This is a genomic window from Amycolatopsis pretoriensis (assembly GCF_900107925.1).
Classification (GTDB): Bacteria; Actinomycetota; Actinomycetes; order Mycobacteriales; family Pseudonocardiaceae; genus Amycolatopsis; species Amycolatopsis pretoriensis.
Genome location: NZ_FNUJ01000006.1, coordinates 497,214 through 611,115 on the forward strand (window position 1 = coordinate 497,214; position 113,902 = coordinate 611,115).

101 protein-coding genes (2 of these 101 only partly in view) are annotated in these 113,902 nt (G+C 71.4%); 41 read left to right on the top strand and 60 right to left on the bottom strand.

The genetic code is table 11. The features are described 5' to 3' along the window. On the bottom strand, window positions 1-90 hold the beginning of the coding sequence (gene nadD, locus BLV96_RS28530) for a nicotinate-nucleotide adenylyltransferase (protein ID WP_244180565.1). It extends 480 nt beyond the left edge of the window; 90 of the gene's 570 nt are visible here — the first part of the coding sequence; the start codon lies at window positions 88-90; the stop codon falls past the left edge of the window. Between the two features lie 197 nt (window positions 91-287). Between nadD and BLV96_RS28535 the strand changes: the two genes are divergently transcribed. The 5 genes from BLV96_RS28535 (at window position 288) to BLV96_RS28555 (ending at window position 6,244) form a co-directional block, all read left to right on the top strand. Next, entirely contained in the window at window positions 288-2,399 is a 2,112-nt protein-coding gene (locus tag BLV96_RS28535; RefSeq protein ID WP_086678410.1) for a RecQ family ATP-dependent DNA helicase, read from the top strand. A gap of 84 nt (window positions 2,400-2,483) precedes the next feature. Continuing rightward, the gene (locus BLV96_RS28540; protein WP_086678411.1) at window positions 2,484-3,770 is read left to right on the top strand and encodes an MFS transporter; all 1,287 of its coding nucleotides are present in this window, start codon (window positions 2,484-2,486) and stop codon (window positions 3,768-3,770) included. A gap of 69 nt (window positions 3,771-3,839) precedes the next feature. Beyond that, window positions 3,840-5,564 carry an arginine--tRNA ligase gene (gene argS, locus BLV96_RS28545; protein WP_086678412.1) on the top strand — a complete coding sequence of 575 codons (1,725 nt, stop codon included), beginning with the start codon at window positions 3,840-3,842 and terminating at the stop codon, window positions 5,562-5,564. A gap of 12 nt (window positions 5,565-5,576) precedes the next feature. Continuing rightward, the gene (locus tag BLV96_RS28550; protein ID WP_086678413.1) at window positions 5,577-5,963 is read left to right on the top strand and encodes a PPOX class F420-dependent oxidoreductase; all 387 of its coding nucleotides are present in this window, start codon (window positions 5,577-5,579) and stop codon (window positions 5,961-5,963) included. Further along, window positions 5,960-6,244, top strand: a complete 285-nt coding sequence (locus BLV96_RS28555; protein ID WP_086678414.1) for a putative quinol monooxygenase — start codon at window positions 5,960-5,962, stop codon at window positions 6,242-6,244. The genes BLV96_RS28550 and BLV96_RS28555 overlap by 4 nt, the downstream gene beginning before the upstream one ends. On the opposite strand, the gene BLV96_RS50825 is transcribed toward BLV96_RS28555, so the two are convergent. The 6 genes from BLV96_RS50825 to BLV96_RS28585 form a co-directional block, all read right to left on the bottom strand. Further along, window positions 6,214-6,549, bottom strand: a complete 336-nt coding sequence (locus BLV96_RS50825; protein WP_341866110.1) for a TetR-like C-terminal domain-containing protein — start codon at window positions 6,547-6,549, stop codon at window positions 6,214-6,216. The genes BLV96_RS28555 and BLV96_RS50825 overlap by 31 nt on opposite strands. Window positions 6,550-6,897: 348 nt before the next feature. Then, window positions 6,898-8,007 carry a glutamate 5-kinase gene (gene proB / locus BLV96_RS28565; RefSeq protein ID WP_086678415.1) on the bottom strand — a complete coding sequence of 370 codons (1,110 nt, stop codon included), beginning with the start codon at window positions 8,005-8,007 and terminating at the stop codon, window positions 6,898-6,900. Beyond that, window positions 8,004-9,458: a GTPase ObgE gene (gene obgE / locus BLV96_RS28570; RefSeq protein ID WP_086678416.1), complete on the bottom strand. Its 1,455-nt coding sequence runs from the start codon at window positions 9,456-9,458 to the stop codon at window positions 8,004-8,006. Before obgE ends, proB begins: the two co-directional genes overlap by 4 nt. A gap of 104 nt (window positions 9,459-9,562) precedes the next feature. After that, window positions 9,563-9,820, bottom strand: a complete 258-nt coding sequence (gene rpmA, locus BLV96_RS28575) for a 50S ribosomal protein L27 (RefSeq protein WP_086678417.1) — start codon at window positions 9,818-9,820, stop codon at window positions 9,563-9,565. A 40-nt stretch (window positions 9,821-9,860) separates the two neighbouring features. Further along, window positions 9,861-10,175 (bottom strand): 50S ribosomal protein L21, encoded by a 315-nt coding sequence (rplU, locus tag BLV96_RS28580; RefSeq protein WP_086678418.1) that lies wholly within the window; start codon window positions 10,173-10,175, stop codon window positions 9,861-9,863. Window positions 10,176-10,339: 164 nt separating this feature from the next. Further along, window positions 10,340-13,597: a translation initiation factor IF-2 N-terminal domain-containing protein gene (locus BLV96_RS28585; protein WP_086678419.1), complete on the bottom strand. Its 3,258-nt coding sequence runs from the start codon at window positions 13,595-13,597 to the stop codon at window positions 10,340-10,342. A 536-nt stretch (window positions 13,598-14,133) separates the two neighbouring features. Between BLV96_RS28585 and BLV96_RS28590 the strand changes: the two genes are divergently transcribed. Next, window positions 14,134-15,558: a S8 family peptidase gene (locus BLV96_RS28590; RefSeq protein WP_086678420.1), complete on the top strand. Its 1,425-nt coding sequence runs from the start codon at window positions 14,134-14,136 to the stop codon at window positions 15,556-15,558. Window positions 15,559-15,634: 76 nt separating this feature from the next. Here the strand turns inward: BLV96_RS28590 and BLV96_RS28595 are convergent, their stop codons facing one another. The 7 genes from BLV96_RS28595 to BLV96_RS28625 all read right to left on the bottom strand — a co-directional run bounded on the left by BLV96_RS28595 (window position 15,635) and on the right by BLV96_RS28625 (window position 24,442). After that, a complete protein-coding gene (locus BLV96_RS28595; protein WP_086678421.1) occupies window positions 15,635-16,465 on the bottom strand; it encodes an ABC transporter permease in 831 nt (276 codons plus the stop codon). Further along, window positions 16,465-17,271, bottom strand: coding sequence for an ABC transporter permease (locus BLV96_RS28600; protein WP_086678422.1), 807 nt, complete (start codon window positions 17,269-17,271; stop codon window positions 16,465-16,467). The genes BLV96_RS28595 and BLV96_RS28600 overlap by 1 nt, the downstream gene beginning before the upstream one ends. Beyond that, window positions 17,271-18,215 carry an ABC transporter ATP-binding protein gene (locus tag BLV96_RS28605; RefSeq protein WP_086678423.1) on the bottom strand — a complete coding sequence of 315 codons (945 nt, stop codon included), beginning with the start codon at window positions 18,213-18,215 and terminating at the stop codon, window positions 17,271-17,273. Before BLV96_RS28605 ends, BLV96_RS28600 begins: the two co-directional genes overlap by 1 nt. Window positions 18,216-18,256: 41 nt before the next feature. Beyond that, the gene (locus BLV96_RS28610; protein ID WP_086678456.1) at window positions 18,257-21,535 is read right to left on the bottom strand and encodes a phosphodiester glycosidase family protein; all 3,279 of its coding nucleotides are present in this window, start codon (window positions 21,533-21,535) and stop codon (window positions 18,257-18,259) included. 126 nt (window positions 21,536-21,661) lie between these two features. After that, complete coding sequence (locus BLV96_RS28615) at window positions 21,662-22,375, bottom strand: maleylpyruvate isomerase family mycothiol-dependent enzyme (protein WP_086678424.1); 714 nt, start codon at window positions 22,373-22,375, stop codon at window positions 21,662-21,664. Window positions 22,376-22,436: 61 nt separating this feature from the next. Continuing rightward, complete coding sequence (ndk, locus tag BLV96_RS28620) at window positions 22,437-22,847, bottom strand: nucleoside-diphosphate kinase (RefSeq protein ID WP_086678425.1); 411 nt, start codon at window positions 22,845-22,847, stop codon at window positions 22,437-22,439. 59 nt (window positions 22,848-22,906) lie between these two features. Further along, entirely contained in the window at window positions 22,907-24,442 is a 1,536-nt protein-coding gene (locus BLV96_RS28625) for an alkaline phosphatase D family protein (RefSeq protein ID WP_086678426.1), read from the bottom strand. A 123-nt stretch (window positions 24,443-24,565) separates the two neighbouring features. Between BLV96_RS28625 and BLV96_RS28630 the strand changes: the two genes are divergently transcribed. Further along, the gene (locus BLV96_RS28630) at window positions 24,566-26,923 is read left to right on the top strand and encodes a penicillin acylase family protein (RefSeq protein WP_086678427.1); all 2,358 of its coding nucleotides are present in this window, start codon (window positions 24,566-24,568) and stop codon (window positions 26,921-26,923) included. A gap of 22 nt (window positions 26,924-26,945) precedes the next feature. On the opposite strand, the gene BLV96_RS28635 is transcribed toward BLV96_RS28630, so the two are convergent. Further along, window positions 26,946-27,515, bottom strand: a complete 570-nt coding sequence (locus BLV96_RS28635; RefSeq protein ID WP_086678428.1) for a TetR family transcriptional regulator — start codon at window positions 27,513-27,515, stop codon at window positions 26,946-26,948. A gap of 86 nt (window positions 27,516-27,601) precedes the next feature. Between BLV96_RS28635 and BLV96_RS28640 the strand changes: the two genes are divergently transcribed. Continuing rightward, the gene (locus BLV96_RS28640) at window positions 27,602-28,495 is read left to right on the top strand and encodes an SDR family oxidoreductase (protein WP_086678429.1); all 894 of its coding nucleotides are present in this window, start codon (window positions 27,602-27,604) and stop codon (window positions 28,493-28,495) included. Between the two features lie 4 nt (window positions 28,496-28,499). On the opposite strand, the gene BLV96_RS28645 is transcribed toward BLV96_RS28640, so the two are convergent. Both BLV96_RS28645 and folC read right to left on the bottom strand, forming a co-directional pair. Next, on the bottom strand, window positions 28,500-28,859 hold the full coding sequence (locus BLV96_RS28645; RefSeq protein WP_425266200.1) for a DUF4233 domain-containing protein: 360 nt from the start codon (window positions 28,857-28,859) through the stop codon (window positions 28,500-28,502). A 32-nt stretch (window positions 28,860-28,891) separates the two neighbouring features. Beyond that, the gene (gene folC / locus BLV96_RS28650) at window positions 28,892-30,547 is read right to left on the bottom strand and encodes a bifunctional tetrahydrofolate synthase/dihydrofolate synthase (RefSeq protein ID WP_086678431.1); all 1,656 of its coding nucleotides are present in this window, start codon (window positions 30,545-30,547) and stop codon (window positions 28,892-28,894) included. A 73-nt stretch (window positions 30,548-30,620) separates the two neighbouring features. On the opposite strand from folC, the gene BLV96_RS28655 reads away from it, so the two are divergent. Next, on the top strand, window positions 30,621-31,256 hold the full coding sequence (locus BLV96_RS28655) for a class I SAM-dependent methyltransferase (RefSeq protein WP_086678432.1): 636 nt from the start codon (window positions 30,621-30,623) through the stop codon (window positions 31,254-31,256). Window positions 31,257-31,332: 76 nt separating this feature from the next. Continuing rightward, complete coding sequence (locus BLV96_RS28660; protein ID WP_086678433.1) at window positions 31,333-32,193, top strand: SGNH/GDSL hydrolase family protein; 861 nt, start codon at window positions 31,333-31,335, stop codon at window positions 32,191-32,193. On the opposite strand, the gene BLV96_RS28665 is transcribed toward BLV96_RS28660, so the two are convergent. Together BLV96_RS28665 and BLV96_RS28670 are read right to left on the bottom strand one after the other, a co-directional pair. Continuing rightward, window positions 32,177-32,956, bottom strand: a complete 780-nt coding sequence (locus BLV96_RS28665) for an alpha/beta fold hydrolase (RefSeq protein ID WP_086678434.1) — start codon at window positions 32,954-32,956, stop codon at window positions 32,177-32,179. The genes BLV96_RS28660 and BLV96_RS28665 overlap by 17 nt on opposite strands. 3 nt (window positions 32,957-32,959) lie before the next feature. Beyond that, a complete protein-coding gene (locus BLV96_RS28670; protein WP_086678435.1) occupies window positions 32,960-33,718 on the bottom strand; it encodes an alpha/beta fold hydrolase in 759 nt (252 codons plus the stop codon). Window positions 33,719-33,792: 74 nt separating this feature from the next. On the opposite strand from BLV96_RS28670, the gene BLV96_RS28675 reads away from it, so the two are divergent. After that, a complete protein-coding gene (locus BLV96_RS28675; protein WP_244180533.1) occupies window positions 33,793-34,689 on the top strand; it encodes a LysR family transcriptional regulator in 897 nt (298 codons plus the stop codon). 14 nt (window positions 34,690-34,703) lie between these two features. Here the strand turns inward: BLV96_RS28675 and BLV96_RS28680 are convergent, their stop codons facing one another. After that, window positions 34,704-35,132, bottom strand: coding sequence for a hypothetical protein (locus BLV96_RS28680; RefSeq protein WP_143051034.1), 429 nt, complete (start codon window positions 35,130-35,132; stop codon window positions 34,704-34,706). A gap of 151 nt (window positions 35,133-35,283) precedes the next feature. Beyond that, window positions 35,284-37,905, bottom strand: a complete 2,622-nt coding sequence (locus BLV96_RS28685) for a valine--tRNA ligase (RefSeq protein WP_086678437.1) — start codon at window positions 37,903-37,905, stop codon at window positions 35,284-35,286. A 58-nt stretch (window positions 37,906-37,963) separates the two neighbouring features. On the opposite strand from BLV96_RS28685, the gene BLV96_RS28690 reads away from it, so the two are divergent. The 5 genes from BLV96_RS28690 to BLV96_RS28710 all read left to right on the top strand — a co-directional run bounded on the left by BLV96_RS28690 (window position 37,964) and on the right by BLV96_RS28710 (window position 43,558). Further along, window positions 37,964-38,266 carry a hypothetical protein gene (locus BLV96_RS28690; protein ID WP_086678458.1) on the top strand — a complete coding sequence of 101 codons (303 nt, stop codon included), beginning with the start codon at window positions 37,964-37,966 and terminating at the stop codon, window positions 38,264-38,266. A 51-nt stretch (window positions 38,267-38,317) separates the two neighbouring features. Then, window positions 38,318-39,295 carry a hypothetical protein gene (locus tag BLV96_RS28695; RefSeq protein WP_086678438.1) on the top strand — a complete coding sequence of 326 codons (978 nt, stop codon included), beginning with the start codon at window positions 38,318-38,320 and terminating at the stop codon, window positions 39,293-39,295. Window positions 39,296-39,401: 106 nt separating this feature from the next. Then, complete coding sequence (locus tag BLV96_RS28700) at window positions 39,402-39,839, top strand: MarR family winged helix-turn-helix transcriptional regulator (RefSeq protein ID WP_086678439.1); 438 nt, start codon at window positions 39,402-39,404, stop codon at window positions 39,837-39,839. 68 nt (window positions 39,840-39,907) lie between these two features. After that, window positions 39,908-41,209, top strand: a complete 1,302-nt coding sequence (locus BLV96_RS28705; protein ID WP_086678440.1) for an MFS transporter — start codon at window positions 39,908-39,910, stop codon at window positions 41,207-41,209. 42 nt (window positions 41,210-41,251) lie between these two features. Then, window positions 41,252-43,558, top strand: a complete 2,307-nt coding sequence (locus tag BLV96_RS28710) for an FdhF/YdeP family oxidoreductase (protein ID WP_086678441.1) — start codon at window positions 41,252-41,254, stop codon at window positions 43,556-43,558. Window positions 43,559-43,874: 316 nt separating this feature from the next. Here BLV96_RS28710 and BLV96_RS28715 read toward each other — a convergent pair whose 3' ends face one another. From BLV96_RS28715 to BLV96_RS28730, 5 genes are all read right to left on the bottom strand, one after another. Beyond that, window positions 43,875-45,137, bottom strand: a complete 1,263-nt coding sequence (locus BLV96_RS28715; protein WP_208608341.1) for an MFS transporter — start codon at window positions 45,135-45,137, stop codon at window positions 43,875-43,877. 77 nt (window positions 45,138-45,214) lie between these two features. After that, complete coding sequence (locus BLV96_RS28720) at window positions 45,215-45,790, bottom strand: hypothetical protein (protein ID WP_244180535.1); 576 nt, start codon at window positions 45,788-45,790, stop codon at window positions 45,215-45,217. Window positions 45,791-46,069: 279 nt separating this feature from the next. After that, window positions 46,070-47,470 (bottom strand): LCP family protein, encoded by a 1,401-nt coding sequence (locus BLV96_RS28725; protein WP_086678442.1) that lies wholly within the window; start codon window positions 47,468-47,470, stop codon window positions 46,070-46,072. A gap of 59 nt (window positions 47,471-47,529) precedes the next feature. After that, the gene (locus tag BLV96_RS51280; protein ID WP_284742082.1) at window positions 47,530-47,655 is read right to left on the bottom strand and encodes an MFS transporter small subunit; all 126 of its coding nucleotides are present in this window, start codon (window positions 47,653-47,655) and stop codon (window positions 47,530-47,532) included. Further along, on the bottom strand, window positions 47,655-49,010 hold the full coding sequence (locus tag BLV96_RS28730; RefSeq protein ID WP_086678443.1) for an L-lactate MFS transporter: 1,356 nt from the start codon (window positions 49,008-49,010) through the stop codon (window positions 47,655-47,657). Before BLV96_RS28730 ends, BLV96_RS51280 begins: the two co-directional genes overlap by 1 nt. Window positions 49,011-49,114: 104 nt before the next feature. Between BLV96_RS28730 and fdhD the strand changes: the two genes are divergently transcribed. After that, the gene (fdhD, locus tag BLV96_RS28735; protein WP_086678444.1) at window positions 49,115-49,939 is read left to right on the top strand and encodes a formate dehydrogenase accessory sulfurtransferase FdhD; all 825 of its coding nucleotides are present in this window, start codon (window positions 49,115-49,117) and stop codon (window positions 49,937-49,939) included. On the opposite strand, the gene BLV96_RS28740 is transcribed toward fdhD, so the two are convergent. After that, complete coding sequence (locus BLV96_RS28740) at window positions 49,936-51,375, bottom strand: carotenoid oxygenase family protein (protein ID WP_086678445.1); 1,440 nt, start codon at window positions 51,373-51,375, stop codon at window positions 49,936-49,938. The two genes, fdhD and BLV96_RS28740, sit on opposite strands and share 4 nt — an antisense overlap. A gap of 72 nt (window positions 51,376-51,447) precedes the next feature. On the opposite strand from BLV96_RS28740, the gene BLV96_RS28745 reads away from it, so the two are divergent. Next, window positions 51,448-52,155, top strand: a complete 708-nt coding sequence (locus tag BLV96_RS28745) for a TetR/AcrR family transcriptional regulator (protein WP_086678446.1) — start codon at window positions 51,448-51,450, stop codon at window positions 52,153-52,155. A 78-nt stretch (window positions 52,156-52,233) separates the two neighbouring features. Next, the gene (locus BLV96_RS28750) at window positions 52,234-53,205 is read left to right on the top strand and encodes an alpha/beta hydrolase (protein ID WP_167379761.1); all 972 of its coding nucleotides are present in this window, start codon (window positions 52,234-52,236) and stop codon (window positions 53,203-53,205) included. Window positions 53,206-53,214: 9 nt separating this feature from the next. Here the strand turns inward: BLV96_RS28750 and BLV96_RS28755 are convergent, their stop codons facing one another. From BLV96_RS28755 to BLV96_RS28785, 7 genes are all read right to left on the bottom strand, one after another. Then, entirely contained in the window at window positions 53,215-54,135 is a 921-nt protein-coding gene (locus BLV96_RS28755; protein WP_086678448.1) for an anti-sigma factor RsbA family regulatory protein, read from the bottom strand. A 40-nt stretch (window positions 54,136-54,175) separates the two neighbouring features. After that, complete coding sequence (locus tag BLV96_RS28760; RefSeq protein ID WP_086678449.1) at window positions 54,176-54,583, bottom strand: hypothetical protein; 408 nt, start codon at window positions 54,581-54,583, stop codon at window positions 54,176-54,178. Window positions 54,584-54,633: 50 nt separating this feature from the next. Further along, window positions 54,634-55,929: an ATP-dependent Clp protease ATP-binding subunit ClpX gene (gene clpX / locus BLV96_RS28765; RefSeq protein ID WP_086678450.1), complete on the bottom strand. Its 1,296-nt coding sequence runs from the start codon at window positions 55,927-55,929 to the stop codon at window positions 54,634-54,636. Between the two features lie 229 nt (window positions 55,930-56,158). Further along, window positions 56,159-56,812 (bottom strand): ATP-dependent Clp protease proteolytic subunit, encoded by a 654-nt coding sequence (locus BLV96_RS28770; protein ID WP_086678451.1) that lies wholly within the window; start codon window positions 56,810-56,812, stop codon window positions 56,159-56,161. A 26-nt stretch (window positions 56,813-56,838) separates the two neighbouring features. Next, window positions 56,839-57,444, bottom strand: coding sequence for a ClpP family protease (locus tag BLV96_RS28775; RefSeq protein ID WP_086678452.1), 606 nt, complete (start codon window positions 57,442-57,444; stop codon window positions 56,839-56,841). Between the two features lie 138 nt (window positions 57,445-57,582). Beyond that, a complete protein-coding gene (tig, locus tag BLV96_RS28780) occupies window positions 57,583-58,974 on the bottom strand; it encodes a trigger factor (protein ID WP_086678453.1) in 1,392 nt (463 codons plus the stop codon). A 212-nt stretch (window positions 58,975-59,186) separates the two neighbouring features. Next, window positions 59,187-59,777 carry a TetR/AcrR family transcriptional regulator gene (locus tag BLV96_RS28785; protein ID WP_086678454.1) on the bottom strand — a complete coding sequence of 197 codons (591 nt, stop codon included), beginning with the start codon at window positions 59,775-59,777 and terminating at the stop codon, window positions 59,187-59,189. A 138-nt stretch (window positions 59,778-59,915) separates the two neighbouring features. Here BLV96_RS28785 and BLV96_RS28790 point away from each other — a divergent pair, with 138 nt between their 5' ends. Both BLV96_RS28790 and BLV96_RS28795 read left to right on the top strand, forming a co-directional pair. Continuing rightward, window positions 59,916-62,018, top strand: a complete 2,103-nt coding sequence (locus tag BLV96_RS28790; protein WP_086678455.1) for a fatty acid desaturase — start codon at window positions 59,916-59,918, stop codon at window positions 62,016-62,018. Window positions 62,019-62,253: 235 nt separating this feature from the next. Beyond that, window positions 62,254-63,207 carry a hypothetical protein gene (locus tag BLV96_RS28795; protein WP_244180536.1) on the top strand — a complete coding sequence of 318 codons (954 nt, stop codon included), beginning with the start codon at window positions 62,254-62,256 and terminating at the stop codon, window positions 63,205-63,207. A 103-nt stretch (window positions 63,208-63,310) separates the two neighbouring features. Here the strand turns inward: BLV96_RS28795 and BLV96_RS28800 are convergent, their stop codons facing one another. Next, the gene (locus BLV96_RS28800) at window positions 63,311-63,877 is read right to left on the bottom strand and encodes a hypothetical protein (protein ID WP_091389626.1); all 567 of its coding nucleotides are present in this window, start codon (window positions 63,875-63,877) and stop codon (window positions 63,311-63,313) included. Window positions 63,878-64,058: 181 nt separating this feature from the next. Between BLV96_RS28800 and BLV96_RS28805 the strand changes: the two genes are divergently transcribed. The 3 genes from BLV96_RS28805 (at window position 64,059) to BLV96_RS28815 (ending at window position 68,139) form a co-directional block, all read left to right on the top strand. Continuing rightward, the gene (locus BLV96_RS28805) at window positions 64,059-65,594 is read left to right on the top strand and encodes a sensor histidine kinase (RefSeq protein ID WP_086674662.1); all 1,536 of its coding nucleotides are present in this window, start codon (window positions 64,059-64,061) and stop codon (window positions 65,592-65,594) included. 4 nt (window positions 65,595-65,598) lie between these two features. Next, complete coding sequence (locus BLV96_RS28810; RefSeq protein WP_086674661.1) at window positions 65,599-67,485, top strand: glycosyltransferase family 39 protein; 1,887 nt, start codon at window positions 65,599-65,601, stop codon at window positions 67,483-67,485. 99 nt (window positions 67,486-67,584) lie between these two features. Then, window positions 67,585-68,139 carry a GNAT family N-acetyltransferase gene (locus BLV96_RS28815; protein WP_167379762.1) on the top strand — a complete coding sequence of 185 codons (555 nt, stop codon included), beginning with the start codon at window positions 67,585-67,587 and terminating at the stop codon, window positions 68,137-68,139. Here the strand turns inward: BLV96_RS28815 and BLV96_RS28820 are convergent. Next, window positions 68,125-69,246: a hypothetical protein gene (locus BLV96_RS28820; protein ID WP_208608342.1), complete on the bottom strand. Its 1,122-nt coding sequence runs from the start codon at window positions 69,244-69,246 to the stop codon at window positions 68,125-68,127. The genes BLV96_RS28815 and BLV96_RS28820 overlap by 15 nt on opposite strands. Further along, a complete protein-coding gene (locus BLV96_RS28825; RefSeq protein ID WP_086674660.1) occupies window positions 69,243-70,298 on the bottom strand; it encodes a helix-turn-helix domain-containing protein in 1,056 nt (351 codons plus the stop codon). The genes BLV96_RS28820 and BLV96_RS28825 overlap by 4 nt, the downstream gene beginning before the upstream one ends. Before the next feature lie 234 nt (window positions 70,299-70,532). Between BLV96_RS28825 and BLV96_RS28830 the strand changes: the two genes are divergently transcribed. The 4 genes from BLV96_RS28830 to BLV96_RS28845 all read left to right on the top strand — a co-directional run bounded on the left by BLV96_RS28830 (window position 70,533) and on the right by BLV96_RS28845 (window position 72,804). Then, window positions 70,533-71,150, top strand: a complete 618-nt coding sequence (locus BLV96_RS28830; protein WP_086674659.1) for a nucleotidyl cyclase domain-containing protein — start codon at window positions 70,533-70,535, stop codon at window positions 71,148-71,150. Window positions 71,151-71,172: 22 nt separating this feature from the next. Further along, the gene (locus tag BLV96_RS28835) at window positions 71,173-71,835 is read left to right on the top strand and encodes a Crp/Fnr family transcriptional regulator (RefSeq protein ID WP_086674658.1); all 663 of its coding nucleotides are present in this window, start codon (window positions 71,173-71,175) and stop codon (window positions 71,833-71,835) included. An 82-nt stretch (window positions 71,836-71,917) separates the two neighbouring features. Beyond that, entirely contained in the window at window positions 71,918-72,190 is a 273-nt protein-coding gene (locus BLV96_RS28840) for a hypothetical protein (RefSeq protein WP_086674657.1), read from the top strand. Next, window positions 72,187-72,804, top strand: a complete 618-nt coding sequence (locus BLV96_RS28845) for a hypothetical protein (protein ID WP_208608343.1) — start codon at window positions 72,187-72,189, stop codon at window positions 72,802-72,804. Before BLV96_RS28840 ends, BLV96_RS28845 begins: the two co-directional genes overlap by 4 nt. Here the strand turns inward: BLV96_RS28845 and BLV96_RS28850 are convergent. From BLV96_RS28850 to BLV96_RS28865, 4 genes are read right to left on the bottom strand one after another with little or no spacing between them, the layout of a single operon-like run. Next, window positions 72,801-73,832: a thiamine-phosphate kinase gene (locus BLV96_RS28850; protein WP_086674656.1), complete on the bottom strand. Its 1,032-nt coding sequence runs from the start codon at window positions 73,830-73,832 to the stop codon at window positions 72,801-72,803. The genes BLV96_RS28845 and BLV96_RS28850 overlap by 4 nt on opposite strands. Beyond that, complete coding sequence (dcd, locus tag BLV96_RS28855) at window positions 73,816-74,409, bottom strand: dCTP deaminase (RefSeq protein ID WP_086674655.1); 594 nt, start codon at window positions 74,407-74,409, stop codon at window positions 73,816-73,818. Before dcd ends, BLV96_RS28850 begins: the two co-directional genes overlap by 17 nt. Then, window positions 74,406-75,155, bottom strand: a complete 750-nt coding sequence (locus BLV96_RS28860; protein ID WP_086674654.1) for a hypothetical protein — start codon at window positions 75,153-75,155, stop codon at window positions 74,406-74,408. The genes dcd and BLV96_RS28860 overlap by 4 nt, the downstream gene beginning before the upstream one ends. Before the next feature lie 11 nt (window positions 75,156-75,166). After that, on the bottom strand, window positions 75,167-76,384 hold the full coding sequence (locus BLV96_RS28865; protein ID WP_086674664.1) for a helix-turn-helix domain-containing protein: 1,218 nt from the start codon (window positions 76,382-76,384) through the stop codon (window positions 75,167-75,169). A gap of 655 nt (window positions 76,385-77,039) precedes the next feature. On the opposite strand from BLV96_RS28865, the gene BLV96_RS28875 reads away from it, so the two are divergent. The 3 genes from BLV96_RS28875 to BLV96_RS28885 all read left to right on the top strand — a co-directional run bounded on the left by BLV96_RS28875 (window position 77,040) and on the right by BLV96_RS28885 (window position 80,799). Then, complete coding sequence (locus BLV96_RS28875) at window positions 77,040-77,606, top strand: hypothetical protein (protein ID WP_086675158.1); 567 nt, start codon at window positions 77,040-77,042, stop codon at window positions 77,604-77,606. Window positions 77,607-77,683: 77 nt separating this feature from the next. Continuing rightward, window positions 77,684-78,940 carry a bifunctional glycosyltransferase family 2/GtrA family protein gene (locus BLV96_RS28880; RefSeq protein ID WP_086675157.1) on the top strand — a complete coding sequence of 419 codons (1,257 nt, stop codon included), beginning with the start codon at window positions 77,684-77,686 and terminating at the stop codon, window positions 78,938-78,940. After that, entirely contained in the window at window positions 78,940-80,799 is a 1,860-nt protein-coding gene (locus tag BLV96_RS28885) for a glycosyltransferase family 39 protein (RefSeq protein ID WP_086675156.1), read from the top strand. Before BLV96_RS28880 ends, BLV96_RS28885 begins: the two co-directional genes overlap by 1 nt. A gap of 37 nt (window positions 80,800-80,836) precedes the next feature. Here the strand turns inward: BLV96_RS28885 and BLV96_RS28890 are convergent, their stop codons facing one another. Continuing rightward, on the bottom strand, window positions 80,837-81,394 hold the full coding sequence (locus tag BLV96_RS28890; RefSeq protein WP_086675155.1) for a hypothetical protein: 558 nt from the start codon (window positions 81,392-81,394) through the stop codon (window positions 80,837-80,839). Between the two features lie 50 nt (window positions 81,395-81,444). Then, window positions 81,445-81,867: a nuclear transport factor 2 family protein gene (locus tag BLV96_RS28895; RefSeq protein ID WP_086675154.1), complete on the bottom strand. Its 423-nt coding sequence runs from the start codon at window positions 81,865-81,867 to the stop codon at window positions 81,445-81,447. Between the two features lie 84 nt (window positions 81,868-81,951). Here BLV96_RS28895 and BLV96_RS28900 point away from each other — a divergent pair, with 84 nt between their 5' ends. Further along, the gene (locus BLV96_RS28900; protein WP_143051035.1) at window positions 81,952-82,710 is read left to right on the top strand and encodes a hypothetical protein; all 759 of its coding nucleotides are present in this window, start codon (window positions 81,952-81,954) and stop codon (window positions 82,708-82,710) included. Here the strand turns inward: BLV96_RS28900 and BLV96_RS28905 are convergent. Further along, entirely contained in the window at window positions 82,689-83,414 is a 726-nt protein-coding gene (locus BLV96_RS28905) for an AfsR/SARP family transcriptional regulator (protein WP_244180538.1), read from the bottom strand. The two genes, BLV96_RS28900 and BLV96_RS28905, sit on opposite strands and share 22 nt — an antisense overlap. A 114-nt stretch (window positions 83,415-83,528) precedes the next feature. On the opposite strand from BLV96_RS28905, the gene BLV96_RS28910 reads away from it, so the two are divergent. From BLV96_RS28910 to BLV96_RS28920, 3 genes are all read left to right on the top strand, one after another. Then, entirely contained in the window at window positions 83,529-84,239 is a 711-nt protein-coding gene (locus BLV96_RS28910) for a PP2C family protein-serine/threonine phosphatase (RefSeq protein WP_086675153.1), read from the top strand. A 113-nt stretch (window positions 84,240-84,352) separates the two neighbouring features. Then, a complete protein-coding gene (locus BLV96_RS28915; RefSeq protein ID WP_086675152.1) occupies window positions 84,353-86,305 on the top strand; it encodes a hypothetical protein in 1,953 nt (650 codons plus the stop codon). A 9-nt stretch (window positions 86,306-86,314) separates the two neighbouring features. Further along, on the top strand, window positions 86,315-87,844 hold the full coding sequence (locus BLV96_RS28920) for an ABC transporter substrate-binding protein (protein ID WP_244180539.1): 1,530 nt from the start codon (window positions 86,315-86,317) through the stop codon (window positions 87,842-87,844). Here the strand turns inward: BLV96_RS28920 and BLV96_RS28925 are convergent. The 3 genes from BLV96_RS28925 to BLV96_RS28935 are packed head-to-tail and all read right to left on the bottom strand — an operon-like array spanning window position 87,841 to window position 88,963. Further along, window positions 87,841-88,323, bottom strand: a complete 483-nt coding sequence (locus tag BLV96_RS28925; RefSeq protein ID WP_086675151.1) for a DUF2127 domain-containing protein — start codon at window positions 88,321-88,323, stop codon at window positions 87,841-87,843. The genes BLV96_RS28920 and BLV96_RS28925 overlap by 4 nt on opposite strands. Before the next feature lie 26 nt (window positions 88,324-88,349). After that, the gene (locus tag BLV96_RS28930; RefSeq protein ID WP_244180540.1) at window positions 88,350-88,787 is read right to left on the bottom strand and encodes a hypothetical protein; all 438 of its coding nucleotides are present in this window, start codon (window positions 88,785-88,787) and stop codon (window positions 88,350-88,352) included. Continuing rightward, a complete protein-coding gene (locus BLV96_RS28935; RefSeq protein WP_086675149.1) occupies window positions 88,760-88,963 on the bottom strand; it encodes an HC3 family zinc finger protein in 204 nt (67 codons plus the stop codon). The genes BLV96_RS28930 and BLV96_RS28935 overlap by 28 nt, the downstream gene beginning before the upstream one ends. A 51-nt stretch (window positions 88,964-89,014) precedes the next feature. On the opposite strand from BLV96_RS28935, the gene BLV96_RS28940 reads away from it, so the two are divergent. Then, on the top strand, window positions 89,015-89,875 hold the full coding sequence (locus tag BLV96_RS28940) for a helix-turn-helix domain-containing protein (RefSeq protein WP_244180569.1): 861 nt from the start codon (window positions 89,015-89,017) through the stop codon (window positions 89,873-89,875). A 12-nt stretch (window positions 89,876-89,887) separates the two neighbouring features. Beyond that, window positions 89,888-90,052, top strand: coding sequence for a DUF397 domain-containing protein (locus BLV96_RS28945; protein WP_086675148.1), 165 nt, complete (start codon window positions 89,888-89,890; stop codon window positions 90,050-90,052). 56 nt (window positions 90,053-90,108) lie between these two features. Here BLV96_RS28945 and BLV96_RS28950 read toward each other — a convergent pair whose 3' ends face one another. The 5 genes from BLV96_RS28950 to BLV96_RS28970 all read right to left on the bottom strand — a co-directional run bounded on the left by BLV96_RS28950 (window position 90,109) and on the right by BLV96_RS28970 (window position 97,283). Beyond that, a complete protein-coding gene (locus tag BLV96_RS28950) occupies window positions 90,109-92,442 on the bottom strand; it encodes a GH92 family glycosyl hydrolase (protein ID WP_244180541.1) in 2,334 nt (777 codons plus the stop codon). A gap of 82 nt (window positions 92,443-92,524) precedes the next feature. Continuing rightward, complete coding sequence (locus BLV96_RS28955; RefSeq protein WP_086675146.1) at window positions 92,525-93,973, bottom strand: amidohydrolase; 1,449 nt, start codon at window positions 93,971-93,973, stop codon at window positions 92,525-92,527. Between the two features lie 234 nt (window positions 93,974-94,207). After that, a complete protein-coding gene (locus BLV96_RS28960; RefSeq protein WP_086675145.1) occupies window positions 94,208-95,761 on the bottom strand; it encodes an ABC transporter permease in 1,554 nt (517 codons plus the stop codon). Further along, window positions 95,758-96,666 (bottom strand): ABC transporter ATP-binding protein, encoded by a 909-nt coding sequence (locus BLV96_RS28965; protein WP_167379763.1) that lies wholly within the window; start codon window positions 96,664-96,666, stop codon window positions 95,758-95,760. Before BLV96_RS28965 ends, BLV96_RS28960 begins: the two co-directional genes overlap by 4 nt. Window positions 96,667-96,668: 2 nt before the next feature. After that, a complete protein-coding gene (locus BLV96_RS28970; protein WP_086675143.1) occupies window positions 96,669-97,283 on the bottom strand; it encodes a TetR/AcrR family transcriptional regulator in 615 nt (204 codons plus the stop codon). 251 nt (window positions 97,284-97,534) lie between these two features. Here BLV96_RS28970 and BLV96_RS28975 point away from each other — a divergent pair, with 251 nt between their 5' ends. Both BLV96_RS28975 and BLV96_RS28980 read left to right on the top strand, forming a co-directional pair. Continuing rightward, window positions 97,535-100,768 carry a S8 family serine peptidase gene (locus tag BLV96_RS28975; RefSeq protein WP_091389629.1) on the top strand — a complete coding sequence of 1,078 codons (3,234 nt, stop codon included), beginning with the start codon at window positions 97,535-97,537 and terminating at the stop codon, window positions 100,766-100,768. Window positions 100,769-100,925: 157 nt separating this feature from the next. Continuing rightward, complete coding sequence (locus BLV96_RS28980; RefSeq protein WP_086671554.1) at window positions 100,926-101,951, top strand: glycoside hydrolase family 99 protein; 1,026 nt, start codon at window positions 100,926-100,928, stop codon at window positions 101,949-101,951. Here BLV96_RS28980 and BLV96_RS28985 read toward each other — a convergent pair. Continuing rightward, window positions 101,939-103,102 (bottom strand): ROK family transcriptional regulator, encoded by a 1,164-nt coding sequence (locus tag BLV96_RS28985; RefSeq protein ID WP_086671556.1) that lies wholly within the window; start codon window positions 103,100-103,102, stop codon window positions 101,939-101,941. The genes BLV96_RS28980 and BLV96_RS28985 overlap by 13 nt on opposite strands. A 98-nt stretch (window positions 103,103-103,200) precedes the next feature. On the opposite strand from BLV96_RS28985, the gene xylA reads away from it, so the two are divergent. Continuing rightward, window positions 103,201-104,349: a xylose isomerase gene (xylA, locus tag BLV96_RS28990; RefSeq protein WP_086671558.1), complete on the top strand. Its 1,149-nt coding sequence runs from the start codon at window positions 103,201-103,203 to the stop codon at window positions 104,347-104,349. A gap of 16 nt (window positions 104,350-104,365) precedes the next feature. After that, window positions 104,366-104,755: a VOC family protein gene (locus tag BLV96_RS28995; protein WP_086671560.1), complete on the top strand. Its 390-nt coding sequence runs from the start codon at window positions 104,366-104,368 to the stop codon at window positions 104,753-104,755. A 56-nt stretch (window positions 104,756-104,811) separates the two neighbouring features. On the opposite strand, the gene BLV96_RS29000 is transcribed toward BLV96_RS28995, so the two are convergent. The 7 genes from BLV96_RS29000 to BLV96_RS51465 all read right to left on the bottom strand — a co-directional run. Further along, window positions 104,812-108,684, bottom strand: coding sequence for a carbohydrate-binding protein (locus BLV96_RS29000; RefSeq protein WP_086671562.1), 3,873 nt, complete (start codon window positions 108,682-108,684; stop codon window positions 104,812-104,814). 103 nt (window positions 108,685-108,787) lie between these two features. Beyond that, on the bottom strand, window positions 108,788-109,789 hold the full coding sequence (locus BLV96_RS29005) for a sugar phosphate isomerase/epimerase family protein (RefSeq protein WP_086671564.1): 1,002 nt from the start codon (window positions 109,787-109,789) through the stop codon (window positions 108,788-108,790). Between the two features lie 18 nt (window positions 109,790-109,807). Then, window positions 109,808-111,175: an alkaline phosphatase family protein gene (locus BLV96_RS29010; protein ID WP_086671566.1), complete on the bottom strand. Its 1,368-nt coding sequence runs from the start codon at window positions 111,173-111,175 to the stop codon at window positions 109,808-109,810. Then, the gene (gene eboE / locus BLV96_RS29015) at window positions 111,172-112,299 is read right to left on the bottom strand and encodes a metabolite traffic protein EboE (RefSeq protein ID WP_086671568.1); all 1,128 of its coding nucleotides are present in this window, start codon (window positions 112,297-112,299) and stop codon (window positions 111,172-111,174) included. The genes BLV96_RS29010 and eboE overlap by 4 nt, the downstream gene beginning before the upstream one ends. Further along, a complete protein-coding gene (locus BLV96_RS29020) occupies window positions 112,296-113,147 on the bottom strand; it encodes a TatD family hydrolase (protein ID WP_086671570.1) in 852 nt (283 codons plus the stop codon). The genes eboE and BLV96_RS29020 overlap by 4 nt, the downstream gene beginning before the upstream one ends. After that, a complete protein-coding gene (locus BLV96_RS51460; RefSeq protein WP_086671572.1) occupies window positions 113,147-113,692 on the bottom strand; it encodes an EboA domain-containing protein in 546 nt (181 codons plus the stop codon). The genes BLV96_RS29020 and BLV96_RS51460 overlap by 1 nt, the downstream gene beginning before the upstream one ends. Further along, window positions 113,689-113,902 carry the 3' portion of a sugar phosphate isomerase/epimerase family protein gene (locus tag BLV96_RS51465; protein WP_086671574.1) on the bottom strand. The gene runs 608 nt beyond the window's last position, so only the last 214 of its 822 coding nucleotides appear in the window; its start codon lies off the right edge, out of view; its stop codon occupies window positions 113,689-113,691. The genes BLV96_RS51460 and BLV96_RS51465 overlap by 4 nt, the downstream gene beginning before the upstream one ends.

Sequence of the window (113,902 nt, forward strand, 5' to 3'; positions counted from 1 at the left end):
GAAGATCACTTCGTCGAGCCCGAACCGGGACTGGACCTCGCTGGCCGCGACGAGGTGGCCGTGGTGCACGGGGTCGAACGTGCCGCCCATGACCCCGATCCGCCGTGGTGACATGACCGGAGAGCCTATACAGCCGCAGGCCGCGCGGCCGGGTGCTGTGGGACACCTCGCCCGACCGGGCCGGAGATGTGATTCAGGTCACATAACGGCCCGTATTCGTCGCGAACGGTCCGTTCGCGACGCCGCCGATTCCCGGTCTGTCGGTGCCATGGGGTAGACGTGGGGACGTGGACACGACCAGCACCACCCCAGCCCTCCGCGACCGCGCCGAGACCCTCCTCCGGGCACTGGCCGGCGACTCGGCGAAGCTGCGCGAAGACCAGTGGACGGCCATCGAGGCCCTGGTCGCGCAGCGGCGCCGCGCGCTGGTCGTGCAACGCACCGGCTGGGGCAAGTCGGCGGTGTACTTCCTGGCCACGGCGTTGCTGCGCGAGCAGGGCAGCGGGCCGACGGTCATCGTCTCGCCCCTGCTCGCCCTGATGCGCAACCAGATCTCGGCGGCGGCCCGCGCCGGGATCCACGCGGCGACGATGAACTCCGCGAACCCCCAGGAATGGGACCAGGTCCAGGCGTCGGTCGCGGCCGGCGAGGTGGACGTCCTGCTGGTCAGCCCCGAACGGCTGAACAACCCCGACTTCCGCGACAACGTGCTGCCGAAGCTGACCGCGAGCACCGGCCTGCTGGTGGTCGACGAAGCGCACTGCATCTCCGACTGGGGGCACGACTTCCGGCCGGACTACCGGCGCCTGCGCACGCTGCTGGGCGACCTGCCCGACGGCGTGCCGGTGCTGGCGACCACGGCGACGGCGAACGACCGCGTCGTCACCGACGTCGCCGAGCAGCTGGGCCTCGGCACGGGCACCGACACGCTCGTGCTGCGCGGCACCCTCGACCGGGAGAGCCTGCGGCTGTCGGTGTGCCGGCTGCCGACGTCGCAGGCGCGGCTCGCGTGGCTCGCCGACCACCTGGCCGAGCTGCCGGGCTCCGGGATCATTTACTGCTTGACCGTGGCGGCGGCGCACGACGTCGCGTCGCTGCTGAAGGACCGCGGCTACCCGGTGGCGGCCTACACCGGCAAGACCGATCCGGCCGACCGGCAGGCGGCCGAGGACGACCTGCTCGGCAACCGCGTCAAGGCCCTGGTCGCGACGTCAGCGCTGGGCATGGGGTTCGACAAGCCGGACCTCGGGTTCGTCGTGCACCTCGGGGCGCCGTCGTCGCCGATCGCCTACTACCAGCAGGTCGGCCGCGCCGGGCGTGGCGTGGAACGCGCCGAGGTCGTGCTGCTGCCCGGCGAGGAGGACCGGGCGATCTGGGCGTACTTCGGGTCGCTCGCCTTCCCCGACGAGCTGCGGGTGACGCAGGTGCTGAACACGCTCGCCTACGCCGACCGTCCACTGTCGACGGCCGCGCTCGAGCCGTCGGTCGAGCTTTCCCGGTCCCGGCTGGAAATGGTGCTCAAGGTGCTGGACGTCGACGGCGCGGTGCGGCGCGTCAAGGGCGGCTGGACGAGCACGGGCGAGGAGTGGGAGTACGACCGCGGGCGGTACCGGCGGGTCGCGGAGGCCCGGGAGCGCGAACAGGACGCGATGCTCGGCTACCTGGCGACCGACGGCTGCCGGATGGAGTACCTGCGCCGCCAGCTCGACGACCCCGAGGCGGCGCCGTGCGGGCGGTGCGACAACTGCACCGGGCAGCACTGGGACACGTCGGTGTCCGAAGACGTCGCCGAGGCGACCCGCGAACGGCTGCAGCGGCCGGGGGTCGAGGTCGCGCCGCGGAAGCAGTGGCCCACCGGGATGTCCTCTTTGGACGTTCCGGTCTCCGGCCGGATCGGGGCCGACGACCAGGCCGAGCCGGGTCAGGTGCTCGGGCGGCTCACCGACGTCGGCTGGGGCAACCGGCTGCGGGAACTGGTCGGCCCCCAGGCGAAGGACGCCGAGGTGCCGGACTCGGTGTTCAAGGCGTGTGTGCAGGTGCTCGCCGGGTGGCAGTGGGCGGAGCGGCCGGTGGCGGTGGTCGCCGTCCCGTCGGAAACGCGGCCGCAGCTCGTGTACAGCCTCGCGACGCGGCTGGCCGAGATCGGCAAGCTGGACTTCCTCGGCACGCTCGACGCGGACGGCCCGCCACCGCGGCAGGCGAACAGCGCGCAACGGCTGGCGGACCTGTGGCGGCGGCTGAGCATGCCGGGCGACCTCGCCGGGATCCTGCCGGCCGGGCCGGTGCTGCTGGTCGACGACGTCATCGACACGGGCTGGACGATGACGCTGGCCGCGCGCCTGCTGCGGCGGGCCGGGGCACCCGCCGTCCTGCCGTTCGCGCTGGCGAGCACGGCTTAGGAGAAGGGAGAACGGGCAGAACCTTTCGAACCGCGAACGGATGTGGCAAAGTCCCGTCCACCCTCGGGTGACGTGGAGGCCGCCATGACCGAGTCCACCGTTCGGGCAACCCAGCGGCACCGGTTGCCGGTGCGCAAGCTGTTCGCGGCGAGCGCGGGCAATGCGCTGGAGTGGTTCGACTGGACGATCTACGCGACGTTCAGCATCTACTTCGCCAGCGCGTTCTTCCCCGCCGGGAACGACACCCTGGCCCTGATCAACACCTTCGCGACGTACGCGCTCGCGTTCTTCTTCCGCCCGCTGGGCGGGGTCCTGCTCGGGCGCTTCGCGGACACGCGCGGCCGGAAGCCGGCGATGATCCTCACCATCCTGCTCATGGCGGGCGGGTCGGTGGCGATCGGGTTGCTGCCGACGTTCTCGCAGGTCGGCTGGCTCGCGCCGATCCTGCTGCTGCTCGCCCGCGTCGCGCAGGGGCTTTCGCTCGGCGGTGAGGTGTCGAACGCGTCGGCCTACCTGGGCGAGATCGCGCCGCCGGAGCGGCGCGGCCGGTACTCGGCGTTCTTCTACATCTCGACCGGGTCGGCGGTGCTGGTCGCGACCGTGCTCGGGTTCGTCCTGGCCCGGGCGCTGGACAAGGCGCAACTCGTGTCCTGGGGCTGGCGGGTGCCGTTCCTGCTGGGCGGCGTCTTCGGGCTCGTCGGGCTGTGGCTGCGCCGGAGTCTCGCCGAGACCGAGCTGTTCGAGCAGACGAAGACCAAGGCGCGCAAGCTCGAGCGGCCGTTGCTGACGACGCTGACGCACCACCCGAAGGCCGTCGGGCGGCTCGTCGGCTTCACGATGCTCTCGACGCTTTGCTACTACACGTTCTTCAGCGCGCTGACGTCGTTCGCGGTGAAGAACCGGCACGCCGACGCCGACGCCGTCTTCCTCGCGCTTTCGGTCGGGACGGCGTTGTTCATCGCGCTGCAGTACCCGATGGGCGCGCTCGCGGACCGGGCCGGGCGGAAGCCGCAGCTGCTGGTCTGGTCCGGGGCGACCGCGGTGGTCGTCGTGCCGCTGTCCACTTTGATCGGTCCGAACGTCGGCGGCCTGCTCGTGGTGTTCTGCGTCGGGCTCGGGCTGTACACGGCGATGACGTCGATCGCGCCGGCCATCATGAGCGAGCTGTTCCCCACCGAACTGCGCGGACTGGGGATCGGCGCCTGGTACAACCTGACCGTCGCGATCTTCGGCGGCACCGCGCCGCTGCTCATCACGCTCTTCGGCACGGTCTCGCAGACGCTCTACTTCTGGTATGTCGCCGTGGGCGCGGCGATCGCGTTCGCCGTCATCCTCACGCTGCCCGAAACGAAGGGCAGCGAGCTGCGGTAAACCCTTCGTCACCGGCCGGTCACGCTCGCTACGCTGCGTGCTCCGAGACCGAGCCGAAGGAGGGACACCGTGCAGCAGACCGCCGACGTTACCGAGGAGCTGGCCCGCCGCGTGGTGGCCGCCGCAGGCAAGGCACTGGACGTCGAGCTGACGCCGGCGCAGGCGCTGGTCCAGGCGTCGCCGCGCGAGGGCGTCGACTACCAGGCCAACCTCGCGATGAGCCTGGGCAAACGGCTCGGCCGTCCGCCGCGCGAAGTCGCCGGGTTGATCGCCGGGGCGCTGGACCTCGACGGCATCGCCGATCCGCCCGAGGTCGCCGGGCCCGGGTTCCTCAACTTCGTGCTGCGCAGGGAATGGCTCGAAAACCGGACGGGCACGCTGCTCGGCGACCCGCGTCTCGGGGTGCCGGAAACCCCGGCGCCGCGGCGGATCGCGCTGGACTACAGCAGCCCGAACGTCGCGAAGGAGATGCACGTCGGGCACCTGCGGACGTCGGTGATCGGCGACGCGCTCGTCCGGCTCCTCCGGTTCGCCGGGCACGAAGTGCTGCCGCACAACCACCTCGGCGACTGGGGCACGCCGTTCGGGATGCTCATCGAGCACCTGCTCGATGTCTCGGCCGGCCGCAGCGCCATCGGCGACCTCGACGCTTTCTACCGCGAAGCGCGCCGGAAGTTCGACACCGACGACGCGTTCGCGACCCGCGCGCGTGAGCGGGTGGTGCTGCTGCAAAGCGGCGACGAAGAGACGCTCGGCGTCTGGCGGGAGCTGATCGCCGAGTCGACGCGGCACTTCAACGAGGTCTACGCACTGCTCGGGATTTCGCTGACGGACGAAGACATCTACGGCGAGAGTTTCTACAACCCCTACCTGGCCGCGGTGGTCGCCGACCTCGAGAAGGCCGGGCTGACCGAGGTCAGCGACGGCGCGATCTGCGTGTTCCCGGAAGGGTTTCGCAACCGCGAGGGCGACCGGCTGCCGCTGATCGTCCGCAAGCGCGACGGCGGCTACGGGTACGCGGCGACCGACCTGGCCACCGCCCGCTACTGGACGGCCGAGCGCGGCGCGACCGACCTGCTCTACGTCGTCGGGGCCCCGCAGGCGCAGCACTTCGCGATGGTGTTCGCCGTCTGCCGCGCCGCCGGCTGGCTGACCGGGCACGCCGAGCACATCGGCTTCGGCACGGTGCTGGGCGCCGACGGCAAGACCATGCGGACCCGGGCCGGCGACACGGTCAAGCTGGCCGACCTGCTCACCGAAGCCGTCTCGCAGGCCGCCGCGGTCGTCGCCGAACGCAGTGAGCTCGACGCGGCCGGACGGGCCGAAGTCGCGCGGGCGGTCGGCATCGGCGCGGTCAAGTACGCGGACCTGTCCGGCGACCGCGAGCGCGACTACGTCTTCGCGTGGGACCGGATGCTCGCCAAGGAGGGCAACACCTCGGTGTACCTGCAGTACGCGCACGCGCGGACGCAGTCGATCCTCCGCAAGGCGGGTGGCGTTCCCGGCGGGACGGAAATCCTGCTGGAAGCGCCGGCGGAACGGGCGTTGGCGTTGAAGCTGTTGAGGTTCGGCGAAGCGCTGAAGGCCGCGACGACTGCGTACGCGCCGCACAAGCTCTGCACGTACCTGTACGAGACGGCGGTCGCGTTTTCTCGGTTCTTCGAGGAATGTCCGGTCCTGAAGGCGCCTTCGCCGTCGCTGCGCGCGTCACGGCTGAGGTTGACTAGGCTGACGTCGCACACGCTCGCGCTCGGGCTTTCCCTGCTCGGCATCGAAGCACCCGACCAGCTCTAGCGGGAGACCACTGTGGAACTGCCCGGCGACCTGCTCGCCCTGCTGCGCGAGCCCAGCCTCTGCTTCCTGTCGACGCTGATGCCCGACGGCTCGCCGCAGCTCACCCAGACCTGGGTGGACACCGACGGCACGCACATCCTCGTCAACACCGTGCTGGGGCACCAGAAGCAGCGCAACATCGCGCGCGACCCGCGGGTGGCGCTCAACGTCGCCGACCGCGACCGGCCGTCGCGCTACTTCGCGATTCGCGGGCGGGTCCTCGACATGACCGAGGACGGCGCCGTCGAGCACATCGAAAAGCTCTCGCAGCGCTACCTCGGCGGCCCGTACCCGTGGTGGGGCGGGCGCGACCAGACGCGGCTGCTGCTCACGATCAAAGCGGACCGGATCGCGTCGTGATCATCATCGCCGGCTGGCTCGCCGTCGCGCCCGAAGAGCGGAATGCCTACCTCGACGGGTGCGCCGAGGCCGTCCGGCTCGCGCGGGAAGCACCCGGCTGCCTGGAGTACGCGCTGGGTGCCGACCTGCTCGACCCCGGCCGGATCACCGTGTACGAGCGCTGGGAGTCCGACGAGGACCTCGAGCGCTTCCGCGGGTCCGGGCCGTCGGACGAACAGTCCGCGCAGATCCTCGACGCGTCCGTGGCGCGCTACCGGATTTCGGCGGTCGAGGCGCCGTGACCCGCTAGCAGCGTCACCAGTTCACCGGCCAGGCCGCGGCCGATCGGCTCCCGCGTCGCGAGGAGCCGGTACCAGAGCGTGCCGCGCTCGCGGGCGCGCTCGACGATCGTGCCCAGCGCTTCGCGGCGGCGGTGCAGGAAGTCCTCGCGGAACCGGTTGCCGAACTCCGGGTCGAGCTGCGCCTGCGCCATCAGCGCGCGCAGCGTGTCCGCGACCTGGTTCTTCTCCCTCAGTTCGAACGTGCTGTCCAGGAAGAGCCCGAGGCCGGCGCGGAACGACCCCTCGTCGGGGATCGGGATCTGCAGATCGGCCTTCGCCGCGAGCGCGTCGAGGAGGACGTCGGCCTTCGACGGTCAGCGTGCCGTAGCCCGCCTCCGCGACCAGGTCGAGCGTGGCGGCGAGGATCGCGAGGCGGCTCTGCTCGCTGCGTGGCGGAGGTGGTGACGCTGGCGGCGACGAACCGGAACCTGACGGGAACGGTCCTGGAAGCCGACGGCGGCGCGCGGCTGGTTTCGCTGAGGTGAGAGTGGGTGGCACTTTCACGTGAAAGTGCCGCCGGGGGTCAGGCGACGCGCGGAGCTTTCACGTGAAAGCTCCGCCTGGGATGGCGGTGGGCGGAGCTTTCGTAGGGAAAGTGGCGCTTGGGGTTCGGGTCAGCGGCGCAGGGGGACCAGGTCGTCCGCGTGGACCACCTCTCGGCGCTGCTCCTCCGGGAGCTCGTGCGATGACCTTCCGATCAGCTCCGGGAGCTCCGTCGCGTCGAACGCCACCACTCCGCGGGCCACCGGGCGGTCCTTCGTGTCCACCAGGTCGACCACGTCGCCCGCCTGGAACTCGCCCGCCACGCCCGTGATCCCCGCCGCCAGCAACGATCGGCGGCGGCGGACCACCGCCGTCACCGCGCCGTCGTCCAGGCGGAGCGTTCCCGTCGTGTCCGCCGCGTAGCCCAGCCAGAACCGGCGGGCCGACAGGCGCGTGTCCGCCGGGGCGAACGCCGTTCCCGGAGACGCCGATGTCAACGCTGCCGACGCTTCCGAAGCCGCCGCCAGCAGGACCGGGATGCCCGCTCCCGCCGCCGTCCGGGCCGCCGCCAGCTTCGAGACCATGCCGCCCGTGCCCAGGCCGGAACTCGACATGCCGACCGAGATCCCGTCCACATCGGACTCCGACAGGACCTCCGTCAGCTTGCGGGTCGCGCCGTCGCGGGGGTCTCCGTCGTACAGACCGTCCACATCGGACAAAAGGACCAGCGCGTCCGCGCCGATCAGGTGGGCCACCAACGCCGCCAGGCGGTCGTTGTCGCCGAAGCGGATCTCTTCCGTCGCCACCGTGTCGTTCTCGTTGACCACCGGGACCGCGCCCAGCGCCAGCAACCGCGAGAACGTGCGCTGCGCGTTGCGGTAGTGCGACCGGCGGACGACGTCGTCCGAAGTGAGCAGCACCTGGCCGACCGTCAGCGAATACCGGCCGAACGACTCCGCGTACGCGTGGGCCAGCTGCAGCTGCCCCACGCTCGCCGCCGCCTGCTGCGTCGCCAGGTCACGCGGGCGCTTGCCCAGCGAGAGCGGGGCGAGGCCGGCGCCGATCGCGCCCGAGGACACCAGCACGATCTGCGCGTCGCGGGATACGCGCTCGGCGATCGCGTCGACCAGTGCGTCCAGGCGGGCGACGTCGAGGCCGCTGCCCGCCGTCGTCAGGGCCGACGAGCCGACCTTGACCACCAACCGGCGAGCACGAGCGATCGCTTCACGCGTGCCGCTCACGCGTCGAGGTCCAGGTCGTCGTCCTCGCCGGTGCCGTCACGGCGGATCCGGCGGGCCTCCTTGCGCTCGGCCGCGCCGACGCGGTCGCTGCGCTCCAGCCGGACGTCCGTGCCGCGGCCCGACAGGTGCATCGCCACCGAAGGCGTCGACGGCTCCCACTCGAACTGGACGTCGCCGATCGTGACCGGGCTGCCCGGCACCGCGCCGAGCTTCGCCAGCTTTTCCTCGACGCCGAGGCGCTCGAGCCGGTCGGCGAGGTAGCCGACGGCCTCGTCGTTGCCGAAGTTGGTCTGGCGGATCCACCGCTCCGGACGGTTTCCGCGCACGATGAACGCGCCCTCTTCCTCGGGGTCGACCTCGACGGTGAACCCGGAGTCGTCGACGGCCAGCGGCCGCAGGACGATCTTCTCCGGCTCCAGCACCGGCTGCGCCTCGCGGTACTCCTCGACGACCGCCGCGAGCGCGAACGTCAGCTCCCGCAGGCCCTTGCGCGACGCCGTGGAGACCTCGAACACGCGCAGGCCGCGCGCTTCCAGCTCCGGCCGGACGAACTCGGCGAGCTCGGCGGCCTCCGGAACGTCGATCTTGTTGAGCACGACGACGCGGGGCCGTTCCTCGAGCTTGCCGCCGAGGCCCGGGGTGTACTTCGAAAGTTCCTCTTCGAGAGCGTCCACATCGGACAGCGGGTCGCGGCCCGGCTCCAGCGTGGCGCAGTCGACGACGTGCACCAGCACCGCGCACCGCTCGATGTGGCGGAGGAAGTCGAGGCCCAGGCCCTTGCCCTCGGACGCGCCCGGGATCAGGCCGGGCACGTCGGCCATCGTGAACACCGTCTCGCCGCCGGTGATGACGCCGAGGTTCGGCACCAGCGTGGTGAACGGGTAGTCGGCGATCTTCGGCTTGGCCGCGGACAGCACCGAGATCAGCGACGACTTGCCCGCCGACGGGAAGCCGAGCAGGCCGACGTCGGCGACCGAGCGCAGCTCCAGCGTCAGGTCCCGGCTTTCGCCCGGCTCGCCAAGCAGCGCGAACCCGGGGGCCTTGCGGGCCTTCGACGCGAGCGCCGCGTTGCCGAGGCCGCCGCGGCCGCCCTGCGCCGCGACGAACGTGGTGCCGGGGCCGATCAGGTCGGCGACCATCTCGCCGTCCTCGGTGAACACGACGGTGCCGGACGGCACCTTCATCACCAGGGTCTCCCCCGCCGCGCCGGCGCGGTTGCCGCCCTGGCCCATCTTGCCGCTGCCCGCCTTGGCGTGCGGGCGGAAGTGGAAGTCCAGCAGCGTGTGCACGTTCGGGTCGACGACCAGCAGGACGTCGCCGCCGTTGCCGCCGTTGCCGCCGTCCGGGCCGCCGAGGGGCTTGAACTTTTCGCGGTGCACCGAGGCGCAGCCGTTCCCACCGTCACCTGCGGTCAGGTGGATCACCGCACGGTCCACGAACCGGGACGCCATGACTTGCCTCTTTCACCTGCGGAAGATCGGACACAAAAAGAAACGAGGGGTGGCACCGGATATTCCGGCCCCACCCCTCGTCAGAGGTCTAGACAGAAGCCGAATCAGGCTTCCGACGGCACGATGTTGACCGTCTTGCGGCCACGCTTCTCGCCGAACTTGACCGCACCGGCGGCCAGGGCGAACAGCGTGTCGTCGCCGCCACGGCCGACGTTCACGCCGGGGTGGAACTTGGTGCCGCGCTGGCGGATGATGATCTCGCCGGCGTTGACTTCCTGGCCGCCGAAGCGCTTGACGCCGAGGCGCTGCGCGTTCGAATCGCGACCGTTGCGGGAGCTGGACGCACCCTTCTTGTGAGCCATGGCTCAGCCCTCTTTCTGAAAAGCAGATCCGGAGAAGTTCTTACAGGGAGATGGCGGTGACCTCGACGCGGGTCAGCTTCTGCCGGTGACCCTGGCGCTTGTGGTAGCCCGTCTTGTTCTTGAACTTGTGGATCCGGATCTTCGGACCCTTGGTCTGCTCGACGACCTTGCCGGTGACCGAGACCTTCGCCAGCGCGTCGGCGTCCGTGGTGACCTCGCCACCGTCGACGTACAAAACGGCGGGGAGGATGTGCTCGGTGCCCGGCTCGCCCTCGAGCTTCTCGACCTCGACGACGTCGCCGACGGCCACCTTGTACTGCTTGCCGCCGGTCTTGACGATCGCGTACGCCGACACGGAAGTCTCCTGCATTACTCGACAATGGGTGGGGGCCCGCGCGACCGGCCCGCCTGGTGGAGACGGCGGTCCTGGACTCGCGCAGCGACCTGCTCTGGTGGCAGGCCGTACTACAGGTTACGTGGGGTGCCCCGGTGCGTTACCACCGGGGTCCCCCTAGTCGTTCACTTGCTCTGGTCGGAGGCGTGCACCGGCGGGCCCGCCGGGCGCGACGCGGCCCGGCGCGGACGGCGCCGGGTGGAGCGCGCGGCCGGTTCGGGCACGCTGACCTCCGGCTCAGCGGCCTCCGAGGAGGCCGTGACCGGTTCTTCCGCCGGTTCCGGAGCCGGGGTCCGTTCGACCTCGGGCTCCTCGTCCTGCGGCACCGGTGCCTCGTCCGCCTCGGTGGTCACCGGGGTGCCGGCGACCTCCTGGGCGGGCTCGGCGGCCGGCTCGGCCGCCACCGGCGTCTCGTCGGCCTCGGTGGTCGCCGGGGTGTCCGCGACCTCCCTGGCCGGCTCCGGGACGGACCCGTCGCCGTTCGGCGCGCCGTGGTCGTGCTCCTTGGCCGCCTTGGAGGCGTTGGCCATCGCTGCCACCGCCGACGCGATCGACTCGCGCTGCTCCGGCGACGGGACCGCGTGGACCTCGGCCTTGGGGGCTTCGGCCGGCTCCTTGGGAGCCTCCTCGGCCTTGCCGCGGCCGCGCGACCGGCGGGAGCTCTTCTCCCCGCCGCCGTTGCCGCCACCGCCGCCGTTGCCGTTCCCGCCGTGGTTGTGGCCGCCACCGCCACCACCGCCGCCCGAGCGCTGCGGCTCGGTCGAGACGACCACACCCCGGCCCTTGCAGTGCTCGCACGGCGTCGAGAACGCCTCGAGCAGGCCGGTACCGATCTTCTTGCGGGTCATCTGCACCAGGCCGAGCGAGGTGACCTCGGCGACCTGGTGGCGCGTGCGGTCGCGGCCGAGGCACTCGGTCAGGCGGCGCAGCACCAGCTCGCGGTTGGACTCGAGCACCATGTCGATGAAGTCGATCACGATGATGCCGCCGATGTCCCGCAGCCGGAGCTGGCGGACGATCTCCTCCGCCGACTCCAGGTTGTTGCGGGTCACCGTCTCCTCGAGGTTGCCACCCGATCCGGTGAACTTGCCGGTGTTGACGTCGATGACCGTCATCGCCTCGGTGCGGTCGATGACCAGGTAACCACCCGACGGCAGCCAGACCTTGCGGTCGAGCGCCTTGGTGATCTGCTCGTCGATCCGGTGGTCGGCGAACGCGTCGCCGGTGCCGGTGTAGCGCTTGAGGCGCTCGGTGAGCTCCGGGGCGACGTGGCTGACGTAGCCGTTGATGGTCTCCCAGGAGCGGTTGCCCTGGATCTCCAGCTTGGCGAAGTCCTCGGTGAAGAGGTCACGCACGACCTTGACCAGCAGGTCGGGCTCTTCGTAGAGCATGGTCGGCGCGCCGCCCTTCTTGCCGGAACCGGCGGCGGCCTTCTCCTTGATGACGTCCCACTGGGCCTTCAGGCGGTCGACGTCGCGGCCCAGCTCCTCCTCGCCGATGCCCTCGGAGGCGGTGCGGATGATGACACCCGCGTCCTCCGGGACGATCCGCTTGAGGATGTCCTTCAGGCGGCGGCGCTCGTTCTCCGGCAGCTTGCGGGAGATGCCGGTGGCGCCGCCTGCGGGGACGTACACCAGGAAGCGGCCGGGCAGCGAGATCTGCGTGGTCAGCCGGGCGCCCTTGTGCCCGACCGGGTCCTTGGTGACCTGGACCAGCACGGAGTCGCCGGTGGACAGCGCCTGCTCGATCTTGCGGGCCTTGCCCTCGAGGCCGGCGGCGTCCCAGTCGACCTCACCGGCGTAGAGCACGGCGTTGCGGCCGCGGCCGATGTCGATGAACGCGGCTTCCATGCTCGGCAGCACGTTCTGGACGCGGCCGAGGTAGACGTTGCCGACGATCGAGCCGGAGCCCGACTGCGTCACGAAGTGCTCGACGAGCACGCCGTCCTCGAGGACGCCGATCTGCGTCGAGTCGCCCTTCTCGGCGACGACCATCGTGCGCTCGACCGACTCGCGGCGGGCCAGGAACTCGGCCTCGGACAGGATCGGAGCGCGGCGGCGGCCGGCCTCGCGGCCGTCGCGGCGGCGCTGGCGCTTGGCCTCCAGGCGGGTCGAGCCGCGGACGCTGCGCACCTCGTCGCGCGCCGGGCGTTCGGGCTGCTCGGCCTTCGCCTGGCGGACGTGCGTGACGGTGTTGGGCGGGTCGTCGGTGCCCTCGGCCTCGTCGCCGTCCGAGCCCTTGCGGCGACGGCGGCGGCGACGGCGCTTGCTGCCACCCTCGCCGTCGTCACCGTCGGAGTCGGACTCGGCGGCGTCCTCGGCCTCTTCGGCGTCCGCTTCGGGCTTTTCGTCCGCGTTGCGGGACTTCCGGCGCGGCTGCTCTTCGGCCTGGTCGTCGTTCTCGGCGGTCTCGTCGCCACCGTCGGCGCCCTTGCCGCGGCCACGGCCGCGACGGCCCCGACGGCGACGGCGGCGGCTGCCGGCGTCGTCGTCTTCGTCGGTCTCGGTGGCCGGGGTGGTTTCTTCGGCCTCTTCCTCGGCGACCTCGGGCTCGGGGCGGGTGCGCTCCTGGCGCTCCTGGCGGGGCTCCGGGCGGGCTTCCGGCTCGGCGAACGGGTCGGCGGGCTTGCGGGCCGGCTTGACCGCGGGCTCGGCGGGCTCCGGCGGCAGGAAGACCGGCGACGGCGCGGCGAACACCGGCAGGTGCGCGCGGGTCTTCTGCCGCGGGCGCGGCTTCTCGGCCTCGGCGGCGGGGGCCTGTTCGGTGGCCTCGCCGGCGGGCTGCTGGGCGAAGGGCTGCCCGGCGCCGCGCCGGCCGATGGGCTGGTCCTGGCTCGCGCCGCTCCGGCCGGCCGGCTGGTGGCGGCCGGCGCCGCCCTGGCGGGCCGGCTGGTCCTGGTCGGTGGTGGCCTGACCGGCGGCCCGATCCTGACGGGCACCGCTCTGGCCGGCGGCCTGCTCCCGACCGGCGTTGCGCTGGTCGGCGGCCTGGTCCTGACCGGCGGTCGCCTGGTCTGCACCCTGGCCACGACCGGCACCGCCTTGGCCCGCGGCCTGCTCCTGACCGGCACCGCTCTGGCCGGCGGCCTGCTCCTGACCGGCGTTGCCCTGGCCGGCCGTGGCGGGCTCGGTCGCCTGCTCACCCTCGGCGGGCGCGAAGGCCTCGGCCACTTTGAGCGCCACGTCCCTGGTCACGCTCGACTGCGCGCTGCGCACGCTCTCCCCCAGCTCCGCGAGCTGGGCGAGGATGTCCCGGCTGTTCTTCTCGAGCAGCTTCGCCAGCGCGTGCACCCGGATCCGGGGCGGCAGGTCGGCGAGCGGGCCGCTCGGGGGTGTGGCGGGATTCCCGCCGGTGTGCTCGGCGGGTGTTTCCGCGTTCGACATGTGTCTCCTCCGCCCCCGGGCGCGTCTGCCGGTTCGCACCGGCAGGGACGCGGCCGCGCAGGGGCCCCTTTCTGTTCGTTCCGCCGTGGTGGTCACCAGCGACGGGAATCCTTGCCCGACGACCGGGCGCCGCACCACCGCATCCGGTGGCGCGCAACCCGGTCAAAGGTCTGCTTCGGCGCTGTGCGCGGCACTCGCGGCCCCCGGGCCGCCCGCCACGTCGTCCAGCCGCCCGGCTCGCGGGCGGCGACGCGAGTCACGGGAAATCGCGCACATCACCGGGCCACAACACCGCAGGCAGCACCTCTCACGTGCGCCCCGCGGCCCAGCGGCCACCCCGAGTATCCCACACCGGGTGACTGCTCCGGTGTACTCGGTACCTCCGCCCACGCCGCCGGGCGCGCCGCGAGGCCACCGGCCGGGGGAACTTGGCCGTAGCGCTTGTCCGCCGGGCACGGGGTGGCTACCGTGCGGCTCGGGGTGACCGGGATCTCGCGCGCCGGCACCCGCGGTTCCTGCATCCGGTGGGAGGTCCGGTGTCCCTGCTGGCGCGGCCGCTGCGAGCGGCCGTGTGCACCGTACTGGTGCTTTCGGGATGCGTCACCGCCGGTCCGGCGGCGGCCGACGCGCCCGCCTGCGGTCACGGCCGGGCCCTGCGTTACGTCGTCGCGTTCGACCGCGGCACCACCGAGTCCGCCGCCCGCGAACAGGTCACGGCGGCGTGCGGCGCCACCACCGGCTACTACCCGCAGATCGCCGTGGCGGTCGCCACGTCGGGCGACCCGTCGTTCGGCGCCCGGATCGGGCTCGACCGGGCGTTCAGCGCCCAGGCCGAGCGGCTGGCCGCGCAGCGCGTCACCGAGGTCAGGCCACAGCCCGCGCGGGCCACGCTGCCCGTCACCGACCCGGCGCGCGTGCCGACCGCGGACCTGAGCGGGCAGCAGTGGGACATGCGGATGATCAACGCGGGCCAAGCGACGGGCGATTCGGACGGCCGTCGCGACGTCGTCGTCGGCGTCCTCGACTCGGGCATCGACCCCGACCACCCGGACCTGACCGGCGCCCTCGACCGCGACGACTCCGCGGGCTGCCTCACCGGGGAGCCCGACCGGTCGCCGTCGGCCTGGGCGCCGACGACGTCGGTGCACGGCACGCACGTGGCGGGGATCATCGCGGCGGCCGACGACGGGCGCGGGGTGACGGGTGTGGCGCCCGGGGTGCGTGTGGCGTCGGTGAAGGTGATCGACGACCGCGGCTACGCCGACCCGGAGGCCGCGGTGTGCGGCCTGATGTGGGCGGCGTCGCGGCACCTGCGGCTCACGAACAGCAGCTTCTTCGTGAACCCGTGGACGCTGTCGTGCATCCGCGGCGACGACCGCGGGGTGGTGCACGAGGTGCTGGCCCGGGCGGTGGAGTACAGCACCTCGGCCGGGACGTTGAACGTCGCGGCGGCGACGAACGAGGCCGTCGACCTGACACCGTCGGCGCGCTCCGGCTCGGCCGGGCCGGGTTCCGGTTGCGAAGCGCTGCCGGCCGGGCTGCGGGACGTCGTCGCGGTGTCCGCCGTCGGCTCGGACCGGGTCAAGGCCGGGTACAGCTCCTACGGGCTGGGCGTGATCGACGTCACGGCGCCCGGCGGCGAGACCGGCGAGTGCGTGCTTTCGACGGTGCCCGGCGGGTACGCGCCGCTGTGCGGGACGTCGATGGCCGCGCCGCACGTCACCGGCGTGCTGGCGCTGCTCGCGGCCGCCTCGCCGAGCGCGGGGCCGCGGCAGCTGCGGCGGACGCTGGACGCCCAGGCCATGCCGATGCCGTGCCCGGCCGACTACGACCTCACCGGCGACGGCACCCAGGACGCCTACTGCGCGGGATACGAGGGGTTCAACGGCTTCTACGGCCACGGGATGGTGGACGCGCTGGCCGCCGCCGCGCCGCGGGGCAAGCCCGACCTGGCCCGCTGAGCCCGGCCGCGGGGATCGCGGCTTCGGGTGCTCGGTCGCGGCGAGGGGTGTGCTTTCCGCCCCGAGAGCCGCGCGGTCACGTCAGCAGGAGCTTGGCGATCCTCCTCGTCGATGCCCACAGGCCCACCGCGCCCAGGACCAGCAAGTACGCCAGGTTGGCCAGCATGCTGCCGGACAGGATGCCGGTCGCCAGGCCGCGCATCAGCTCGATCGCGTGGTACAGCGGGAGGCAGCGGACCAGCCACTGCAGCGGCTCCGGGTACACCGACAGCGGGAAGAACGTCGTCGCGAACAGGAACATCGGCATCAGGCCCAGCGCGATGTAGTCGAACTGGGCCGTCGACTTCAGGAACGTCACCAGGGCCATGCCGATCGCCGAGAAGGCCAGGCCGACCAGCAGGGCCGCCGGGACCATCAGCAGCGCCCACCACGACGCCAGCAGCCCCATCCCCGCCGCGATCGCCAGGAACGCCACCGCGTAGACGCCGCCGCGGGTCATCGCCCAGCCGATCTCGCCCAGCGCGATGTCCAGCGGACCGATCGGGGTCGCCAGCATCGCGTCGTACAGCTTCGCGTAGCGCAGCTTGAAGAACAGGTTGTACGTCGATTCGAAGACGGCGCCGTTCATCGCCGACGTCGCCAGCAGCGCCGGCGCCACGAACGCGACGTAGTCCATCGGGCGGCCGTCCGGGCCCGCCACCTCGGTGACGAGCTTGCCGAACCCGAGCTGGAACGCCAGCAGGTAGAGGAACGGCTCGGCCGCGCCGGAGAGGAACATCAGCCAGCTGTTGCGCGCCACCAGGACCGAGCGCTCGACGAGCTTGCGCGCCTGGCCCGCGTACAGCCCGGGCGGCAGGATCCGCAGCAGCAGCCCGGCCCGCGCCGGCGGGGCTTGGACGCTCACCATCAGACCACCAGCCTCCGGTAGAAGGCCCGGTGCGCGAACGCCCACCCGGCCGCGAACAACGCCGCGAGCACCGCGAGGTGGCCGAGCATCGCCCAGCCGCCGACCCCGCCGAGGCTCACGCCGCGCGCCAGCTGGGTGCCGTGCCACAGCGGGGACAGCCAGGCCAGCCAGCGGATCGCGCCCGGCAGCTGGGCGATCGGGAAGAACGTGCCGGAGAACAACGTCATCGGCATCACGACGAACCGGAAGATCAGCCCGAACCGCTGGCCCTCGTCGTACGTCCGGGCCGCGAGCGCGGTGATCGGCGTGGCGCAGGCGAGCCCGGTGATGGTGCCGACGAGGATCACCAGCAGCACGCCGGGCCCGGTCCAGGCGCCGAAGAACAGCGCGACGAACGCGTAGATCGCGCCGGCGAGCGTCAGCCGCATGGCCGTCCAGATCAGGTGGCCGCCGAGGACCTGGCCCGGCGACACGGGCGTGGCCGTGACGGCGAGGTAGTCCTTCTGCCACTTGAACCCGGACAGCACGGGATAGCTGGAGTCGCCGACGGCCTGCTGCGCGGCCCCGGCGGCGAGCAGGGCGGGCGCGATGTACTGGAGGTAGGACAGGCCGCCGGTGACGGCGCCGGGGCGGACCTGGGAGCCGAAGCCGAGGCCCATCGCGGCGAGGAAGAGGACCGGCTGGAGGCCGGTGGAGTACAGAGTGGACACCCAGTGGCGGCGGTACCAGGTCCAGTACCCCTCGACGCGCAGCCAGGCGCCGTGCCAGTGGCCGACGACGCGGCCGGTGGGTTCGACGGTGGTCATCAGTCCACCAACGTCCGGCCGGTCAGCCTCAAGAACACGTCCTCGAGCGAACTGCGTCGCACCAGGCTCGACAGCGGCCGGACCCCGCGGGCGTGCACCTGTTCCAGCGCCGCCTCGCCGTCGTCGCTGTACAGCAGTACCCGGTCCGGCAGTACCTCCACCCGCTGCGCCAGTTCCTCGACCCGCCGGGCCGCCGTGGCCTGCTCCCCCGACGCGAACCGCAGCTCGACCACCTCGCGCGTCGAGTACCGCTTGATCAGCTCCGCCGGCGAGCCCTCCGCGGCGATGCGCCCGTGGTCCATCACGACCAGCCGGTCGCACAGCTGCTCGGCTTCGTCCATGTAGTGCGTCGTCACGATCAGCGTCGTGCCCTGGGCCTTCAACCGGAACAACCGGTCCCACAGCAGGTGCCGGGCCTGCGGGTCGAGCCCGGTCGTCGGCTCGTCGAGCAGCAGCAGCTCCGGGTCGTTGACCAGCGAACGGGCGATCGTCAGCCGGCGTTTCATGCCGCCGGAGAGCGGGTCGACCTTGTCGCCCGCGCGGTCACCGAGCTGCGCGAACTCCAGCAGCTCGTCCGCCTTGCGCCGGGCCGCCGCGCGCGACAGGCCGAAGTAGCGGCCGTAGATCAGCAGGTTCTCCCGGACCGTCAGCTCGACGTCCAGGTTGTCCTGCTGCGGCACGACCCCCAGGCGCGCGCGGATCCGCGGCCCGGCCACCTCCGGGTCCAGGCCCAGCACGCGGAGGTCGCCGTCGGTGCGGGGTGACACGCACGCGATCATCCGCATCGTCGACGACTTGCCGGCGCCGTTCGGGCCGAGGAAGCCGAACGCCTCCCCGCGCCGCACCTCGACGTCGATCCCGCGCACGGCTTCGAACTCGCCGAAGCGCTTCACGAGTGCTTTGGCCTGCACCAGCGCCGGTTCCCGGTCCTCCGATTCGTCCACCCCCCGACCATACGAGCGGGCACCGACAAAAACCGAACGGTTTAGCCGCGCACGGTCACGACCAGCGTCCGCGTCACCCCGTTGACCGTCACCGAAAGCCGCGCGACGCCCGGCCGCAACGCCGTCAGGACACCGGAAGCGGGATCGAACGCCACGACGCCCCAGCCGACCGACCAGTCCGCGCTCACCGGGTACGACACCGGCACGTCCCGGGTGCCCTGCCGCAGGGAAGCCCGCACGACCGCGCGTTCGCCGCGGACCATCGAGGACGGCCCCGAAACGGTGAGCGAGTCGACGTTCGGCCGCGTCTCGAACCGCACCGGCTGGGCCCGGTCGGCCGGGTCGACGCGCAGCAGCGTCCAGCCGACGAACCCGCCGTCGCCGGGTGCGGCCGCCGGTGCCTTGCCCGAGTTGCCGTTGACCAGGTACGGCACGCCGTCCACGCGCGAGAGCGAGAACACGCCCGCGTGCGAAGCCACCGAAGCGGCGGGCTTGCCGGACGCCTGCTCGAACCCGGTCAGCCACTGGGTCAGCAGCGTGGCTTCCTTCCGGTCGCCGAGCTGGGAGTTGCCGGTCGGGCTCGGGTCCTTGACCGGGTGGTGCATCGCGACGACAACCCCGCGGACCGAGCGGTCCTTCACCGCCGAATCGAGCGCATCCCGCAGCATCCGGACCTGGTCGAACCCGCCCGCCCGCAGCGAGCCGCGCGAGGAGTCCATCAGCACCAGCCGGATGCCGCGCACGTCGACGACCTGGTGCGTCACCCCGAAGGCGGCCTGGAAGTTGGCGAGTCCGTTGCCGCCTTCGGCTTCGTGGTTGCCCGGCACGTAGTACCAGGGAACCTTGCCGTCCAGCTCTTCGGTGATGACTTGGCGAGCCAGCACGAAGTCGGGCGCCGTGCCGCGGTCGACGAAGTCGCCGTTGATGAGCACCAGGTCCGGCTTCGCCGCGACGGCTTCCCGCAGTGCCCGCCGCGCTTGGGCGACCAGCGGGCCGGCCGGGTCGTCCGCGGTGAACTGCGCGTCGCTGACGACCGCGACGCGCAGGCCGCCCGACAGCGTGCCGTCGGTGACCAGTGCCGGGTCGCGCGGGGCGGGGTCGGCGGGCACGGCCGTCGTCGGCGCCACCTCGAAGGTCAGGTCGTCGAACACCAGGTGACCTTCGTACTGCTGGTCCGGCACGTTCTCGACGGCGTAGAAGCGCGCCAGGCGCTGGCCGTCGGGCAGGCCGGCCGGGACCGCGGCGGTGACGTACCGCCAGCCCGTCCAGTCGACGCTCAGCGAAAGGTCCACAATGGACGCCACGTTCGCGGCGTCGCGCAGTTCGGCGCGCAGCCAGGCGCCCTTGCCGTCGCCGTCGACCCACAGCCCGATCTTCTGCGTGCCCGCCGGGACCGGCAGCGGCGACGCGGGCGTCACGTAGGCGGCGCGCGTCGCGGTCGTGCCGGTGAGCCGGTAGTCCAGCGCGAGGCCGGCGCCACCGTCCCGCCCCGGGGCCGCGGACAGCGCCGCGCCGACGACCGCCGGGAACACCGTCGCGCTCCAGCCGGCCGGCCCGTCCAGCGGGGCCGCGACCTGCGGCACGGTCCCGACCGAAGCGGCCAGGTGCGTGGTCAGGCCCCCAGCCGACGCAGTGATCGCCGAGGCGCCGGACGCGGTCAGCGCGGTCACCTCGTAGCCGTCACCCGACGGCTCGACCTGCACGACCGAGTGGTCGTAGTCGAGCTTGACGTCGTCGGGCTCCAGCCAGGTGCCGTAGCCGTCCGCGTCGTAGCCGTAGACCTTGAACGTGCTCTTCGCGCCCGCGGCCGACAGCGCGACCTGCTCGGTGCTCGTGCCGAGCCGGACCGCCTTGCCCAGCACGGAAAGTGCCGTCCGGCCGGACGCACGCCCGGACTTCGCGACGACGTCGACGCGGCCGGCGCCGTGACCGGTGACGACCCCGCGGGTCACGGTGGCCCGCCGCGGGTCGGAGGTGCTCCAGCGCGGGTCGGCGGCGACGGCGGCGCCGGTTTCGTCGTGGCCGTCGGCGACCAGGTGCCGGGTCAGGCCGGTCAGCACGCGGTTCGCGTCGCCGGTCGCCACGGCCGGTGCCGGGGAGAACGCCGTGAGGTTGCCGCTGCCCGGCACGGTCGCGAAGCCGATCCCGTTGGGCACCAGGCGTTCCCCGCCGTCGGACGGCGCGTTGCGGACGCTCGGCGCGGCTTCGCCCTCGTTGCGCGCCAGGAGCGTCGACGAGCCGCCGCCGTCGAGGTTGATGGCGTCGTCGGCGCCGAGGCTCTTCAGGTGCCGGGCCAGTTCCAGCTCGGTCATCCCGCGGCTGTCGGCCTGGCGTCCGTCCACAGTGGCCAGCCACAGCCGCTTGCCGTCGGCGGAGAAGCCGACCGCGGTGCGCGGCGCCATGGCGACGTTGTCGACCGGCTGCACGACGCCGTCGCGGAGCAGGACTTCGTTGCCGCCCACGGCGACCGCGATCTTCCCGGCGTCCGACCGCGGCGCGTACGTGACGCCGACGGCGTCGCCCGGCTTCAGCGCAGCGAGGACGTCCGCCCCGGCTTCGCGGGCCAGGAGCAGCGTCGTGCCCGCCGCGATGGGGCCGGCCGCGGGCTGCTCGCGCGTGGCGGTCACGACGCCGTCGCGCAGCTCGACCTCGCGTACCCGGGCCGCTCCGGCCACCGAGGTCGCGCGGCCCGAAGCGCCCCACAACGGCGTGTAGACGCCGATCGCGTCGGTACCGAGGACCGGGCTGTTGAAGTTCGTCGCCTCGACCGTGCCGCCGGGCAGCGTCACGGTCGCTTCGAGGAAGACCGAAGCCAGCTGCGCCTTGCCTTCGTCGGTGATCGACGCGGTGAGGTTGTGGCCGGCGGCGGGCGCGGTCTGCAGCTGGCCGCGGTCGATGCCGACGCCGATCGGCGCGCCGGTGGCGTTGATGTCGAAGAAGTCGCCGTTCACGCCGGCGACCGCGCCGGTGCGCGCGACCTGCTGCGAAAGCGGCGTGCGCGCGGAGACCGTGCCCGGGCTCAGGTATGTCGGCTTCAGGACCTTGCTGCCCAGGTCGACGGCGAGGGTGTCGCCGCGGATCCAGCCCGCCGGGTCGAACCGGTCGAACTGGGTGAGGTTCAGGCCGGGCGCGACCTCGGTGGTCGCGCTGCCGGTGACGAGCCCGTCGTCGGGGTCCGTGGCGGCGAAGGTGGTCACGCCTTCGCGAGCCGACGACGCGGCGGGCGCGGCCTCGACCGGCGGCGTGCCGAGCGGCGCTTTCAGGGGGTCGGCGTGGGCGGGGACGACGAACACCGTCGCGATCAAGGCGGCGAGCGGCAGCGCGATGCGTGACTTCTTCACCAGGTACCCCAGTATCGAGTGAGAGTGAGCCGGACCAGCACAGCGCAGTGGCACGGCCGGGGGAAGGCTTCCCGGTGAACGCCGCCTGAATGGTCTAGAACACCATCAGGGCGTGAGCGGCGACCGGAGCAACGCGGCCGCGGCGGCGCCGTCGACGCGCGGGTCGGGGCCAGTGCGCTTCCACAGCCGCAGCAGGAGATCGCGGGCGGGCGCCTCGACGGTGGCGGTCCCAGCAGCGGCCGGGCCGAGCGCGGGCGGCTCGCCGGGGTGCACGGTCCAGACGTCGCCGGTGTCGGTGGCGTGCAGCGAAACCGGCCCGGGCAGCTCGGGCACCGGGTGCCAGCGGGTGACCCGCGGCATCAGCACGGACAGGACCTCGTCGACGCCGTCCGCGGCGACAGCCGGGTCGAGCACGTGCGCGCTCCCCGAGTCGGCGAGGTGGACGGCGGTTTCGTGCACTTGGCGGCGGAACCAGAACGCCTTGGTCTTCTCGGTGCCGCCGAAGTGCCAGCACCGGTCTTCGGGAGTGGCCGCTTCGAGCGCGTCGAGCAGCAGGTCGGCGCTTTCGCGGTACCAGGACGCCAGATCGGCACCCGGCCCCTGCGCGAAGTCCTGGCGCTGGGACTCACCGGTGGCGACGATCGTCGCGGCCCAGCGGTGCACGTTCCCCAGGTGCGTCCCGAGGTCCGCGAGGGTCCAGGCACCGCAGTCGGGCACCCGCGCGGCCAGGTCGGCGTCGCGCAGCCGCTCGGTGAACGCGCCGGTCAGCTCACGCAGCACCGGCAGGTACTCGCGGGCCGGGAACGGCATGGTCGTCATCGGATCTCCCCCAGGAAACCGGGGCCGCGCGGCGGGCGCGGCCCCGGTGCCGGTCACAGCATCACAGGTCGGGGAACCAGAGCTTCAGCTCGCGCTCGGCCGACTCCGGGGAGTCCGAGCCGTGGACCAGGTTGTACTGGGTCTCCAGGGCGAAGTCGCCGCGGATGGTGCCCGGGGTGGCCTTCTCGACCGGGTCGGTGCCGCCGGCCAGCTGGCGGAACGCGGCGATGGCGCGCGGCCCCTCGACGGCGAGCGCGACCAGCGGGCCCGAGGTGATGAACTCGAGCAGGTCGCCGAAGAACGGACGCTCCTTGTGCTCGGCGTAGTGCTCCTCGGCCAGCGCCTGCGGAACGGTCCGCAGCTCGAGGGCGACGAGCTTCAGGCCCTTGCGCTCGATGCGCGAGACGACCTCGCCGACGAGGCCGCGCGCGACGCCATCGGGCTTGACGAGGACCAGCGTGCGTTCAGTCACGACGGTGTTTCTCCTTGGTACGGGTGAGGGTCGGTGCGCGTGAGCGTAGCCGACCGTGGTCACCGGCCCTGCGGGTGCAGCTTCTTCGACCACAGCGACGCCCCCGTGGCGTCCCGCAGGTCGACCGTCAGGTCACCGCTGCCGCCGTCGATGTTCAGCTCGCCGAAGTGCTGGAAGCCGTCGATCGGGGCCGTGTTCGCCGCCGGCGGGGCGTGCACGAACACCGCCTCCGGGCCGAACGTCGGGTCGAGCTGGTTCGGCCCGAACGCGCCCGCGTTCAGCGGCCCGGACACGAACTCCCAGAACGGGTCGAAGTCCTGGAACGCCGCCCGGTCGGGCGAATAGTGGTGCGCCGCGGTGTAGTGGACGTCCGCCGTCAGCCAGACCACGTTGCGCACACGGCGGCGCTGGATCTCCCGCAGCACCCACGCCAGCTCCGTCTCACGGCCACCCGGCGCGCCCGGCAGGTTGTTCGCCACCGCTTCGATCGCCGTGCCGTCCGGGACGACCAGGCCCAGCGGCATGTCCGCCTGGACGATCTTCCAGGTCGCCGTGCTGCGGCCGAGCGCGTCGGCCAGCCAGCGGGCCTGCCGGTCGCCGAGGATGTAGCCCGGCTTGGTCTGGTCGGCGGTGTTGGCGTTGCGGTAGGTCCGCATGTCGAGCACGAATACCTCGGCGCGCGAGCCGTACTCGAAGCTGCGGTAGACGCGGCCGTCGACGGCCTGCCGCGAGTCGATCGGGTGCCACTCGTGGAACGCCTGGTACGCCCGCGGCGCGAGGACGTCGACGCGCTTCTCGGTGTACGCCGGGTTGTCGAGGATCTTGCCCGGGTACCAGTTGTTGAGGACCTCGTGGTCGTCCCATTGGGCGTAGACCGGGACCTGCGCGGCGAAGCGCTTGAAGTTCGCGTCGAGGCGGTTGTACGCGTGCTGGCCGCGGTATTCGTCCAGGGTCTCGGCGACCTTCGACTTCTCCGCCGTGACGACGTTGCGCCACGTGCGGCCGCCGGGCAGCGTCACCGTCTCCGTCAGCGGGCCGTCGGAGTACACCGTGTCGCCGCTGTGCAGGAACACGTCCGGGCGGCGGGCGGCCATCGCCGAGAAGATCGTCATGCCGCCCAGGTCCGGGTTGATGCCCCAGTTCTGGCCGACGACGTCGCCCGACCACACGATCCGGGTGTCGCGGCGGCCCACCGGCGCGGTGGCGAACCGGCCGGTCAGCGGCTCGCTCGTGGCGCGCCCGTCGAGGGCCTCCGCCGTGACGCGGTAGTGGTATTCCGTGCCGGGTGCGAGGCCGGCGACGCGGACCTGTCCGGTCCCGCCGGTGGCCGGGCCGGCGAGCGGGCCCGGGATGCGGCGCGCGTGCCGGAACGACGGGTCGCGCGCGATTTCGACGCACAGCCGCGACGGCCGGTCGGCCCGCGACCAGACGATCGCCGAGCCGGGCGTGACGTCGCCGGAGGAGACGCCGTGGGTGAGCACGGGCCGGCCGGCGCGCACGAGCGGCGTCGCGGCGAACGCCGTCGAAGGCAGCACGAGACTGGCCGCGGCGCCGGTGAGACCGGCCTTGAGCAGGGAACGGCGAGAGTGGGTCATGCGCGGTTTCTATCCCGCCCCGGCCAACGCCGGTTTGCGCGCGGATGAACGAATCCCCGGGTTTTCCCCCATGTCCGCGTGCCGTCGCCATCGGTAGCGTGGCGATCACGACAAGGGGGTCAGATGAGACCATTCAGGAAAACCCTGGCGGTTCTGACAGCGGCACTCACCATCACCACACTGGGCACCGGCATCGCGGCGGCCGGTGAAGAAGGCAGCGGGAAAGCCGTCCTCCGCTACACCGAACACGGCATCCCGCACATCGTCGCGAAGGACTTCGCGGGCCTCGGCTACGGGTACGGCTACGCGGCGGCGACCGACAACGTCTGCGAACTCGCGAACATCTACCTCACGGTGAGCGCGCGGCGATCGAAGTACTTCGGCCCGGACGGCGACGGCTACCCGTCGCTGTCCGAGGCGGCGAACAACCTCCACAGCGACCTGTTCTTCCAGAAGATCAACGACTCCGGCGTCGTCGACCGGCTGGCCGCGCAGCCCGCGCCGCAGGGGCCGCGGCCGGAGGTCCGGCAGATCGTTTCGGGGTACGTCAAGGGGTTCAACGCCTACCTCGCGCGCACCGGCCGGGCCGGCATCTCCGACCCGGCCTGCCGCGGCGCGGACTGGGTGCGGCCGATCACCGAACAGGACTTCTACCGGCACTTCTACGCCATCGCGATCACCGGCGGCCAGGGCGTGGTGACCGAAAGCCTGTTCACCGCACCGCCTTCCGGCGCGACGCCGGCGCCGGGGACGGCCGGCCAGCTGTCGGATCAGGTCAAGAAGGCGCTGAGCGGCAGCGGGCTCGGCAGCAACGGCATCGCGATCGGCGCCGACTCGACCGCGGCCGGCAAGGGCAGCGTCCTGCTCGGCAACCCGCACTACCCGTGGCAGGCTGGACGCCGGTTCTGGCAGAGCCAGCTGACCATCCCGGGCCGGTTCGACGTCGCCGGCGCGAGCCTGCTCGGCATGCCGTTCGTCCAGATCGGGCACACCGCCGACGCGGCCTGGACGCACACGGTGTCCACCCCGGTCACGTTCGGCCTCTTCGAGGTGCCGCTGAAGCCGGGCGACCCGACGACGTATCTGGTCGACGGCAAGGCCGAGAAGATGACGTCCCACGACGTGACGGTCCAGGTGCGTCAGGCCGACGGCTCGGTGAAGCCGGTCAGCCAGACGTTCTGGTCGACGCGGTACGGGCCGGTGATGGGCGACTTCCAGGGCGTTCCGCTGCCGTGGACGGCGAAGTCGGCGTACGCGGTCCGCGACGCCAACGCGACGAACCTGCGCGGGCTCAACACGTGGTTCGAGCTGGACCAGGCCCGCAGCACCGGCGACATCGTCCGGGCGCTGAGCCGCACGCAGGGCGTCCCGTGGGTCAACACGATCGCCACCGACCGGGCCGGCAACGCGCTCTACGCCGACATCCAGGTCGTCCCGCACGTCACCGACGAACTCGCGAAGACGTGCAGCACCCCGTTGGGGCAGGGGACGTTCGCCGAAGTCGGACTGGCCATTTTGGACGGTTCGAAGTCCTCGTGCCAGTGGGGTTCCGACCCGGGCGCGATCGAACCGGGCATCTTCGCGCCGTCGCGGCTGCCGCAGCAGCAAAGCCGCGACTACGAGCTGAACGCCAACGACAGCGCCTGGCTGGCGAACGCGAAGGCGCCGATCACGGGCTACCCGCACATCGTCGGCGACATCGGCACCGAACGCTCGCCGCGCACGCGGGAAGCGTTGCTCACGGCCGAAAAGGGCGGCTTCACGACGGACTCGATGAAGAAGATGCTCTTCACCGACCACAGCCTGTTCGCCGATCTGACGGCGGCGGACCTGGCGAAGCTGTGCGCGTCCTTCCCGGGTGGGCTGGCCCCGTCGTCGACCGGTTCGGTGCCGGTCGGGCCGGCCTGCGCCGCGCTGGCGAAGTGGGACCACACGTACTCGCTCGACAGCCGGGGTTCGCTGCTGTTCCAGCGGTTCGCGGCCAGGCTCGGGAACGTGGACCGGTTCACGGTGCCGTTCGACCCGAAGCAGCCGCTGACCACGCCGAACACCCTGAACGTGGGCAACGCCGACGTCCGGAAGGCGTTCGGGGACGCGCTCGTCGAGCTGCGCACGGCCGGGCTGGCTCCCGACGCGCGGCTCCGGGACGGGCAAGCGGTGACGCGCAACGGCGAACGCATCCCGATCCACGGCGGCCAGGGCTTCCTCGGCGTGCTCAACGTGATGACGCCGGTGTGGGACCCGGCGCGCGGGAACGTCGAAGTAGCCCACGGGTCGAGCTACATCCAGGTGGTCGGGTTCCGCGGGACCGCGTGCCCGGACTCCTCGACGTTGCTGACGTATTCGCAGTCGGCGAACCCGAAGTCGCCGTACTTCAGCGACCAGACGAGGCTCTACAGCCGGGGTGAATGGGTGAAGGAACGCTTCTGCGAAGCGGACATCCTGCACTCCCCCGCGCTGCGGGTCGTCGTCCTGCGCTGACGTCCCCGGCGGAGGCGGGCGCTCAGCCGCCCGTCTCCGCCGACAACGCGCGCAGGTCGGCGAAGGCTTCGTCGAGGTGCTCGTCCAGGCTGCGGCGGGATTCCTCGATCCAAGCTCCGGCCGCGTGGTGGAAGGTCACCCAGCCGATGTGGGCGGCGAGCGCGGCGAGCCGGTCGGCGACACCCCGGGCGCGCAGCGCCGCCGCGAGCGCGTCGCTCATCGCCGCCGCCTTCGCCAGGTCGCGTTCGCGCAGCGCCGGGGTCGCGGCGATGACCGCCAGGCGCGGTTCGGCGAACGATCGGTTGCCCTCGACGATCCGCCCGGCTTTCCGGAACGCGCGGAGCAGGACTTCCAGCGGCGGCAGCCCGTCGGGCGCGCCGATCACCGACGCCGTCAGATCCGCGCGAAGAGCGGCTTCGCCGTCGAAGAGCACTTCGCGCTTGTCCGGGAAGTGCCGGAAGAACGTGCGTTCGGTGACGCCGGCCCGGGCCGCGATCTCGGCCGTGGTGGTCCGGTCGAAGCCGCGCTCGGCGTACAGCTCCAGCGCCGCCTGCTGAAGGCGGCGGCGCGCTTCCTCTCCGCTGCGTGGCACCCCGTCAGCCTACCTGTTGTGACAGTGACTGACACTACGAGGTACAGTTCGTAGCGTCAGTCACTGTCACTACGCGGGAGAGTCCCATGCACGTCTTCGTCACCGGCGGGTCCGGCCAGACCGGCCCCGCCGTCGTCACCGAGCTGATCGCGACGGGGCACACCGTCACCGGCCTCGCGCGGTCGGACGCGGCCGCCGCCCGGCTCGAGGCGCTCGGTGCCACGCCGCACCCCGGCTCGCTCGACGACCTCGACAGCCTCCGCACCGGCGCCGAAGCCGCCGATGGCGTCCTGCACATGGCCTTCGGCGGCGACTTCAGCGACCTCGACGACATGACCCGCCGCGACCGCACGGCGATCGAGACGCTCGGCGAGGTCCTGATCGGTTCGGGCAAGCCGTTCGTGAGCACGTCCGGGACGCTGGTCATGCCGGCGGGCCGCGAGAGCACCGAGCGGGACGAACCCGACACCTCGGGGCTCGCCGCGTTCCGGATCGTCGGCGAGCGGGCCTGCCTGGACTTCGCCGCTCGCGGCGTGCGGGCGAGCGTCGTCCGGCTCGCGCCGACCGTTCACGGTCCCGGTGACCACAGCTTCATCGCCTGGCTCGTCGATACCGCCCGCAAGACTGGGCAGTCGGCCTACGTCGGCGACGGCGAGAACCGGTGGCCCGCGGTGCACCGGCTGGATGCGGCAGTCGTGTTCCGCCTCGCCCTGGAGGGCGCGCCGGCGGGCAGCGTGCTGCACGCGACCGCCGAGAACGTGCCGTTCCGGGACATCGCCGAGACGATCGGACGCGGTCTCGGCCTGCCCGTCGTCTCCCTGACGCCGGAAGAAGCCGCCGGGCACTTCGTCAGCCCGTTCATCGCCCGGGCGTACGGCACCGACGCGCCCGTCTCCAGCACCGCCACGCGGGAGCTGCTCGGCTGGTCACCGCACCACCCGACGCTGCTCGAAGACGTGGCCGAGGGCGACTACCTGTAGAAGGTCAGGGCTGGGGCTGCTGCTGGCTGGCCAGGGTGCCGGCGGCCATGCGGCGGGCGACGTCCTTGCGCAGCCACAGCAGCCACAGCCAGACCGCCAGGAACAGCACGCCGAGCACGGCGATCGCGGGCAGCCAGAACACCAGCGCGATCAGCACCACCTGCAGGCCGAGGATGACCGGCACCGCCCACGGGCGCTTGACGAACCCGCAGGTCACGATGAGCAGGGCGGCCACCGCGATGACCGTCCAGCCGGTGCCCGTGCTGATCCCGCCGCCGAGCTTGTTGACGACCGGCAGCGCGAGGGCGACCGTGATCGCCTCCATGATCAGCGTCCCCGACATCACGCCGCGGAAGCCCTTCATCGGGTCCTTCGGCTTCGGCTTCTCCTCGGACGTCACGCCGGCTCCTTCCCGAACAGGGTGCGCGCCTCGCCGGCGGTGACCACCGAGCCGGTGACGAGCACACCGCCGCCGGACAGCGGTTCTTCGGGATCGTCGCTGGTCTCCACCAGCGCGATCGCGGTCTCGATCGCCGTCTCCAAGTCGGTTTCGGCGACCACGCGCTCCTCGCCGAAGATCGAGATCGCGAGCCGGTTCAGCTCGTCCAGGGGCATCGCGCGCGGCGAGGAGTTGCGCGTCACGACGATGTCGGACACCACCGGCTCCAGGGCGTCGAGGATGCCGTGCGCGTCCTTTTCGGCCATCACGCCGACCACCGCGACCAGGCGGCGGAAGGCGAACTCCTCGGCCACCGTCGCGGCCAGCGCGCGGGCGCCGTGCGGGTTGTGCGCCGCGTCGAGCATGACCGCGGGTGCGGCCCGGACGCGCTCGAGCCGGCCCGGGGTCTCGACCTCCGCGAACGCCTCGCGGACGGCCTCGACGACCAGCTGCTTGTCCTTGCCCGCGCCGAAGAACGCCTCGACCGCCGCCAGCGCCAGCGCGGCGTTCGCCGCCTGGTGGGCGCCGTGCAGCGGCAGGAAGATCTCGTCGTAGACCCCGCCGAGGCCCTGCAGCTTCAGCAGCTGCCCGCCGACGGCGATCTCCTTCTCGAGCACGCCGAACTCGCTGCCCGCGCGGGCGACCGCCGCGTCGACCTCGACGGCCCGGGCCAGCAGCACCTTCAGGACCTCGGGGTCCTGCTCGGCGATGACCGCGACCGAGCCGGGCTTGATGATGCCCGCCTTCTCCTTCGCCGCGCTGACCGGATCGGGGCCCAGGTACTCGACGTGGTCGAGGCCGATCGGGGTGATGACGGCGACGTCGGCGTCGGCGACGTTCGTGGCGTCCCAGGCGCCGCCCAGGCCCGCTTCGAGCACCGCGGCCTCCACCGGCGCGTCGGCGAACGCGGCGAACGCCATCCCGGTGAGGATCTCGAACTTGCTCATCTCGACGCCGTCGGCGGCGGCACCGTCCACCATGGCCACGTACGGCGCGATGTCGTGCCACAGCTCGGCGTAGCGCGCGGCGGAGATCGGGCGGCCGTCGAGCGCGATCCGCTCGGTGACCAGCTGCAGGTGCGGGCTCGTGTAGCGGCCGACGCGCAGGCCCATCCGGGTCAGCAGCGCGTCGATCATCCGGGCCGTGGAGCCCTTGCCGTTCGTGCCGGCGACGTGCAGCACCGGGTAGCCCTTGTTCGGCTCGCCCAGCAGCTGCGTCAGCGCGGAGATCCGGGTCAGCGACGGCTCGATCTTCGTCTCGGGCCAGCGCTGGTTCAGCTCGGCTTCGACGGCCAGCAGCTCCCGCCGCGCCTCGGGCCCGTCCGGGTCGCCGTAGACCGCGGCTTCGCCCTGGTCGTCGAGCTCGTGCAGCTCGGCGTCCTCGGGCACGGTCAGGTCGGGCACCGGGCCGGTGGCGAGGTTGTCGCCCAGCTGGCCGACCCCGCCGATGCCGCCGCGCGCGCCGCCGCCCGCTTCGAACGCGGTGTCGCGGACGTCCAGCTCCGGGTCGTGGTCGTCGGACTCCTCGTACCCCGACGTCCCCAGTTCGTCGACGCCCGCGAAGCTGTCGAGATCCGACAGGTCCGGCTTGCGACCTGTCTCATCCTGCGGCACTGAATCTCCTCCGGCCTGGGGTTTTCGGCTTGCCTTGCGAGTCTACGTGCGGGCGCGGTGGCACTCTCGACGCATGCCGTTCAACCACAACGACCACTACCACCCGCTGCTGCTGGACCTCCTGCCACCGGGGCCGGGGATCGCGCTGGACGTCGGGTGCGGCACCGGCCGGTTCGCGCGGCGGCTGGCCGCGACCGGCATGGCGGTGGAGGCGGTCGACGTCTCCGCGGCGATGGTCGGAGCGGCGGCGGGCCTCGGGTCCCCGGGCCCGGGCGAGATCGTCTACCGGCAGGCCGACGTCACCACCGATCCCCTGCCCGAGGCGCACTACGACTTCATCTCGTGCCTGGCGTCACTGCACCACATGCCGGTCGAGACGCTCGCCAAGCTGCGCCGCGCGCTGGTGCCGGGCGGCGTGCTCGTGGTGCTGGCCCTGGCCCGGCCCAGCACGCCGGCGGACTGGGCGCGGGCCATCGCGGCGGTGCCGGTGAACGCGCTCGCGCGGCTCGTCGTCTACGCCGGCGAGCGGCTGAACGGCGGCCCTGAAGACGGCCCGCAGGCCCCCCTCGTCGACGACTTCCCGACGATGGCCGAGGTGCGTCGCGAAGCGGCCCGACTGCTGCCTGGCAGCACCGTCCGGTCGCTGTTCTTCTGGCGCACGTTGATCACTTACCGTGAGCACGGCGACGGTGACCCCACTGCGGGGTGAAGTTCATCTCCGTCGCCGCCCGCGGCTCGCTAGATGTGGAGGCAGCGTTTCCACCAGCGAGAACGGGGTCTTCTTCATGCGCATCACCCGGCTGCTCACCGCCGTCGTCGCGGCAGCCATCCTGCTGCCGGCGTCGGCCACCGCCGCCTCCGCGGCGAGCATCGGCAGCTACGTCGCCCTCGGCGACTCCTACACCTCCGGGCCGTTCATCCCGGTCCAGCGGGTCGACCCGCTCGGCTGCGGCCGGTCGACGGCGAACTACCCGTCGGTGGTGGCCGCGGCGCTGCACGCCACGCGGTTCACCGACGTCAGCTGCGCCGGCGCGGACACGACGAACATGACCCGGCCGCAGGGCGTGCCGTTCAACGGCACCAACCCGCCGCAGCTGGGCGCGCTGCGGATCGACACCGACCTGGTGACGCTCGGCATCGGCGGCAACGACTACGGCGTCTTCGGCAGCTTGACCTCGACGTGCCCGGGCCTGCGGGCGAGCGACCCGACGGGCAACCCGTGCGAGGAGCACTTCGGCGACTCCGTCACCACGACGATCGACAACATCGGGCCGCGGGTCGAGGCCGTGCTCGCCACGATCCACGAGCGTTCGCCGAAGGCGCGGGTGCTGGTGATCGGCTATCCGCGGATCGCGCCGGAGAAGGGGTACTGCCCGGACGTGCTGCCGTTCGCCGACGGCGACTACGCGTGGCTGAACATCATCGAGGAGAAGCTGAACCGGACGCTGTCCGACGCGGCGGACGCGGACGGCAAGGCGGAGTTCGTCGACACGTTCGGCCCGTCCCGCGGCCACGACGCGTGCGCGCGCGGCGGTGCGGCGTGGATCAACGGGAAGGACCAGAACGTCTTCGAAGCGGCCGCCTACCACCCGCTCAAGACGGGGATGGCGGGTGTGGCGGCGGTGGTGCTCAAGTCCCTGCGCTGAGGAAGTCCAGGACGAGCCGGGCGAACTCGTCCGGCAGCTCGGCCGGGGCACCGTGCCCCGCGTCGATCTCGGCGGCGCGCGCGTCCGGGATCGTGGCGACCAGCTCCTGCTGCTGCTCCGCCGTGATCAGCCGGTCGTGCGCGCTGCCGAGGACCAGGACTCTCGCGGCGATCTTCCCCAGGATCGGGCGGAGGTCGACGGCCCGGTCGGCTTCGATCTGGCGGGCGGTCCCGGGCTGGATCGCCGGCTCGAGCGTCTTGACGAGCTGTTCGTTGCTCTCGGCGGTGGCCTGCTCCCAGTAGCGCGGGCCGAACGCCATCAGCGGGAGCATGCGCGCGAACGTTCCGGTTTCGAGCAGGTCCAGCCAGTAGCGGAACTCGGCGTCCTGCCGGGTGTCGGTCGCGGGCCAGGCGGCGTGCAGGACCGCCTTCCGGACGCGGTCCGCGCGGGTGCCGGCCAGGTGGGCGGCCACGACGGCGCCGAGGGAGTGGCCGACGACGTGGGCTTGGTCTACGCCCGCGTGGTCGAGCACGGCTTCGGCTTGGGCAGCGAGGGCTTCGATGGTGATCGGGCCGCCGTCGTCGACGGTGAGGCCGGAGCCCGGGAAGTCGGGGGCCAGGACGGTGTTGCGCCGCTTGGCGCGTTCGGTGAGGTGCGCCCACTGCTCGCGGGAGGCTGCGGTGCCGTGCAGCAGGAGCAGCGCGGGACCGTCGCCGGTCCGGTCGTAGTGGACGACGGCGTCTTCGAGCGTCACTTTCGGCATCGTTCAGGCGATCTCGCGGAGGGCGGCGTTGAACGCGCGCGGGTCTTCCTGGTGCGGGAGGTGACCGCAGCCGGCGATGACGTGCACCCGGGCGCCGGGCGTTTCCGCGGCGCAGGTGCGCGGCACTTCGAGCGGGATTTCGGCGTCCAGCTCGCCGTGCAGGTAGGTGATCGGGACGGCCAGCTCCTTCAGGCGGGGCCGCGGGTCGTAGGTGGTGCATTCGGTGAACAGCTCGTCGATGTAGGCGCCGGAGTCGAGCAGCTGCCGGATCGTCCAGGCGACCAGCCCGGGCCGGTGGCCCGCGACCCAGTTGGGCACCCAGTCCTCGAAGGTCCCGACGCGGTCGTCGACAAGCCGTTTGCGCAGGTCGTGCACCTTGTCAAGCATGCCGGTGCCCGGCCAGTACCCGGGGCTGTCGACGGCGACGACCGCTTCGACCAGGTCGGGCCGGGCCAGGGCGAGTTCGGTGGCGAAGACACCCCCGATGCTGGACCCGACGACGGTGGGCTCGATCTTCAGCGTCTCGATCACGGTCACGAGGTCGGCGGTGACGCCGGCGATGGTGTTGCCGCGGGCGGGCTGGTCCGAGCGGCCGCAGCCGCGCCAGTCGAGGGTGACGACGCGGTGGTCCCGCGCGAGGTCGGGCAGGCACGACTGCCAGACCCGGCCGCTGGTCCCCCAGCCGTGCACGAACAGCAGGGCGGGTCCTTCTCCTTCGTCTTCGTAGTGGAGTTCGGCGTTTTCGACGGTCATTCGAGGCATGCCTCGAGCGTTCCGCTCCGGCGGCCGGTGATCGATGGCCGAGTCGCTCGTACACTGATCACGATCGATGATGAATGGGGGCGTTCGTGGAGCTGCGTCAGCTGCGCTATTTCGTGGCCGTGGCCGAGGAGCTGCACTTCGGCCGCGCGGCGGAGCGGCTGCACATCGTCCAGCCGGCGGTGAGCCAGCAGGTCCGGCGGCTGGAGCGGGCGCTGGGCGTCTCGTTGTTCACGCGGACGACGCGGGCGGTGGTTCTGTCCGAGGCCGGGCAGCGGTTCCTGCCGCACGCGCGAGCGGTGCTGTCGGCGGCCGACCGGGCGACGGATTCGGTGGCGGAGTTCCGCGACGTCCGGTCGCTCCGGCTCGGCACGAGCGAAGGCCTCGGCGATCGGCTGGACCTGTTGCTGGGCGCGTTCGCCCGGCTGGCGCCCTCGGTCTCGCTGGAGCTGGTCCACGCGCCGACGTCCCAGCGGCTCGAGCGGGTCCGTGACGGCTCCTTGGACGCGACCATCGTGCGGGGTTCCTGGCCGTCGTCCGGGCTGGACTTCACTCCCTTGTGGATGGACGAGGTGTTGGTGGCGTTGCCCGCTTCTCATCCGTTGGCGGCTTCGGTTGAGGTTTCGTTCGCTTCGCTGGCTTCGCTCCCGGTGCGGTTGAGCCCGGTTTCGCGGAACCGGCCGTTGTTCGAGCTGGTGGTGTCGTGCTGCCGCGCGGCGGGGTTCGAGCCGGTACTGGGCCCGGACTTCACGACGGCGCAGGACACGTTGGGCACGTTGGGGTACGGCCGTCCACACTGGACGGTGTTCTACCGGGCGCACGCCAATTTGCTGCCGGTGCCGGGGGTGGTGTTCCGACCGCTCCGGGAGCCGACCCCGCGGATGCAGACGTACTTGGCCACGCCGGCCGAGCGCCGGGTGACCCCGGAGGTGGTGGCTTTGATCGAAGCGGCGCGGGCCATCGAGGCGGACTGAGCAGCCTCGACGCATCATTGACTCGCACGCTTGGCGGCAGCGACGAAATTCTCTAGCGCCGACTTGTGCTTCTTCCAAGCAACTTCCAATTCGTCACTGTCGAGACTGCCCATCCGCCAGCTTTTACCCAGCTCCTGCCCCGCCACCCTCAGATCGGCAAGTGATCGCAGCAGCCGCTCATCATCAGAAGTCAGGCGCACCTGAGCAGCCACAAGACGGTAACCAGACAGATCCCACTGAGCGACCGAGTCGCTCAAACCGAGTTTCCGCTCTTCCCACACTCGATTTCGGAAGTCCTCTTCCAGAGCAATCAACGAAGCGCAATTCTCGACGAACAAGCGGCGACCTTCCCGCTTGTACTCCACTGTCCGCGACATGAACTGCCCGAACAAGGCGATCGTCGCACCGACTATCACACCGAACACTCCCAGCCAACCGGTCACGAACGGATTATGCAGCCGGAAAGGCCGACCCGGAAGCCGTCGTGTGTCCGTGATGGCAGTTCCACAACGAGTACACGACAAAGCCCGGCCCCCGCAGGAGGGACCGGGCTTTGTCGGGGCGGCACTTTCACGTGAAAGTGCCGCCGTCAGCTCAGGAAGCCGGGAGGGCCGCCAAGCGGGCCGTGATGCGGTCGATGTCCGCCACCGCCGTCTCCTTGCGGAGCTTGATCTTGTCCACCACCTTCTCCGGGGCCTTCGCGATGAACGCCTCGTTGCCCAGCTTCGCCTCCGTCTGGGTCAGCTCCTTCCGCGCCACCGCCAGGTCCTTCTCCAGCCGCTTGCGCTCGGCAGCCACGTCGACCGTGCCCGACAGGTCCAGCTCCACCGTCACCACGCCGTCGGCCAACGCCACCTCGAGCGATGCGCTCGCCGCGAAGTCGTCGGACGCAGGAGTCAAGCGGACCAGCGACCGGATCGCCTCCTCGTGGCCGCCCGCGTAGCCCGCCAGCCGAGCCGCCACCTTCTGGCCCGGCTTCAGGCCCTGGTCCGCGCGGAAGCGGCGGATCTCCGTCACCAGCTTCTGGACGTCCGCGATCCGCGCGTCCGCCACCGCGTCCGCGTAACCCTCGAACGGAGCCGGCCAAGCCGCGACCACCAGCGACTCGCCGCCGGTCAGGGCCGTCCAGAGCTTCTCCGTGATGAACGGGATGAACGGGTGCAGCAGCCGCAGCACCGTGTCCAGCACGTGGCCCAGCACCGCACGAGTGGCCGACACCCGCGAAGCATCCCCTTGGTACAGCTGGACCTTCGCCAGCTCCAGGTACCAGTCGCACAGCTCGTTCCACGTGAACTGGTAGAGCGCGCCCGCCACCTTCGCGAACTGGAAGTCCTCGAACAGGCCGTCCACTTCGGACACCAGCGCGCCGAGGCGGCCGAGGATCCACCGATCCGATTCCGTCAAAGAAGAAGCAGCAGGCAACGGAGCAGCGACCGAAGCACCGTTCATCATCGCGAACTTCGTCGCGTTCCACAGCTTCGTGCAGAAGTTGCGGGAACCCGCCGCCCACTCGTCGGCCAGCGCCATGTCCGCGCCCGGGTTCGCGCCGCGGGCCAGGGTGAACCTGGTCGCGTCCGCGCCGTACGCGTCCATCCACTCCAGCGGGTCGATCACGTTGCCGCGCGACTTCGACATCTTCTTGCCGTTCGCGTCGCGGATCAGGCCGTGCAGGTACACGTGGTCGAACGGCTGCACGCCGTCCATCTGGTGCACGCCGAACATCATCATCCGGACCACCCAGAAGAACAGGATGTCGTAGCCCGTCGAAAGAACGCTGGTCGGGTAGAACTTCTCCAAATCCGCGGAGGACGACGGCCACCCCAGCGTCGACATCGGCCACAGACCGGACGAGAACCACGTGTCCAGCACGTCCGGGTCCTGCGTCCAGCCGTCCCCGGACGGGGGCTGCTCGTCCGGGCCGACGCACACCACTTCGCCGTCCGGGCCGTAGTACACCGGGATGCGGTGGCCCCACCACAGCTGGCGCGAAATCGTCCAGTCGTGCATGTTGTCGACCCAGTCGAAGTACCGCTTGCCCAGCTCCGGCGGGTGGATCTTGGTCCGGCCGTCGCGAACGGCGTCACCGGCCAGGCGAGCCAGCTCCTCGACCTTGACCCACCACTGCAGCGACAGCCGCGGTTCGACGACCGTGTCGCAGCGTGAGCAGTGCCCGACCGCGTGCACGTACGGGCGCTTCTCGGCGACGATCCGGCCCAGCTCCCGCAGCGCCGCGACCACCGCGGGCCGCGCCTCGAACCGGTCGAGGCCCTGGAACGGGCCGGGAACCGTGATCTCGGCGCGCTCGTTCATCACCGTGAGCATCGGCAGGTCGTGGCGGCGGCCGATCTCGAAGTCGTTCGGGTCGTGGGCCGGGGTGACCTTCACCGCGCCGGTGCCGAACGCGGGGTCGACGTGCTTGTCGGCCACGATCGGGATGCGGCGGCCGGTCAGCGGCAGCTCGACCTCGGTGCCGACCAGGTGCGCGTACCGCTCGTCGTCCGGGTGGACGGCGACCGCGGTGTCGCCCAGCATCGTCTCGGCGCGGGTCGTCGCGACCACGATCGCGTTGTCGCCGTCGCCGTAGCGGATCGACACGAGCTCGCCGTCGTCGTCGTTGTGGTCGACCTCGATGTCCGACAGCGCCGTCTGGCAGCGCGGGCACCAGTTGATGATCCGCTCGGCGCGGTAGATCAGGCCCTCGTCGAAGAAGTTCTTGAACACCGTCTGGACGGCCTTCGACAGGTTGTCGTCCATCGTGAAGCGCTCACGCGACCAGTCGACGCCGTCGCCGAGGCGCTTCATCTGGCCGAGGATCTTGCCGCCGTACTCGGCCTTCCACTCCCAGACGCGCTCGACGAACTTCTCGCGGCCCAGGTCGTGGCGCGAAAGGCCCTCGCCGGCCAGCTGGCGCTCGACGACGTTCTGCGTCGCGATGCCCGCGTGGTCCATGCCCGGCAGCCACAGCACCTCGTAGCCCTGCATGCGCCGGCGGCGGCTCATCGCGTCCATCAGGGTGTGGTTGAGCGCGTGGCCCATGTGCAGCGAACCGGTGACGTTCGGCGGCGGCAGTACGATCGAGAACGGCGGCTTCCCCGACGAGGCGTCGGCCGTGAAGTACCCGGCCGCTACCCAGCGGTCGTACATCGGGGCTTCCTCGGCGGCCGGGTCCCAGGCACCCGGAAGGTCGGTGGTCTGCTGCGGAGCGTTCTCGGTCACAATGGACAAGTCTACGAACCCGTCACGGCGGGTCACCCAGGGGGAAGGCACTCCGACGATGGCACAGCCCCAGCAGCCCCAGGACCCGGACGACCGGCGCCTGGAGACACACCCGGACCTGATGAACCCGGACTGGCAGAAGTACGCCGAGCGGGACGCCTGGCTGGGCGCGAAGAAGGACCTGAAGAAGCGCCGCGCCCGCGAGCGCCGCACCGGCGGCCACCCGCAGCCCGGACACAGCCGGTGGCCGGGCGTGCTCGCGCTGCTGCTGGTCGTGGTCCTGGTCGCGGCGGCCGTCGTCGTGCACCAGGTCCAGGGCATCGGCGTCAACGAGGACCCCCTGCTCTACTTCACCTCGTAACGTCCGGCCCCCGCCGTCGATGATCAGGCATCGACCTTGGGGGAAAGAAACGTGGACGACGACAACCTGCTCGATTCGCACCCGGACCTGATGGACCCGGAGTGGCGCAAGCACGCCCGGACCGATGCCTGGCTGGGCGCCAAGCAGGACCGCAAGCAGTTCCGCAGGCAGCAGAAGCGCAGGGTGCGGAAACCCCGGCGCCGCTGGTGGATCTTCGGCGTGTTCGTGGCCATCCTCGCCGTGACGACCGCCGCGATCGTCCTGGTCGGGCGCCGGCCCGCCCCGGCGGCCGCGCCGCCGAACCCGACCGGGGTGCCGCAGTACGCCCGCGTCGACCTCGCCCGGCCGTACGCGAACACCCCCGCCGACACGTGGCGGAAGGGGCTGGACGGCATCACCGAGACCCCGGCCGGATCCGCCGAAGCCGACGCCTACGCCCAGGTCAAGCGGGCGATCTCCGCGGCCCGGCTCGATCCCGCGGTGCTGACCGGGCACGACCCGAAGGCCTTCTTCGCCCTGGTCGCGCCGGACATGCGCGACCAGCTGACCGAGGTGTTCGGCCGCAAGCCGGCGAAGGGCGTCGCGAGCTTCGACTCCTACGTGACCGAGATCGCTGACGGCTACCACCTGCTCGACGCCGGGCCCCGCACGTTCGGCACGCTCGCCGCGCACCCCGGCGCCAAGCCCGGTGAGCTGGCCGTCGACGCCAAGTACGTCGTCGCCTACGCCTTCGACAACGTCCACCCGGAGGGGCTGACCAGCCCGGGGGAGATCGTCAGCTTCCTGCGCGTGGACGAGACGTACATCATCCGCAGCGGCAAGACCTTCGCCGAGAGCAGCCACGGGCTCTGGCTCGGGACCGGCCAGAGCGCGTTCTCGTCGGTCGGGTGCGCCGCCGCGAAGGACGGGTACCTGGCGCCCGGCTACGCGAACCCGCCGGCCGGCCCGGGCACCGGCGAAGACCAGGACGCACCCGGCTACTACGACCCGAAGTACCCGGTCCCGGCCCTGGACGGCTGCCCGGCCTGAAGTCCGTGAATGGCACATCGAGGGACCAAGCGTCCGTGAATGTGCCATTCACGGACTTGCGTCACATCCGGATGCACAGTCTGGACTGTACAGTTAAACTGTGTGTATGGGCGAAGTACCCGCACACGTGGCCGAAAGCGCCGGCTGGCTCCGCGGCGTCGTGGCGCAGCTGCACCGGCGGCTGCGCCACGTCGACAACGCCGGCATCCTGACGCCGACGCAGTCCGCCGTCCTCAACCGGCTGCACCGCGAAGGACCCGCGACCCAAGGTGAGCTGGCCGCCGCCGAGCACGTGCGGCAGCAGTCGATGGCCGCCACCCTCGGCGTCCTCGACGAGCTCGGCTACCTCGCCCGCACCCCCGACCCGGCCGACCGGCGCCGCGTGGTGATCAGCCTGTCCGAGTCCGGCAGCAACACCGTGCGCGGCATCCTCCAGCACCGCGAGGAGTGGCTCGCCCAGGCGCTGGCGGACGCCCTCTCCCCCGCCGAACTCGACGTCGTCACCCGCGCGCTGCCGCTGCTGCAGCGCGTCGCCGAACACTGAAAGAAGGGGTCCTCACGGCCACCCTCACCGCTCCCGCGAAGTTCGGCGCCCGTCTGGTCACCCCGCTGGTGGCCGGCGCGGTGCTCAACCCGATCAACTCCACGCTCATCGCCGTCGCGCTCGTGCCGATCGGGCAGAGCTTCGGCGCGGGCCCCGGCCAGACCGCGTGGCTGATCTCGGCGCTCTACCTGGCCACCGCGGTCGGGCAGCCGGTGGTCGGCCTGCTCGTCGACCGCTACGGCGCCCGCCGGGTCCTGCTCGGCGGCGCGACGCTGGTGATCATCGCCGGGATCGCCGGGCTGGTCCCGATCTCCGTCGGCTGGCTGACCGGCGTGCGGGTCGTGCTGGGCCTGGGCACGTGCGCCGGGTTCCCGGCCGCGATGGCCGTGCTGCGCCACCACGCCGAAGCCACCGGGCAGGGCGTGCCCGCCCGCGTGCTGTCGCTGCTGTCGATGTCCGCGCAGACGGTCATGGTGATCGGCCCGACGCTCGGCGGGGTGCTGATCGCCCTGTTCGGCTGGCCCGCGATCTTCGCGGTGAACATCCCGCTCGCCGGGCTGTCCCTGGTGCTGGCGCTGCTGTGGGTGCCGAAGAGCGACCGCGGCGAGCGCGCGGCGAAGCGGATCGACGTCGTGGGCATCGCGCTGTTCTCGGCGACGCTGCTGGCGCTGCTGTTCTTCCTGATGGACCCCGGCACCGACAGCTGGGTGCTCGCCCTCGTCGCGGTCTTCGGCACCGCGTTCACGCTGGTCGAGCTGCGCCGCGGCGACCCGTTCCTCGATCTGCGGATGCTCGCGGCCAACCACGCGATCCTGCGCACCTACCTGCGCCAGGCCCTGAGCTTCATGGCCATCTACGCGATCATGTTCGGCTACGTCCAGTGGCTGGAGACGACGCGGCGGCTGTCCGAGGAGGCCGCCGGGCTGATGCTGCTGCCGATGTCGGGCACGGCGGTCTGCGCGGCGGCGTTCTCGGGCCGCGCGTCCGGGATCCGGGCGCGGCTGATCACGGTCGCGGTGGCCCTGGTCGGCGGCTCGGCGCTGCTGCTGTTCGTCCACGACGGCACGTGGGTGGGCGCGCTGCTGGCGCTGGCGGCGTTGTTCGGTCTGGCCCAGGGCCTGACGAGCGTCGCGAACCAGACGACGCTCTACCGCGAAGCGCCGGCCGAGCAGATGGGCACCGCGAGCGGCCTGTTCCGCACGGCGCAGTACTTCGGCGCGATCGTCGCCTCGACGCTCATCGCGCTTTGCTATGGGCCGCACGCGGACTCGGCCGGCCTGCACCGGCTGGCGGTCGCGCTGATCGTCGTCAGCGTCCTGCTGCTCGCCGTCACCCTCGCCGACCGGGGATTGCGCGCCGCCGAAGCGTGACCCGTGTCAGCGCCGGGGATCATCGAGGCGCACGATGGACGCATGACCCGTGAAGCGCCGGTGCAGGATGTGGACGAGAACCGCCTCGAGGTGGGCAAGCCGAAGGGCTGGGCGGCCGGGATACCCGGGGTGGCCGTGTCGCTCGCGCGCAGTGTCGAGCAGATGGGCACCGGCCGGACGGTCAAGGCGCTGCGGCTGCTGAACCAGCGCGAAGGCTTCGACTGCCCGGGCTGCGCGTGGCCGGAGCCGCGCGAGGTCGACGGCGAGAAGCGCAAGCTGGCCGAGTTCTGCGAGAACGGCGCCAAGGCCGTCGCCGAGGAAGCCACGAAACGGCGGGTGGACCGCGGGTTCTTCGCACAGCACCCGATCGAGGACCTGCGGGCCAAGACCGACTACTGGCTCGGCCAGCAGGGCCGGATCACCGAGCCGTTCGTGCTGCGCGAAGGCGCGACGCACTACGAACCGATTTCCTGGGACGACGCGTTCGAGCTGGTCGCCGGTGAGCTGAAAGCGCTGACCGACCCCAACGAGGCGATCTTCTACACCTCGGGCCGCACCAGCAACGAAGCCGCGTTCCTCTACCAGCTGCTGGTGCGGTCCTTCGGCACCAACAACCTTCCCGACTGCTCCAACATGTGCCACGAGTCCTCCGGCGCGGCGCTGTCGGCGACGACCGGCGTCGGCAAGGGCTCGGTCAGCCTCGCCGACATCCACCGGGCCGACCTGATCGTCGTCGTCGGGCAGAACCCGGGGACCAACCACCCGCGGATGCTCTCGGCGCTGGAAGAGGCCAAGGGCAACGGCGCGAAGATCATCGCCGTGAACCCGTTGCCCGAAGCCGGGTTGATGCGGTTCAAGAACCCGCAGAACGTCCGCGGCGTCGTCGGCAAGGGCACGCCGCTGGCCGACGAGTTCGCGCAGATCCGCCTCGGCGGCGACCTCGCGCTGTTCCAGGCCGTCGGGCACCTGCTGCTCACCTGGGACGAGGAAGCGCCGGGCACGATCGTCGACCGCGACTTCGTCGAGCGGGTCACCGACGGCTTCGACGACTACGCCAAGCACCTGCGCGAGATCGACTGGACCGAGGTCGAGACCGCGACCGGGCTGCCGCGGGAGCAGATCGAGCGCGTCGCGCGGATGATCGCGTCGTCGGAGCGGACGATCTACTGCTGGGCGATGGGCCTGACGCAGCACAAGCACGCCGTCCCGACGATCTCCGAGATCGCGAACCTGGCGCTGGTGCGCGGGATGATCGGCAAGCCGGGCGCGGGCCTGTGCCCGGTGCGCGGGCACTCGAACGTCCAGGGCGACCGGACGATGGGCATCTGGGAGAAGATGCCGCAGTCCTTCATGGACGCCCTGGCCGGCGAGTTCGGCATCGACGTCCCGCGCGAGCACGGTTTCGACACCGTCGACGCGATCCGGGCGATGCGCGACGGCCGCGGCAAGGTGTTCTTCGCCGTGGGCGGCAACTTCGCGTCCGCGACACCGGACACGGAGGCGACGGAGAAGGCGCTGGAGTCGTGCTCGCTGACCGTGCACGTCTCGACGAAGCTGAACCGCTCGCACGTCGTGCACGGCCGCACGGCGCTGGTCCTGCCGACGCTCGGGCGCACCGAGCGGGACGTCCAGGCGAGCGGTGAGCAGTTCGTCACGGTCGAGGACTCGATGTCGCAGGTGCACACCTCGCGCGGCCGCCTGAAGCCGGCGAGCGAGCACCTGCTGTCGGAGGTCGCGATCGTCTGCCGGCTGGGCGAGACGCTGTTCGGGGCGGGGCACGCGGTGCCGTGGCGGACGTTCGAGACCGACTACGACCTGATCCGCGACCGCATCTCCCGGGTCGTGCCGGGCTGCCAGGACTACAACCGCCGCGTCCGCGAGCCGGACGGGTTCGTGCTGCCGCACGCGCCACGCGACTCGCGGGAGTTCACCGGGACGGCCAACGGCAAGGGCAACTTCACGGTGTCGGAGCTGGAGTACCCGGCCGTGCCCCAGGGGCGGCTGCTGCTGCAGACCATGCGCAGCCACGACCAGTACAACACCACGATCTACGGGCTGTCGGACCGCTACCGCGGCATCGAGAACGCCCGCCGGGTGGTGCTGGTGAACCCGGCGGACATCACGGCGCTCGGCCTGACCGACGGTGCCTTGGTGGACCTGGTCTCGGAGTGGCGCGACGGCGACCGCCGGGCACCGGCGTTCCGCGTGGTGGCGTACCCGACGGCCCCCGGCTGCGCGGCGGCGTACTTCCCGGAGGCCAACGCGCTGGTGCCGCTGGACTCGGTGGCCGAGAAGTCGAACACGCCGGTGTCGAAGGCGATCGTGGTGCGCTTGGAGCCTCAGGCCTGACGGGCCGGCCGCGTCGCGGAGGCGGGGAGGTCACGGCCGGTCCGGATCGGGCCGGCCGCGACGACGGCCGTCGCCGCGACGAGCACGCCCATGACCACCCACACCGCCGCGCGCGGGCCGGCCAGCGAAAGCGATCGTCGTGCGCCTCAAACCTCAAGCCCGACGAGTCGGCCGCGTCGCGGAGGCGGGGAGGTCCCGGCCAGTCCGGATCGGGCCAGCCGCGACGACGGCCGTCGCCGCGACGAGCACGCCCATGACCACCCACACCGCCGCGCGCGGGCCGGCCAGCGAAAGCGATCGTCGTGCGCCTCAAACCTCAAGCCCGACGAGTCGGCCGCGTCGCGGAGGCGGGGAGGTCCCGGCCAGTCCGGATCGGGCCAGCCGCGACGACGGCCGTCGCCGCGACGAGCACGCCCATGACCACCCACACCGCCGCGCGCGGGCCGGCCAGCGAGCCGACGGCACCGGCGAGCAGGGCTCCGGCGGCGCTCGATCCGTTCGCCAGCAGGCTGCTCGTCGCGACGACCCGGCCGCGCACGCCCGGCGGCGGGTAGGTCTGCCGGAAGCCCGCGGCGAGCACGTTCGCCGCCACCACGGCCGCGCCGACGGCGACCCCGCCGGCCGCGGCGAAACCCAAGCCGGGACCGGGCGTGGTCAGCGGGATGAGAAACCCGAGCGGGGTGAGGGTGAGCAGGCAGGCCAGCAGGCTCCGCGCACTCCCCCAGCGCCGCGCGAGCTGGACGGCGAGGGCCGCGCCGAGCACCCCGCCGGCGCCCGGGGCCGCCACCAGGACGCCCACGGCACCCGGCGGAACGCCGACCTCCCGCACGAAGAAGACGACCTGGATGGCCTGGTAGCCGGTCAGCGCGACGTTGGCGACCGCGCTGAACACCGCCAGCGAGCGCAGGTACCGGTCGTGGGCCACCCACCGCAACCCGTCGGCGATCTCCCGGCGCAGGCTGCTCGGCCGCGAGACCGCCGGCCGGGGTGGTTCCCGCGCGGAGATCGCCGCCAGGCAGCCCGCGGACACCAGGAACGTCACCGCGTCGACGACCAGGCCGGCCACCGCGCCCGCCCACTGGGCGAGCACCCCCGCCAGGCTCCGGCCGGCGAGCTGCGCACACGCCTCGCTGCCCTGCAGCTTCGCGTTCCCCTCCGGCAGGTCCGCCGGGGCGACGAGGACCGGCAGGTACACGCGGTAGGCGGTGCTGAACAGGACACTGCCCGCCCCCGTCAGCACCGCGACGACGACCAGCTGTGCCACGGTCAGGACGCCCAGCCAGGCCGCGACCGGGACGCTGATGAGCGCCGCGGCCGAAAGCACGTCGCAGCCCAGCATCACCGGCCGGCGCGGGAGCCGGTCGATCCACGCCCCGGCCGGCAGGCCGATCAGCAGCCAGGGCACCCAGGACGCCGCCGCGATCAACCCCACGGTGAACGGCCCGGCGTGCGTCACGAGCACGGCCACCAAGGGCAGCGCGACGGTCGTGACGTTGCTGCCCAGCTTGCTGGTCGTCTCGCCCGCCCACAGCAGGCGGAAGTCCCGGTGCCGCCACAGGCCACCACGTCGTCCGGCCACCCGGCCCCCTCCCGATCTTCCGGGAGGATGCCGCGCACCGCGCGCGGCTGTCAGCGGGTTTCGCGGCCGGCGGAACCTCAGCCCTTGTAGTCGCGCTGCAGGGTGTTGGTCATGTCGGTGACCACCGCCTGGACGTTGTCGAGCGTCGCCGGGGGAATCAACGCCGCCTCCGTGCCGCCGTCGGCGATCGCCATGCCCAGCACCACGTTGCCCGTGCGGACCGCCGCCCACTGCTCGGAGAACCCGGCCTCGTCGCCGACGTCCGTGACCAGCCGGACGCCCGAATGGTCGCTGAGCGCGTCGGTCAGCAGCTGGCTCGCCTTGGCCGCGCTGCCCTCCGCGTCGGAGTCGGTGAACCGCACCACGGCGATCGTCACCAGCCGGTAGTCCTGCATGTTGGGCTTGCCGCCGCCGAGGTCGCGGGCGAACAGGCGCTTGCAGCTGGTGAGGTCGTTGCCCTCGGTCGAGCGGTCCTGGGGGATGACCTTCGCGTCGGCGGTCTTCACCGAGCCGGCCGGGACTTCGACGGTTCCGGGGGCGAGCTGGTTGTGCGCGTTCGGCCCGGGCAGCTTGCAGGCGTCGATCGATTCGGGGTAGTGCGCCGCCGCGGATGCGGACTGGCACCCGGCGCACAAAACGGCGGAAGCGAGCACCGGAAGGAGCCACCCTCCGCGGGCAACGCTGCTACGCATAGGTTCCGGACTTTCCGTATTTCTCGAAATTGACTTTCCGGGTCGTCACCGGTCCGGTGATCTTTTCCGGTCCGCCTGGCGGGCTGCCGCCGACGGTCATCGCACCCTGCCTCACCAGGGAGGCAGCGTCAAGACCAGTCACCCGCGTGGTCCGCCGTGGTCCGGTCGGCGGAAAACGCCTTTACGCGGCTTTGCGGAAATTCTTCCCGCGCTTTCGTCGATTCCTGCGAAAAGCTCCGCTCAATTCACGCAGACGACGCCGTCGGACGTGATCGGTTCGTCGCCGGCCGCGGGGGCGCCGCCGCCACCGGTGGTGCCGGGACCGGAGTAGACCGTCCCGAGCACGACCTCGATGTGACCCGGCGGCACCGCCGCGGACTCCTGCGTCGAGAGCCCGCCCAGCAGCTTCGCGACCTCAGCGCCCCGCTGCGCGAGGTCCGCGCCGAAGCGGACCAGGGACGTCCGGCGCGCGTCGGCGTTGCCGGTCACGCCCTTGGCGAAGCCGTGCTCGCCCAGGAAGCCGGACACGCGGGCCGCGAGGCCGCCCTTGGGGCTCGCGTTGGTGACGTCGACGGTGACCGGGGCGGCCGGCGTCGACGGCGGCGGCGAGCCGATGAGGTTCGCCGCGAAGGACTTCACGGCGGCCGGATCGACCTGCACCGCCGTGGCGGTCGGCTTGTCCGGGTCGTACCGGTAGTCGCGGTTGACGACCGGGATCGTCTCGAACCGGATCCCGCCGCCGCTGACGCCGCGCATCTGAGCGACGAAGTCGAGCAGCTGCCACGAGTCGTCGAGCACGACCGACCGCTTGACGGCGTCGATGAGGTCGGAAAGCTTCCCGGGGTTGGTCAGCGTCCCCGCCGACAGCACCTGCCGGGCCAGCCCCGCGAGGAACACCTGCTGGCGCCGGACGCGGGCGAAGTCGGTGCCCGGGAGCCCGTCGCGCTGCCGGACGAAGGCCAGCGCCTCGGCGCCCTGGATCCGCTGCGGCCCGGCCGGGAAGTCCGCGCCGGAGTTCTTGTCCTTGGTGGCTTCCTTGAGGCAGACGTCGACGCCGCCGATCGCCTTGCTGATCTCGTAGAAGCTGAGCAGGTTGACTTCGGCGTAGTGGTCGATCTCGACGCCGGTGAGGTCCTCGACCGCCTGCCGCGTCCCGCGCCGCCCGGCGGTGAGGGCGGCCTTGGTGACCTTGGCCTTGTCGGTCTCCCCCGCGTCGCGCTGCCGCTTCGCTTCGGCGGCCTTCGCGCGGCCGAACGCGGCGTTGATCTTGCCCTTCCCGCCGGGCATCGACACGTAGCTGTCGCGGGGGATGGAAAACGCTTTCACGTCGTGGGTCCCGTTCGGGATCCGCAGCACGATCAGGGTGTCGGTGAGGTCGTCGCCGTTGGCCCCGGCCCGCAGCTCGCGCAGGACGTCCGCGGGAAGCGGGTGCTCCTGCTGGTCGGTCCGGGAGTCCCGGCCGACGAGCAGGATGTCGAGCGACCCGTCGGCGGGCCGTTCGCCGGCCGCCGCGGCGCCGTCGCCGATGACGCTGTCGCGCGTGACTTCGTCGAGGGCGTGGAGGTTGGCGTAGCCGTACGCGGTCCCGCACAGAACCGTGAAGGCGAGCCCGGCGACGGCGATCTTCCCCAGTAGCTGCACGCCCTACCGACGCCGCCGGGCCGCCTCCTGCTGCTGCGCGTGAGCCAGGTCACACGGGCTCAGCCGAAAAGCTGCACCAGCTTCAGGAACAGCTGGTAGACGCCGTAGGCGAAGGGCAGGACCACCCACGCCCACGCCAGCACGATCAGCGGTACCCGGTTGGGTTTCGTCGCCGGCTCGGTCATCACGCCTCACTCCTCGCGGCCGCGCCCGCGGCGACGGGCTCGTGGTACTTCTCCTTGACCGGGCGGACCAGCTCGTTGGCCACGAACCCGACCACGAGCAGGCCGATCATGATGTAGAAGGACAGCTGGTAGAGCGCCGGGCCGGACTTGCCCGCCGACTTCTCGTTGTCCGCGATCGCGTTGACGATCAGCGGCCCGAGCACGCCGGCCACCGACCACGCCGTGAGCAGCCGGCCGTGGATCGCGCCGACCTGGTAGGTGCCGAAGAGGTCCTTCAGGTACGCCGGGATCGTCGCGAACCCACCGCCGTAGAACGACAGGATCACCATCGCGCACAGGATGAACACGAGCTTCGACGAGTTGTCCGTCAGCGCGATCACCAGGTACAGCACCGCGCCGACGCCGAGGTAGGTGCGGTAGATGTTCTTGCGGCCCACGACGTCCGAAGTGGACGACCAGACGAACCGGCCGAGCATGTTGCACAGCGACAGCAGCGCGACGAACCCGGCCGCCGCGGCCGTGCCGACCGGCGTGGACGTGCCCTTGAAGAAGTCCACGATCATCGGCGACGCCTTCTCCAGGATGCCGATGCCCGCGGTGACGTTGAAGCACAGCACGACCCACAGCAGCCAGAACTGCGGCGTCTTGATCGCGTTCGCGGCCGAGACGTTCGCGGTGCTGATCATCGCCTTGCCGTGGTCGGTCTTGGGCTCCCAGCCGGCCGGCTTCCAGTCGTCGGCCGGCACGCGCACGAGCAGCCAGCCCATCGACATGAACACCGCGTAGACGATGCCGTGGACGAGGAACGCCGTCGCGATGGTGCCCGTGGTCGGCGTGGTGCCGAGCATCGACGACGACCACGGCGAGGCGATCAGCGCGCCGCCGCCGAAGCCCATGATCGCGATGCCGGTGGCCATGCCCGGCCGGTCCGGGAACCACTTGATGAGCGTGGACACCGGCGAGATGTAGCCGATGCCGAGCCCGACGCCGCCGATCCCGCCGTAGCCGACGACGACCAGCCAGAACTGGCCGGTCGCGACGCCGAGGGCGGAGATGAGGAACCCGCTGGCGAAGCAGCACATCGACACGAACATCGCCCAGCGCGGGCCGTTCTTCTCGACGAGGGTCCCGCCGAACGCGGCGGACAGCCCGAGCATGACGATGCCCAGCTGGAACGGCAGCGAGCTCTGCGTCCCGTTGAGGTGCATCGTCTTCTCGAGCGGCGTCTTGAAGACGCTCCACGCGTAGGCCTGCCCGATCGACAGGTGTACCGAAAGGGCCGCCGGCGGCACCAGCCAGCGCGTCCAGCCTGGGGGTGCCACGATCCGGGAACGGTCCAGGAAGCCGAGAGCCATCGGATCCCTCTCCTAGAGTGGGGATGATGGAGGGAATGTATTACTAAATACCCGGCGTTGCACCATGCGGGTGTCAAACTTTCCGGCGGAGAAGGGTGTGGGGCATGGGCAGGGTGACCGTCCGCAGGCCGGTGCGGCGGATCTCCGCGACCGGGGACCGGCGCCGCCCCGACGCGCTGGCCGCCGAAGAACCCCTGGAGCTGCGCGTCGGCGGCAAGGCCCTGGCGGTCACGATGCGCACGCCGGGGCACGACGTCGAGCTGGCCCACGGTTTCCTGCTGTCCGAAGGCGTGATCGGCGGCCGCGAGGACATCGCGGTCGCCCGCTACTGCGACGGCGTCGACGACCAGGGCCGCAACACCTACAACGTGCTGGACATCGCGCTGGCCGACGGCGTTCCGCCGCCGGACACCGGGGTCGAGCGCAACTTCTACACGACGTCCTCGTGCGGCGTCTGCGGCAAGGCGGCACTCGATGCGGTGAAGCTGCGTACCCGCTTCTCCCCCGCCTCGGCCGACTTCGCGGTGAAGAGCGAGACGCTGTCCGCCCTGCCGGACGCGCTGCGCGCCCGCCAGAAGGTCTTCGCGAGCACGGGCGGACTGCACGCGGCGGCCCTGTTCACCCCGGACGGCTCGATCGAGGTGGTCCGCGAGGACGTCGGCCGGCACAACGCGGTGGACAAGGTGCTGGGCTGGGCGGTCCTGGAGGGCCGGGTACCGGCACCCGGACTCGGCTTGCTGGTGTCCGGGCGCGCGTCGTTCGAGCTGGTGCAGAAGGCGGCGATGGCGGGGATCGGGTTGCTGGCCGCGGTGTCCGCGCCATCGTCGCTGGCGGTCGAGCTGGCGGAGGAGAACGGGATGACCCTGGTGGGCTTCCTGCGCGGCGACTCGATGAACCTTTACACCGGCGACCACCGCCTCCTGACCTAGACCGACTCGACCCAGTTGCCGTGGAAGCCGTTGGGCACCCGGTCCGGCAGGTGGATCGCCGCGACCGTCTCCAGCGTTCCCGCGTCCAGCAGCGTCAGGTCGCTGCGCTGCGTCGCCGGGTCGAACACGAAGCCCATGAGGACGCCGTCGTCCTCCGGTGCGTCCTCATGGGACGGTACGAACACGAACTCGCCCGGCTGGCGTCCCGCCCCGAACGCGCGCTCCTGCCGCGCACCGGTCGCGAAGTCGTGCTTGAACAACGACCCGCCCGGGTTCGCGCCGCCGTCGGCCGACATCGCGTAGCCGTAGCGGTGGCGGCGGCCGACCAGCCGCTCGTCCACGCGCGGGAACTCCTGGCCCTGGTCGTCGAGGCGCTCCTCGATGACCTTGCCCGCGGCCAGGTCGACCGTCCAGCGGTCCAGGGTCGGGCCGCCCTCGTCCGGGCCGTGCAGCTCGCGGTCGAACATCCGCGGGTGGCGCACGATGTCGAGCACGATCGAGTCGCCGTCGTCGTAGGCGTTGAGCGGGTGGAAGACGTAGCACGGCTCGACGTCGAACCAGCGGACGTCGCCGTTGCCGCCCTCGCGCGGCATGACCCCGACGCGCGCCGGGTACTTCGGGTCCCAGCGGTACGGCAGGCCGCCGTTCGCGCCGATCTTGCGGGTCATCATCGCCGTCACCGGGTCCGGCACGCGGACCTTGCCGACCATGGCCGAGACGACCAGCTTCGCCGGCGTCCGCAGCGCGCTCGGCACGCTGGCGGCGACCGCCATCTCGGCGTTGAACGTCACCGGCAGGTCGTAGAAGACGACGTGCTTCTCGGTCAGGGAGAAGTCGTGCATCATCGGCGACCCGGTGACCTCGACGTCGACCGTGCGGCGCGCGTGGCCGTCGGCGTCGATCACCGAGTACTGGACCTTGTTGCCCATGCCGAAGAAGTACGAGACGGCGTGCAGCTCACCGGTGCGCGGGTCGCGCTTCGGGTGGGCGGTGTAGCCGCCCGGGAGCGTGCCGTCGAAGTCGCAGCGGCCGACGGTGTCGAGCTCGTCGGTCAGCTCGTAGATCGGCGCGCCCGCCTCGACCAGGGCGAGGGTCTTGCCGGCGTGGCCGATCACGTTCGTGTTGGCGCCGAGCGCGTCCAGGCCGCAGAAGCGGCTCGGGTCCTCGCCGTTCAGCGCCGCCGCGACGGCCGGGTTGCGCACCCAGCGGTTGCGGTACCACTCGGCCTTGCCGTCCCGCAGGCGGACGCCGTGGACCATGCCGTCGCCCATGAACCAGTGGTAGGCCGCCGGGTCCACTTCGGACAGCGGGTTGGGCCCGTTGCGCAGGTAGCGGCCGTCGAGGAAGTCCGGGATGCGCCCGGTGACGGCCAGCTCGGTGATCGTGTGCTCCCGGCTCACCGGGGCGAAGTTGCCTTCGAGGAACTTGTTGCCCATGCCGACCCCTCCAGAGTTGCCATAACTCGGTTATAAGGCAATTTATAACAGGGTTATGAGATACTGGCAAGCATGAGCCCGAAACCGCGTGCGAACGACGTCAAGGAGCGGCTCGTCGACGCCGCCATCCGGCTGCTCGACGAGGGCGGCCCCGAAGCCCTGCAGGCCCGCAAGCTGGCGGCGGAGGTCGGCGTCTCGACGATGGCCGTGTACACGCACTTCGGGGGCATGGCCGCGCTGGTCGACGAGGTCGCGCGCACCGGGTTTCTGCGGCTCAGCACCTGGCTGGCCGAGGTCGGCGAGACCGGCGACCCGGTCGCCGACATCTTCAGCCTGGCCCGCACCTACCGGCAGGCGGTCGCGGAGCAGCCGCAGCTGTTCGCGGTGACGTTCGGCCAGTCCGCGCCGGGCGGCAAGCGGGCGACGCTGTCCGACCTCACCACCGAGGAGGGCCGAGAAGCCGCTCAGGAGGGCCTGGAGGCGTTCGACCACATCGTCCGGGCGACCGAGCGGGCCATCGAGGCCGGCCGGTTCCGGCCCGCCGACAAGTACCAGGCCGCCGCGCAGCTGTGGAGCGCGCTGCACGGCTTCGTCACGCTCGAGGCGTCGGGCCACTTCGGGGTCGCCGAGCAGGGCATCGACCACATCTTGATACCCCTGGGGATCACCCTCGCGGTGGGTCTCGGGGACACTGTGGAGCAGGCGGAACGCTCGACCGAGGCCGCGAAGGCGGCTTGGCGCGCGAGAAACCGAAACGCCGGGCAGGGTGGGAACGACTAACCCGGCGAACAGGGACGCGAGGGGAACGCGGAGCGGGTGCGCGGCGTCCTAGGTACAGCAGGCGGGGGACGGAGACAGGTGAACGAGGAAAACGGGGAGCGACCTGCGGGCGAGCCCTTGATCCCGGAGACGGTCGGGGCGGCCGCGGTCCGGGACGCACGGCGGTGGCTGTCGCGCCGGTCCGTGCTGATCGCGGGCGCGTCCGGGCTGGCTGTGACCGGCCTGGCCGTCGGGACGGCCACCGGCAAGCTGCCGTTCAGCCAGGCGCTGCAGCGCACGCTGGGCGTGACGTCGTCGAACCCGACGACCCAGCTGGGCAGCACCCGCGTCGAGCGCGTCTACTCCCAGGCCCGCGGCCGGATGGTCGACCTGGTGTTCATCCTGCCGTCGAAAACCCCGCCGAAGGGGCTGCCGATGTCGCTGATGCTGCACGGCCTGCACGGCAACGCCCGCAGCGCGGCCCCGACCGGCACACTCAAGCAGCTGGCCAGCGACGTCGCCCGCAAGGCGGTCCCGGCGTACGGCTTCGTGGCCGTCGACGGCGGTGACAACTACTGGCACGAGGTCCACCCGGGCGACGACCCGATGGCGATGCTGCTGGAAGAGGTCCCGCAGTGGCTGCGGGCCCGCGGCTTCGGCGGCGACACGGGCCAGCCGTTCGCCTGCACAGGCGTGTCGATGGGCGGGTTCGGCGCGCTGGTGTACACGCGCCGCCGGGTGGAGCGGCGCCAGCCGCCGGCCGCGGTCGCGACGCTGGCCCCGGCGCTGATCCTGTCCTGGCAGGAGATGGCCAAGCGGCACATCTTCACCGGGCTCAACGACTGGACGGCCCTGGACCCGCTGCGCCACATCGACGAGACGAAGAGCGTGGCCAACGGCATCTGGTGCGGCACGGAGGACCCGTTCATCACGGGCGTCCGCCGCTACATCGACGCGGCCAAACCGGCGGTGGCCCACACGGCCCACGGCAAGCACGGCGACCCGTTCAACCGGACGGTGGTGCCGAGTCTGATCAGCTTCCTGGGCAAGCACGTGCCCCGCAAGGACTGACCGGGAACCTCAGCGGCTGAAGTGGATCCGGGTCGTCGTGCGGCCCGGGACCCAGTACGTGCGGACCAGGTCCGCCAGCCGGTTCACCAGCAGCAGCCCGCGGCCGCCCAGCGTCGTCGCCGGTGGGGGGATGCGACCGGCCAGGGGCTCGGTGATCGTGCCCGCGTCCGTCACCTCGCCGACCACCTGGCACTCCTCCGCCCACAGGCGCAACACGCCCGTGCCGCCGCCGTAGAGGACGCTGTTCGTCGTCAGCTCCGCGATCGCCAGCGCGAAGTCGTCGCGGCGGGGGCGGCGCAAGCCGTGGCGGGCGGCCCAGATCTCGGCGTCCCCGCGCAGCGAGGCGAGCTGCCCGAGGTCGAACTTCCGCTCGACCGCGGCCGGCGGCGGGATCAGCGGCCGCGTGAAGTCCGCGCGCACGCCGTCGGGGTCGAAGCGGGGGCTCGTGCACGGCCCCGCCGGCCCCCACACCTCAGGGTGGGTGCGCTCGGCGTCGGCCAGGACCTCCAGCGGCAGCGCCGCGGTGTCGTACGGGCACAGCACCGCCAGGTCGCGGCCCGCCAGGGCGTGGTTGAGGAGCGCCTCGTGCAGCACGCACGCCGGGTACTCGGCGCCCGTCCGGTCGCCCCACACCGGCTCCGCCACGATCCGCACCGGACCCGCGTGGCCGCCGGCGAAGGCGAGCAGCACCGACGGCAGGATCGCCCCGGGGTTGCGGCCCACCCGGCACATGTCGGTCAGCCGGACTTCGTGGACGCGGTCTCCCAGGGCTTTTTCGACCAGCAGCAGATTGCGCCCGGGCACGGCGACGGCCACGGGTTCGCCCCGGTCGAGGCCTTCGAGGAGGTACGCAACGACAACGTCCAGGTACTCGGTGTCACCGCGGTAGAAGAGTGCGGGATGCCGGGACGGTCCGAAGGCATCTACCACGGAGCTTTCTTACCCAGCGCCCCGAGCGTTCAAACGGTGGTCACTCGACCCAGCGGCCGACGACCGAGATCAGCCAGAAGCCGACCATCGCCGCGAGCGCGAACAGCAGCACCCAGTTGCCCAGCGCACGCCGATCGGTCACCCCGCGGGCTCGCCAGAGGCCGTAACCCGCGACGAGGAACAGCGGCACCGGGATCAGCGGCAACGGCGACAGCCGGGACACCACGGCCACGACGCACGAGCCCGTGCACACGGCCAGCACGCCCATCAGCACCCGGTTCAGCCACGGGTACCGCTCGACCGCGGACGCGATGACGCGTTCGCTCAGCTCTCGGAACCCGAGAGCCGGCCCAGCGGCCACCGGCGCCGGTTCCGGGGGCGGCGGTGCCTGCACGCCACCGGCGGGGGCGGCGCCCCCACCGGTGACCGGCACAGAGTCTGCAGTCATTCAGCTTTCCTGTCGGGTCTCCGGGCCGGGTGGCCCGGAGACGCCCGGCCTCAGGCCGACTTCTCGCCGCGCTCGCTGCGCGCGCGCCGCGTCGGCTGCCGGGCGACGATCGTCGGGTTCACGTTCTCCCGGACGGTCTGCTCGGTGATCACGACCTTCGCCACGTCGTCGCGGCTCGGGATGTCGTACATCACCGGCTGGAGCACTTCTTCCATGATCGCACGCAGGCCGCGCGCGCCGGTGCCCCGCAGGACCGCCTGGTCGGCGATGGCCTCGAGCGCGGTCTTGGTGAACTCGAGCTCGACGTTGTCCATCTCGAAGAGCTTCTTGTACTGCTTCACCAGGGCGTTGCGCGGCTGGGTCAGGATGTTGACCAGCGAGTCCTTGTCCAGGTGGTTCACCGTCGCCACGACCGGGAGGCGGCCGATGAACTCCGGGATCAGCCCGAACTTGATCAGGTCCTCGGGCATGGTGTCGGAGAAGACGTCGCTCTCCTCGATCTCGGTCTTGGTGCGGATCTCCGCGCCGAAACCGAGGCCGCGCTTGCCAACCCGCTCGTTGATGATCTTCTCCAGCCCGGCGAACGCGCCGGCCACGATGAACAGCACGTTCGTCGTGTCGATCTGGATGAACTCCTGGTGCGGGTGCTTGCGGCCGCCCTGCGGCGGGACCGAGGCGGTGGTGCCCTCGAGGATCTTCAGCAGCGCCTGCTGGACACCCTCACCGGAGACGTCCCGGGTGATCGAGGGGTTCTCGCTCTTGCGGGCGATCTTGTCGACCTCGTCGATGTAGATGATCCCGGTCTCGGCCCGCTTGACGTCGTAGTCCGCCGCCTGGATGAGCTTGAGCAGGATGTTCTCGACGTCCTCGCCGACGTACCCGGCCTCGGTCAGCGCCGTGGCGTCCGCGATGGCGAACGGCACGTTCAGCAGCTTCGCCAGCGTCTGCGCGAGGTAGGTCTTGCCGCACCCGGTGGGGCCGAGCATCAGGATGTTCGACTTGGCGAGCTCGACCGACTCTTCCTTCGAGTCCTTCGGCCCGGCCTTGTCGTCCGCCTGGATCCGCTTGTAGTGGTTGTAGACCGCTACCGCGAGGGTCCGCTTGGCGTCATTCTGACCGATGATGTACTGCTCGAGGAACTCGTGGATGTCGGCGGGCTTGGGCAGCTCGTCGAGCTTGACGTCGCCGGCCTCGGCCAGCTCCTCCTCGATGATCTCGTTGCAGAGGTCGATGCACTCATCGCAGATGTAGACCCCGGGGCCGGCAATGAGCTTCTTCACCTGCTTCTGGCTCTTCCCGCAGAAAGAACACTTCAGCAGGTCTCCGCCGTCACCGATCCGTGCCATGGCCGTTGACCTCGTCCCCTCCGGCGCGGGTTTCCGCGCCTGACGTGTGTTGCGACGGTGCGGCTCCCGGTCGCGGACGACCGCGCGGAGCCTCACGCATTGCCACTGACGGTACCCGTCCGATGCCGTGGGCGGGAACACCCACAAGCGCCGGGAGCACGTCAGAGGACGACCCTAAACCAGAGTGCCGGTGTATGTCGTCTTCTCGACACACACCGGCCTGGCGGATCTACAGAGCCGACGCCTTGCGGTACGGGAGCACCTCGTCGATGATCCCGTACGCCTTGGCGTCCTCGGCGGTGAGGATCTTGTCGCGCTCGATGTCGGCCCGGATCTGGTCCGGGTCCTTGTTCGTGTGGTGCGCCAGGATGACCTCCATCTGACGCCGCACGCGCTGGATCTCGTTCGCCTGGATCTCCAGGTCGGAAACCTGGCCGTACGAGCCCTCGGTGGCGGGCTGGTGGATCAGCACGCGCGCGTTGGGCAGGGCGAACCGCTTGCCGGGCGTGCCGGCCGCGAGCAGCACCGCGGCGGCCGAGGCGGCCTGGCCGAGGCAGTACGTCTGGATGTCCGGGCGGACGAACTGCATGGTGTCGTAGATCGCCATCAGCGAGGTGAACGAGCCACCCGGCGAGTTGATGTAGATCAGGATGTCGCGGTCCGGGTCCTCGTGCTCGAGGTGGATCAGCTGGGCCATCACGTCGTTGGCCGACGCGTCGTCCACCTGCACGCCGAGGAAGATGATCCGCTCTTCGTACAGCTTGTTGTACGGGTTCGACTCCTTGACGCCGTAGCTGGTGCGCTCCACGTACGACGGCAGGATGTACCGCGACTGGGGCGTGCTCGGGGCCTGGAAGTCACCCGGGAGCCTGAAGTTGCTCATGATCGAGTCTCCTGTGTGCTTCGCGCTCAGTTCGAGCCCGGACGGGCGATGTCGGCGGTGAGGACGTGGTCGACGAACCCGTAGTCCTTCGCCTCCTGCGCCGTGAACCAGCGGTCGCGGTCGCCGTCCTTGATGATCTGCTCGACCGTCTGGCCGGTCTGGTCGGCCGTGATCTTGGCCAGCTCCTGCTTCCACTTGTTGAACAGGTCGGCCTGGATCGCGATGTCCGACGCCGTGCCGCCCACACCGGCCGAGGGCTGGTGCATCAGGATGCGCGCGTGCGGCAGCGCGTAGCGCTTGCCCGGCTTGCCCGAGGAGAGCAGGAACTGCCCCATCGAGGCCGCCATGCCCATCGCGTAGGTCGCGACGTCCGGGCGGATGAGCTGCATGGTGTCGTAGATCGCGAACCCGGCGGTGACCGAACCGCCCGGCGAGTTGATGTAGAAGCGGATGTCCGATTCGGCGTCGTCGGCGTCGAGCAGCAACAGCTGCGCGGTGATCCGGTTGGCGACCTCGTCGTTGACCTCGGAACCGAGGACGACGATGCGCTCCTGGAGCAACCGCTCGAACACCGAGTCGGTGAGGGTGAGCCCTGCGCTGCCGGTCCGCGCCTCGGGCGTGTGCTGCGTCACGTCTGCCTGCCTTTTCGCCGGCGGCGGCTCGGTGCTGACGGCCGCCGCTGTCGTTTCAGATGCTTGAGATCTTGTATCCGACCCTAACGAACTCGGGCGGTGCAGAATGCCTGACACCGCCCAAGTTCGCTCACAGCTTCACTCCGCCGGAGTCTTCGCCGCCTCGTCGGTGACCTGCGTCTCCTGGGTTGCCTCGTCCGCGGCCGGCTCGTCGGAGCCGAACAGCTCGGAGAGGTCGACCTCGGCGCCGGAGCCGTCGGTCACGGTGGCCTTGCGGACCACCGAAGCGAGGGCCTTGCCGCGCCGGACGTCGGCGTAGATCGCGGTCAGCTGGCCGGACTGCTGGGCGCGCTGGACGTACTCGTCCGGGCTGATCCCGAAGCGCTGGGCCTGGTAGATGATCCGCTCGGTGAGCTCGCCGTCGTTGACCGAGACCTCTTCCTTGTCGGCGATGGTGTCCAGCAGCAGCTGCGTGCGGACGGCCTTCTCCGATTCGGTGCGGGTCTCCGCGTCGAACTCCTCGAGCGTGCGGCCTTCGGCCTCGAGGGCCTGCGCGAACTGGGCCTCGTCGTGGTCGAACGGGTGGATCGCGTCGTGCTTGCGGTTCTCGATCTCGGCGTCGAGGACCTTCTCCGGGATCGGCACCTCGGTGCGCTCCAGGAGCTCGTCGAGCACCTTGTCGCGGGCCTGGACGCCCTGCTGCATCTTCTTGACGCGGCCGAGGCGCTCGCGCAGGTCACCCTTGAGCTCGTCGATCGTGTCGAACTCGCTGGCCATCTGGGCGAACTCGTCGTCGGCCTCGGGCAGCTCGCGCTGCTTGACCGACTGGACGGTCACGGTCACCTCGGCGTCCTTGCCGGCGTGGTCCCCAGCGACGAGCTGGGTGGTGAACGTCTTGGTCTCGCCGGCGTTCGCGCCGACGATGGCCTCGTCGATGCCGTCGACGAGCTGGCCGGAGCCGATCTCGTAGGACAGCCCGGTGGTGCTCGCCTCCTCGACGGCCTCGCCGTCGACGGTCGCGGCCAGGTCGATCGAGACGAAGTCGCCGGTCTCGGCCGGGCGCTCGACGCCGGTCAGCGTGCCGAAGCGGGCGCGCAGCTCGTCGAGCTGCTCGTCGACCTCGGCGTCGGTCAGCTCGACGTCGTCGACGGTGACCGCGAAGCCGTCCAGGTCGGGCAGCTCGATCTCCGGGCGCACGTCGACCTCGGCGGTGAACTCGAGGACGTCGCGGTCTTCGAGCTTGGTCACGTCGAACTCGGGGTTGCCGAGCGTGCGGACCTCGTTCTCGCGAACGGCCTCGATGTACTTGGCCGGGATGGCCTCGTTGACGACCTCGTCGAGCACCGGGCCGCGCCCGATCCGGCTTTCCAGGACGCGAGCGGGCGCCTTGCCGGGCCGGAAGCCCGGGATGCGCACCTGCTGGGCGATCTTGCGGTAGGCGCGGTCGAAGTTCGGCTTCAACTCGTCGAACGGCACCTCGACATTGATCTTGACTCGCGTCGGGCTCAGCTGCTCGACGGTGCTCTTCAAGGTCTTCTCCTCGAGCGGTAACGATTGTGTAGGACAATCCTGCGGAAATGGCCCCTGGTCACCTGCAGACCGGGACGTCCGAGTCTAGGCCAGTGGCCCGCGCCGCCGGGGCGGGGGCCACCTGCGGCGTCACGGCCGATGCACGGACCGGCGTCACCGGGCGTCGCGGGGCCGTGCTCCCCCGCGGACCGGGGCCGCCGCGATCGCCGGCGTCAGCGGCCGAGCATCCGGCCGATCACCCAGCGCATCTGGCCCGCCGCGTACTCGGTCGACCCGCTCGGCTGCACCAGGTGCGAGAGCAGCAGCCGCATCCACGCCTCGACCGCCACCGCCCACTCCGACGTGGTCAGCGGCACCTCCGGGTAGCTGCGCGCGAACACCGCCGCGACCGCTTCGACGGCCCGGCCCAGCACCGCCTCGGGCTGCGACGTCAGCAGCGGGAGGAAGTCGTCCCGGCCACCCTGTGAACCGCCGAGCGCGACCTCGACCAGCGGGTTGGTGTGCGCGGCTTCGAGCGTGTGGCGGAACGCGGCCGTGACGCCGGCGACCGGGTCGTCCGGGTGCGCGGCGACGTCGTCGGTCACGCGCGCGGCGAAGCGGTCGGTCTCGCGCAGCAGCAGCGCCTTCGCCAGCTCCGCCTTCGAGCCCAGTTCGTTGTAGACGGTCTGCCTGCTCACGCCGACCCGCGCGGCCAGCTTGCCCATGGTGACGGCGGCCCAGCCGTCGGCCTCGATGACGTCGGCCGCCGCGGCCAGCAGCTTCTCCCGGGTCCGCGCCGGCGCCGGGTGGGTGACCGCCTTCACACGGCGAGCTTACCCGCCGGTTGCCTCCCGCTGGCCGACACCTTTTTTCGGGGCCTGCTGTAACGTTTACAAACCCCGATGAGTTGTCTACGGTGACTCCCGCCTGGCCAGGAGCTTCTCGACCGAGGAGACCGCTCGATGCCCGTCGCCCTCACCCAGCAGCACGGCCCTGCCGTCGTGGCGGCGACCGGTGCGACCGGTGGGAAGACCGCCCGGGGCGTGCCCGCGCCGCGGATCAGCCTGCCCGCCGTGTCGCTGCCCGCGCTCCTGCTCTTCACCGGCGGCCTGGCCCTGGGCGTCACCTCCACCTGGCTGCTGCTGGCGGGACTCGTGCCGCCGGTGGTCACCGTGGTGCTGAACACCCTCGTCACCTTCGCGATGTACACGGTCGTGCACGAGTCGGCCCACCACTCGGCGGGGAAGCTGACGTGGGTCAACGAGGTACTCGGGCGGCTGGCCGTCCCGTTCGTCGCCGCGTACGCGTCGTTCCCCTCCCTGCGGTTCGCCCACGGCGAGCACCACCGGCACACGAACGCGTCGGTGCCCGCCGACCCGGACGCGTGGACCTCGCGCGGCCCGCGCTGGCAGCTGCCGCTGCGCTGGCTGACCCTCGACTTCGCGTACGCGCGCTGCTACTTCTCCCGGCTGCGGTCCCGGCCCACGCACGAGCTGACCGAGACGCTGGTGGTGCTCACCGCGGCCCTGTCGGCGGCGGTGGCGCTGGTCGCGGCCGGCCACGGCGTCGAGCTGCTGCTGGTCTACCTGCTGCCGCAGCGGCTCGGGCTGGCCCTGCTCGCGTGGTCGTTCGGGTGGCTGCCGCACCACGGCCTGCCCGCCGCGGGCCCGGCCGGCCGGTTCGGCACCACCCGCGTGCGCGTCGGCCTCGACTGGCTGCTCACGCCGGTGCTGCTGGCCCAGAACCTGCACCTGGTGCACCACCTGCACCCCGCCGTCCCGTTCCACCGGTACCGCCGGGTCTGGCTGGAGAACCGCGAGGTCTACCTGAACCGCGACGTCCCGATCCGCACCGCCGGGGGCCGGGACCTGACGGCGGAGGAGTACCGGGTGGCGGCCGGCCTCGACTGCCCGACGGAGGTGTCCGTGCCCGCACCGGCCGCGCCGCCGCTCGGGCCGAGCCGGTTCCACCGGCTGCGGGTGCGCGAGATCCGGCAGCTGACCGCGGACGCCGTCGCGATCACCTTCTACGTCCCGCCGCAGCTGACGGAGGAGTTCCGGTTCGCGCCGGGCCAGCACGTCGCGGTCCGCGCGGTGCTCGACGGGCAGCCGGTGCGCCGGACGTACTCGATCTGCGCGCCGGCGGACGCGGGCGAGCTGCGGATCGCGGTCAAACGGCGTCCCGGCGGCGCGTTCTCCGGGTTCGCGACCACGACGCTGGCCGTGGGCGACTTCCTGGACGTCCTAGCGCCGTCCGGGGGGTTCACGCTCACACCGGACCCGTCGCGGACGGCCCACTACGTCGCCATGGCCGCGGGCAGCGGCATCACGCCGGTGCTGTCCATCGTGGTCAGCGCGTTGTCCGCGGAGCCGCACAGCCGCGCGACGCTGTTGTACGTCAACACTTCGGGCGCGACGACGCTGTTCGCGAAGGAGCTGAGCGCGCTCGCGGAGGGGTTCGGCGGGCGGCTGCACGTCGTCCACTACCGGACCGACGAGCGCGACCCGGACCTGCACGCGCACCGGCCCCGGCAGTTCGACACGCTCGGCGAGGCGCTGGCGATTTCCCACGAGCGCTACCAGCGCGGCCGCCTCGACGGGACGCGGCTGCGGGCGCTGCTGCAGAACCGCCTGCACCCGGCGAAGGTCGACGAGTGGTTCCTGTGCGGGCCAAGGGGTTTGACGGACCTGGTCCGCCGCACGCTGGCCGACGCGGACGTCCCGGAGGAGAACGTCCACTTCGAACTGTTCCGCGGCGCGGCCCCGTTGCGCGACCCGGCGGGCACGCCGGCCCAGGTGGCGGTGACGCTGGGCGGAACGACGACGTGCGTGCGCGCGGAGGCCGGCGAAACGGTGCTGGACGCGGCCATGCGGGCGGGGTTCGAGGTGCCGTACTCGTGCACGGGAGGCGCGTGCGGAACGTGCCGCGCAACGCTGCGGCACGGCCAGGTGGACATGGACGTCCGCTACGCGCTGACGGAGGACGACGTGGCGGCGAACCGGATTTTGACGTGCCGAGCCCGGGCGACGACCCCGGAGGTAGCGGTCGACTACGACCGCCGCTGACCCGCCCCGCTGCGTTTCGCTCCGCTCACTCCGCCCCACCCCAAGCGCCCCAATGTGGCCTTCGGTGCGTCTGACGCACCGAAGGCCACATTGGGTGCGTCAGACGCAACCAAGGCCACATTGGGGCGCTCGGGTGGGCTTGCGAACGGCGGATCTCGGTCGAAAACGCACCGATTTCACCGTTCGCGGCGTCTCGACGTGAAGTTTTGTCGGACGTGGTGGTCATCCTCGGGGCATGTACCGAGCAACCTGGACCAAACACCCGCTTGTCACCGGCCACCCGGGCAACCCGGACGTCGTACGCGTTTCCGAGCTCGAAGAGATCGGCATGCCGCGCAGCAGCGTCTACCGCCGATGTCTGCCGGGCGGCCCATGGCGCCGGCTGCTGCCCGGCGTGATCCTGCTGCACCCGTCGAACCCGAATGATGAACAACGGCTGAGAGCCGCGCTTCTACGCGGCGGCCCACGGTCCATGATCACGGGTCTCTGGGCGTTGCGATCCCACGGTTTGCAGCGGATTCCGGAGCCGGACGACGTCCACCTGCTGGTGCCTCACGACCGCGAGGTCACCAGCGCGGGCTTCACACTGGTCGAGCGCACCACGCGGCTGCCGACGGCCGTGGTGAAGGATGGCGTGCCGATCGCACCCGTCCACCGCGCCGTGCTCGATGCGGCGCGGCGGCTCCGAGATTTTGACGCTGTCCAAGCGATGCTCGCCGAAGCAGTGCAGCGAAGGAGGTCCACTGCCGACCGGCTCGATCGCGAGCTGAGCCTCGGCAGTCAACGTGGCTCCGCCATCCCGCGGCGAGCCCTCCAGGCGATCTTGAACGGCGCCGAGTCCGTGGCCGAGGCTGACGCCTGGGAGGTCTGGAAGCACGCGGGCCTGCCCGCGGCCGAGTGGAACGTCGGTGTTTTCGATCGCGATGGCGGCTTCATCTCGAAGCCTGACGCGTGGTGTGAGGACGTGGCGTTCGCCTGGGAGATCGACTCACGCAAGTATCACGAGGGCGGCGATCACTACGCGGCGACGCTGGCCCGCAATGCGCGATACTCGGCGGCCGGGATCGTCTACCTGCAAACGCTCCCGAGCCGTCTCCGGACCGAGCCAGGGGCGGTGATCAACGAGCTACGCGACACCTACGCCGCGGCCTGTGCCCGCCCGAGGCCACCCGTCACAAGCCGTCACTGAAACCCGAGCGCCCCAATGTGGCCTTCGGTGCGTCTGACGCACCGAAGGCCACATTGGGTGCGTCAGACGCAACCAAGGCCACATTGGGGCGCTTGCCCGCGGGTCAGCCGGTCTGGGTGGGGGCGCCCGAGGGTGGGGTTCCCTGGCCGCCGCCCGGGGGCTGGCCCTGGCCTCCGGTGGCGCCGTCGCTCACCGATGTCGCGGTCGCCGAGGTTCCCGACTCCGTGGCCACCACCGTCACCGTGTCGCCCGTTGCCAAGCCCGTCGCCTGGTCCGACGTGATCGTGTACGTCTTCGAGAACCCGTCCTCGCTCTTCGCCGTCAGCGACGTCGCGCTCAGCGCCGTCACCTCGCCGGTCTGGGTGATCTTCGTGACGTAGCCGCCGTTTCCGTCCGATGACACGTATTCCCCGTGCAACGCCGATGCCAAGCCGCCCGTCATGCCGCCCGGGCCGCCCTGCATCCCGCCCAGGCCGGTGGCGGACCCCGTCGACGCGGACGACGACGAAGCCGCCCAGATCGCCGCTCCGCCGCCGGCCACGATGGCCACCGCGACGGCGCCCGCCGCGATCTTCTTGCCCGGCGACCAAGCCGGGCGCTGCGGGGCTCCCGGGGCCGGCGCCGCGCCCCACGTCTGGTCCGGAGTGGACGGTGCCTGCGGTGTGGTCATGTGTTGCTCCTTAACGAGGTGTGCGATCCACGGTGGGGCCGCCGGCTGTGTGCGGACTGTGCCTGCCGTCAGCCGTTCCTGTGACCGGAGGAACCGGACTTCCGCGACAGGCCGGTCACCGCACAGCCGCCTCACAGGCAGCACACAACCCGCACACACGGCGCGGACGGACGCTTTACCCATGGCCGCGCGAACCGTTGCACCGCACCCCCGCCGGGGGCGCCTTTCGCTGCGCGCGAAGCTGACCGGCTCGATGGTCGTGCTGCTCACCGTGGTGTGCCTGATCGTCGGGGTGGTCAGCGAGTTCGCGCTCGACGTGTTCCTCACCCGCCAGATCGACCAGCAGCTCTCCGCCGCGTCGACGCGCTCCCTGGTCTTCGCCAGCAACCCCGGCCGCCAGGACGGCGCGCCGCCGGACGACCAGCGGGGCGAGCACCCCCTCGGGCAGAACGTCGGCACGGTGAGCGCCACCTTCGACGGGACCACGAAAGTCCACGACGACAGCATTTCCGAGCACGGCACCGGCATGAGCCTCACGCCGGCGCAGCAGGCCGTCATGCTCTCGGTGCCCGCCGACGGCAAGCCGCACACGGTGTCCTTCGACGACCTCGGCGAGTACCGGCTGATGGCGCTGCCAGTCCCCGGCACGTCCGAGGTCGTGGTGACCGGCCTGCCGGTGAAGCCGGTCACCGACACGCTGCTCACCGTCGGCCTCATCCTCTTCGGCGTCGCCGCGGCCGGCGTGCTCGGCGCCGCCTTCCTCGGCGCGTTCGCGGTCCGCCGGACGCTGCGGCCGCTCGACCGCGTCGCCGCCACCGCCGGGCGCGTCACCGAGCTGCCGCTCGACCGCGGCCAGGTCGCGCTGTCCATCCGCGTGCCGGAGTCCGACACCGACCCGCGCACCGAGGTCGGCCAGGTCGGCTCGGCGCTGAACCTGATGCTCGGCCACGTCGCCCAGGCGCTCGAAGCCCGCCACGACAGCGAGCTGCGCGTCCGCCAGTTCGTCGCGGACGCCAGCCACGAGCTGCGGACGCCGCTCGCCGCGATCCGCGGGTACGCCGAGCTGGCCGCCCGCGGCAGCGCGCTGGTGCCGCCCGACGTGGCGCACTCGATGGGCCGGATCCAGTCCGAGGCCGTCCGGATGAGCGCGCTCGTCGAAGACCTCCTGCTGCTCGCGCGGCTCGACGCGGGCCGCCCGCTCGACGTCCGCGACGTCGACCTCACCCGGCTGGTCGCCGACGCCGTCGGCGACGCCCAGGTCGCCGGGCGCGACCACCGGTGGCTGCTGGAACTGCCCGCCGGCCCGGTGCTCGCGCTCGGCGACGTCCAGCGGCTGCACCAGGTCCTGGCGAACCTGCTGGCCAACGCGCGCACGCACACCCCGCCCGGCACGACGGTCGCGACGTCGCTCGCCCGCTCGGCCGACGGCAGCGCGGTGATCACCGTGACCGACAACGGTCCCGGCATCGCGCCGGACCTGCTGCCGGACGTCTTCGAGCGCTTCGCCCGCGGCGACACGTCGCGCTCCCGGAACGCGGGCAGCACGGGACTCGGGCTGGCGATCGCGTGCGCCGTCGTGGTCGCCCACCACGGCACGATCGAGGTGCACAGCCGCCCCGGCCGGACGGAGTTCGCGGTGCGCCTGCCCGTGGCCGTGCCCGCACAGCGAGTGCACAGCATCGGCACAACGCTGCCCCAGCTGGAAACCGGAAGCTGATCACATGACCGCTCTCGCGTCACGCGAACCCGTTGTGACTCCTCCAGTACCCGCGCGCCGGAACTGGCACCGGCCGGCGCTCGCCGCGCTGCTGCTCGGCACCGCCGTGCTCTACCTGTGGGGCCTCGGCGCCTCCGGCTGGGCCAACGCCTTCTACTCCGCCGCCGCGCAAGCCGGTTCGCAGAGCTGGAAGGCGCTGTTCTTCGGGTCGAGCGACGCCGCGAACGCGATCACCGTGGACAAGACCCCGGCCGCGCTGTGGGTGATGGGCCTGTCGGCCCGGCTCTTCGGCGTCAACGCGTGGAGCATCCTGGTGCCGCAGGCGCTGATGGGCGTCGGCTCGGTGTGGTTGCTGCACGCGACGGTCAAGCGGACCTCCGGCCCGGCCGCCGGGCTCGTCGCGGGCCTGGTGCTCGCGCTGACCCCCGCGGCGGCGCTGATGTTCCGGTTCAACAACCCGGACGCGCTGCTCGTGCTGCTCCTCGTCGCCGGCGCGTACTGCGTGGTCCGCGCGCTCGAGAAGGCGAGCCCGAAGTGGCTCGCGCTGGCCGGCGTCGCGGTCGGGTTCGGCTTCCTGGCGAAGATGCTGCAGGCGTTCCTCGTGCTGCCCGCGTTCGCGGTGGCGTACCTCGTCGCGGCGCCGGTGTCGCTCGGCAAGCGGCTGCTGCACCTGCTCGGCGCGTTCGCGGCGACCGTGGCGGCGGCGGGCTGGTACCTCGTCGTCGTCGCGCTGTGGCCGGCCGCGGACCGGCCGTACATCGGCGGCTCGCAGACGAACTCGTTGTGGGAACTGGTTTTCGGCTACAACGGCTTCGGCCGCATCACCGGCGACGAGGTCGGCAGCGTCGGCGGCGGGGGCGGCCGCGGCTGGGGCTCGACCGGCCTGACCCGCCTGTTCGGCAGCGAGATGGCGGGCGGCATCGCGTGGCTGATCCCCGCGGCCCTGCTCGCCCTGGGCGCCGGCCTGTGGTTCACCCGCCGGGCCCCGCGCACCGACCGGTCACGGGCGGCCCTGCTGCTGTGGGGCGGCTGGCTGCTGGTGACGGCGCTGGTGTTCAGCTACATGGGCGGGATCATCCACCCGTACTACACGGTCGCGCTGGCCCCGGCGATCGCGGCGCTGGTCGGCACCGCGGCGGTCCAGCTGTGGCTGCTGCGCTCCCGCCCGGTGGCGTCCGGCCTGCTCAGCGGCGGCGTGGCGCTGACGGCGGTGACGACGTACCTGCTGCTGTCCGGGTCGTCGTGGCAGCCGTGGCTGGCCCCGGCGGTCCTCGTCGGCGGGCTGCTCGCGGCGGTGGCGCTGTTCTTCGCGGCCCACCTGACGCGCTGGGCGGCCACGCTGGTGGCCGGTTTCGCGCTGGTCGTGCTGCTGTCCGGCAGCGGCGCGTACACGCTGGCGACCGCGGCGACGACGCACGACGGGGCGATCCCGTCGGCGGGCCCTTCGTCCGGCTTCGGCGGCTTCCGCGGTGGTCCCGGTGGCGGCCCGGGCGGCGGCTTCGGCGGCGGTCGCGGCGGCGGCCCTGGCTCCCTGCTGAGCACGACGCTGCCGGGCACTCAGCTGACGGCGTTGCTCCGGCAGGACGCGTCGAAGTACACGTGGACGGCGGCAACGGTCCTCTCCAACGCGGCGGCCGGCTACCAGCTGGCCAGTGGCGCCCCGGTCATGGCGGTCGGCGGTTTCAACGGCACCGACCCGTACCCGACGCTGGAACAGTTCCGGCAGTACGTCGCGAACGGACAGATCCACTACTTCCTCGGCGACGGCCTGACGATGCAGGGCTCCACCGGTTCGGACGCGGCGCAGCAGATCGCCGAGTGGGTCGCGTCGACGTACCAGTCGTCCACCGTGGACGGCGTGACGGTGTACGACCTCACCGCCGCCGGCTGACCGGGAACCGACGAAAGCAGGGTCAGTACCGCGTGACCTGGTCAACTCCGTGCCGCCTCCTGCACTATGGAAGGACCGGGAGGACGGAGGCTTCTGCAGATGACCGAGCCCAACGTAGGGCGGGCCCGCTCCGCAGACCTGTTTCCGTTCGCCGCGGCCCTCGGCGACGGCGAATTCCTCATCGATCGCTGGACCCGCCAGCGGAACGATCTGGGAGTGCTGTTCTTCGCGTGGCTGGGCTCCCGCCCGGCCGGCGCGGTGTACCTGTGGCTGGAAGAGGCCGAAGAGCCGCCGATCCGCCGGCACCTGCCGGGCGTCGCGCTGCTGACCCACCTGCAAGTCCATCCCGAGCTGCGCAACCGGGGCGTCGGCGCGGCCATGGTCGGGGCGGTGGAGGAACACCTCATCGCGCACGGCCAGGAGCGGGTCGCGCTGGCGGTCCGCACGGACAACCCGGCCGCGGCCCGGCTGTACAGCCGGCTCGGTTACCGGGACTGGGGCCACGGCACGGTCACGTGCTACGCGCAGCCGACCCTGCCGAACGGCACTGTCCTCCGGGTCCCGGAACGCTGCTATGTGCTGGTGAAGGACCTCGCGGTGGTCACGCCGGAACCGCGCGGGGAGCCCAGGATCGGCGCCTCAAGCAGGTACTGACCGGCGGGAGCCGGCGATCGATTCCAGGGTGGCCAGCGCGCCGTCGATCCCCGGCCCGCCGCGGTGGTCGCGCCGGAGGTCGCGGATGTGCTTGCGCCAGCGGACGCAGTCGTCCTGCCACGCCCGCAGGTAGCGGACGCACAGCTCCGGCGTGATCAGGTGGCTGCGCCCGATCGAGGCTTTGAGCGCGGCGACCATCCGGGCCCGCTGCGCGGGTTCGATGCCGGACGCGAGCACGCGCTCGATCGTCGTGCTGATGATCCGGCGCCGCTCGGGCAGGAACGCCGCCCAGTAACGCTCGTCGGCGTGCGCCAGCCCCAACCCGTTGTCCAGCAGGCCGAACACCCCCTCGGCCAGCGTGTCTCCCAGCTCTTCGCCGCGAGCCCGCCGGGGGTCGTTGTAGGGGTCGTAGTCGTACTGCCACGCCGTCCCGGTGACCGCCGACGGCCGCAGCCGCAGACCGTCCAGGAGGAAGAACCAGTCCTCGTTGTAGATGTTCGGGAAGAACGACGAGAACGCCGGCTCGCCGACGGCGAGCGCGCCCCCGCCGATGAACACGTCCTGCGGGACGCCGACCTCGCGCAACGCGTGGCAGACGACCGAGTTGTCCGGCATCCCCGCGTTCGCCAGCCCGACGACCGGAAACTTGGTGAGCAGCCCGCCCGCGGCTTCGAGGTCGGACGGATCCGGCAGCAGGATGTCGTCGTCGAGGAAGAGGATCCGTTTCCAGCCCGCGAGGTTCGCCAAGACCAAGCCGAGGTTCCGCTTGAGGCTGGTGTCGACGGGCCGGTGGAACCGGCTGCGCCGGAGGATCTCGTCGGTGGCGAAGTCCGGAACGGCGCCGTCGGGCAGGAGGTCGATGTCGATCGCCGTCACCCGGACACCCGCGCGCTTGGCCGCCAGCGCCGCGCTCCCGGCGTTCGCTCGCATGCTGCACAGGAGGACGAGGTGGGCGTCGAGCAGCTTGGCCGCGCCGATGGCCTCTTTGAGGTAGGCCGCCGGACGGCCGTTGGGGACGATGATCGCGTCCAGGGTCTCGCGCGGGGCGTCGGCCGAAACGAAGTGGTCCAGCAGATCCTGGTGCGACCGGTGCTGGCGGGCGTTCACCCGGCCGCCTCGGGCCACTCGTGGAGCCGGTTCTCTTCCAGCGTCCAGTCGGGGGTCAGTCCCTGTCCCCCGACGACCGGTACCCGGCTGATGATGCTGAACGGCTTCCCGTAACCGAACCGCTCCCGGACGTAGGCGGTGTTCCGGTCGAGGAACCGGCCGTCGGTCAGCGCCCGGACCGCGCCCAGGGTTCCGCGACTGTACATACCATTGCACACGGTCACAGTGCGCTTCCGGTTGAACGGAGATACGCCCCGGTAGAAGTGCGCGACGTCCTCCAGCAGGTGCCCCTCCTCGTCGAGCTCCGGCTCGATGAGCTTCGACTCGCCGTTTTCGGTGACGCGGAAGCCGCCGTGCGCGCCGACGGCGTCGCGGGCGACCTGCTTCACCGGGAGGTTGGCCCGTTCGATCACCTCGCGCGTCGCGGTGTTGAAGTCGACGCCGCCGAGCAGGACCAGGTGGCTCGTGTAGTCGTCCGCGGTGAGCTCTTCACTGGTGTGGAAGGTGACCTTGCTTTCGGGGTTGCGCGCGCGGAGGTGGCCGAACAGCTCGATCAGCGCGTCCGGGTCGGCGTAGGTGTACAGCGAGACGAAGTCGGGGCTCTCGGGGTCCGCGTAGCTGAGGTGCCGGCGGTACTCCTGCGGGAGCGGGGCGCAGACGATCGTGATCCACTGCTCCGGGTCCTCGAAGGTCCAGAGGTCGGCCGCCTCCGACTTCGCCGGGGCCGGCTCGTTGCCTTCGCGCAGCCACAGCAGTTCGTCCAGCAGTCCCTTGCGGCGGTCGCGTTCCTCGTCCGTCAGGTTGTCGAGGGGAAGGAGGCCGAAGCCGCCCTCCAGGGAGCGTCGTGTCGCGAACAGCGTCGCGTAGGCCTCGAGCCGCTTGATCGGGGGGCGGATCGGGTTGTCGGCGTTCTCCCAGGACGAGATCAGCGAGATGCTGAGCCCGCCGAGCGCCTGGGCCAGCTGGGCCTGCGTGAGCCCGACGTCGGGCCACTGCTCCTCGCGCAGCCCCTTCAGGCGGCGGGCGAGCGCCCGCGGCGCGACTGGCGACACAGTCTCCGCCACCCTTCAGTAAATTTCAGTAGTGCCGAGAGTGGTGTGATAGTACTCCCTGTAGCTAAAGTCAAGGTCGGCGACCCGCGGAAGCAGGGGCTGAAACGTTGCTACCGGGGAAACTTCGTCGCAGCAAACGGGTAACACCGATTCAACTCGGTTGCTCCAGGGTACTCCAGCTCCTACAGTGAACTTGACTGAACTTCAGTTCATACCTGAAGGCAGGAGCGGGCGATGAGTACACCAGCTGACATACCCCGGCACCGGGCCATCGTGGCGGTCGACATCGAGGGATCGACCACCCACACGAACTCGGTGCGAGCCCTGCTCCGGAACGTCCTCTACCAGCTGCTCGAAGAGGCCTTCACGATCGCCGGGATCGGCCGCAAGCACCGGGACGCCTTCGTCGACCGCGGCGACGGTGCGCTGTGCCTCGTGCGGCCCTTCGACCAGGTGCCCAAGACGCTGCTGCTCGCCACCTTCGTCCCGGTGCTCACCGATCTGCTCGAGAAGCACGCCCGCGAACTCCCGGACCTCGCCTTCCGGTTGCGCGTCGCCATCCACGCGGGCGAGGTGCACCGGGACACGCGCGGGCCGTACGGCGAGGACGTCGACATCACCTGCCGGCTTGTCGACGCCCCCGAGCTGAAGCGGCGGCTGAAGGAGATCAGCGCGCCGCTCGCGCTCGCCATCTCGCAGGAGCTCCACCGCGCGGTCGTGCGGCACGGCTACCCCGGGATCGACGACAGGGCGTTCACCCAGGCCATCCACATCAAGCTCGGCGAAGAACGGCTCCGGGGGTGGCTCCACACCCCTGAAGCCGGCGCGCCGGAGGAGGGGCTGACCGCGTAGCGACCGGAAGCGAGGTGGGGATGTGGAACCGACGGGATTCTGGGCCGGCCTGGGCCCGGCCGATCGCCGCGTGCTGGCGGAGTCGGCCACGCGGCGCGCCTACCCGCGCGGCGGCACCCTCTGCCGGGAAGGCGACCGGTCCAGCGTCGTGCTGGTGCTGCTGACCGGGAACGTCCGGATCGTGCACGGGACGCCGGACGGGCGCGAGGTCGTCGTCGGGGTGCGCGGCACGGGGGACGTCATCGGCGAGCTGGCCGCGATCGACGCGCAGCCGCGCTCGGCGACCGTCGAAGCGCTCGACGACGTCGAAGTCCTGGAAGTCCCCGGTGACCGGTTCGCCGCGCTGTGCCGGACGCGGTCGCGGATCTCGTGGGCACTGCTGCAGGTGCTCTCGACGCGGCTGCGGTCGGTCGGCCGGCAGTGGCTCGAACTCGGGGGCGGCGCCGCGGCCCGGCGGGTGGCCGCGCAGCTGATGCAGCTGGCCGTCCAGCACGGCGTGCCGCGCGGCGGGGACATCGAGATCGCGGTCCCGGCCACGCAGGCGGAACTGGCGATGACGGCGGCGATCTCCCGCGAGTCCTGGGCGCGCGCGACGCGCGACCTGCGGCGTCAAGGCGTCATCAGCACCGGCAGAAGACAGGTGACGATCCACCGCTTGGCCGAACTTCGGCGACTGGCGAGCTGAATCCCGCCTTCTGTGTCAGCTGACACAGAGCTCACGGCGCGCCGGAGGTTTCCTTGGATCCAGGGCAGAGGAGGGCACTTCCATGGACCCCTACACCAATCCACCGGGCCGCAGCCGCTGGCGCCGGGGCGTCTACGCGGCCGGGCTCGTCATCCCGTTCACCGCGACCCAGCTGTGGGCACTGCTGGTGCTGCTGCGGCTCGCGCCGCTCGACGGGCTCGTCGGCCAGGCCTTCGTGCTGATCCTGCTGGGTTCCGTCGTCGCGCTCTGGGCGGCGTGGCGCTGGACCTGGCAGCTCGGCCGGGACCGCGACCGCGCGCCCGAGCCCGCACCGAAGACCCGGATTCCGACATGACGTCCGGGACGGTGATCGTCGCGGCCATCGTGCTCGGCGTCGCCGTCGTACGTCTCTCGCGCCACCTCGGCGGCCTCCTGCGCCGCCGGGTCACCGGAAGGAGCACGGAAATGACCAGCAGGCAAGCGTCGTTCGCCGCCCGGCTCTACCACTGGCGGTGGGAAATCCTGGCCGTGACGCTGCTGCCCTACGCCCTGGTGACGTTCGCGCTGTGGGCCGGCCCGCTGTGGGCGACGGCGGTCTTCGCCGGCGCGCTCGGTTTCGCCCTGCTGCGCCGCCGCCGGGTGCGGGCCCGGATCACCGCGATCCGGCTGCAGCACCGCCTGCGGGCCGCGTTCCCCTTGCTGCGCCTACCGGGCGGCCGGCGCCCGGCGATCCTGTGGTCCCGCCCCCGCGGCGGCGACATCGTGGTGTCGCTGTTCGGCCGCGAGGCGTTCGAGCACCTGCACCGCCACCGCGGGGTCCTCGCGGCGGCGTGCGCGGTCCCGCAGGTGTACGTCGACCGCCACCCGAAGTACGCGAGCCTGGTGACGCTGACGATCAGCCCGACCGAGGCCCCGCGTGAGCGGACGGTGCTGCCGAGCAACGTGGTCCCGTTGCGGGCCCACAGTTAGCGGCCCAGCACCTCGGTGAGCACTGTGGACAGTTCACCGCCGTGCCACGAATTCGTCGAGAACCGCTCCTGGGCGATCCCGTCCCAGGCGGCGGTTCCCTTCGTGATCCGGGTGTCCTCGGTGAGGGTCCCGATCTCCTGCACCGCAACGCCTTCCGCGCGCAGGGTCTTCTCGACCACCTGGACGTCCCCGGCCCGGACCACCACGACCAGCCCCCAGTCGCCCCAGGTCTCGGCGAGGTCGAACGGGCGCAGACCGCTCTGGGCCGCCACGTCGGCCACCGGTTCGTCGAGCACGAACTCGCCGGTGACTTCGGCGCCGAGGCGATTCGCCTCGCACAGGGTGCGCACCGTGGCGAACAGGCCGTCCGAGACGTCCATCGCCGCCCGCGCGTAGCCCGCCAGCAGCCGCCCGGCCTTCAGCTGGGCCACCGGACGGCAGGCGCGGTCCCAGATTTCGGCGCGGGCCTCGGCCGGGAGCGTCGCCCGCCCGGTCTCCAGCAGCGCCGCGGCCCAGAGGTACCCGGCGGAACCGACCAGCAGCAGGCGGTCCCCCGCCTTCGCCCCGGACCGCCGGAGCCTGCTGCCCGGAGCGCTCCGCCCGATCGCCGTCGCGGTCAGCTGCACGGCGCCGTCCCGGATGTCCCCGCCGGCGACCTTGGTGCCGTGCGCCGCGCAGCAGTCGTCGACGCCGTCGAGCAGCCGTTCGAACTCGCGCACGGTGGTCGTCTTGGGCAGCGTGTAGCTGACGAGGAGTCCCAGCGGTTCGGCACCGGCCGCCGCGAGGTCGGACAGGTTGATCGTCGCCAGCAGCCACCCCGCGTGGTAGAGGTCGGGCTCGCGCAGGAGGTTGACCACCGGCACCGGGCAGCTGTCGGTGGTCGCGACGAGTTCGCTGGGCGTGGTCACCACGCCCAGCAGGGCGCTGTCGTCGCCGAAGCCGTCGACCCCGCCGTACCGCGGTCGCAGGACGCGTTCCTGGATCAGCTGCTCGCCCAGGTCGCCGAGGGTTTCAGGGGTGCCGGACATGATCCGCCAATCGGGACGCGACGACCGCGTGGTCGCTCGAGTAGTTGTGCGGCATGGCGCCGTAGGGCCGCTCGCTCCCGGTCGAAGCGAACAGCATCAAGTTGCAGATCCGGGCGCCGGGATACATCAGCACGGGATGCCGTAGGTGGTTGACGATCTCCAGGGTCAGCACGGCCCCGGTGTCCCGGCCGAACCCGGGGCTGACCTGACCGCACAGCACGACGCCGATCCCGAGCCGCGCGTAATCGCTGGTGCCGTCGACGAGCCCGGCCAGGTGCTCCGAGAGGCCGATCTTCTCCAGTGTCGGGGCGAGCACGACCTCGCCGGGCTCGACGGTCAGCCGCCCGCTCGCGTCGAGGGTCTTCGGGACGAGCTCGGGGTGGGTCGAGCGGTCCGCGACGTCGACCGGCCCGCGCGTCACGAGGGAGAACGCCTCGTGCCCGAGCCGCAGGCTGAGCGCGGCCGGCCGCACGAGCGCCGCGTCGAACGGGTCGACCCGCAGCTGCCCGGTCTCGTACGCCCGCCGGATGGCCCGGTCGGTGAGGACGCCGGGCTGGTCGGGCCGCACGGCCCTCATGGTGCGACCCCGGCGTCCAGCTTCGCCAGTACGGCGGTCACGAGCTCCTGGAAGTCGGCTGGAGTGAGGTCGAAGTTCGGCTGGTCGTCGCTTTCCCCGGGTTCGCAGTAGACGACCGTGGTGGACGTCCGGCGGGGCCCCTGGACCACGACGGTCGCGGTGAGGCCGGCGTCGACCGGCCGTACCGTGTGGACGATCGAGGTGTCGCAGGTGTAGACGTCGCCGCTTTGGACGTGCGGCGAAGCGCGGCGGCGGAGCCGGACCTCGCCGTCGGCGACCAGCGCGGCCGGGTTCGCGGGGTCGGCGCCGTAGCGGTACCGCCGGAACGGCTTGCCACCGTCGGTCGTCTCGGCGAACTCGACCATGTGCATCCCGGTGCCGGTCAGCACGTGGGAGGCGAACTCCCAGCGGTGGCTGTGCGGGTTGGACTCGCCGCGCGAGACCGTGTCGCTGCTCGGCCAGACGTGCAGCCGGACGCGGAACTCCGGCTCGACGCCCGCGTGCAGGACGATCTTCGCGAAACCGTTGGGGTGCCAGTACGAACGTTTCGCGACGTCGGCGGCCGCGACGGGGTCGCCGGCGAGGTCGCGCAGCCAGGCCGCGAAGGCGCGGCGGTGGGCGCGGACGTACTCGGCCGCCGCTTCGAGCCGGTCGATGCCTAGGCGGGAACCGTTGCCGCGCAACGCTTCCGCCAGCTGCCGCGGGAAGGGGTGGTCGCCGTTGACCACCACCGGGGTCGTGCTCATCGTGGGTGTCTCTATTCTGCGGCTGAGGGGGGCAGGAACTGCGGGGCCGGGAACGCGAGTGCGACGGCGCGCAGAGCCGTCACGGCGTCGAGCGTCATCCAGATCGGGAGATCGCCACTGCCCCAAGCCCACAGGCCGCGCGAGGGTTCGTAGCGTTCCCACAACGAATTCAGCGCGCGGCTCAGCCTGGCGACCGGCACTTGTGGTGCTTCGGCCAGGGCCTGGAGGACCCAGGCGGAGGTGAAGTGCTTGATCGTGACCCGCACGTCGGGCTGCCCTTCGGGCTGCGCCAGAGCGAGGTCCTCCGAGACTCCGTCGTCCGGGTGGACCCGCTCGATGAGCCACCGGGTGCCGACGTCGACGGCCTCCCGGACTTCGTCGCTGCCCCGCCCGGCACGCAGCAGTTCGCGCAGGGCCACCAGCGCCCGCGCCGTGTGCGCGGTCGACGGCTCCGGGGAGAACAGTATTTCTTCCTTCTTCTCGCCCCAGAGCGGGACGCCGTCGAAGTCGAGCCGGGCCGCGAGCAGGTCGTCGGTCAGGCGCCGGGTCAGCGGGGCGTCCGGCCCGAGCCGCACCGCCGTGCGCAACGCGGCCGCGAGCAGGAACGGCCGCGTCCGGCTGCGGTCGTCGAGTGAGCGCTCGAGGTAGTCCAGCCCTTCCCCGGCCGTGAGGACGGTGCTGGCCTGGAATAGCGCGCCCACGACCGCGGCCGTGACCTCGGGCCGCCGGCCTTCCGACCGGCCGCGCCAGCCGAAGTCGGAGCGCTTCGCGTAGAGGTCCTCGACGACCGCATGTAGGTCGATGTAGGGCTCGCCTACCACGACCATCGCCGAGATTCCGTACGCGGTGGCGAGCGTCGTGTGCGCGCCCCGCTTCTGGAGGTTGTGCCGCCAGCCGACGGGGCGGCCGTTCCCATCGCGGATCAGCTCCTCGGCGAGGCTGGTGCCCACCCGGCGGAAGACCTCGAGGAGGGACCCGCCGGTGGTCCGGGCCCCGCCGGCCCCGGCGGCCGGCGAGCGGGCCGCTTCGGCCATCTCCACCAGGGCGTTCGCCGCGCGGAAGTGATCGTCGAGCAGGCGTGCGTTCTCCGTCGAAGGCAGGTAGCGCCCGGTCTCCCACTGGGTCAGGTTCGCCCGGCTGACGCCGACCTTCCTGGCCACGTCCGCCTGCGTCTGCCCGGCTGCCTTGCGCAGCCGGCGCAGCTCGGCGCCCACGTCCTCGGTCGTTATCACATCAGAACCTATCGGCCCCGCCACAGTCGTACGATGTAGGTAAGCAATCGGCACCAACCTTACCTACATGAGTAGGCAAAAGTAGGGAGGTGACAATATGTGGACACAGAGCGCACTCTATCTCACCGGCGACTCTTTGTTGGTGCGGACTGGGGTCGACTCGCCCAAACGGGTTGAACGCCCTGCTCGCGGACCCCCTATAAGCAGGAGCGGACGCGACCACGCGCAGCTGGGGCACTACGGAAAGTGCCCGGCGGCATCCCCGAGCCGCCCGTGGGCGCCCTTGCCGGGCCGCCCGTCCGAGTCCGTGCGTTCTTTCCGGGGGTGCCACGATGCAAGACCACAACCTACCTACGTCCCGCCAACGTGGTTGGTTCGATCGGCTGCTGCTCCGCCTCGGCGAGTGGCTGTTTGCCGCCGACGAAGACGCCCGCGCGACCGCGCGTGGCTGGGAGGTCCGGCGCGGGGCCCGAGGCACCCGCGTCTACCGCGATCCCCGCTGGGACACCGTGCTCGCCTGCGCTTCCTGCGGCGGCCACGGGCGCACCCGCTCCGACGGCACAGCTTGCCCGGGCTGCGCCGGAACCGGAGTCGTCCGCCGGGCACCCGCGACCGCCGTCCCGGTCGCCGACGGCTGCGAAGGAGCACGGTCATGAACCACGAACTCCCCGAACTGGCCCGGCAGCTGGCCCCCGTCAAGCGGCCCAACCCGCTGCTGTGGCTCTACCACTGGCGTTACGAGATCCTCGCGCTGACTGTTCTGCCGTACGCCCTGGTCAACCTGGTCCTGTGGCTGGGCCCGGTGTGGTCGCTGGTGGCGCTGGCGGCGGCGTTCAACTGGGTGTTCTACTGGCGCGCGGCCCGTCGTCACCTCCGGGGCCGGCTGCGCGCGATCGTGGTCCAGCACCGCCTGCGCACGGCGTTCGCGAGCGCCCGGATCTGCACGGTCGACGGCTCCCGCCCGGCGATCCTGTGGACCCGCCCCCTCGACGGCGACGTCGTGGTGTCGCTGTTCTGCCCGGCGGGCATCGGCTTCGACCAGATCCACTCGCGGCGCGAGGTCCTGGCGGACGCGTGCTTCGCCACGGAGATCTACGTGGACCGGCACCCGAAGTACGGAGCGCTGGTGACGTTGACGATCTGCGCGAAGAAGCCGCGGAGCGAGCCGGGTCGCGCGGTGTCGCCGGGTGAAGTGGTCCCGCTGCGAGTGCACAGCTGAGCCCGCGCCCCCGGCGCACAGCAACCGCACAGGGCGATCACACGGTCACCAAAGCGGGGCCCGCGACCGTATGAGGCATGACAGCCACCGCCCCCGCAGCACGGCCCGGGACCGTCCCGGTCGATCTGGCCGGTCCGCAGCCCGTCCTCGACGTCGTCATCCCGGTCTACAACGAAGAGACCGACCTCGAACCGTGCATCCGACGGCTGCACGCGCACCTGGCCGACCACGTCTCCTACCCCTACCGGATCACCATCGCCGACAACGCGAGCACCGACTCCACGCTGCGGGTGGCGGAAAGACTCTCCCGCGAGTTCCCCGAGGTCGCCGTCCACCACCTCGACGAAAAGGGCCGCGGCCGCGCGCTCAACGCCGTCTGGCGGGCCTCCGACGCCGCCGTTCTCGCCTACATGGACGTCGACCTCTCCACCGATCTCGCCGCGCTCGGGCCGCTCGTCGCGCCACTGCTCTCGGGGCACTCCGACCTCGCCATCGGCAGCCGGCTCGCCCGGGGGGCGCGAGTCGTGCGGGGGCCGAAGCGCGAGTTCATCTCCCGCGCCTACAACCTCATCCTCAAGTCCACCCTCGCCGCGAAGTTCAGCGACGCGCAGTGCGGCTTCAAGGCCATCCGCGCCGACGTCGCGCGCGAGCTGCTCCCCCACGTCGAGGACACCGGATGGTTCTTCGACACCGAGCTGCTCGTCCTCGCGCAACGCGCCGGGCTGCGGATCCACGAGGTGCCCGTCGACTGGGTCGACGACCCGAACTCGTCGGTCAACATCGTCAAGACCGCGACCGCCGACCTCAAGGGCATCGCCCGCGTCACGAAGGCCACCTTCACCGGCGAGATCCCGATCAGCAGGCTGCGCGAACAGCTAGGCCGGCAGCCGATCGGCGTCGAGGCGCCGGGGGTGCCGCCGCGGCTGGTGACGCAGCTCGTGCGGTTCGCCGCCATCGGCGTCAGCAGCACGCTCGCCTACCTCGTGCTGTTCCTGGCGCTGCGCACGGCCGTCGGCGCGCAGGCGGCGAACTTCACCTCGCTGCTGGTGACGGCGATCGGGAACACCGCGCTGAACCGGCGGCTCACGTTCGGCATCCGCGGGCGCTCCGGCGCCGGACGCCACCAGTTCGAAGGGCTGATCGTCTTCGGCCTCGGGCTCGCCCTCACGAGCGGGGCACTGGCCCTGCTCAACGGATCCACCACCCCCGGCCTGGTCCTGGAGATCACCGTCCTCGTGCTGGCGAACCTCGCCGCGACGGTGCTCCGGTTCCTCCTCCTGCGCGGCTGGGTCTTCAACCCGCGCCGCCAGGCCGCTACCCAGAAGGAGTTCTGATGACCGCCGTCCTGTCCGACACCGTGACGCAGGAACCGCGTCACCGCAAGGAATCCGGGGCGCACGCGCCGCCGCGCTGGGTCCGCCCGGCGGTGTTCGGGCTGCTGGCCGCGACCGCCGTGCTCTACTTCTGGAACCTCACCGCGTCCGGCTACGGCAACAGCTTCTACGCCGCCGCCGTGCAGTCCGGGACGCAGGACTGGAAGGCGTGGCTGTTCGGGTCGCTCGACTCGGGCAACGTCCTGACCGTCGACAAGCCGCCCGCGGCGCTGTGGGTCGCCACGGCCTTCGCGCGGATCTTCGGGTTCTCCAGCTTCACCGTGCTGGCCCCGCAGGCGCTGATGGGCGTCGCGTCCGTCGGCCTCCTTTACCTTACGGTGAAACGGACTTCCGGCCCGGTCGCCGGGCTCCTGGCCGGCGCGATGCTGGCCGTGACGCCGGTGGCGGCGCTGATGTTCCGGTTCAACAACCCGGACGCGCTGCTCGTGCTGCTGATGGTCGCCGGCGCCTACTTCGTCGTGCGCGCAACGGAAAAGGCGTCGCCCAAGTGGCTCGCGCTCGCCGGGGTCGCGATCGGGTTCGGCTTCCTGACGAAGATGATGCAGGCGTTCCTGGTGCTGCCGGCGTTCGGGCTGGTCTACCTGATCGCGGCGCCGACGTCGCTCGGGAAGCGGTTGCTGCACCTCGGTGGCGCGGTCGTCGCGCTGGTCGTCTCGGCGGGCTGGTACATCGCGCTGGTCGACCTGTGGCCGACCGCGTCGCGGCCCTACATCGGCGGGTCCGAAGGGGACAGTCTGCTCGAACTCGCTTTGGGCTACAACGGGTTGTCGCGCATCTTCGGCGGCGGCGACGGCGGTGGCCCGGGCGGTGGCGGCGGCATGGGCGGCGGCAACACCGGCTTCGGCGGCGCGTCCGGCCTCTTCCGGATGTTCGGGTCGAGCTTCGGCACGGAGATCTCGTGGCTGCTGCCGGCCGCGCTGATCGGGCTGGTGGCCGGCCTATGGTTCACCCGCCGCGCGCCGCGCACCGATCGGACGCGCCTGGCGCTGGTCCTGTGGGGCGGCTGGCTGGTCGTCACCGCACTGGTGTTCAGCTACATGAGCGGCATCGTGCACCCGTACTACTCGGTCGCGCTCGCCCCGGCGATCGCCGCGCTGGTCGCGATCTCGGGCCGCGCGCTGTGGCAGGGCCGGACGAACCTGGGCCCGCGGGCGACGCTGGCCGGCATGGTCGTCGCGACGGCGGTGTGGTCGTTCATCCTGCTCGACCGCACCCCGGACTGGTTCCCGGCGCTGCGCTGGATCGTCGCGGTGCTCGGCGTCCTCGTCGGGACGGTGCTGGTGATGGGCGTGCCGACCGCTCGCCGGCTCGTCGCGGTCGTGGCGGCGGCGCTCGTGCTGACGATCGGGGTGTCTTCGGCGGCCTACGGCGTCGAGACGGCGTCGATCGCGCACAGCGGCTCGATCCCGACCTCGGGACCGACGTCGAGCGCGATGGGCGGCGGCATGGGCGGTGGCCCCGGCGGCGAGGAATCGTCGTCCAGCGCGATCGGCGAGCTGCTGGCGAAGACGACGACGAAGTGGGCCGCGGCGACGACGGGCTCGCAGAACGCGGCGTCGCTGGAGCTGGCCAGCGGCAAGGCGGTGATCGGTATCGGCGGCTGGAGCGGCTCCGACCCGGCGCCGACGCTGGACGAGTTCAAGGCGTACGTGGCGGCCGGTGAGATCGAGTACTACATCGCCGGTGGCGGCATGGGCGGCGGCCCGGGCGGCGGGTCGTCCGAGATCACCGCCTGGGTGACGGCGAACTTCACCGCCACCACGGTCGACGGCCAGACGGTCTACGACCTGCAGAAGTGACGATCGCCCGGGCTTCCCAGCGGAGGCCCGGGCGGTTTCACGCGATCCCGCGGGCCTCGCGGACGAAGGTGTCGCGGTGGGAGCCGCGGAAGACGGTCGTCTCGACGAGGGCCTCGAAGTGCCGGTAGCCACCGAGGGCTTCGGCCTGGTCGAACGCCTCGGCCGCGGCGGCGGTGCCGTAGCTCCCGCACCCCGCGACGACCACGACCTCCGAGGTTTCCGGCGCGAACGGGTTCGCGGCGCGGACGACCAGTCCGTAGTCGACGCGTGGCTCGCCGGCGTCGTCGAAGCGGGGTGAGGCCGCGAAGCCGGACTTGCGGTCGTAGACGGCGGAGCCTTGCTCGGCGAACCCGAGCGAGAGCACGCCGTCGAGCCGCTCGAGGACCTTTCCGGTGAGGGAATTGCCGCCGATCAGGATGAGGTCGTCGCACAGTTCGTTGTCGGTGACCGCACCGGCTTCGACGAGCCGCACGGCCGACCCGAGCTGGGCCTGCAGTTCGACGGCGGCGAGCAGGTCGCCTTCGTCGACCATGCCGCCGGGGAAGCGCAGGCCGAACACCATCAGCGGGCGGGAGTCGTGCGACGCTGCGACCATGGCCGGCTCCTTCGGTCGTTTAACCGAAATCGCCGCAGGTCAGCGGCACGTTACGGCTGGGGCCGCAGGTGGTGGCGGACGTCGCCGACGAGGTCGACCGTGGCCCGGCGCTCGGTGAATCGCCACCCATCGGCGGTGCGTGTGAAGCGGTCCGCGTACCGGCCCGCCGCGATCGTCTGCAGCGGCAGCCCGGGCACCGCCTGCAGCACGGTGAAGTACGCCCGCCCGGTCGCGGAGCCGCCGTCCACTTCGAGCGTGACGTTCGTCGTGACGTGCTTGGTGCGCGGCGTGCCGTCCTCGTACACGATCACCGTGTCCCGCAGCATCCGCGCGACCTCGGCGCCGCGCAGCTCCCCGCCGCTGCCCACGAACGCGCCGGCCGCGAACAGCTCGCCCACGGCGTCGAAGTCCCCCGCGTCGACCGCCGACGCGTAGGAGTAGATCAGGTTTTCGAGGGCGCGGTGATCGTTCACGGGGACGAGCGTACAGAGAAAGTATAGAAACCTTCCGTACCGTGGCGGCGACGGCGGCAGGGGGCCGCCGACGGGGGTGAATCCATGACGCTCGATCGACGCAGCCTGCTCAAGCTCGGTGCGGGGGCGGCCGTCGCGGTCGCGGGCACCGGGCTGCTCACCGGGACCGCCGAAGCCGCGACGACGTTGCCGCCCGTGCCGGGCATGCTGGGTGACCGGAAGGCCAACGAACTCTGGTACCAGCTCGACGAAATCGCGCTGTACCACCCGGCCCAGGAGGTCCAGGACGCCTACGCCGTCCTCTTCCCGTTCCTCCAGCAGAACGCCCCGGACGGCCTGCCCGCGAAGTGGCGGGCTCTCAGCCTCGAACCGGACTACCCGAGGAACTACGCCGAGTTCGTCAAGCCGATCGAGCCGCAGCTGAAAACGCTTTCGGCCCTGCAGCTCGGCAACTTCGACCGCTTCTACCGCGGTGACGAAGACGGTCTCGTCAAAGCCTTCGCCGCCTTCGGGCAAGGGATCCTGTACGACCCGCGGCGGGCCGACGTCGAGTCCGAAGTGCACACCATGGACGGCGATCCGCCGACCGGCTACCACTTCTGGCACTGCGTCCAGCGCGCGCAGATGGTGCTGGGCATCGACCGCCACCGGTGGGCGCGGATCGATCCGGTGCTCGGGTTCGCGTGGGCGCTGCAGTCGATCGCGCGGCCCGATCACCGGCACGTCAACCCGGGCCTGCCGCGCGAACAGGTGCGCGCGCTCGCGCGGTACTGGCTGCCGCGGTCGCCCGCCGAGCTCGACCGCGACTTCCGTTCGACGCCCTACCCGGACAGCACCCGCTGATACGCCGCCCGCAGCACCGGACCCGGCGCGATCCCCAGCCGTTCGGCGAGGATCCGCCGGCCCCGGTGGTACTCGGCGACGGCGTCCGCCTGCCGCCCGCTCGCGCAGAGCGCGGCCATGAGCAGCGCCCGCGCGCGTTCCCGCAGCGGGTGTTCCAGGACGAGGCCGGTGGCGTCGGGCACCGCGCGCACGTGGTCGCCCGCCGCCACTTCGGCCTCGATCCGGCCTTCCAGGACGGCCAGCCGCAGCTCCTCGAACCGCGCCGACTCCCGCGCGCGGAGCGGTTCGGCGACGTCGGCGAGAACCGGGCCGCGCCACAGGTCCAGGGCGGCGCCGAACAAGCACGCCGCCCGGGTGGCGCGGCCCGCGCGCAGTTCGTCGTGCCCCACGGAAGCCAGCCGTTCGAACTCCTCGGCGTCGACGGTGCCGGAGGGCGCCAGCAGGTACCCGCCGCCGGAGCGGACGAGCCGCGCGGGCCGGCCGAGGCCCTTGCGCAGCCGGGAGACGTAGGTGCACAGCTGCGCGTCGACCGTCGAGGGGCGGTTGTCCTCCCACAGCAGCGAAATCAGCCGTTCGTCGGGGACGACCCGCCCCCGCGCGAGCAGCAGAGCGGCCAGCAACGTCCGCGGTTTCCGCCCGCCGAGCACGGCCGGGCACCCGTCCGCGCGGTGGACCGCCAGTGGCCCGAGAATCCGGAACTCCATGTCTCCCACCCCGTTCCCAAGGTACGCGGATCGACACCGGCGGCACAGGAAAGTCTCAGACGGCCCACAGGTTGGGCGCGGATCATGGTTACCAGAGGGGATGAGGAGGCCGCGATGATCACGACACGTCCGGGTTACCCGCGCTGGCACACCGCGAGCGCCCAGGGGCCGCGCTCGCTCAACGCCGATGCCGTCGGCGCCTATGCCGCCGCCGGTGGTCCGGGTGTCGTCTTCGCTCTCGCCGATGGGGTCGGCGATGATCCCGCCGCCGCGCGGGCCGCCCGGATCGCCGCCGCGGCCGCCGCACGCACTCCCGTCCACAAAGGACCTGTCGAGGCGGTTCTCGCCGCCCAGCAAGCAGTGCGTGAACAAACGCTCGGGGACGCCGTGCTCGTCGTCGCCATGCCGGCCGGGCACGGCGGGTACCGCATCGCCTGGGTCGGCGACGCCCGCGCGTACGCCTGGGACGGCACCACCCTCGGCCGGCTGACCACCGACCACACCCTCGCCGAGTACTTCCGCGCCCGCCACCAGCCGGTGACCCCGCGGATGGAGCACGTCGTCACCACGAGCGTCCGCACGACCAAGCCGGCGGAGATCGGCACGGCGGAGACCACGAGCGCGGGCCTGCTGCTGACCAGCGACGGCGTCCACAAGCCCCTATCCGGCAGCGGCATCCGCGCGGTGCTCGCCCAACCGGGCACCGGAGCGGCGGAGCTGGTCGACGCGGCCCTGGCCCGCGGCGGCTCGGACAACGCGACCGCCATCTACGTCGAACCCCTGGAGGCCGACAGCACGACGGTGCGATTTCCCGTCGCCGCGTGAAGCCCGCCGGGGTGACAAAACCTGGCCAATCGAGCCGAACCGGTAGCTGATTCGTCACCTTCTGCTTACTCTCGTTACCCAGGGTATCGAGGGGTTCCAGGGGGTCACGTCCGATGGCCGAGCCAGACCGGACTGTCTTGTTCACCAGGCAGCTGCTGTGGCACGGCGCTGCCGGCGAGCCGCCGCGCAAGCCCCCGGTCGTCTTACTGCTCGGCCCGGTCGGCTCCGGGAAGACGCACGCGCTGCACCGGATCGACGCCGACCTCGGCTGGGGCGTCGTGCACAGCCGGTTCGACTTCGGCGACGGCGACCCGAGCCCGGCCGACGTGCTCACCCGGCTCGCGTACGGCTTCTCCCGCAGCTGGCGCCACCGCGCGAAACCGCGGTTCCTGCGGTTCGCCCTGGCGCTGATCGCGGCGCGGGCCGACCTCGGCGCGACCGACTACCGCGACGACAAGGCGACGCTGCGCCGGCTGCTCGAAGAGTTCCACCGCGACCGCCGGCCCCGGTGGGTCGACGCGACGGTCGGCCTCGGCGTCCGGCTCGCCACCGCGACCGGAACCGTCCCCGCGCCCGTCGCCGACGCCTTTTCCGCCGAGCTGCCGAAGCTGGTGCGAGCCGTCCGGCCGCGGCTGGCCCAGGCCCTGCGCTCGCTGCGGGACGTCGAGTGGTTCCAGGGCGGCGACGCCTACGACGCGCTCATCGACCTCAACCGGCTCGCCCGCGGCCGCGAAGCCGACCCCGAGCGGCTCACGGCCTGGCTGCTCGAAGCCTTCCTCGCCGACGTCCGGGAGAACCACCGCCGGATGTCCGGCCCCGAACGCCGGAGCCCCTGCGACTGCCCGGATTCCCGGCGCAAGCCCCACCTGCACACCTGGGTGGCGCTGCTGGACAACGTCGACCATTCCGGCGGCCTCGCCTTCCTGCGGGCGCTGACCGCCGCGCGGGAACGCCACCGCGGCGACCACGACCCGCTGCTGGTCGTGGCGTCGAGCGGGTCGTGGCACGGCGAGTGGGACGACGAGCTGGGCCGCACCTGGCGGCCGCCCTGGCAGCCGGGCACCGGCGCGGGCCGGACCGTCCCCGCCTGCGGACAGGCGTCTTACGAGCACTGGGCCGGGGAGGCGGACGCGCGGTCCTCGCCGTACTACCCCGTGCTGCTCGAACCGCTGTCCGTCGGCGGGGTCGCCGAGCTCCTCGGCCGTGACGTCCCGCGCACCCACGCGGAGTTCGCGCACCGGGCGACCGGTGGCCTGCCGGGCGCGGTGCGGCAGGTCGCGCGGGTCCTGCGGGGCACGGAGATCGTGCCGGGCGCGCGCGACGTCCTCGGCGCCGGTGGCCCCGGCCCCTGGCCGTCCTGGCTTTCCGAACTGGGTCTATCCACAGTGGACGCCAACGAACTGGTGGCGGCGGCGCCGTTCGCCACCGCGCCTTGGCTGGTCCAGCCACGCGCGGAGGGCGCCGTCGTCCGGCCGCGCGTCGGCCCGATCCTCACCGAGCTGCGCGCATCCCTGTGGGTGCGGGCCGGCGAGGGCGACCAGGTCACGCTGCACCCGTGGCTCGCGGGCAACCTGACGTCCGCGCTGGCCCGCAGCGACGAGGGCGCGGCCGGTTACCGGGCGCAGTTCGCCGCCCTCCAGGCCACCGCCGGGACCGACGACGTCCGCCGCGCCTACTGCCTGCTCGCCCTCGGCGAGTTCCCCGCGGTGGTGGACCTGTTCGAACGGGAATTCCCGCGGCTGCCGCACCTGATATGGCTCGACCGGCTCACCCTGGTCGTCCACGCCCCGGACGACCAGCCGCTCGACACCGGCTACGACGAGCTGCGAGAACAGCTCGTCAAGGCCGACCGCGAGCACCAGCCCGACCGGACGCCGCTGCGCAGCGAGCTCGCCCGCCTGCTCGCCGCGTGCTGGTTCGCCACGAACCCGTTCGCCGTGCGGGGAAGCGCCCAGAACCGCGACATCGAGCTGGCCCTGGTCAACCTTTCCCGGGCGTCCGAGCGCGCCGACACCGCCCACCTCCACACCTTCGCCGACCGGGCCGCGCGCGGCCTCTGGCCGTGAGGAGCCACTTTGTCCGCCACCGCTCTGGCCTCGTCCCGCGGCCGCCGTCCCGCCCCGCCGGTGCGCCCGCGTGGCTGGGCGCACCGGCACTGGCTGGTCCTTTCCGTCGCCGGTGTCGTCCTGCTCGGCGGCTTGATCGTCGGGCTGCGGCCGTGGGAGCGGTGCGGGCCGGGCCTGGACGACACCGGCGACGCCGGGTGCGTCGGCCTGAACCTCGCGTCCGGCCCGTTCCGGGGCGACGACCCGCTCGCCGACCTCGAAGCGCTCATCGCCGACCACAACGACCAGGTCGCCGGCGACTACGAAACGATCGTGCTGCTGGAGAACATGACCTCGGACCCGGCGACCGACAGCACGCCGACCGAGTACGTCCGCCACGAGATCGAGGGCGCTATCGCCGCGGTCTGGCCCGGCCCCGGGGACACCCCGCACTTCAAGCTGCTGCTGGCCAACATCGGCGGGGACGCCGCGCACTGGCGGGCGGTGGTGGACCGGATCGCCGAGCACGCCGACGGTGAGCACATCGCCGCGGTGACCGGCCTCGGCATCAGCCTCGGCAACGTCCGCGACGCGATCGCGGCCCTGTCCGAGCACGACATCGTGACGATCGGCGCGACGGTCACCGGCGACGACCTGAACTTCGACGCGGCGCGCAAGCCCATCCGGAACTTCTTCCGCGTCGGGCCGACGAACAGCGACGAAGCACGCGCCGCCGTGAACTACATCGCGAGCCTGCCGAAGCACCGCACGATGCTCGTCGCCGACGTCAGCGACGCCGAAATCTACGCCGCGACGATGGCGAAGGCCTTCCAGCAGCAGGACCTGGTCCCGGTGGAGTTCACGAAGAAGTACCGCCTGCCCGGCAAGCTCACCGGCGCGAACCGCCACGACTACCTGCTCAGGCTCTTCAGCGGCATGCACTCCGACATCTGCGCCGCCCAGCCGGACGTCATCTACTTCGCCGGCCGCGGCGTGGACCTGCGCTCGTTCACCACGGCGCTCGCGGAGGACGGCGCCTGCCGGCAGCTCCCGTCGGTGACGGTGGTCACCGGCGACGACGCCGCGACGCTCGTCGGGTCACCGCTGCGGCTCGACGGCGACATCGCCGTCCGGCCCCTGTACACCGCCCTCGCCTACCGCGACCAGTGGCAGAAGTTCGTCGGCGACGAGGCGTCCCTGACGTACCGGACGAACTACAGCGACTTCGAAAACCGCTTCACCCGCAACAAGTTCGCGCCGGACGACCTGCTGGACGGCGCCGCGATGATCGAGTACGACGCCGCCGCGACGGCCGTGAAGGCCGCCGAAGACAACCCGACCCGCGGCCACGAGGGCATGGCCAACTTCGTGGCGAACATCGACTGCAACTCGGCGCTGCCCGGGGCCACCGGCTTCGTCGCGTTCCGCCAGGAAGACGGCAACCAGGTCGACAAGGCCCTGCCGATCCTGCAGCTGCGGGCCGACGGCTCGACCAGCCCGGACGCCCTGGTCTGGTCGCAGGGGCGCCCGCTCGACACGTCGCCGGCGTGCCGCTCCTAGGCGCGGTCGCGTTTGAGCTGCCGGTACTCGCGCAGGACCAGGACGATGATCACGACGTCGAGCGCGGCGAAGAACGGCAACGCGATCGAGTGGGTGTGGATTGCCCGGAAGATCTCGTAGACGACGAACGCCGCGAGGACCAGCGCCGCGACCGGGTACGCGCGCACGATCTTGCGGGCGAGCGCCCAGACCAGGCCCAGCTTGATGAGGCCGTGGGCGAGCAGGTAGGCGACGGCGAACGTCTTCGTGTCGCCGTGGAGGAAGTTCTCGGTCGCCGACTGCAGGTGGCGCGCGAGGGTGCCGGACGGGTCGCCCAGCAGGTCGCGCGTGATGACCGCGTGGGTGAACCCGCTGACGGTCGAGGCGGGGATGAACGCGAGGATCAACGCCCCGACGACCTGCAACCCGCCGTCGAGCCCCTTGATCGCGATCGCGACGCGGAAGAACTTCTCGGTCGCGGTCGTCTTCGTCTCGGACATGTCCCCAGCTCAGCACGAACGGCAGGTCAGCGCACGTGGAGGCACCTTTCGCACCGTTCGTGCCGGACTGTCCGGCCGGTGGGGTCGGTCCCGTAGAACGGGAAGCACGCCGCGCCGCAGACGGCCAGGAAGATCGGCCCGCACCGGAGGGGGTGCGGGCCGACCTGGTGGGCGACGGCCAGTGCGCGCCGCCGTGCGCCCGCTTCGGGGAGCCACCCGTGGTCCGGCAGGGTGGCGCGGACCCGGGCGTCCAGCTCATCGGCCCGGGCGACGAGGTCAGCACCCAGGTCGGCGAGCCGTTCGCCGAGGTCGCGGACGATGTCGGGCCGCGGTGTCTCGTCATCGAGGGTGCGCGCGAGCCACGAGAGGTCGAGGGCGAGCGAGGTGTGCAGATCCCGGACGCGGTCGAGCAGCCGCAGATCCCGGTCGGCTTCGGTCAGCACCGCGCCAGCCGCGCCAGCCACGCGGCCCGGCACTCGGCACAGGTCGGGTCGAACCAGTTCCCGCCGAGCTGGGGAACATCGCACACCGCGACAGTCACCTCCTCCCCGCACAGGGTCGTGAACTGTTCTTCGGGACGCGGGGGGAAGGTTCCGTCGAGCGCGTGGCGCTTTCCCTCCGCTTGCTGCCACCTCAACATAGGACTATTCAATCTGTCCGATCCGGTAGACACCAACACGCTGATGGAGTGATGGACGGCGTTCGTATTATCGACGCCATGAAAGCGACTTCTTCCACGCCACGCGCACGCACGTTGGCCGCTGGACTGCGCGAAGTGCGCGAAGCGCACGGAGTGGGGTTACGAAAGCTGGCGCGCATACTCGGCTTCGCACCGCAGGTCCTCTCGCTGTGGGAGAAGGGACTGCGGTTGCCCACCGTCGCGGACGTGGCCTTGATCCTCGGCTACTTCGAGGTGCGCGGCGAGAAACAAAGACACCTTCTCGAATTGGCGGGATCCGCACGCGAACCCGATTGGATCACCGCCGGTTCACCGGAGATCCCGGAGCCGTTGAGCGGACTGCTGGAATGCGAGCGATCAGCGACTACCATCACAAACTGGGAACTCGGAATCATTCCCGGACTGCTGCAGACCGCCGACTACGCCCGGGCTTTGCTGAGCAATTCGAATCTCACCCTCGAGCAGGCCGACGCACGCCTCAAGGTCCGGCTCGAGCGGCAGAAGATTCTCACCCGACCCCAGCCGGCCCGGCTGAACGCGGTGATCTTCGAGACAGCATTCCGCGAGCGAGTGGGAAACGCGGACATCATGTCCGACCAGTACGACCACCTGCTGGAGATGTCCCGGCTGCCGAACGTCTCACTGCGGATCGTTCGCTCAGGCCAGGGCTACCAGCCTGGCCTGCTGGGCAGCTACCTCATCTACGAATACGAGGAGCTGCCGCCCATCATCTTCCTCGAACACTACAGCGGGAGCGCCTTTCTGTCCGACGATAAGCATCTCGCCGCCTATCGGCGGCTTGCTAAGATGACGGCCGAAATTGCGCTCGACAACGAAGCCTCCCGCAGCCTGATCGCGGAGGTGACCAGATAGCGGAGGGCCCGGATGCACCAGACCTGGCGCAAGTCGTCCCACAGTGGCAATGAGGGCAACTGCGTCGAGGTGGCGATCGAGCGCACCGTCGGCGTGCGGGACAGCAAAGCCCCCGCCGCCGGTCAGCTCACCGTCTCACGTCAGGCCTGGTCAGCGGCCCTTCGCCGGCTTCGCTGACGCGAAGGCCTCCTTACCCGCGCGAACGCCGGCAAGGAGGCCTCCACGGACTCGGCTCACATGGCGGGCGGAGCGGTCTTCGTGCCCCACGCCGTCGGGGTGTCACTCAACGTGAAACGGATCTTGCCCGCACGCAGCAGATCGGCATGCGAGATCCAGCTGCGGTCGTACGTCCGGTGCCCGACCTGAACGTCCTTTGTGTACTGCAGCTTCGCCGCGCTCGCCCCGGGCGCCTCGATCTCGATCTTGCGGCCGCCGGCCGGGCGGATCTCGACCTTCTCGAACATCGGCGTGCTGAGCAGGTACGTCCCGGAACCCGGCTGGGCCTCGAACACACCCGTCATGCCGAAGACGAGCCACGACGAGATGGTGCCGAGGTCGTCGTTGCCGGGCATGCCGTACGGCGTGTCCGTGAACAACGTCCGCGCCGCGCGCAGCACGGCCGATGTCTTCCACGGCGCGCCCGTCCAGCTGTACATCCAGGGCGCGTGCAGGTCGGGCTCGTTGTTCGGGTTGAACGCGAAGTTGTTGTGGTAGTCGTACGCGCCGTGGACCCAGGAGTCCGCAGCGGCCTTCGCCGGGTCGGTGAGCAGCAGCGGCATGTCGAAGAACGTGTCGAGCCGCTTCTCCGCCTGCGCCGGGCCGCCCATCAGGCCGAACAGCTTCGCGGTGTCCTGCTGGGCCAGCCACTGGTACTGCCACGGCGTGCCCTCGTGGAAGCCCGTTGACTGGGCGGGATCCGGATCGCCGACGCCGGTGCCGTCCGCCGCACGCGTGCGCGGGAAGCCCGTGAACCCGTGGGAATCGACGCTGGTGTCCCACAGCTTCGCGAAGTTGCCGCAGCGAGCGGACAGCGTCGCGGCCTTGTCGCGGTAGCCCAGCCCGGACGCCATGGTGGACAGCGCGCAGTCGGCGAGGGCGTACTCGAGGGTGGCCGAGCCGGCCTGGCGGGTGTCGCCGTAGGTGTAGCCGGGCAGGTCCTGGTAGCCGATCCAGCCGTTCTTCACGTACGTCGGGTTGCCGTCGCGGCCGCGGAAGATCGACTGGTCCGCCGGGACTTCGTTGGCGTTGCGCCACAACGCGTCGAAGAGCTGGCGCGCGGTTTTGTCGTCCAGAATGCCGCGACGGTAGTTGTCGACGACCCACGGCGTGACGGGGTCGCCGCTCATCACGTTCGTCTCGCCGCCGGCCAGTGCCCAGCGCGGGACCCAGCCGCCGTCCTGGTAGACCTTCAGGATCGACTTGGTCATGTCCGCGGCCTTGTCCGGGTGCAGCAGCGCGACCAGCTGGTTCTGCGACCGGTAGGTGTCCCACAGCGAGAACATCTGGTAGTACGTGTCCCGGCTGCGGTGGACCTTGTCGTCGAAGCCGCGGTAGGAACCGTCCACATCGGACCCGACGGACGGGTGCAGCAGCGACCGGTACAGCGCGCTGTAGTACGTCCGCTGGTCCGCGGTCGTCCCGCCGGCGACGCGCATGCGGTTCAGCTCGTCGCGCCAGGTGTCGTGAGCGGCTTTCCGCGCCTTGTCGAACGACTTGGGCTGCTCGGCGCCGCGGTTGAGCCGGGCGCCGTCGATCGAGGTGTAGGAAAGCCCGACGGACGCGCCGACCTGGCTCTTGTCGCTGCCGAAGGTGAGCCAGGCGCCGGTGCGCTGGCTGCCGAGCTCGGCGTCACGCTGGTTCGGCGTCAGCTTGTTGTCCGTCCAGGTGCCGAAACTCGTGAACTTGCGGTCGAACTTCGCGCTGAAGAAGACCTTGTAGCGTTCCTTCTGCGTCTCCCAGCAGAAGTTCCCGCCCTGCAGCCAGCCTTCGACGGTGTCGTCGCCGACGACGTGGACATCACCGGCGTAGGTGTAGCCGTTGCTCTCGCCGACTTCGATGAGGACGTTCTCACTCGTCTTGCCGGGGAACGTGTAGCGGTGCTGGCCGGTGCGCTGGGTGGCGGTCAACTCGGCTTCGATGCCGTTGTCCAGCTTGACGCCGTAGTACCCGGGTTGCCGGGTCTCGTTCGCGTGGCTGAACTTGGCGCCGTACTGGGCGGGGTCGCTGCTGGTGACGGCGCCGGTCGTCGGCATGAACCGGAAGTTGCCCATGGTCTGGCAGCCGACCCCGGAGAGGTGGGTGTGGCTGAAGCCGAGGGTGGTGTCCTGCGCGTAGTCGTAGGACGCGTACTTCTTGAGCTGGGTGTCCGGGGACAGCTGCACCATCCCGAAGGGGGTGGTGGCGCCCGGGAAGGTGGTGCCGTCCCCGTTGTTGCCGATCGAGGTGTCGACGAGGGTGGTGGGGTCGTCGGCGAATCTCGGCCCGGCGGCTCGGGCGGGGGTCGCGAGGGCCATCGTGGTGGCTCCGGCGAGCAAGGTGGCAAGGACGCGCGTCCGCGTTCTCATCATCCGTGTCCTCCTGACAACGTTGTCACATGCACGGTGGGATCTTTTCCGTTGTCCGGTGGACAAAGCAAGCCCCGAACGTCGGTCAGCTCAGGTGCGTGACACGGCCGCCGAGGATGGTCGCCGTCACCGGGAGCGCCCGCAGGTCCGCCGCCGACAGCGTCGACGGGTCCGCCGCCGTCACCATCAAGTCCGCCACGTCCCCCACCGACACGCCCCGGCGGCCGCCCGAAGACGCGGCCAGCGCGTCGGGAAACGGGATCGACTGCTCGGGGTGCCACGCCGGCCGGTCGTCGTCCGTCCGGAACACCGCCGAGGCGATCCCGTCCCACGGGTCCAGCGGGGCCACCGGCGCGTCCGACCCGAACTCCAGCCGGGCGCCCGATTCCAGCAACGAGCGGTACGGGAACGCGCGGGACGTCCGGCCGTGCCAATGGCGGTCGGCGACGTCGCGGTCGTCCGGCTGGTGCGCCGGCTGGACCGCCGCGATCACGCCCAGCTCCGCGAACCGCGAAACGTCGCCGGCCGAGAGCAGCTGCGCGTGCTCGATCCGGCCGGGGCAGCCGACTTCCTCGAACGCGGCCAGCGCGATCGTGTTCGCCCGGTCGCCGATCGCGTGGACCGCGGGGATCAGCCCGTGCACGAAAGCCCGTTGCATCAACGAAACGAGCGAGGCGACCGGGAGTTCCAGGAGCCCGGGGAAGTCGCCGCCCGGGTAGGGGTCGTGGCAGTAAGCCGTGCGGGTGTTGAGGGATCCGTCCACGAAGAGCTTGAACGGACCCACCGTCAGCAGCCCGTCCGAATCCGGGAGGACGTCACCCGTGCGGTGACCGCGCTCGATCGCCTGGTCCAGCAGGTACCGGGCGATGACACACGAAATCCGGGCCGCCGGGGCGCCTCGGCGCGTCCAGTCCGCGACCGTGTCCGCGTATTCGTAGTCGACGATCTGGGTGACCCCGCGCGCCGCGGCCGCGGACACCGCTTCGGCCACCCATTGGTCCTGGACGTCGATCGCGGCGGTCGGGAGCTGGGCCGTCGCGCTCATGCAGTCGTTTTCCAGCAGCACGCCCGTCGGGTGGTCGCGGCCGATCAGCTTCAGCGCCGCCGGGCTCAGCCACAGCGTGTGCAGGTCCGCGCTGAACAACGCCACCGCGCGGCCGGGCAGCGCCCGCTGCAGCAGGTCCTTGTGCGGCTTGTCCGGCCAGAGCGCGTCGCGGAACCCCGCGCCCACGACCAGTTCGGACTGCTGCGCCGGCGTCGCCAGGAGGTGCGCCAGCAGCAGCTCGATCGCCTCGCCCGCCGACCGCGCCGCGTCGAGGGGGATCCGGCGGCGGAAGGTCGCCCACTGCACCAGGTGGACGTGCGCGTCGACGAGACCCGGCAGGAGCGTCCCGCCGTGCCCGTCGACGACCCGCGCGGCGAACCCGGCCGACCCCGGCTCGCTGATCGCCGTGACGCGCCCGTCGTTCACGCGGACGTCCGCGAGCTCCCCGCCGAGCCCCGGCCGCACGCGGCGCAGGAGTAGATCATCCATGCGGACCACCCTGCCAGGCGGACTCGTCCGGGTGAAGCACAGAGTGAGATGGGAATGAGATGGGTATTAGCTACCGTTGTAAGTGATGGCAGCCGTCGCCCGCCGAAGGGTCAGGGCCGGTCCATGGGCGCCGCCTTCACAAGCCGCGCAGGGTTCGACTCCCTCGGTTGCCGCCAAGTCCGTGAATGGCACATTGCCGGACACTACGTCCCTCAATGTGCCATTCACGGCGGTTCAGCCCACCGGCATGTCACGCCGTCGCAACGCGGCCAGGCCGCCGATCCCGGCCACCGCGGCGATCGCGACCAGCCAGACCACCGGCGCCACCGAGAACGTCCCGCCCGGCAGCCTCGCCAGGTGCTGGAACGGCGAGATCCCCAGTACCACGTCGTTCCACCGCAACGCCGTCCCCACCAGCGACAACAGCAGGAACGCACCCAGCAGCCCCCACGCCGCCGCCGCGAACCGCGGGACCAGACCGATCAGCAACGCCGACAGCCCGGCCAGCACCCACACGGCCGGCAACTGGGCCAGCGCCGCCGGGACCAGCGGAGCCCCGTATGCCGACCCCGTCGCCAAACCCGTGACAGCCAGCAGGAACGCCGAGCCCAGCAACGCGAACGTCAAGTGCGCGAGCGCCCAGCCGGTGCGGCCGACCGCCGTCGCCAGCACCGGTTCCGCCCGTCCGGCCGCCTCTTCCGCACGCAGCTTCAGCGTCGCCTGGATCGCGTAACCCGCCGCCGCCAAGCCGAACAACGTCATCGTCCCGGCCAGGTACGCGTCCGTCACCGCGCCGCCACCGCCGACGCGCGAGAACACGTCCGCGACGGCCTGGTTGTCCCGCATCATCTCCGCGACGTTCTTCCCGACCCCGCCCATCAGCAGCCCGCCCAGCGCCAGGCAGACGGTCCAGACCAGCAGCGTCCCCCGCTGCAGCCGCCACGCCAGCGCCAGCGGCGACCGCAGCGACGCCCGCGCGCCGGAACGCCTCAGCCGGGCCGGAAGCAGTGCCGCGCCGAGGTCGCGGCGAGCCGACAGCGCGACCGCCAGGACCACCAGCAACCCCGTGGCGAAGAGCGCCAGGAGCAGGACCCACCACTGCTCCCCCGCGAACGGCCGCATCCGGTGCGCCCAGCCGATCGGCGACAGCCACGCGAGCCAGCCCGCCGAGCCGCTGTCCCCCGCGGCCCGCAGCAGGAACGCGAGCACCAGCACGCCGATCCCGACGCCGCGGGCCCCGCTCGCACCCCACGTCAGCTGCGCCGCGACCGCCCCCATCCCCGCGAACACCCAGCCTGCCAAGGAAAAGCCCAAGCCCAGGGCGAACGCTCCGGCGAACGGAACGCCCTGCGCGCCGACGCCGAGCCCGACCAGGATCCCGTACACCAGGCTGGCGCCGCAGGAAGCCAGCACTGCGGCCGCGAGGCCCGCGTGCCGCCCGACGACCGTCGCGCCGGTCAGCTCCCGGCGTCCCGCCTCCTCCTCGGTCCGGGTGTGCCGGACCACCGTGAGCAGCGCGATCAGCCCGACGACGACCGGGACGAACCCGCACTGCCACGCCAGGAGGTTCCCCACCGACGAGCCGTACAACGGGCCGTTGCGGACCACGAACGTCGCGCTGGAGGCGTTGAGGTCGTAGAAGTGCTGCCGCGCCGCCGCGTCCGGGTAGGCCGCCTCGATCGACGACAGGTAGCCCATCGGCGCGATCGCCAGGCAGATGATCCACAGCGGCATCAGGAGCCGGTCGCGACGCAGCACCAGCCGCAGCAGCGACCACGTCCCGGTCATCGCGTCGCTCCGACCGGCTCGTCGTGGCGGTAGTGGCGCAGGAACAGCTCCTCGAGCGTCGGCGGCCGGCTCACCAGGTTCCGCAGGCCCGCCTCGGCCAGGTGCCGCATGACGTCGTCGAGCGCGGTCTGGTCGACCGACAGGTGGACGTGCGAGCCGTACGAGCTCACGTCGTGCACGCCCGGCAGCGAAGCCAGGTCGGCCGGGACGTGCGCGAGCGAGGCGTCGATCGTGATCCGCCCCAGGTGCCGCAACTCGTCCAGGGTCCCCGATTCGACGGTCCGCCCGGCCCGGATGATCGTCACGCGGTCGCAGAGCGCCTCGACCTCGGACAGGATGTGCGAGGACAGCAGCACGGTCCGGTCGCCGCGTTCCCGCTCCTCCTCGACGACCTGCCGGAACACCTCTTCCATCAACGGGTCGAGCCCGGACGTCGGTTCGTCGAAGATCAGCAGCTCCACATCGGACGCGAGCGCCGCGACGAGCGCGACCTTCTGCCGGTTGCCCTTCGAGTACGTCCGGCCCTTCTTGCGGGGGTCGAGGTCGAAGCGCTCGATCAGCTCCGCGCGCCGGGCGGTGTCGAGACCGCCGCGCAGCCGGCCGAGCAGGTCGATGACCTCGCCGCCGGTGAGGTTGGGCCAGAGCGTGACGTCGCCGGGGACGTACGCGAGCCGGCGGTGCAGCTCGGTGGCGTCGGTCCAGGGGTCGCCGCCGAGCAGGGTGGCGCGGCCGCCGTCGGCCCGCATCAGCCCCAGCAGGACGCGGATCGTGGTGGTCTTGCCGGCGCCGTTGGGTCCGAGGAACCCGTGCACCTCGCCGGTGTGGACGGTCAGGTCGAGCCCGTCGAGGGCTTTCGCGGAACCGAACGCCTTGGTGAGGCCGTCGGCGGTGATCGCTTCGGCCATCGTCATTCCTTCCTTCGGTAGGCGGCCAGCGCTTCGCGGGCCTTTTCGAGGACTTCGGGGTTGGCGAGCGGGTTCATGAACAGGTGCCCGGCAGCCGCGGACATCCGCAGCATCGCCTCGTTCGTGCCCGGCTCCTCGCCGAGCGCGCGGGCGACGTGGTCCTGCAGGATCATCAGCCCGCCGGTCATCGCGGCGAGCGCGGCCGCGACGCCCCGCGGGTCCGGCATGTCCATGCCCTGCTCGCGGAAGTAGCGCTCGGTTTCGTCGACGATCTCGGTGAACTGCGCGTCGGCGGCGGCGGAGCCGTCGACCATGGCGCGGCCCAGGTACCGGCGGAAGAGCAGCTGGCGGTCGTCGAACACGGGCAGGAAGCCGGGGTTCGCGGCGCCCTTCGCCAGCACGTCCTCCTTGAACTTCACCAGTTCGTCGAAGACGTACGCGTCGCACGCCTCGCGCAGCCCGTCCTTGGAGCCGAAGTGGTGGCGGATGAGCCCGCCCGAGACCCCGGCTTCCTCGGCGATGTCGAGGATCGACGTCTTCTCCATGCCGCGCTCGGTGAAGAGGCGGATGGCGGCGTCCCGGATCCGGGCCCTCGCGGTGAAGTCTTCGGTGCTCATCCTCGGTCCTATACGTCCATGTAGTCGACTACACGAAAATATAGCTCGCTACACGCACGTATAGCAAGGCGGCACTTTCACGTGAAAGTGCCGCTTCCGGTGGCCGCCTAACCGGTGATCACGTTGGGCCGTTCGGCCTACAACCAATTGCGGTTGATGGGCTAACTGTCTGATTGCTGCCGAAGATCTCACGTTGTGTACTTCTCGGACGTCTTCTTGTCGGACGCATCTCTTCACGAAGGGTCGTTTCAGTGACACAGCTCAGATCGCGCTGGAGACGGCGGGCCGGGATCACCGTCCTCGCCACCGCACTCGGCGCCTCCGTCCTCGGCATCGCCGTTCCCGTGGCGTCCGCCCAGCAGGCCCCGCCGACCTCGGGCGCGGCCGACGGCAAGACCCTCGACGAGCACGACCGCGCGCTCGTCGCCGAAGCCGAGAAGGCCGGCAAGCCCGACGTGACGCTGCTGATCGCGGCCGAGAAGGGCCAGACCGGCGCGGCCGTCGACCAGCTCAAGGCGCTCGGTGGCGTCGTGCAGTCCACCGACACCAAGCTCGACTACGTCAAGGTCAGCATCGCGCCGGACAAGGCGGAGAAGGCCGCGAAGCTCAAGGCGGTCAACGCCGTAGACGTCGACGGCCTCGTCTACCGCGACGACCCGAAGCCCGACGGCGCGACCACCCCGCTGCCGCAGCCGGCCCCGGGCAAGAACACCCCGCGCGTCAACCCGTACCTGCCGACCGGGGACACCTACGCGGCGCAGTTCGGCCAGGTCCTGCCCAACTGGGACGGCAAGGACACCACGGTCGCGGTGCTCGACTCCGGCGTCGACCTCGACTCGCCCGCGCTGGCGACCACCAGCCACGGCGAGCGCAAGATCGTCGACTGGTACAACGCCAACGCCACCAACTCCGGTGACGGCACCTGGGTCAAGCAGTCCACCGAGACCTACACCGGCGCCTTCACCGCGAACGGCAAGAGCTGGACGGCCCCGGCGACCGGCGGCCCGTACACCTTCGGCGTCTTCAGCGAGACCGCCGGCGACCTGGGCGGCGCGGACAGCGAGACCGGCGGTGACGTCAACCGCGACGGCGACCGCGCCGACTCGTGGGGCGTGCTGCTCGACAGCGCGACCAAGGAGGTCCGGGTCGACCTCAACGGCAACGGCGACTTCACCGACGAGAAGCCGATGACCGACTACGCCAAGAAGTACGACTACGGCTTCTTCGGCACGGACAACCCGGCGACCGACGTCGCCGAGCGGATGGCCTTCGTGGTCCAGACCGACAAGCCGGGCTACGTCGGCATCGGCATCTCCGGCGCCGAGCACGGCTCGCACGTCGCGGGCATCGCCGCCGGCAACGACCTCTTCGGCGGCAAGATGGACGGCGCGGCCCCGGGCGCGAAGCTCCTGGCGGTCAAGGTCTGCCTCACCGGCACCGCCTGCACGTCGTCGGGCCTGATCGACGGTGTCGTCTACGCGGCCAGCCACGGCGCCGACGTCATCAACATCTCGATCGGCGGCCTGCCCGCCCTCAACGACGGCAACAACGCCCGTGCGGAGCTCTACAACCGCACGATCGCCGAGTACAACGTCCAGATCTTCATCTCGGCCGGCAACAGCGGCGCCGGGGCGAACACGGTCGGCGACCCGTCGGTGGCCACGGACGCGATCTCGGTCGGCTCGTACATCACCAAGGAGACCTGGCTGTCGAACTACGGCTCGGTCACCAAGAACGCCGAGTCGCTGCACCCGTTCTCCTCGCGCGGCCCGCGTGAGGACGGCGGCTTCAAGCCGGACATCATCGCGCCCGGCGCGGCGATCGCGACCATCCCGCGCTGGGAAGCGGGCGGCCCGGTGGCCGGTACGTACGGCTTGCCCGCGGGCTACGCGATGCTGCAGGGCACGTCGATGGCGTCGCCGCAGGCGACCGGCGCGGCGGCACTGCTGGTGAGCGCGTACAAGGCGACGCACAAGGGTCAGCGGCCGCCGGTCGCGCAGCTGCGCTCGGCCATCAAGTCGACCGCGCGGTTCGTGCCGGGCATCGACGCGTACGCCCAGGGCGCGGGCCTGTTCAACGTCCCCGCCGCGTTCGTCGCGCTGTCGCTGAACCCGAAGCCGGACACCGTTTCGACGTCGGTCGAGGTGCACACCGCGCTCTCGGGCCTGCTGGCCACCCCGAACACGGGCGTGGGCATCCACGACCGCGAAGGCGTGACCACGGGCAAGGCGTACACCCGCACGTACACGATCACCCGCACCACGGGTTCGGCGCAGCCGGTGCCGTACTTCGCGCGGTGGACGGGCAACGACGGGACGTTCTCGTCGAAGTCCACGGTGGTCCTGCCGCTGAACACGCCGGTGAAGTTCGACGTCAAGGTCGACCCGAAGAAGGCGGGCGCCCACTCGGCGGTGCTGAACCTGGACAACCCGCTGACCATCGGCGTCGACGTGCAGACCCTCAACACGGTCTTCGCGCCGCAGGAGTTCACCGCCGACAAGGGCTTCCAGGTCGACGTGGCCGGCAAGATCGCCCGCAACCAGGCGACCAGCTACTTCGTGCGGGTGCCGCAGGGCGCCAGCGCGCTGAAGGTGGACCTGGACGCCGGCGCCGGCGCCCCGGGCAAGGGCCAGGTGCGGTTCCTGCGCTACGACCCAACCGGTGTCCCCGCCGAGGCCAGCACGTCGACGACGTACTGCTACCTCCCCGACGCGGGTGCCGGCTGCCCCGGTGGCACGCCGACCAGCCGCACGATCGCCAACCCGCTCCCGGGCGTGTGGGAGATCGTCGTCGAGGCGCGCCGGACGTCCGATGTGGCCGACGCGGCGTTCAAGCTGTCGGCTTCGGTGCTGGGCACGGCGATCACGCCGAACCCGGACACCATCGCCTCGGCCACGCTGGGCCAGCCGGTCGCGCGGTCCTACACCGTGCAGAACACGCTCGGCGCGTTCACCGGCAAGCTGACCGGCGCCACGCTGGGCAGCGCGAAGGTCTCGCGGCCGTCGATCACCGAAGGCGCGCAGCAGCAGTACCAGATCGCGGTGACGCCGGGCTCGACGTCGCTGACCGCCACGATCGGCAAGACGTCCGACGTCGGCGCCGACCTGGACCTGGTGCTGTACAACTGCACGACCGGTACCTGCGTGGTGGCCGGCCAGAGCGCCGACGGTGACTCGGAAGAGTCGGTGACCATCGCCAACCCGGCCGCGGGTGTCTGGGTGGCGCTGGTCGACGGGTACGCCGTGCCCGCCGGCACGACCGAGTACGACTACCTCGACGTGTTCACCAACCCGGCGTTCGGTTCGGTCGCGGTGACCGACGCGAACGCGGCGCGGGCTTCGGGCACGTCGTGGACGGTGCCGGGGACGGTGACGGCCACGGCCGCCCCCGCGTCCGGCCGGATCCTGCGCGGTCAGCTGACCGTGCAGACCGACACCGGGGTCACGGTCGGCTCCTCGCTGGTGCTGATCAACTCCGTCAGCTAGTCCCGCTCAACGGAAACCGCCCCGGGTGCGCCCGGGGCGGTTTTCGCTGTATTGGTGGGTTTCCGACGCAATTTTGCGTATGTGCGGTGAACTATTGCCCTCGCTCGGGCCGCGTCCGTATGGTCTGGAACACTCCACAGACCCGAGGGGTTCCCGCATGCGACGGATTTCGACGTTCTTCGCCGCGCTTCTCCTGCTGGCGGCCACTTTGCCGGGCGTCGCGCACGCCGCGGCGCTTTCGTCCCGGACCCACTTGTTCTACTACCCGTGGTACGGCGAGAGTTCCACCGGCTACCGCCACTGGGTGCAGGGCGGGCACACCCCGCCGGCCGACATCGGGGCGAACTTCTACCCGGTGCTGGGGCCGTACGACTCCGGCGACTTCTCCGGCGCGGTCGAGCAGCACATGCGGTGGATCGAGCAGTCGGGCGCCGGGGTGATCGTCTACAGCTGGTGGGGCCAACGGTCCTATGAGGACGGTCTGGCGGCCGGCGTGCTCGAAGCCGCGGCGCGACACGGGATCCGCGTCGCCTGGCACCTGGAGCCCTACGGCGGGCGGACGGCGGCTTCCACGGTGGCGGACGTCAACTACCTGACGGGCCGGTACGGGTCGAGTCCCGCGTTCTACCGCGAGGGCGGCCGCGGGGCGTTCTACGTCTTCGAAAGCCTGCGCATCACGGACTGGACCGTGCTGGACCAGGTGCGGTCGTCGGCGATCGTGCTGGCGCAGACGACGGACACGAGCAAGGTCGCGCACTTCGGCGGGATGTACACCTACGACGCGATCGCCGGAGCCACCGCGCCCGGTTGGGCGGGCGCGAGCGCGTACTGCGAGGCGAACGGCCTGGTGTGGGCGCCGTCGGTCGGGCCGGGGTATGTGGACGATCGCGCGGTACCGGGCAACACGACACCGACGCTGGGCCGCGACAACGGGGCGACTTACGACCGGGAGTGGCAGAACGCGCTCGCGTCGGGGGCGGACTGGGTTTCGGTGACGTCGTTCAACGAGTGGCACGAGGGGTCGGTCATCGAACCGGCCCGATCGTCGCCGCCCGCTTCGGGATACGGGACTTTCGTTGGTGCGTATGGGACTTCGGGTGCGGCTTCGGAGACGGCTTACCTCGACCGGACGCGGTACTGGACTTCCCGGCTGGCCGCTCCGGCGGTGGCTCACGCCTCCTGAGCGCGGCTCACGAACCGCGCAGGGTCGGCCAGTACGCGGTGCACGACCCGGCCCGCCGCCCCCAGCGTCGCCGCGTCGCCGCCGAGCCGGGACGCCGTCAGCACCGGTGGCTCACCACGCAGGCCGCCGAGACGGGCCGTCAACACCTCCGACACCGGCCCGGACAGCCACGGGTACAGCTGGGTGAAGACCCCGCCCAGGACGATCCGGTCCAGGTCGAGGAGGTTCACCGCCGACGTCAAGGCGATGCCGAGCGCCCGGCCGGCTGCCGCGCAGGCTTGCCGGGCGGTCGCGTCACCGGCTTCGAGGGCGGCCAGCAAAGCCGGCACGGAAGCCGCCTTCCCCGCTGCCAGCAACGCTTCCTGGCCCGCGAAGGTCTCCAGACAGCCACTGCCACCGCATCGGCAGAGCGGACCCTCGGGTGCGACCACGACGTGGCCCAGCTCGCCGGCCAGCCCGCGGGCGCCGGAGAAGAGCGTGCCGTTCACGACCAGGCCCGCGCCGATGCCGACTTCGCCCGACACGTAGAGGAAGTCGCGCTCGCCGTCGCCGTACCAAAGCTCACCGAGCGCGGCCAGGTTCGCCTCGTTGTCCAGCTCCACCGGGACCGGCAGGCGCAGCAGGCCGGCCGGGCGGACGTCCTGCCAGCCGAGGTTGGGGGCGCTGAACAGCACGCCGTCGCCGACCGGGCCGGACACCGCCAGCACCGCACCCGCCACTTCGAGCCCCAGCCGGTGGGCTTCGGCCAGCGCTTCGGTCGCCAGTGCCTGGAGTTCGGAAAGGACCTTCTTCGGCCGTGACCCGCGGTTGTCCCGCTCGCGGCGGGCGGCGAACCGGACGCCGCCGGTGAGGTCGAGCACCCGCGCCGCGAGGTAGTCGACGTTGATCTCCAGCCCCAGCGACGCCACCCGCGCCCCGCTGAGCACGACCTCGACGCCCGGGCGGCCGCGTTCGCCCGCGCGGGCGGGCCCGGTCTCGGCCAGCAGTCCCGCGTCCACCAGGTCGCCGACGAGCTTGGAGACGGTCGACTTCGTCAGGCCGGTCAGTTCGGCGAGGGCGGCGCGGGTCAGCGGGCCGCCGCGGCCGACGGCGCCCAGCACGACCTCGAGGTTGCGGGCGCGCATCGCATCGTGCCGCACGGCCTGGGTCATCGCGTCCCTCCTCCGAAGCACTCTAACCGGCCTCTTGACGCCCGGGACCGCCGCGGCGCATATTTAGTCTACAACGTGAACTAAATGAAGGGACAGTCATGAGCGACTACGCTCCCCAGCCGGCCGACAAGTTCACCTTCGGCCTCTGGACCGTGGGCTGGCCCGCGAACGACCCGTTCGGGGTCGCGACGCGGCCGCCGCTGGACCCGGTGGAGAGCGTGCACCGGCTCGCGGAGCTGGGCGCCTACGGCGTGACGTTCCACGACGACGACCTGCTGGCCACCGAGCCCGACCGCGACAAGGCGATCGAGCGGTTCCGCAAGGCGCTCGCGGAGACCGGCCTGAAGGTCCCGATGGCGACGACCAACCTGTTCACCCACCCGGTGTTCAAGGACGGCGGCCTGACCAGCAACGACCGTGACGTCCGGCGGTACGCGCTGCGGAAGGTGCGCCGCAACCTCGACCTGGCGGCCGAGCTGGGCGCCGAGACGTACGTCGTGTGGGGCGGCCGCGAAGGCGCCGAGTCCGACGCCGCGAAGGACGTCCGGGCGGCGCTGGACCGCTACAAGGAGGGCCTCGACCTCCTCGCGGACTACGTCGTGGAGAAGGGCTACTCGCTGCGGTTCGCGCTCGAGCCGAAGCCGAACGAGCCGCGCGGCGACATCCTGCTGCCGACGATCGGGCACGCGCTGGGCTTCATTTCGCAGCTGTCGCGGTCGGAGATGTTCGGGTTGAACCCGGAGGTCGGGCACGAGCAGATGGCCGGCCTCAACTTCGTGCACGGCATTTCGCAGGCGCTGTGGCAGGGCAAGCTCTTCCACATCGACCTGAACGGCCAGCACGGCCCGAAGTACGACCAGGACCTGATCTTCGGCCACGGCGACACGAAGAGCGCGTTCTTCCTGGTCGACCTGCTGGAGAACGGCGGCTACGAGGGCCCGCGCCACTTCGACTACAAGCCGCTGCGCACGGAGGACCCGGCGGACGTGTGGGTCTCGGCGGCGGCGAACATGCGGACCTACCTGATCCTGAAGGAGAAGTCGGCCAAGTTCCGGTCGGACCCGGAGGTCGTCGAGGCCCTCGCCGCGTCCCGCGTCCCGGACCTGTCGACCCCGACGCTGGCCCCGGGCGAGACGTTCGACGACGTCCTGAAGGACGACTTCGACCCGGACACGGCGGCCCAGCGCGGGTACCACTTCACGCGGCTGAACCAGCTGGCCCTGGAGCACCTCCTCGGCGTCCGCTGACGGCTACCCTCGGGGGATGCTGAGCAACGCGCGGTTCGAAGCCCGCATCCCCACGCAGGACCTGGCCCGGGCGCGCCGGTGGTACTCGGAGAAGCTCGGCCTGGAACCGGCGGAAGAACGCGAAGGCGGCCTGCGTTATGAGGGCGCCTCAGGTGTCTTCTGCCTGTTCGCCTCGGCCGGCGCGTCCGACGGGTCTTTCACGCAGATGGGCTTCTACGTGGACGACGTCGACGCGGCGGTCGCCCAACTGCGGGCGCGCGGAGTCGTCTTCGAGGAGTACGAGGGCGCGGTGAACGGGATCATGGACATCCGCGGCAACTACCCGAGCAAGGGCAGTGGCGAGCGGGCCGCGTGGTTCCGCGACAGCGAGGGCAACATGCTCGGCCTCGCCGAAGTGACCCCCTGAAAGCCGTGAATGGCACATTGAGGGACCAAGTGTCCCTCAATGTGCCATTCACGGACTTACGACACGGTCAGGGTGTCGATGTCGAACAGCGAGCCCGAGCCGCCCCGGAACACCAGGTGGAGCGGGCCCGAGCCGGGTGAAACGGTGGTCGAGACCGTCCGGAACGTCTCCCAGCTGCCCGTGTTCGGCACCGTCACCGTGCCCAGCAGGGCGCCGGTCGCCGAGCCGTCGCGGATCTCGATCGTGCCGCCCGCTCCCGCCGACGACACCACCGCGCTGAACCGCGTGATGCCCGAAGTGCTCACCGACGCGTACCCGGCCCAATCGCCGTTCTCGATGTAGCCCAGCGTGTTGCCGCCGCTCGCCGGGGCGTGCGGGGCGATCTGCACGCCCGAACCCGATGTGAACGACTCACCCTCCACTGTGGACGACTGAGCGATCCCGCAGTCCGCCGCGACGACCCCGGCGGCGTACCGGATCCCGCCGAGCAGCTCGGTCCGGAACGCGGGGTCCGAGTACGACTCGATCGTGTGGCCGAGCCCGGTGTAAAACGCCCGGCCGGCGCCCTGCGGGTGGCACCACGTGATCGGGTGGTCGGCACCCATCTCGCCGCCGGTGTAGCTCGACTCGTCCAGCGTCTGCAGCACGTGCACGCTGCCCCGCGGGTTCATCCGGTAGTTGTACAGCTCGTCGGTCCGGGTCCAGACGGCCGGCAGGTGCGCCGTCGCCGGGTGCGTGGCGTCCTCCGTCACGAACCGGGCCTGCTGGATCGCCGGGTGGCTCTTGAACCACGCCCCGACCAGCTGCCCGTACCACGGCCAGTCGTACTCCGTGTCGGCCGCCGCGTGGACGCCCAGGTAGCCGCCGCCACCCTCCACATAGGACTGGAACGCCGCCTGCTGCGTCGCGTCCAGGACGTCACCCGTGGTCGAGAGGAACACGACCGCCTCGTACGAAGCCAGCGAGGCAGCGGTGAACACCGACGCGTCCTCGGTCGCCGTCACGCTGAAGCCGTTGGCCGCCCCCAGTTCGCGCAGCGCCTGGATGCCCGCCGGGATCGCGTCGTGGCGGAAGCCCGCCGTCTTGGAGAACACCAGCACGTCGTACGACGGGTCCACCTGGGTCGGCATACCGCTCAGCGTAAAGGAATCCACGTCGAACAGGGAACCGGAACCGCCGCGGAACACCAGGAACAACGGCCCCGACCCACCGGACACCGCCGTCGTCACGTTCTGGAAGGTCTCCCAGTCCCCGGTCGACGGCACGGCCACCGACCCCAGCAGCGTCCCGGTCGCCGAACCGGACCGGATCTCGATCGTGCCGCCCGCTCCGGCCGACGAAATCCGCGCGGTGAACGTCCGCGCGCCCGCAGTGCTCACCGAGGCGTACCCGGCCCAGTCGCCGTTCTCGATGTAGCCGAGGGTGTTGCCGCCGCTCGCCGCGGCGTGCGGCGCGATCTGCACGCCCGAGCCGGACGTGAACGACTCGCCCTCGATCGCGGCCGACGCGGTCGTGAACGTGAACGCGTCGAGGTCGAACAGGTTCCCCTGCCCGGTCACGCCCTTGAACACCAGGTACAGCGACGTCGTCCCGGCCGGCCGGTTCGCGAGGTTCGCCGTCACGGTGACGAACGTGTCCCAGTCCCCGGTGTTGGCCACCGCCGCCGAGCCCAGCAGCGTCCCGGTCGGCGAGCCCGCCCGGACCTCGAGAGTCCCACCCGGGCCGCCCGAAGACACGCGCGCGCTGATCGACGTCGCGTTGCCCAGGGCGTACGGCGAGAAGGAGATCCAATCACCGTTGTCGGTGTACCCGACCGTCCGGCCGCCTTCCGCCGAGCCGTGGTCGGCGAGCTGGATGCCGGACTGCGCCGAGAAGTGCTCGCCTTGGCGGTGCCGCGGTTGCAGCTTGCGCACGCTGTGCGAAGTCAGCCCGCCCTTGTCGGTGTACTGCGCGTCGAAAACGCCGTAGATGTTGGCCGCGGCGTCGTGCTCACCGTCGACCGGGACCGCGATCGAGCCGGAACACCCCGTCGCCTGCGTGATCTGGTGCTCGTGGCTGTCGTGGCCCAGGAAGTAGGTGACCTTGACCTTCGAGCAGTCCAGCGGCCCGTCCTCCGGATCGCTGCCCGTCACCTGGAAGGGCACGGTGTCACCGAAGGAGAACAGCTGGCCGTCGATCGGGGAACCGAGTGTGACGGACGGCGCGGTGTTCCCCACCGTCACCACGAGACTCGCGGTCCCGGTCAGTCCTTCCGGGTCGGAGACCGTCAACGTCGGCGAGTAGGTGCCGTTGGTCGTGTAGGTGTGCGCGGGGTTCGCCGACGTCGACGAGGAGCCGTCACCGAAGTCCCAGCGGTAGCTCAGCGCCCCGCCTTCGGGGTCGCTGCTGCCCGCGGAGGAGAAGTTCACGGTCAGCGGGTTGGGTCCGGACGTCTTGTCGGACGCGGCTTTCGCGACCGGGTTGCGGTTGGTGCCCGCGAGGTACTCGATCCGGTAGAGCGCCTGGTTGTCGTCGCCGGTGCCGTAGTCGAGGACGTACAGGGCGCCGTCCGGGCCGAACGCCATGTCCATCACCTGGGTGCCGGACCACGGGAAGTTCTCGATCGGGCCGCGGGTGCCGTCGCCGTTGACGGTCACCGCCTTGATCCACTTGCGCCCGTACTCCCCCGCGAAGAACTTGCCGTCCAGGGACTGCGGGAACTTGATCGTCGACGTCGAAGCGGCGTTGTACCGGTAGACCGGCCCGCCCATCGGCGACTCCGAGCCGCTGCCGAACTCCGGCGGCGAGCCCTCGTCACCGGCGTACTTGATCCACGCCGGCTTCGGCACCGGCAGCTTGGCGAGCCCGGTGTTGCGGAACGAGGAGTTCGTCGGCCCGCCCGCGCAGTCGTACTTCGCGCCCGAAGGACCGCTCGGGAACGTGAAGTGGTTGTACGTCTCGGTCGTCGTGTTCGAGCCCGTGCAGTACGGCCAGCCGAAGTTGCCCGGCCCGGTGATCCGGTCGAACTCGACCTGTCCCTGCGGCCCGCGGTTCGGGTCGGTCGTGCCGGCGTCCGGGCCGTAGTCGCCGAGGTAGACGACGCCGGTCGGTTTGTCGACACTCATCCGGAACGGGTTGCGGAAGCCCATCGCGTAGATCTCCGGCCGCGTGTTCGCGGTGCCCGGCGCGAAGAGGTTCCCCGCCGGGACGGTGTAGGTGCCGTCGGCCTGCGGGTGGATGCGCAGCAGCTTGCCGCGCAGGTCGTTCGTGTTGCCGGACGAGCGTTGCGCGTCGAACTGCGGGTTGCGCGTGGTCCGCTCGTCGATCGGTGAGTAGCTGTCGGAGGAGAACGGGTTCGTGTCGTCGCCGGTGGTCAGGTAGAGGTTGCCGGCGGCGTCGAAGTCGATGTCACCGCCGACGTGGCAGCACTGCCCGCGGTCGTTGGCGACCTTCAGCACGACCTTCTCGCTGGCCAGGTCGAGCGTGTTGTCGGTCTTCAGGACGAACCGCGACAGGTGCAGCTCGCCCTTGAACGGCGCGAAGTCCGCCTCGGTGCCGTCGGTCGGCGCGTCACCGTCCGGTGTGGACAGCCGCGGGGAGAAGTACAGCCAGACGTACCGGTTCGTCGCGAACCCGGGGTCGGCGGCGACGCCCTGGAGGCCTTCCTCGTCGTGGGTGTAGACGTTCAGCTTGGCCGCGACCGACGTCGCACCGGCCGCGGTCGTGACGCGGACGGTGCCGTCGCGCGAGGTGTGCACGACCGACCGGTCGGGCAGCACGGCGAGCGACATCGCCTCGCCGAGCTCGGCCGCGCCGGTGGCGAGCGCGACCTGCTGGTAGTCCGCGGGCGGGATGTCCGCGCGCGCCGGGGTGTCGAGGGTGAGCAGGAGGCCGGCACCCAGGAGTGCGGTGCCGAACAGCCTCGCCCACTTCGGTGGGGACGGAGACATGCGGGATCCTTCCTGATTTTGAGCGTGCTTCGCCCCGGTGTGGCGCGAAGCCGGTTTCGATCACCTTCCGACGGGGCTGGCGGTCACCCGTTGAACAGAAGCGCTACTTCGTGGAGAACGCGGCGTCGAACGCCGCCGTGGGTGGGGTGAAGTTGAGCTTGCGGACGAACTCCAGTGCCTCGGGGGCGCCGGTGAGCCGGTCCATGCCCGCGTCCTCCCACTCGATGGAGATCGGGCCGTCGTAGCCGATGGCGTTGAGCATCCGGAAGACGTCCTCCCAGGGGACGTCGCCGTGGCCGGTGGAGACGAAGTCCCAGCCGCGGCGGGGATCGGCCCACGGCAGGTGCGAGCCCATCCGCCCGTTGCGGCCGTTGAGCTGCTTGCGGGCCTCCTTGCAATCGACGTGGTAGATGCGGTCCTTGAAGTCCCACAGGAACCCGGCGGGGTCGAGGTCCTGCCAGACGAAGTGCGACGGGTCGAAGTTCAGCCCGAACGCCGGCCGGTGCCCGATCGCTTCCAGGGTCCGGACGGTGCTCCAGTAGTCGTAGGCGATCTCGCTCGGGTGCACCTCGTGGGCGAACCGGACGCCGACCTCGTCGAAGACGTCCAGGATCGGGTTCCAGCGGGTCGCGAAATCCGCGTACCCGCGTTCGATCATCGACGGCGGCACCGGCGGGAACATCGCCACCGTGTGCCAGATCGACGAGCCGGTGAATCCGACCACAGTGGACACCCCGAGCTTCGCCGCGGCGCGGGCGGTGGCCTGCATTTCGGCCGCCGCCCGCTGCCGGACGCCTTCGGGTTCGCCGTCGCCCCAGATCCGCGCGGGCAGGATGGCCTCGTGCCGCTCGTCGATCGGGTGGTCGCAGACGGCCTGGCCCACCAGGTGGTTCGAGATGGCCCACACCTTGAGGTCGTACTTGGCCAGCGTCTCCAGTTTCGCCGGGACGTAGGAGTCTTCGGCCAGCGCGCGATCCACTTCGAAGTGGTCGCCCCAGCAAGCGATCTCGAGGCCTTCGTAACCCCAGCCGCTCGCCAGCTCGCACACCTCCTCGAACGGCAGATCCGCCCACTGCCCGGTGAACAACGTCAACGGTCGAGCCATGTCTGACCTCCTGGTGCGTTACTCCGTACGAATGGCCGCCAGCAACAGATCCTTGACTTCGGTGGCGTGGACCTTCTCGCGGGCGAGCGAAGGATCCGAGCACAGCAGCACCGGCCCGTCCTCGGGCGAGTCGGGCAGCCGGCCGTGGCTGCCCTTCACCGGCGCCGGGTCGAGCGGGACGACCTGCATCGAGTACCGCAGGCCGAGCTTCTTGCGCGCCAGCGCCGACGCCGCCTTCAGCTTCACTGCCGGGTCGTTCGGGTCGAAGAACAGCTCGGCGGGGTCGTAGCCGGGCTTGCGGTGGATCTCGACGGTCTTCGCGAAGTCCGGCGCGCGGTCGTCGCTCAGCCAGTAGTAGTACGTGAACCACGCGTCGGGCTCCGCGATCGCGACCAGCTCCCCGGCCCGCTCGTGGTCGATCCCGATGCCCGCCTGGCCTTCGCCGTCGAGCACGACGTCCACTCCGGACAGTCCGGCGACGATGTCCCGCACGCGCGGGATGTCCGCCGGGTCGGCGACGTAGACGTGCGCGACCTGGTGGTCGGCGACCGCGAACGCCCGGGACGTCCACGGGTCGAGGTACTCCATGCCGGCCTGGACGTACACGTTGAGCAGGCCCTCGCGGCGCAGCGCCCGGTTGACGTCGACCGGCCGGCTCGCGTTGGTGATGCCGTACTCCGAGAGCGCGACGACGGTGTGCCCGCCGGCCGCGGCGAAGTCCAGCAGCGGCTTCAACGCCGTGTCGATCTCGCGCGCGGCGGCCGCGGCCTGCGGTGCGTCCGGTCCGAAGCGCTGCAGGTCGTAGTCGAGGTGCGGGATGTAGACGAGCGTGGTGTCCGGCTTGTCCTCGGCCATGATCTTCTGCGCGGCGGCGATGATCCACTTCGACGACGTGATCGCGGCCGTCGGACCCCAGTAGGTGAACAGCGGGAATTCGCCGAGCTCGCCGACCAGGCGGTCGTGCAGCTGCGGCGGGTGCGTATAGGCGTCCGGGGACTTCTTGCCGTCGGCGTGGTAGATCGGCCGCGGGGTGACCGTCAGGTCGACGTCCATGCCCATCGCGTACCACCAGCAGACGTTCGCCACGCGGTGGCCGGCCTGCGCGCGGCGGGCCGCGTCCCAGAACTTGTCGCCCTGCACCAGCCTGTTGTGCTGGCGCCACAGGAAGATCTCGCCGAGGTCGCGGAAGTACCAGCCGTTGCCGACGATGCCGTGTTCGGCCGGCTGCAGGCCGGTGAGGAACGTCGACTGGACCGAGCACGTGACGGCGGGGAACACGGTGTCGAGCTGCGCGGTGAAGCCGGGCTCGGCCATCTTGCGCAGGTTGGGCATGTGCGGCAGCAGCCGCGGGGTCAGCCCGACGACGTCGAGGACGAGCAAACTCATGCGGAAACCTCTTCCAAGCCTAGTTCGATCAAGGAACGCCGGGTCCAGTCCAGTTCGGCCGCGATGCCCGCGACCAGCCCGGCGTCGTCGGCGGGTGCGTCCGGGAGCACCTGCCAGGTGTAGGTCTCGACCTCGACGTGGTCGGTGCGCGCGGCCGCCCCGCCGAACAGCTCGGCGAGGGTGCCGGCCAGCACCGGCCGGGTCGACGTCAGCGGCGGCGCCGGGTCGGCGTGCAGCGGGACGTGGAAGTGCACGCGCCACGGGGCCTCGCCCGGGAGCGCACCGGCCAATGCCTCATCGAGGTCGTCGACGCCCGGCGGGGCGCCTTCGTTGCTCTGGTGCAGGAACCGGGGTTCCACAAAGGACTCCAGGGCCTGCCGCGTCGCCGGGTCGTTCGGCGCGGCGGCCTCCAGAGCCGCGGACGCCTGCAGCTTGACGACATCGAGCCCGGCGGCTTCGAGCCGGCTCAAAGCCGCAGCCGGTTCCTCGAACCCGACCGCGAGGTGGCACGTGTCGAGGCAGACGCCGAGCCATTCCTTGTCCACATCGGACAGCAGAGACGCGGCCTGCGCAGTCGTCTCGATGACGCACCCCGGTTCCGGCTCGAACGCCACCCGCACCGGACGGTCCTGGTCGGCCAGTCCCTTGGCGAGCAGGTTGAGCTGACCGCGGTCGTCTCGCCATTCCGTGCGCCAGCCGAGCGGCAACGTCGAGACGCTGCCGCGCACGGCGTCGTCGGGCAGCAGTTCGGCGAGCAGCCGGGCCAGGTCGAGCGTGTAGGCGGTCCGCTCGCGTGTCGACCAGTCCGGCCGGTACACCTTGTGCTTGACGACCGGGTCGTGGAACCCCTGGTACGGGAACCCGTTGAGCGTCACGACCTCGAGCCCGCGGGCGGCCAGTTCCTTGCGGAGCGTGGCAACGGCACCCGGGTCGTCGGTCAGCTCGGACGCCACCGGCCGGGCCAGCCACAGGCCCAGCCCGAGCCGGTCGACGCCCAGGCGTTCCCGCACCGGCTCGCCGAAGCGGGCCAGCTGGGCGAGCACGCCGTCGAGGTCCTCGGCCTGGTGCACGTTGGTGCAGTAGGCGAGGTGGACGAGCGTGCCGTCGCGGTGCCGGAACCTCACTTGCGCGCACCCCGCAGGATCGAGTTGCCCGCGAACTCGGCGTCCGCGGCGTCCGCTTCCAGGGAAAGCCGCCCGCTCTGCCCGTAGAACTCGACCGGGTTGCGCCACAGCACCCGGTCGACGTCGTCGTCGGTGAACCCGGCGGCGAGCATCGCGTCGCCGGTCTTGCGGGTCTTGAGCGGGTCGCTCTTGCCCCAGTCCGCGGCGGAGTTCACCAGCACGCGCTCGGTGCCGTACTCCTGGAGGATCGCGACCATGCGCTCTTCGTCCATTTTGGTGTCCGGGTAGATCGAGAAGCCCATCCAGCAACCGGAGTCCTTGACCATCGCGACGGTCACCTCGTTGAGGTGGTCGAGCACCACGCGCCCGGGGGCGATGCCGGACTCGCGGACGACGGCGATGCTGCGTTCGGTCCCGGCGGCCTTGTCGCGGTGCGGGGTGTGCACCATCGCCGGCAGGTCGTGGTCGATCGCCAGCGCCAGCTGCGCCGCGAACGCCTTGTCCTCTTCGGCGGTCATCGAGTCGTAGCCGATCTCGCCGACCGCGACGACGCCGTCCTTCTCCAGGTAACGCGGGAGCAGGTCGAGCACCGGCGCGCAGCGCGGGTCGTTGGCCTCCTTGGGGTTCAGCGCGATCGTGCAGTGGTGGGCGATGCCGAACTGGCTCGCGCGGAACGGCTCCCAGCCGACTAGCGCGTCGAAGTAGTCGGTGAAGCTGCCGACGTTCGTGCGGGGCTGGCCCAGCCAGAACGCCGGCTCGACGAGCGCGCGGACGCCGGCGGCGTGCATGGCCGCGTAGTCGTCGGTGGTCCGGGAGCTCATGTGGATGTGCGGGTCGAAGATGCGCATCAGGCGTCCTGTTCGTTCAGCAGCGGGCGGAGATCGGCGGGGACGTCGCGGCCCGCGGCGGTGCGCTCGGCGGCGAAGGACCGCATCATGCGCAGCAGTTCTCCGTCGGTCCGGCGGTCGAGCCCGGCGACCTCGGCGAGGGGGATGCCCATGAAGACGCACTTGAGGACGCCGTGCCGGTACGCGGCGTCGTCCAGGTGCTCGGCGGCGTACTCCCCCATCGCGGCGGTGACGAGCCGGGGGTCGTTGGTGCGCAGGGCGTCCGCGACCAGGGCGAGCCCGGCGTCGCCGATGTCCACAACGGACAGTCCACGCAGGACGGCCCGCTTTTCGGCGGCGTCGCCGTAGCGGTAGAGGTCGGGCATCTCCGCCGCGGCCCCGGGAGCCGCCTTGAGCAGCTCCACGCGGGCCACGTCGTCGACCGTCCACCCCGGGGTGTCCGACGGACCCCGGCCGACGCGGCGGCCGACGCCCGGGAACACCGTGCGCAACGCGGTCGCGTCGGCCGCCACCTTGGTCCGGGCTTCCTCCAGCCAGGCGTTCACGCCGTCACCGCCTTCCGCAGGAATTCGAGGGACTCGCGGGCGATCCGCGGGGCCGCGTGGCTGTCCCGCGGCAGTTCCACGGCGACGAGCCCGGCGTAGGGCGACAGCGCTTCCAGCACCGGCGGGAAGTCGATCTCACCCTTCCCGAACTCCAGGTGTTCGTGGGTGCCGCGGCGCATGTCGTCGATCTGGACGTTCACCAGCCGCGGC

Coding starts and splice junctions, on each gene's coding strand:
- BLV96_RS28540 (WP_086678411.1), top strand. CDS start 2,484: ATGACCGAGTCCACCGTTCGGGCAACCCAGCGGCACCGGTTGCCGGTG.
- obgE (WP_086678416.1), bottom strand. CDS start 9,458: ATGGCGTCCCGGTTCGTGGACCGTGCGGTGATCCACCTGACCGCAGGT.
- rpmA (WP_086678417.1), bottom strand. CDS start 9,820: ATGGCTCACAAGAAGGGTGCGTCCAGCTCCCGCAACGGTCGCGATTCG.
- BLV96_RS28585 (WP_086678419.1), bottom strand. CDS start 13,597: ATGTCGAACGCGGAAACACCCGCCGAGCACACCGGCGGGAATCCCGCC.
- BLV96_RS28595 (WP_086678421.1), bottom strand. CDS start 16,465: ATGGTGAGCGTCCAAGCCCCGCCGGCGCGGGCCGGGCTGCTGCTGCGG.
- BLV96_RS28600 (WP_086678422.1), bottom strand. CDS start 17,271: ATGACCACCGTCGAACCCACCGGCCGCGTCGTCGGCCACTGGCACGGC.
- BLV96_RS28615 (WP_086678424.1), bottom strand. CDS start 22,375: ATGACGACCATGCCGTTCCCGGCCCGCGAGTACCTGCCGGTGCTGCGT.
- BLV96_RS28625 (WP_086678426.1), bottom strand. CDS start 24,442: ATGACCCACTCTCGCCGTTCCCTGCTCAAGGCCGGTCTCACCGGCGCC.
- BLV96_RS28630 (WP_086678427.1), top strand. CDS start 24,566: ATGAGACCATTCAGGAAAACCCTGGCGGTTCTGACAGCGGCACTCACC.
- BLV96_RS28640 (WP_086678429.1), top strand. CDS start 27,602: ATGCACGTCTTCGTCACCGGCGGGTCCGGCCAGACCGGCCCCGCCGTC.
- BLV96_RS28645 (WP_425266200.1), bottom strand. CDS start 28,859: ATGAAGGGCTTCCGCGGCGTGATGTCGGGGACGCTGATCATGGAGGCG.
- BLV96_RS28655 (WP_086678432.1), top strand. CDS start 30,621: ATGCCGTTCAACCACAACGACCACTACCACCCGCTGCTGCTGGACCTC.
- BLV96_RS28660 (WP_086678433.1), top strand. CDS start 31,333: ATGCGCATCACCCGGCTGCTCACCGCCGTCGTCGCGGCAGCCATCCTG.
- BLV96_RS28665 (WP_086678434.1), bottom strand. CDS start 32,956: ATGCCGAAAGTGACGCTCGAAGACGCCGTCGTCCACTACGACCGGACC.
- BLV96_RS28670 (WP_086678435.1), bottom strand. CDS start 33,718: ATGCCTCGAATGACCGTCGAAAACGCCGAACTCCACTACGAAGACGAA.
- BLV96_RS28675 (WP_244180533.1), top strand. CDS start 33,793: ATGGGGGCGTTCGTGGAGCTGCGTCAGCTGCGCTATTTCGTGGCCGTG.
- BLV96_RS28690 (WP_086678458.1), top strand. CDS start 37,964: ATGGCACAGCCCCAGCAGCCCCAGGACCCGGACGACCGGCGCCTGGAG.
- BLV96_RS28700 (WP_086678439.1), top strand. CDS start 39,402: ATGGGCGAAGTACCCGCACACGTGGCCGAAAGCGCCGGCTGGCTCCGC.
- BLV96_RS28710 (WP_086678441.1), top strand. CDS start 41,252: ATGACCCGTGAAGCGCCGGTGCAGGATGTGGACGAGAACCGCCTCGAG.
- BLV96_RS51280 (WP_284742082.1), bottom strand. CDS start 47,655: ATGACCGAGCCGGCGACGAAACCCAACCGGGTACCGCTGATCGTGCTG.
- BLV96_RS28730 (WP_086678443.1), bottom strand. CDS start 49,010: ATGGCTCTCGGCTTCCTGGACCGTTCCCGGATCGTGGCACCCCCAGGC.
- fdhD (WP_086678444.1), top strand. CDS start 49,115: ATGGGCAGGGTGACCGTCCGCAGGCCGGTGCGGCGGATCTCCGCGACC.
- BLV96_RS28740 (WP_086678445.1), bottom strand. CDS start 51,375: ATGGGCAACAAGTTCCTCGAAGGCAACTTCGCCCCGGTGAGCCGGGAG.
- BLV96_RS28745 (WP_086678446.1), top strand. CDS start 51,448: ATGAGCCCGAAACCGCGTGCGAACGACGTCAAGGAGCGGCTCGTCGAC.
- BLV96_RS28760 (WP_086678449.1), bottom strand. CDS start 54,583: ATGACTGCAGACTCTGTGCCGGTCACCGGTGGGGGCGCCGCCCCCGCC.
- clpX (WP_086678450.1), bottom strand. CDS start 55,929: ATGGCACGGATCGGTGACGGCGGAGACCTGCTGAAGTGTTCTTTCTGC.
- BLV96_RS28770 (WP_086678451.1), bottom strand. CDS start 56,812: ATGAGCAACTTCAGGCTCCCGGGTGACTTCCAGGCCCCGAGCACGCCC.
- BLV96_RS28790 (WP_086678455.1), top strand. CDS start 59,916: ATGCCCGTCGCCCTCACCCAGCAGCACGGCCCTGCCGTCGTGGCGGCG.
- BLV96_RS28795 (WP_244180536.1), top strand. CDS start 62,254: ATGTACCGAGCAACCTGGACCAAACACCCGCTTGTCACCGGCCACCCG.
- BLV96_RS28800 (WP_091389626.1), bottom strand. CDS start 63,877: ATGACCACACCGCAGGCACCGTCCACTCCGGACCAGACGTGGGGCGCG.
- BLV96_RS28805 (WP_086674662.1), top strand. CDS start 64,059: ATGGCCGCGCGAACCGTTGCACCGCACCCCCGCCGGGGGCGCCTTTCG.
- BLV96_RS28810 (WP_086674661.1), top strand. CDS start 65,599: ATGACCGCTCTCGCGTCACGCGAACCCGTTGTGACTCCTCCAGTACCC.
- BLV96_RS28815 (WP_167379762.1), top strand. CDS start 67,585: ATGACCGAGCCCAACGTAGGGCGGGCCCGCTCCGCAGACCTGTTTCCG.
- BLV96_RS28830 (WP_086674659.1), top strand. CDS start 70,533: ATGAGTACACCAGCTGACATACCCCGGCACCGGGCCATCGTGGCGGTC.
- BLV96_RS28840 (WP_086674657.1), top strand. CDS start 71,918: ATGGACCCCTACACCAATCCACCGGGCCGCAGCCGCTGGCGCCGGGGC.
- BLV96_RS28845 (WP_208608343.1), top strand. CDS start 72,187: ATGACGTCCGGGACGGTGATCGTCGCGGCCATCGTGCTCGGCGTCGCC.
- BLV96_RS28850 (WP_086674656.1), bottom strand. CDS start 73,832: ATGTCCGGCACCCCTGAAACCCTCGGCGACCTGGGCGAGCAGCTGATC.
- dcd (WP_086674655.1), bottom strand. CDS start 74,409: ATGAGGGCCGTGCGGCCCGACCAGCCCGGCGTCCTCACCGACCGGGCC.
- BLV96_RS28860 (WP_086674654.1), bottom strand. CDS start 75,155: ATGAGCACGACCCCGGTGGTGGTCAACGGCGACCACCCCTTCCCGCGG.
- BLV96_RS28875 (WP_086675158.1), top strand. CDS start 77,040: ATGAACCACGAACTCCCCGAACTGGCCCGGCAGCTGGCCCCCGTCAAG.
- BLV96_RS28880 (WP_086675157.1), top strand. CDS start 77,684: ATGACAGCCACCGCCCCCGCAGCACGGCCCGGGACCGTCCCGGTCGAT.
- BLV96_RS28885 (WP_086675156.1), top strand. CDS start 78,940: ATGACCGCCGTCCTGTCCGACACCGTGACGCAGGAACCGCGTCACCGC.
- BLV96_RS28890 (WP_086675155.1), bottom strand. CDS start 81,394: ATGGTCGCAGCGTCGCACGACTCCCGCCCGCTGATGGTGTTCGGCCTG.
- BLV96_RS28900 (WP_143051035.1), top strand. CDS start 81,952: ATGACGCTCGATCGACGCAGCCTGCTCAAGCTCGGTGCGGGGGCGGCC.
- BLV96_RS28905 (WP_244180538.1), bottom strand. CDS start 83,414: ATGGAGTTCCGGATTCTCGGGCCACTGGCGGTCCACCGCGCGGACGGG.
- BLV96_RS28910 (WP_086675153.1), top strand. CDS start 83,529: ATGATCACGACACGTCCGGGTTACCCGCGCTGGCACACCGCGAGCGCC.
- BLV96_RS28915 (WP_086675152.1), top strand. CDS start 84,353: ATGGCCGAGCCAGACCGGACTGTCTTGTTCACCAGGCAGCTGCTGTGG.
- BLV96_RS28925 (WP_086675151.1), bottom strand. CDS start 88,323: ATGTCCGAGACGAAGACGACCGCGACCGAGAAGTTCTTCCGCGTCGCG.
- BLV96_RS28935 (WP_086675149.1), bottom strand. CDS start 88,963: ATGTTGAGGTGGCAGCAAGCGGAGGGAAAGCGCCACGCGCTCGACGGA.
- BLV96_RS28940 (WP_244180569.1), top strand. CDS start 89,015: ATGGACGGCGTTCGTATTATCGACGCCATGAAAGCGACTTCTTCCACG.
- BLV96_RS28945 (WP_086675148.1), top strand. CDS start 89,888: ATGCACCAGACCTGGCGCAAGTCGTCCCACAGTGGCAATGAGGGCAAC.
- BLV96_RS28950 (WP_244180541.1), bottom strand. CDS start 92,442: ATGATGAGAACGCGGACGCGCGTCCTTGCCACCTTGCTCGCCGGAGCC.
- BLV96_RS28955 (WP_086675146.1), bottom strand. CDS start 93,973: ATGGATGATCTACTCCTGCGCCGCGTGCGGCCGGGGCTCGGCGGGGAG.
- BLV96_RS28960 (WP_086675145.1), bottom strand. CDS start 95,761: ATGACCGGGACGTGGTCGCTGCTGCGGCTGGTGCTGCGTCGCGACCGG.
- BLV96_RS28965 (WP_167379763.1), bottom strand. CDS start 96,666: ATGGCCGAAGCGATCACCGCCGACGGCCTCACCAAGGCGTTCGGTTCC.
- BLV96_RS28970 (WP_086675143.1), bottom strand. CDS start 97,283: ATGAGCACCGAAGACTTCACCGCGAGGGCCCGGATCCGGGACGCCGCC.
- BLV96_RS28980 (WP_086671554.1), top strand. CDS start 100,926: ATGCGACGGATTTCGACGTTCTTCGCCGCGCTTCTCCTGCTGGCGGCC.
- BLV96_RS28985 (WP_086671556.1), bottom strand. CDS start 103,102: ATGACCCAGGCCGTGCGGCACGATGCGATGCGCGCCCGCAACCTCGAG.
- xylA (WP_086671558.1), top strand. CDS start 103,201: ATGAGCGACTACGCTCCCCAGCCGGCCGACAAGTTCACCTTCGGCCTC.
- BLV96_RS28995 (WP_086671560.1), top strand. CDS start 104,366: ATGCTGAGCAACGCGCGGTTCGAAGCCCGCATCCCCACGCAGGACCTG.
- BLV96_RS29000 (WP_086671562.1), bottom strand. CDS start 108,684: ATGTCTCCGTCCCCACCGAAGTGGGCGAGGCTGTTCGGCACCGCACTC.
- BLV96_RS29005 (WP_086671564.1), bottom strand. CDS start 109,789: ATGGCTCGACCGTTGACGTTGTTCACCGGGCAGTGGGCGGATCTGCCG.
- BLV96_RS29010 (WP_086671566.1), bottom strand. CDS start 111,175: ATGAGTTTGCTCGTCCTCGACGTCGTCGGGCTGACCCCGCGGCTGCTG.
- BLV96_RS29020 (WP_086671570.1), bottom strand. CDS start 113,147: ATGCGCATCTTCGACCCGCACATCCACATGAGCTCCCGGACCACCGAC.